The sequence below is a fragment of the Mycolicibacterium elephantis DSM 44368 genome, assembly GCF_004014805.1.
GTDB classification, from domain to species: Bacteria; Actinomycetota; Actinomycetes; order Mycobacteriales; family Mycobacteriaceae; genus Mycobacterium; species Mycobacterium elephantis.
Map to the genome: position 1 here is coordinate 1 of NZ_ATDN01000011.1, position 115343 is coordinate 115343.

The 115343-nt window shown below is 67.9% G+C and carries 103 protein-coding genes, 1 tRNA gene and 1 pseudogene (1 of these 105 running past the window's edge); 53 read left to right on the forward strand and 52 right to left on the reverse strand.

Annotation, left to right across the window (positions count from 1 at the left end):
- The coding region (locus MELE44368_RS09045; RefSeq protein ID WP_164890065.1) for a nucleoside deaminase at positions 1-361 on the reverse strand (361 nt) is incomplete at its 3' end.
- 40 nt (positions 362-401) lie between these two features.
- On the opposite strand from MELE44368_RS09045, the gene MELE44368_RS09050 reads away from it, so the two are divergent.
- The 3 genes from MELE44368_RS09050 to MELE44368_RS09060 all read left to right on the forward strand — a co-directional run bounded on the left by MELE44368_RS09050 (position 402) and on the right by MELE44368_RS09060 (position 2713).
- Positions 402-785, forward strand: coding sequence for a phage holin family protein (locus MELE44368_RS09050; RefSeq protein WP_128108195.1), 384 nt, complete (start codon positions 402-404; stop codon positions 783-785).
- A 4-nt stretch (positions 786-789) separates the two neighbouring features.
- The gene (locus MELE44368_RS09055) at positions 790-1653 is read left to right on the forward strand and encodes an Fpg/Nei family DNA glycosylase (RefSeq protein WP_128108196.1); all 864 of its coding nucleotides are present in this window, start codon (positions 790-792) and stop codon (positions 1651-1653) included.
- Between the two features lie 127 nt (positions 1654-1780).
- On the forward strand, positions 1781-2713 hold the full coding sequence (locus MELE44368_RS09060; RefSeq protein WP_128108197.1) for an alpha/beta hydrolase: 933 nt from the start codon (positions 1781-1783) through the stop codon (positions 2711-2713).
- On the opposite strand, the gene MELE44368_RS09065 is transcribed toward MELE44368_RS09060, so the two are convergent.
- On the reverse strand, positions 2710-3249 hold the full coding sequence (locus MELE44368_RS09065; RefSeq protein WP_128108198.1) for a TetR/AcrR family transcriptional regulator: 540 nt from the start codon (positions 3247-3249) through the stop codon (positions 2710-2712). The two genes, MELE44368_RS09060 and MELE44368_RS09065, sit on opposite strands and share 4 nt — an antisense overlap.
- A gap of 68 nt (positions 3250-3317) precedes the next feature.
- Positions 3318-3884: a chorismate mutase gene (locus tag MELE44368_RS09070; protein ID WP_128108199.1), complete on the reverse strand. Its 567-nt coding sequence runs from the start codon at positions 3882-3884 to the stop codon at positions 3318-3320.
- A 42-nt stretch (positions 3885-3926) separates the two neighbouring features.
- Between MELE44368_RS09070 and MELE44368_RS09075 the strand changes: the two genes are divergently transcribed.
- From MELE44368_RS09075 to MELE44368_RS09085, 3 genes are read left to right on the forward strand one after another with little or no spacing between them, the layout of a single operon-like run.
- Positions 3927-4676, forward strand: coding sequence for an SDR family oxidoreductase (locus tag MELE44368_RS09075; protein ID WP_128108200.1), 750 nt, complete (start codon positions 3927-3929; stop codon positions 4674-4676).
- A gap of 45 nt (positions 4677-4721) precedes the next feature.
- Positions 4722-5720, forward strand: a complete 999-nt coding sequence (locus MELE44368_RS09080; RefSeq protein ID WP_128108201.1) for an SDR family NAD(P)-dependent oxidoreductase — start codon at positions 4722-4724, stop codon at positions 5718-5720.
- A 44-nt stretch (positions 5721-5764) separates the two neighbouring features.
- Complete coding sequence (locus MELE44368_RS09085) at positions 5765-6142, forward strand: hypothetical protein (protein ID WP_046749920.1); 378 nt, start codon at positions 5765-5767, stop codon at positions 6140-6142.
- Between the two features lie 152 nt (positions 6143-6294).
- On the opposite strand, the gene pgi is transcribed toward MELE44368_RS09085, so the two are convergent.
- A complete protein-coding gene (gene pgi / locus MELE44368_RS09090; protein ID WP_128108202.1) occupies positions 6295-7953 on the reverse strand; it encodes a glucose-6-phosphate isomerase in 1659 nt (552 codons plus the stop codon).
- A gap of 49 nt (positions 7954-8002) precedes the next feature.
- Here pgi and MELE44368_RS09095 point away from each other — a divergent pair, with 49 nt between their 5' ends.
- Positions 8003-9451: an NAD-dependent succinate-semialdehyde dehydrogenase gene (locus tag MELE44368_RS09095; protein WP_128108203.1), complete on the forward strand. Its 1449-nt coding sequence runs from the start codon at positions 8003-8005 to the stop codon at positions 9449-9451.
- A 100-nt stretch (positions 9452-9551) separates the two neighbouring features.
- Complete coding sequence (locus MELE44368_RS09100; protein ID WP_128108269.1) at positions 9552-11492, forward strand: acyltransferase family protein; 1941 nt, start codon at positions 9552-9554, stop codon at positions 11490-11492.
- 61 nt (positions 11493-11553) lie between these two features.
- Here the strand turns inward: MELE44368_RS09100 and MELE44368_RS09105 are convergent, their stop codons facing one another.
- On the reverse strand, positions 11554-11859 hold the full coding sequence (locus MELE44368_RS09105) for a chorismate mutase (protein ID WP_128108204.1): 306 nt from the start codon (positions 11857-11859) through the stop codon (positions 11554-11556).
- 213 nt (positions 11860-12072) lie between these two features.
- On the opposite strand from MELE44368_RS09105, the gene pcrA reads away from it, so the two are divergent.
- Entirely contained in the window at positions 12073-14427 is a 2355-nt protein-coding gene (pcrA, locus tag MELE44368_RS09110) for a DNA helicase PcrA (protein WP_241566535.1), read from the forward strand.
- Between the two features lie 91 nt (positions 14428-14518).
- On the opposite strand, the gene MELE44368_RS09115 is transcribed toward pcrA, so the two are convergent.
- Together MELE44368_RS09115 and MELE44368_RS09120 are read right to left on the reverse strand one after the other, a co-directional pair.
- Positions 14519-15157 carry a hypothetical protein gene (locus tag MELE44368_RS09115; RefSeq protein WP_164890066.1) on the reverse strand — a complete coding sequence of 213 codons (639 nt, stop codon included), beginning with the start codon at positions 15155-15157 and terminating at the stop codon, positions 14519-14521.
- 25 nt (positions 15158-15182) lie between these two features.
- Positions 15183-16229, reverse strand: coding sequence for a M23 family metallopeptidase (locus tag MELE44368_RS09120; protein WP_128108205.1), 1047 nt, complete (start codon positions 16227-16229; stop codon positions 15183-15185).
- A 160-nt stretch (positions 16230-16389) separates the two neighbouring features.
- Here MELE44368_RS09120 and sucC point away from each other — a divergent pair, with 160 nt between their 5' ends.
- From sucC to modA, 4 genes are all read left to right on the forward strand, one after another.
- On the forward strand, positions 16390-17661 hold the full coding sequence (sucC, locus tag MELE44368_RS09125; protein WP_264032522.1) for an ADP-forming succinate--CoA ligase subunit beta: 1272 nt from the start codon (positions 16390-16392) through the stop codon (positions 17659-17661).
- Between the two features lie 12 nt (positions 17662-17673).
- The gene (gene sucD / locus MELE44368_RS09130; RefSeq protein ID WP_128108207.1) at positions 17674-18576 is read left to right on the forward strand and encodes a succinate--CoA ligase subunit alpha; all 903 of its coding nucleotides are present in this window, start codon (positions 17674-17676) and stop codon (positions 18574-18576) included.
- Between the two features lie 250 nt (positions 18577-18826).
- The gene (locus MELE44368_RS09135; RefSeq protein WP_128108208.1) at positions 18827-20356 is read left to right on the forward strand and encodes an acetyl-CoA acetyltransferase; all 1530 of its coding nucleotides are present in this window, start codon (positions 18827-18829) and stop codon (positions 20354-20356) included.
- Positions 20357-20362: 6 nt separating this feature from the next.
- Positions 20363-21109, forward strand: coding sequence for a molybdate ABC transporter substrate-binding protein (gene modA / locus MELE44368_RS09140; protein WP_128108209.1), 747 nt, complete (start codon positions 20363-20365; stop codon positions 21107-21109).
- Here the strand turns inward: modA and MELE44368_RS09145 are convergent, their stop codons facing one another.
- Positions 21110-21958 (reverse strand): LLM class F420-dependent oxidoreductase, encoded by an 849-nt coding sequence (locus tag MELE44368_RS09145; RefSeq protein WP_128108210.1) that lies wholly within the window; start codon positions 21956-21958, stop codon positions 21110-21112.
- A gap of 313 nt (positions 21959-22271) precedes the next feature.
- On the opposite strand from MELE44368_RS09145, the gene MELE44368_RS09150 reads away from it, so the two are divergent.
- The 7 genes from MELE44368_RS09150 (at position 22272) to MELE44368_RS09180 (ending at position 30922) form a co-directional block, all read left to right on the forward strand.
- Positions 22272-23183, forward strand: a complete 912-nt coding sequence (locus MELE44368_RS09150) for a DUF5336 domain-containing protein (RefSeq protein ID WP_128108211.1) — start codon at positions 22272-22274, stop codon at positions 23181-23183.
- A gap of 60 nt (positions 23184-23243) precedes the next feature.
- The gene (locus MELE44368_RS09155) at positions 23244-24614 is read left to right on the forward strand and encodes a cell division protein PerM (protein WP_128108212.1); all 1371 of its coding nucleotides are present in this window, start codon (positions 23244-23246) and stop codon (positions 24612-24614) included.
- A gap of 10 nt (positions 24615-24624) precedes the next feature.
- Positions 24625-25254 carry a phosphoribosylglycinamide formyltransferase gene (purN, locus tag MELE44368_RS09160; protein WP_128108213.1) on the forward strand — a complete coding sequence of 210 codons (630 nt, stop codon included), beginning with the start codon at positions 24625-24627 and terminating at the stop codon, positions 25252-25254.
- Positions 25251-26819: a bifunctional phosphoribosylaminoimidazolecarboxamide formyltransferase/IMP cyclohydrolase gene (gene purH / locus MELE44368_RS09165; RefSeq protein ID WP_128108214.1), complete on the forward strand. Its 1569-nt coding sequence runs from the start codon at positions 25251-25253 to the stop codon at positions 26817-26819. Before purN ends, purH begins: the two co-directional genes overlap by 4 nt.
- Before the next feature lie 149 nt (positions 26820-26968).
- Positions 26969-27460: a hypothetical protein gene (locus MELE44368_RS09170; RefSeq protein ID WP_128108215.1), complete on the forward strand. Its 492-nt coding sequence runs from the start codon at positions 26969-26971 to the stop codon at positions 27458-27460.
- Positions 27461-27570: 110 nt separating this feature from the next.
- Complete coding sequence (locus tag MELE44368_RS09175) at positions 27571-28953, forward strand: sigma 54-interacting transcriptional regulator (protein WP_164890067.1); 1383 nt, start codon at positions 27571-27573, stop codon at positions 28951-28953.
- Complete coding sequence (locus MELE44368_RS09180) at positions 28946-30922, forward strand: vWA domain-containing protein (protein WP_128108217.1); 1977 nt, start codon at positions 28946-28948, stop codon at positions 30920-30922. The genes MELE44368_RS09175 and MELE44368_RS09180 overlap by 8 nt, the downstream gene beginning before the upstream one ends.
- Before the next feature lie 93 nt (positions 30923-31015).
- Here MELE44368_RS09180 and MELE44368_RS09185 read toward each other — a convergent pair whose 3' ends face one another.
- The 8 genes from MELE44368_RS09185 to MELE44368_RS09220 all read right to left on the reverse strand — a co-directional run bounded on the left by MELE44368_RS09185 (position 31016) and on the right by MELE44368_RS09220 (position 40878).
- Positions 31016-31603: a DUF1707 SHOCT-like domain-containing protein gene (locus MELE44368_RS09185; RefSeq protein ID WP_128108218.1), complete on the reverse strand. Its 588-nt coding sequence runs from the start codon at positions 31601-31603 to the stop codon at positions 31016-31018.
- A gap of 94 nt (positions 31604-31697) precedes the next feature.
- On the reverse strand, positions 31698-32459 hold the full coding sequence (locus MELE44368_RS09190; RefSeq protein WP_128108219.1) for an SDR family oxidoreductase: 762 nt from the start codon (positions 32457-32459) through the stop codon (positions 31698-31700).
- Complete coding sequence (locus MELE44368_RS09195) at positions 32459-33226, reverse strand: enoyl-CoA hydratase family protein (protein WP_128108220.1); 768 nt, start codon at positions 33224-33226, stop codon at positions 32459-32461. Before MELE44368_RS09195 ends, MELE44368_RS09190 begins: the two co-directional genes overlap by 1 nt.
- Complete coding sequence (locus tag MELE44368_RS09200) at positions 33226-34386, reverse strand: acyl-CoA dehydrogenase family protein (RefSeq protein ID WP_128108221.1); 1161 nt, start codon at positions 34384-34386, stop codon at positions 33226-33228. Before MELE44368_RS09200 ends, MELE44368_RS09195 begins: the two co-directional genes overlap by 1 nt.
- Positions 34383-36320: an ATP-binding protein gene (locus tag MELE44368_RS09205; RefSeq protein WP_128108222.1), complete on the reverse strand. Its 1938-nt coding sequence runs from the start codon at positions 36318-36320 to the stop codon at positions 34383-34385. The genes MELE44368_RS09200 and MELE44368_RS09205 overlap by 4 nt, the downstream gene beginning before the upstream one ends.
- A gap of 99 nt (positions 36321-36419) precedes the next feature.
- Positions 36420-38015 carry an acyl-CoA carboxylase subunit beta gene (locus MELE44368_RS09210; RefSeq protein WP_128108223.1) on the reverse strand — a complete coding sequence of 532 codons (1596 nt, stop codon included), beginning with the start codon at positions 38013-38015 and terminating at the stop codon, positions 36420-36422.
- The gene (locus tag MELE44368_RS09215) at positions 38012-39160 is read right to left on the reverse strand and encodes an acyl-CoA dehydrogenase family protein (RefSeq protein WP_128108224.1); all 1149 of its coding nucleotides are present in this window, start codon (positions 39158-39160) and stop codon (positions 38012-38014) included. The genes MELE44368_RS09210 and MELE44368_RS09215 overlap by 4 nt, the downstream gene beginning before the upstream one ends.
- Positions 39157-40878 (reverse strand): acyclic terpene utilization AtuA family protein, encoded by a 1722-nt coding sequence (locus MELE44368_RS09220; RefSeq protein ID WP_046749895.1) that lies wholly within the window; start codon positions 40876-40878, stop codon positions 39157-39159. The genes MELE44368_RS09215 and MELE44368_RS09220 overlap by 4 nt, the downstream gene beginning before the upstream one ends.
- Positions 40879-41076: 198 nt before the next feature.
- Between MELE44368_RS09220 and rpmF the strand changes: the two genes are divergently transcribed.
- The 7 genes from rpmF (at position 41077) to MELE44368_RS09250 (ending at position 46955) form a co-directional block, all read left to right on the forward strand.
- Positions 41077-41250 (forward strand): 50S ribosomal protein L32, encoded by a 174-nt coding sequence (gene rpmF, locus MELE44368_RS09225; RefSeq protein ID WP_046749894.1) that lies wholly within the window; start codon positions 41077-41079, stop codon positions 41248-41250.
- 54 nt (positions 41251-41304) lie between these two features.
- On the forward strand, positions 41305-41991 hold the full coding sequence (locus MELE44368_RS09230) for a response regulator transcription factor (protein WP_046750049.1): 687 nt from the start codon (positions 41305-41307) through the stop codon (positions 41989-41991).
- Positions 41991-43439, forward strand: a complete 1449-nt coding sequence (locus tag MELE44368_RS09235; protein WP_046749893.1) for a HAMP domain-containing sensor histidine kinase — start codon at positions 41991-41993, stop codon at positions 43437-43439. Before MELE44368_RS09230 ends, MELE44368_RS09235 begins: the two co-directional genes overlap by 1 nt.
- Before the next feature lie 190 nt (positions 43440-43629).
- A complete protein-coding gene (locus MELE44368_RS09240) occupies positions 43630-44970 on the forward strand; it encodes a S1C family serine protease (protein ID WP_046749892.1) in 1341 nt (446 codons plus the stop codon).
- 35 nt (positions 44971-45005) lie between these two features.
- On the forward strand, positions 45006-45551 hold the full coding sequence (locus MELE44368_RS09245) for a MogA/MoaB family molybdenum cofactor biosynthesis protein (RefSeq protein WP_407662023.1): 546 nt from the start codon (positions 45006-45008) through the stop codon (positions 45549-45551).
- A 58-nt stretch (positions 45552-45609) separates the two neighbouring features.
- Positions 45610-45768: a hypothetical protein gene (locus tag MELE44368_RS26580; protein ID WP_157861345.1), complete on the forward strand. Its 159-nt coding sequence runs from the start codon at positions 45610-45612 to the stop codon at positions 45766-45768.
- Between the two features lie 386 nt (positions 45769-46154).
- Positions 46155-46955, forward strand: a complete 801-nt coding sequence (locus tag MELE44368_RS09250; protein ID WP_128108225.1) for a porin MspA — start codon at positions 46155-46157, stop codon at positions 46953-46955.
- Between the two features lie 127 nt (positions 46956-47082).
- On the opposite strand, the gene MELE44368_RS09255 is transcribed toward MELE44368_RS09250, so the two are convergent.
- Complete coding sequence (locus MELE44368_RS09255) at positions 47083-47295, reverse strand: hypothetical protein (RefSeq protein ID WP_128108226.1); 213 nt, start codon at positions 47293-47295, stop codon at positions 47083-47085.
- A gap of 149 nt (positions 47296-47444) precedes the next feature.
- Between MELE44368_RS09255 and MELE44368_RS09260 the strand changes: the two genes are divergently transcribed.
- On the forward strand, positions 47445-48089 hold the full coding sequence (locus tag MELE44368_RS09260; protein ID WP_128108227.1) for a porin MspA: 645 nt from the start codon (positions 47445-47447) through the stop codon (positions 48087-48089).
- 64 nt (positions 48090-48153) lie between these two features.
- Here MELE44368_RS09260 and mscL read toward each other — a convergent pair whose 3' ends face one another.
- From mscL to MELE44368_RS09280, 4 genes are all read right to left on the reverse strand, one after another.
- Positions 48154-48612 carry a large-conductance mechanosensitive channel protein MscL gene (gene mscL / locus MELE44368_RS09265; RefSeq protein ID WP_046749889.1) on the reverse strand — a complete coding sequence of 153 codons (459 nt, stop codon included), beginning with the start codon at positions 48610-48612 and terminating at the stop codon, positions 48154-48156.
- 106 nt (positions 48613-48718) lie between these two features.
- The gene (locus tag MELE44368_RS09270) at positions 48719-49369 is read right to left on the reverse strand and encodes an SAF domain-containing protein (protein ID WP_046749888.1); all 651 of its coding nucleotides are present in this window, start codon (positions 49367-49369) and stop codon (positions 48719-48721) included.
- Positions 49370-49439: 70 nt separating this feature from the next.
- Positions 49440-49784, reverse strand: a complete 345-nt coding sequence (locus MELE44368_RS09275; protein WP_064889959.1) for an FmdB family zinc ribbon protein — start codon at positions 49782-49784, stop codon at positions 49440-49442.
- Between the two features lie 58 nt (positions 49785-49842).
- On the reverse strand, positions 49843-50454 hold the full coding sequence (locus MELE44368_RS09280; RefSeq protein WP_064889961.1) for a 5-formyltetrahydrofolate cyclo-ligase: 612 nt from the start codon (positions 50452-50454) through the stop codon (positions 49843-49845).
- 66 nt (positions 50455-50520) lie between these two features.
- On the opposite strand from MELE44368_RS09280, the gene MELE44368_RS09285 reads away from it, so the two are divergent.
- The 5 genes from MELE44368_RS09285 to MELE44368_RS09305 all read left to right on the forward strand — a co-directional run bounded on the left by MELE44368_RS09285 (position 50521) and on the right by MELE44368_RS09305 (position 54876).
- Positions 50521-51432 (forward strand): UTP--glucose-1-phosphate uridylyltransferase, encoded by a 912-nt coding sequence (locus MELE44368_RS09285; protein WP_083042247.1) that lies wholly within the window; start codon positions 50521-50523, stop codon positions 51430-51432.
- A gap of 64 nt (positions 51433-51496) precedes the next feature.
- On the forward strand, positions 51497-52768 hold the full coding sequence (gene glp / locus MELE44368_RS09290) for a molybdotransferase-like divisome protein Glp (RefSeq protein WP_064889963.1): 1272 nt from the start codon (positions 51497-51499) through the stop codon (positions 52766-52768).
- 14 nt (positions 52769-52782) lie between these two features.
- A complete protein-coding gene (locus tag MELE44368_RS09295) occupies positions 52783-53436 on the forward strand; it encodes a GNAT family N-acetyltransferase (RefSeq protein WP_083042246.1) in 654 nt (217 codons plus the stop codon).
- Between the two features lie 286 nt (positions 53437-53722).
- The gene (gene sepX / locus MELE44368_RS09300) at positions 53723-54736 is read left to right on the forward strand and encodes a divisome protein SepX/GlpR (RefSeq protein ID WP_046753753.1); all 1014 of its coding nucleotides are present in this window, start codon (positions 53723-53725) and stop codon (positions 54734-54736) included.
- Between the two features lie 64 nt (positions 54737-54800).
- Positions 54801-54876, forward strand: a tRNA-Ala gene (locus tag MELE44368_RS09305).
- A 116-nt stretch (positions 54877-54992) separates the two neighbouring features.
- Here MELE44368_RS09305 and MELE44368_RS09310 read toward each other — a convergent pair.
- Positions 54993-56411, reverse strand: a complete 1419-nt coding sequence (locus tag MELE44368_RS09310) for an alpha/beta hydrolase fold domain-containing protein (protein WP_164890068.1) — start codon at positions 56409-56411, stop codon at positions 54993-54995.
- A 367-nt stretch (positions 56412-56778) separates the two neighbouring features.
- On the opposite strand from MELE44368_RS09310, the gene MELE44368_RS26585 reads away from it, so the two are divergent.
- Both MELE44368_RS26585 and MELE44368_RS09315 read left to right on the forward strand, forming a co-directional pair.
- Positions 56779-56919, forward strand: coding sequence for a hypothetical protein (locus MELE44368_RS26585; RefSeq protein WP_164890069.1), 141 nt, complete (start codon positions 56779-56781; stop codon positions 56917-56919).
- Positions 56920-57637: 718 nt separating this feature from the next.
- Positions 57638-57823 (forward strand): annotated as a pseudogene (locus MELE44368_RS09315) (helix-turn-helix domain-containing protein); the annotation flags it as partial.
- A 55-nt stretch (positions 57824-57878) separates the two neighbouring features.
- On the opposite strand, the gene MELE44368_RS09320 reads toward MELE44368_RS09315, so the two are convergent.
- Both MELE44368_RS09320 and MELE44368_RS09330 read right to left on the reverse strand, forming a co-directional pair.
- Complete coding sequence (locus tag MELE44368_RS09320; protein ID WP_128108229.1) at positions 57879-58145, reverse strand: hypothetical protein; 267 nt, start codon at positions 58143-58145, stop codon at positions 57879-57881.
- Positions 58146-58219: 74 nt separating this feature from the next.
- Complete coding sequence (locus tag MELE44368_RS09330; RefSeq protein WP_128108230.1) at positions 58220-58882, reverse strand: winged helix-turn-helix transcriptional regulator; 663 nt, start codon at positions 58880-58882, stop codon at positions 58220-58222.
- 69 nt (positions 58883-58951) lie between these two features.
- On the opposite strand from MELE44368_RS09330, the gene MELE44368_RS09335 reads away from it, so the two are divergent.
- Together MELE44368_RS09335 and MELE44368_RS09340 are read left to right on the forward strand one after the other, a co-directional pair.
- The gene (locus MELE44368_RS09335; protein ID WP_128108231.1) at positions 58952-59830 is read left to right on the forward strand and encodes an alpha/beta fold hydrolase; all 879 of its coding nucleotides are present in this window, start codon (positions 58952-58954) and stop codon (positions 59828-59830) included.
- Complete coding sequence (locus MELE44368_RS09340; RefSeq protein ID WP_128108232.1) at positions 59830-60168, forward strand: TfoX/Sxy family protein; 339 nt, start codon at positions 59830-59832, stop codon at positions 60166-60168. Before MELE44368_RS09335 ends, MELE44368_RS09340 begins: the two co-directional genes overlap by 1 nt.
- Here the strand turns inward: MELE44368_RS09340 and MELE44368_RS09345 are convergent.
- Together MELE44368_RS09345 and MELE44368_RS09350 are read right to left on the reverse strand one after the other, a co-directional pair.
- Positions 60165-60929: an SDR family NAD(P)-dependent oxidoreductase gene (locus MELE44368_RS09345; RefSeq protein WP_128108233.1), complete on the reverse strand. Its 765-nt coding sequence runs from the start codon at positions 60927-60929 to the stop codon at positions 60165-60167. The two genes, MELE44368_RS09340 and MELE44368_RS09345, sit on opposite strands and share 4 nt — an antisense overlap.
- Positions 60930-61021: 92 nt before the next feature.
- Entirely contained in the window at positions 61022-61642 is a 621-nt protein-coding gene (locus MELE44368_RS09350) for a superoxide dismutase (RefSeq protein WP_064928989.1), read from the reverse strand.
- A gap of 1219 nt (positions 61643-62861) precedes the next feature.
- Between MELE44368_RS09350 and pks2 the strand changes: the two genes are divergently transcribed.
- From pks2 to MELE44368_RS09370, 4 genes are all read left to right on the forward strand, one after another.
- A complete protein-coding gene (pks2, locus tag MELE44368_RS09355) occupies positions 62862-69149 on the forward strand; it encodes a sulfolipid-1 biosynthesis phthioceranic/hydroxyphthioceranic acid synthase (protein ID WP_264032524.1) in 6288 nt (2095 codons plus the stop codon).
- A 25-nt stretch (positions 69150-69174) separates the two neighbouring features.
- On the forward strand, positions 69175-70620 hold the full coding sequence (locus MELE44368_RS09360; protein ID WP_046753759.1) for a condensation domain-containing protein: 1446 nt from the start codon (positions 69175-69177) through the stop codon (positions 70618-70620).
- A 24-nt stretch (positions 70621-70644) separates the two neighbouring features.
- A complete protein-coding gene (locus MELE44368_RS09365; RefSeq protein WP_083042242.1) occupies positions 70645-72003 on the forward strand; it encodes a WS/DGAT/MGAT family O-acyltransferase in 1359 nt (452 codons plus the stop codon).
- A gap of 97 nt (positions 72004-72100) precedes the next feature.
- The gene (locus MELE44368_RS09370; protein ID WP_083042306.1) at positions 72101-73420 is read left to right on the forward strand and encodes a condensation domain-containing protein; all 1320 of its coding nucleotides are present in this window, start codon (positions 72101-72103) and stop codon (positions 73418-73420) included.
- Here MELE44368_RS09370 and MELE44368_RS09375 read toward each other — a convergent pair.
- Entirely contained in the window at positions 73417-74238 is an 822-nt protein-coding gene (locus MELE44368_RS09375) for a phthiotriol/phenolphthiotriol dimycocerosates methyltransferase (RefSeq protein ID WP_046753762.1), read from the reverse strand. The genes MELE44368_RS09370 and MELE44368_RS09375 overlap by 4 nt on opposite strands.
- A gap of 78 nt (positions 74239-74316) precedes the next feature.
- Between MELE44368_RS09375 and MELE44368_RS09380 the strand changes: the two genes are divergently transcribed.
- The gene (locus tag MELE44368_RS09380; protein ID WP_128108235.1) at positions 74317-75711 is read left to right on the forward strand and encodes a hypothetical protein; all 1395 of its coding nucleotides are present in this window, start codon (positions 74317-74319) and stop codon (positions 75709-75711) included.
- A gap of 17 nt (positions 75712-75728) precedes the next feature.
- Here MELE44368_RS09380 and MELE44368_RS09385 read toward each other — a convergent pair whose 3' ends face one another.
- Positions 75729-77003 carry a glycosyltransferase gene (locus tag MELE44368_RS09385; RefSeq protein WP_128108236.1) on the reverse strand — a complete coding sequence of 425 codons (1275 nt, stop codon included), beginning with the start codon at positions 77001-77003 and terminating at the stop codon, positions 75729-75731.
- Positions 77004-77174: 171 nt separating this feature from the next.
- The gene (locus tag MELE44368_RS09390) at positions 77175-77522 is read right to left on the reverse strand and encodes a nitroreductase/quinone reductase family protein (protein WP_235674692.1); all 348 of its coding nucleotides are present in this window, start codon (positions 77520-77522) and stop codon (positions 77175-77177) included.
- Between the two features lie 390 nt (positions 77523-77912).
- Between MELE44368_RS09390 and MELE44368_RS09395 the strand changes: the two genes are divergently transcribed.
- Positions 77913-81104 carry an MMPL/RND family transporter gene (locus tag MELE44368_RS09395; RefSeq protein WP_206613728.1) on the forward strand — a complete coding sequence of 1064 codons (3192 nt, stop codon included), beginning with the start codon at positions 77913-77915 and terminating at the stop codon, positions 81102-81104.
- 11 nt (positions 81105-81115) lie between these two features.
- Here MELE44368_RS09395 and MELE44368_RS26590 read toward each other — a convergent pair whose 3' ends face one another.
- The 3 genes from MELE44368_RS26590 to MELE44368_RS09405 are packed head-to-tail and all read right to left on the reverse strand — an operon-like array spanning position 81116 to position 83579.
- Positions 81116-81910 carry an ABC transporter permease gene (locus MELE44368_RS26590; protein ID WP_064918549.1) on the reverse strand — a complete coding sequence of 265 codons (795 nt, stop codon included), beginning with the start codon at positions 81908-81910 and terminating at the stop codon, positions 81116-81118.
- On the reverse strand, positions 81907-82650 hold the full coding sequence (locus MELE44368_RS26595) for an ABC transporter permease (RefSeq protein WP_164890070.1): 744 nt from the start codon (positions 82648-82650) through the stop codon (positions 81907-81909). Before MELE44368_RS26595 ends, MELE44368_RS26590 begins: the two co-directional genes overlap by 4 nt.
- Positions 82647-83579 (reverse strand): efflux ABC transporter ATPase subunit, DrrA-related, encoded by a 933-nt coding sequence (locus tag MELE44368_RS09405; RefSeq protein ID WP_128108237.1) that lies wholly within the window; start codon positions 83577-83579, stop codon positions 82647-82649. Before MELE44368_RS09405 ends, MELE44368_RS26595 begins: the two co-directional genes overlap by 4 nt.
- A gap of 134 nt (positions 83580-83713) precedes the next feature.
- Between MELE44368_RS09405 and MELE44368_RS09410 the strand changes: the two genes are divergently transcribed.
- Positions 83714-84802, forward strand: coding sequence for a class I SAM-dependent methyltransferase (locus tag MELE44368_RS09410; protein ID WP_206613729.1), 1089 nt, complete (start codon positions 83714-83716; stop codon positions 84800-84802).
- Between the two features lie 28 nt (positions 84803-84830).
- Here MELE44368_RS09410 and MELE44368_RS09415 read toward each other — a convergent pair whose 3' ends face one another.
- The 5 genes from MELE44368_RS09415 to MELE44368_RS09435 all read right to left on the reverse strand — a co-directional run bounded on the left by MELE44368_RS09415 (position 84831) and on the right by MELE44368_RS09435 (position 89828).
- Positions 84831-85430 carry a TylF/MycF/NovP-related O-methyltransferase gene (locus MELE44368_RS09415; protein WP_128108238.1) on the reverse strand — a complete coding sequence of 200 codons (600 nt, stop codon included), beginning with the start codon at positions 85428-85430 and terminating at the stop codon, positions 84831-84833.
- 237 nt (positions 85431-85667) lie between these two features.
- Positions 85668-86657: a glycosyltransferase gene (locus MELE44368_RS09420; protein ID WP_128108274.1), complete on the reverse strand. Its 990-nt coding sequence runs from the start codon at positions 86655-86657 to the stop codon at positions 85668-85670.
- Between the two features lie 26 nt (positions 86658-86683).
- On the reverse strand, positions 86684-87829 hold the full coding sequence (locus MELE44368_RS09425; protein ID WP_046753884.1) for a DegT/DnrJ/EryC1/StrS family aminotransferase: 1146 nt from the start codon (positions 87827-87829) through the stop codon (positions 86684-86686).
- Complete coding sequence (locus MELE44368_RS09430) at positions 87807-88457, reverse strand: LbetaH domain-containing protein (RefSeq protein WP_052761633.1); 651 nt, start codon at positions 88455-88457, stop codon at positions 87807-87809. The genes MELE44368_RS09425 and MELE44368_RS09430 overlap by 23 nt, the downstream gene beginning before the upstream one ends.
- A 126-nt stretch (positions 88458-88583) precedes the next feature.
- Positions 88584-89828 carry an Rv1490 family membrane protein gene (locus MELE44368_RS09435; protein WP_046753885.1) on the reverse strand — a complete coding sequence of 415 codons (1245 nt, stop codon included), beginning with the start codon at positions 89826-89828 and terminating at the stop codon, positions 88584-88586.
- A 183-nt stretch (positions 89829-90011) separates the two neighbouring features.
- Between MELE44368_RS09435 and MELE44368_RS09440 the strand changes: the two genes are divergently transcribed.
- From MELE44368_RS09440 to MELE44368_RS09450, 3 genes are all read left to right on the forward strand, one after another.
- Complete coding sequence (locus MELE44368_RS09440) at positions 90012-90785, forward strand: glycosyltransferase family protein (protein WP_128108239.1); 774 nt, start codon at positions 90012-90014, stop codon at positions 90783-90785.
- 9 nt (positions 90786-90794) lie between these two features.
- On the forward strand, positions 90795-91514 hold the full coding sequence (locus MELE44368_RS09445; protein WP_064889984.1) for a glycosyltransferase: 720 nt from the start codon (positions 90795-90797) through the stop codon (positions 91512-91514).
- Between the two features lie 210 nt (positions 91515-91724).
- Positions 91725-92738, forward strand: a complete 1014-nt coding sequence (locus MELE44368_RS09450) for a hypothetical protein (protein WP_128108240.1) — start codon at positions 91725-91727, stop codon at positions 92736-92738.
- 76 nt (positions 92739-92814) lie between these two features.
- Here the strand turns inward: MELE44368_RS09450 and MELE44368_RS09455 are convergent, their stop codons facing one another.
- On the reverse strand, positions 92815-94551 hold the full coding sequence (locus MELE44368_RS09455; protein WP_128108275.1) for an AMP-binding protein: 1737 nt from the start codon (positions 94549-94551) through the stop codon (positions 92815-92817).
- Between the two features lie 607 nt (positions 94552-95158).
- On the opposite strand from MELE44368_RS09455, the gene MELE44368_RS09460 reads away from it, so the two are divergent.
- Positions 95159-96157: an acetyltransferase Pat gene (locus MELE44368_RS09460; RefSeq protein ID WP_046753806.1), complete on the forward strand. Its 999-nt coding sequence runs from the start codon at positions 95159-95161 to the stop codon at positions 96155-96157.
- 1 nt (position 96158) lies between these two features.
- On the opposite strand, the gene lpqN is transcribed toward MELE44368_RS09460, so the two are convergent.
- A complete protein-coding gene (gene lpqN, locus MELE44368_RS09465; RefSeq protein ID WP_046753805.1) occupies positions 96159-96851 on the reverse strand; it encodes an envelope biogenesis lipoprotein LpqN in 693 nt (230 codons plus the stop codon).
- 222 nt (positions 96852-97073) lie between these two features.
- On the opposite strand from lpqN, the gene MELE44368_RS09470 reads away from it, so the two are divergent.
- Positions 97074-98639 (forward strand): PE-PPE domain-containing protein, encoded by a 1566-nt coding sequence (locus tag MELE44368_RS09470; RefSeq protein ID WP_206613730.1) that lies wholly within the window; start codon positions 97074-97076, stop codon positions 98637-98639.
- Between the two features lie 5 nt (positions 98640-98644).
- Here the strand turns inward: MELE44368_RS09470 and MELE44368_RS09475 are convergent, their stop codons facing one another.
- The gene (locus MELE44368_RS09475; protein WP_046753803.1) at positions 98645-98956 is read right to left on the reverse strand and encodes a hypothetical protein; all 312 of its coding nucleotides are present in this window, start codon (positions 98954-98956) and stop codon (positions 98645-98647) included.
- Positions 98957-99016: 60 nt separating this feature from the next.
- Between MELE44368_RS09475 and MELE44368_RS09480 the strand changes: the two genes are divergently transcribed.
- Both MELE44368_RS09480 and MELE44368_RS09485 read left to right on the forward strand, forming a co-directional pair.
- Positions 99017-99667: a DUF5642 family protein gene (locus MELE44368_RS09480; RefSeq protein WP_306439141.1), complete on the forward strand. Its 651-nt coding sequence runs from the start codon at positions 99017-99019 to the stop codon at positions 99665-99667.
- Between the two features lie 33 nt (positions 99668-99700).
- Positions 99701-100357, forward strand: coding sequence for a DUF5642 family protein (locus MELE44368_RS09485; protein ID WP_046753801.1), 657 nt, complete (start codon positions 99701-99703; stop codon positions 100355-100357).
- Here the strand turns inward: MELE44368_RS09485 and MELE44368_RS09490 are convergent.
- Together MELE44368_RS09490 and soxR are read right to left on the reverse strand one after the other, a co-directional pair.
- Positions 100354-100950: an alpha-ketoglutarate-dependent dioxygenase AlkB family protein gene (locus MELE44368_RS09490; RefSeq protein ID WP_064918555.1), complete on the reverse strand. Its 597-nt coding sequence runs from the start codon at positions 100948-100950 to the stop codon at positions 100354-100356. The two genes, MELE44368_RS09485 and MELE44368_RS09490, sit on opposite strands and share 4 nt — an antisense overlap.
- A gap of 33 nt (positions 100951-100983) precedes the next feature.
- Positions 100984-101418, reverse strand: a complete 435-nt coding sequence (gene soxR / locus MELE44368_RS09495) for a redox-sensitive transcriptional activator SoxR (protein ID WP_046753799.1) — start codon at positions 101416-101418, stop codon at positions 100984-100986.
- 46 nt (positions 101419-101464) lie between these two features.
- Here soxR and arcA point away from each other — a divergent pair, with 46 nt between their 5' ends.
- Positions 101465-102679: an arginine deiminase gene (gene arcA, locus MELE44368_RS09500; RefSeq protein WP_128108241.1), complete on the forward strand. Its 1215-nt coding sequence runs from the start codon at positions 101465-101467 to the stop codon at positions 102677-102679.
- Positions 102680-102727: 48 nt separating this feature from the next.
- Here arcA and MELE44368_RS09505 read toward each other — a convergent pair whose 3' ends face one another.
- Both MELE44368_RS09505 and MELE44368_RS09510 read right to left on the reverse strand, forming a co-directional pair.
- On the reverse strand, positions 102728-103591 hold the full coding sequence (locus MELE44368_RS09505; RefSeq protein ID WP_128108242.1) for a type IV toxin-antitoxin system AbiEi family antitoxin: 864 nt from the start codon (positions 103589-103591) through the stop codon (positions 102728-102730).
- Positions 103592-103751: 160 nt separating this feature from the next.
- Positions 103752-105293, reverse strand: coding sequence for a dolichyl-phosphate-mannose--protein mannosyltransferase (locus tag MELE44368_RS09510; protein WP_046753796.1), 1542 nt, complete (start codon positions 105291-105293; stop codon positions 103752-103754).
- A 24-nt stretch (positions 105294-105317) separates the two neighbouring features.
- Here MELE44368_RS09510 and rsmI point away from each other — a divergent pair, with 24 nt between their 5' ends.
- On the forward strand, positions 105318-106154 hold the full coding sequence (gene rsmI / locus MELE44368_RS09515; RefSeq protein ID WP_128108243.1) for a 16S rRNA (cytidine(1402)-2'-O)-methyltransferase: 837 nt from the start codon (positions 105318-105320) through the stop codon (positions 106152-106154).
- On the opposite strand, the gene MELE44368_RS09520 is transcribed toward rsmI, so the two are convergent.
- The 8 genes from MELE44368_RS09520 to metG form a co-directional block, all read right to left on the reverse strand.
- Positions 106110-107360: an aminodeoxychorismate synthase component I gene (locus MELE44368_RS09520; protein WP_128108244.1), complete on the reverse strand. Its 1251-nt coding sequence runs from the start codon at positions 107358-107360 to the stop codon at positions 106110-106112. The two genes, rsmI and MELE44368_RS09520, sit on opposite strands and share 45 nt — an antisense overlap.
- Before the next feature lie 12 nt (positions 107361-107372).
- Positions 107373-108278, reverse strand: a complete 906-nt coding sequence (locus MELE44368_RS09525; RefSeq protein ID WP_128108245.1) for an RNA polymerase sigma-70 factor — start codon at positions 108276-108278, stop codon at positions 107373-107375.
- Positions 108275-109456: an NAD(P)/FAD-dependent oxidoreductase gene (locus MELE44368_RS09530; RefSeq protein WP_128108246.1), complete on the reverse strand. Its 1182-nt coding sequence runs from the start codon at positions 109454-109456 to the stop codon at positions 108275-108277. The genes MELE44368_RS09525 and MELE44368_RS09530 overlap by 4 nt, the downstream gene beginning before the upstream one ends.
- Positions 109457-109504: 48 nt before the next feature.
- Complete coding sequence (locus MELE44368_RS09535; RefSeq protein ID WP_128108247.1) at positions 109505-110713, reverse strand: NAD(P)/FAD-dependent oxidoreductase; 1209 nt, start codon at positions 110711-110713, stop codon at positions 109505-109507.
- 68 nt (positions 110714-110781) lie between these two features.
- Positions 110782-111690, reverse strand: a complete 909-nt coding sequence (gene sigJ / locus MELE44368_RS09540; protein ID WP_128108248.1) for an RNA polymerase sigma factor SigJ — start codon at positions 111688-111690, stop codon at positions 110782-110784.
- A complete protein-coding gene (locus tag MELE44368_RS09545) occupies positions 111687-112868 on the reverse strand; it encodes an NAD(P)/FAD-dependent oxidoreductase (protein WP_128108249.1) in 1182 nt (393 codons plus the stop codon). The genes sigJ and MELE44368_RS09545 overlap by 4 nt, the downstream gene beginning before the upstream one ends.
- Before the next feature lie 90 nt (positions 112869-112958).
- Positions 112959-114308: an NADP-specific glutamate dehydrogenase gene (gene gdhA, locus MELE44368_RS09550; RefSeq protein ID WP_128108250.1), complete on the reverse strand. Its 1350-nt coding sequence runs from the start codon at positions 114306-114308 to the stop codon at positions 112959-112961.
- 2 nt (positions 114309-114310) lie between these two features.
- Positions 114311-115343, reverse strand: partial view of a methionine--tRNA ligase gene (metG, locus tag MELE44368_RS09555; RefSeq protein ID WP_128108251.1) — the 3' portion only. Its footprint extends 515 nt past the window's final position; 1033 of the gene's 1548 nt are visible here — the last part of the coding sequence; its start codon lies beyond the right edge, outside the window; its stop codon occupies positions 114311-114313.

Sequence of the window (115343 nt, forward strand, 5' to 3'; positions counted from 1 at the left end):
TTCGCTTATCTACACACCACCAAACACAAGTTTCCGTGAAAAATCCGGGCTCATAGGCGTCGCGGGTCGTGAGGAACACGACCTCGTCAGGGGAGCAGTAGTACAACGAGCCGAGGCACATCGGGCACGGGTGGGCCAGCACGTAGATCGTCGTACCGGTGAGGTGCTCGGTACCCAACTTCGTACACGCCTGGCGGATCGCGAGGATCTCCGCGTGGGCGGTCGGATCATGCGTCTGGGCAACCTGATTGGCGCTTTCGGCGATGACCTCACCGTCCTTGACGATGACGGTGGCGAACGGGCGGCCACCCTCCTCGACGTTGCGCCGGGCGAGGTCGACGGTGCGTTGCGCGAATTCCATGTTCGGCCCTTCCCTGCGTTGCCTGGTTTAGGCTGATGCGATGTCGTTCCTGTTGCGCGCGGCGTTGACCGGGCTGGCCTTATGGGTCGTCACGCTCATCGTCCCCGGTATCCGTTTCGTCGGCGGTGATTCGACGCTACAGACAGTCGGGGTCATCTTCGTCGTCGCGGTGATCTTCGGTCTGGTCAACGCGGTCATCAAGCCGATCGTGCAGATCATCTCGATCCCGCTCTACATCCTCACCCTCGGCCTGTTCCACATCGTCATCAACGCGCTGATGCTGTGGATCACGTCGTGGATCACCGAGAACACCACCCACTGGGGCCTCTACATCGACGACTTCTGGTGGACGGCGATCTGGGCGGCGATCGTGCTTTCGGTCGTCAGTTGGCTGTTGTCGCTGGTGGTGCGGACGGCAGACTAGAGACATGCCTGAACTGCCCGAGGTCGAAGCGCTCGCCGACCACCTGCGCCGGCACGCTGTCGGCCTGACTGTCGGACGCATCGACGTGTCGGCGTTGTCGGTGCTCAAGACCTTCGACCCGCCGCCGTCGGCGCTGCACGGCCAAACCGTCACCGGCGCCGGCCGGTGGGGCAAGTACCTCGGTCTGCAGGTGGGTGACCACCACCTGATCACCCACCTGTCACGGGCGGGTTGGCTGCGCTGGTCGGACAAGCTGGCCGCGGCGCCGCTGAAACCCGGCAAGGGACCGATCGCGCTCCGTGTGCATCTCGGAACCCCCGGCGAGGCACCGGGTTTCGACCTCACCGAGGCCGGCACGCAGAAGCGGCTTGCGGTGTGGCTCGTCGACGATCCGGCCTCGGTGCCCGGCATCGCCGCGCTGGGTCCCGATGCGTTGTCCCTGGGTCCCGACGAACTGGCGGATGTCCTGGGAAACCACAGCGGCCGGCTCAAGACCGTCATCACCGACCAGAAGGTGATCGCGGGCATCGGCAATGCCTACAGCGACGAGATCCTGCATGCCGCCCGGCTGTCGCCGTTCGCGACCGCAGGCAAGCTGACCGAGGCGCAGTTGGCCGCCCTGCACGACGCGATGATCAGCATCCTGACCGACGCCGTCGAACGCTCGGTCGGTCAGCAGGCGGCGACCCTGAAGGGGGAGAAGCGGTCCGGGCTGCGGGTGCACGCGCGCACCGGGTTGCCGTGCCCGGTATGCGGGGACACCGTGCGCGAGGTGTCCTTCGCCGACAAGTCGTTCCAGTACTGCCCGACGTGTCAGACCGGCGGAAAGGTGCTTGCCGACCGGCGGTTGTCGCGGCTGCTCAAGTAAATGTGAGCACGCGATGGCCGGGTCGCCGTCCGGCGAAATCGCGCCTGGTCAAGCCGCTGTGCAGGGTCGAGGCCGCCTGGGCGAATGCGAGTTGCCCCGGCGGGCGGGATGCCCGACGCTCGAAGGCATGGAGTACCGCAGATACGCGTCGTTCCTGCCCGCCCGCCACCGCCCGGATCCGCCGATCGACCCGACCTCGACCTGGTGGTCCTGGCGCGGTCGCAGGATCCACGTCGCGCGGGCGAGCGCGCCGGACGCGGCGATCCGCCTGATGGTCATCCACGGGGGCGGCGGCTACTCGGGTGCTTTGTGGCCGATCGCGGCCGCCGTCGCGCGCGAAGGCGTCGAAGTGCTGGCACCGGACATGCCGCTCTACGGCGATACCGTCGAGCCCGACCCGGGGTCGGTCCGCTACCAGGACTGGCTCGATCTGTTGTCCGACCTCGTGGCCGCGGAACGCGCGCATGACCGGCGTCCGCTCGTGCTGCTCGGCGCCAGCATGGGCGGGCTGATGGCTTACGAAACCGCCGCGCGTACAGGTGAAATCGCCCACGTCGTCGCCACCTGCCTGCTCGATACGTCCGATCGCGCGGCGCGGCGGGCGGCCGCGCGCATCCCGGCGATCGGGCCGGTCGCGCCTTCGTTGATGAAGGCGGTCGACCTGCTGTGCGGCCGCGTGCGGGTGCCGATCCGCTGGCTTGTGGACATGAACAACATGAGCCTCGATCCCGAGTTGACCCGGCTGTGCGCCACCGACCCGAAGGGCGGCGGGGTGCGGGTGCCGCTCGGATTCCTCTGCAGCTGGCTGAACTTCGAGCACGCCCAGCCTGAAACGTTCCGCGCGGCGCCGGTCACCCTGGTGCATCCGGCAGCGGACCGCTGGACCCCGCCGGAGGTCAGTATCCGTTTCCTTGATCGCATCGCCGGACTGACAAACCTTGTGCTGCTGGAGAATTGCGGACACTACCCGATCGAGGAGCCCGGTCTGAGCCAACTGGTCGACGCGCTGCGCACGGTGCGCGACGAGGTGCTGTCGGGTTCGCCGGATACGGCCCCCTAGGACGGCGGCGCCACCCGGCTGACCAGGGCGACCAGCTGTTCGACGTCCATATCGCGGGCGGTCATGACCCGGTGCAGGTGCGCGTCGACCGCGTGGACCACGGTTTGGGCGGTCAACTCGGCGTCGCCGCCGTCGCGGCCGCACCGCACCAGGTGGTAGGCGACCTCTCCGCAGATGTCGTCCTCGAACGAGCGCAGCACGTCGAGATCGGCGGGCAGGCGCGGGCCGAGCCGATGCATCAGCCGGTGCAGGCCCGGACGGTCGCGGTGCAGGTCGACGACGGCCTCCAAGAGCATGCGCATGGAATCCTCGAACGGCGGTTCCTCGTCGCGCAGCCGCTTGAAGACCTCGTCCATGCGGGCCTGCGCCTCGTCGACGTGACGCTGGGCCAACGCGCGCAGCAGCGCCTGCTTGTTCGGAAAATATTGGTAGAGACTGCCGATCGACACGCCGGCGCGCTCGGCGATGCGGTTGGTCGTCGCCCTGAGGCCTTCGCGGTTGAACACCTGCGCCGCGGACTCGAGCAGCACCTCCACGGTGTCTCGAGACCGTTCTTGGCGGGGTCGTTTCCGGGGTTCGTCGATGCGCTCGAGTTTACGTCGGATCAGCTGCGCGGGCAGTAGGACCGGGTGGCCGCCGACAGCGCATGCCGGTACAGCGGATCGAGGTCGCGGGCGGCGGCGACGTCTTCCGTCGCATCCGCCAGCACGGACGTGCAGTCCGGCCCATGCAGCCAATCCCATTGCTGCGCAATCTTGTCGACCATGGCTCGGTTGAACCCGTCGATCTGCGCGCGCGACTGAGAAAGATCGGGTGCGGCGGTGGGCGCCGTGGCCGGTTCGAGCTTCCACTGGCCGAAGCGGGTGTACTGGATGCCCTCGGTGGCATCGATCTGGTCGGCGAAGACCGTTCGCACGCAGCCCTGGTCGACTCCGTGCGCGGCCGCGTCGGCGGCCACGGCGTCGAGGACCGCCTCGGCGCGCGACGGGTCGGTGATCGGCCCGCCGTGCAGCCATTTCGCCGCCGCGACCGGTTCGGCGGTGGCCAGCCGCTGCGCCGCGGTGTCGACCAGCCGGTACAGCGGGCCGACGGGCTCGGCATGGGCAGCGGCCTGGGACCCCCACGCACCGACCGCCACCAGCAGAGACGCCGCCCACCGCAGGAAAACCATGTGTCCATCCTGACGCCGATCACGCTGGCTTAGTCTGTCGGGGTGACTCGGCAGAAGATCCTGATCACCGGCGCCAGCTCCGGGCTGGGCGCCGGGATGGCTCGCGCGTTCGCCGCGAAGGGCCGCGACCTGGCGCTGTGCGCCCGCCGCACCGACCGCCTCGACGAGCTGAAGGCCGAGCTGCTCGACCGGCATCGGCACATCAAGGTCGCCGTCGCCGCCCTCGACGTCAACGACCACGATCAGGTGCCGACGGTGTTCAAACAGCTCGCAGGCGACCTGGGCGGCATCGACCGTGTCATCGTCAACGCGGGCATCGGCAAGGGCGCGCCGCTGGGATCGGGCAAGCTGTGGGCGAACAAGGCCACCATCGAGACGAACCTCGTTGCGGCACTTGTGCAGATCGAGACGGCGCTGGAGATGTTCAAGGAGTCGGGCGGTGGGCACCTGGTGCTGGTGTCATCGGTGCTCGGCAACAAGGGGGTGCCCGGCGTGAAAGCCGCATACGCCGCCAGCAAGGCCGGGGTCTCATCGCTCGGCGAATCGCTGCGCGCGGAGTACTCCAAGGGGCCGATCAAGGTGACCGTCCTCGAACCCGGCTACATCGAGTCGGAGATGACAGCGAAGTCCAAGTCGACGATGTTGATGGTGGACAACGAAACCGGGGTGCGCGCGATGGTCGCTGCCATCGAACGCGAGACCGGACGGGCGGCGGTGCCGTGGTGGCCGTGGGCTCCGCTGGTGCAGCTGCTGAAGGTGCTGCCGCCGCGGATGACCAGACCGTTCGCCTAGGTCGTCGCGTGTAGCGGCTCGCGCTGACGGGTAATACGCACCGCCATGAGGGTGTTGGTGACGGGTGGGACCGGATTCGTCGGCGCGTGGACGGCCAAGGCCGTCGTCGAGGCGGGCCACCAGGTGAGATTTCTGGTCCGCAACCCGGCACGGCTGGCGACAAGCGCCGCGCAGATCGGCATGGACACCGGGGACACCGGGGACTACGCCGTCGGCGACATCGCCGACGCCTCCTCGACGGCCGCGGCCATGGACGGCTGCGATGCGGTAATCCATTCCGCGGCAATGGTCTCCATCGACCCCCGGCAAGCCGACGCGATGTTGCGGACCAACCTCGCCGGCGCCAGGAACGTGCTCGGGGTGGCCGCCGACCGTGGCCTTGACCCGATCGTGTACGTCTCGAGTTTCACGGCGTTGTTCCGCCCCGGCTGTCACAGACTGCATGCCGATCTTCCGGTCGCGGGCGGGTCGGACGGCTACGGGAAGTCCAAGGCGGAGGTCGAGAAGTACGCGCGCGGACTGCAGGAGGCGGGTGCGCCCGTCAGCATCACGTATCCCGGCATGGTGCTCGGGCCTCCGGCGGGCGATCAGTTCGGCGAAGCGGCCCAGGGCGTTCAGGCGGCGATCCAGATGCGCGGGGTGCCCGGCCGCGGTGCGGCATGGACGGTGGTCGACGTGCGAGACCTCGCCGCCCTGCACGCCGCGCTGCTCGAACCCGGCAAGGGCCCGCGGCGATACATGGCAGGCGGTAGGCGCGTCGAGATCGCCGACCTGGCGTCGATGATCGGACGCGCGGCGGGCGTGTCACTTCGGGTGTACCCGATCCCGGACGTTCTACTCCGGAACATCGGCCGAGTGGTCGACGTGGTCGGACCGTATCTGCCGTTCGACGCGCCGATGACGGCAGCGGCCATGCAGTACTACACCCAGATGCCGTCATGCGACGACTCACCGAGCGAGAACGAGCTCGGCATCACCTATCGGGACCCGCAGGAAACGCTGGCGGACACCGTTTCCGGACTGCGGCGCCTCGGCCGAGTATGAACATCGGATGTTTCATCGCCGCGCCACGGTGGTAGCCACAGAACATGAACGTGAAGCTGACGAAATTGACGCCCCTGTTGTTCGCAGGCGCGGCGGCCGCAGCGATCGCCGCCGCACCGATCGCCGGTGCGCAGCCGCCGCCTCCGCCTTGCGTGAACGCCGACGGCACGCCCTGTGCCGGCATCGGCAACATCGACGCCGGCCCCGGTGGCGGTGCCGATGTGCACGTGCCCGGCGGCCCCCAGGGCACCGCTGACCTGGGCGGCGCCGAGGGTGTAATCCCCGGTGGCCCTGAGGGTTCGGCCGGTCCGGGTGGGGCCAGCGGTTCGCTGGCTCCCGGTGGCCCCGGTGGTGTCGCCGGTCCCGGCGGCGCGAGCGGATGCCTCCCGAACATCGGGTGCATCAACATCCCCGCCCCGTAACCGGTTAGCTGACTGACGCCGCGCGGCGCACGCTCCGCTGGGAGTGTGCGCTGCGTTGCGTTTGCGCGAGTGTGCGGTTCGATACGCCGCGCCCGGCGTGTCGCGTATGAAACCGCACAGTCGGGGAGGGGGATCCGCCCCGATCCCGACCGCTAAGCCGGGCGACCGCGCTCCACGCGGTAGCGCCGCACCAGCGCGTCCGTCGAGGAATCCGACTGTTCCCCGGGCGAGGCGTCGGCGGTGATCACCGGCAGCAGCGCCTTGGCCTGGGTCTTGCCGAGTTCGACACCCCACTGGTCGAACGAGTCGATGCCCCAGATCACGCCCTCGGTGAACACCTGGTGCTCGTAGAGCGCGATCAACTGGCCGACAACCGACGGGGTCAACTTCGTGGCCAGGATCGACGTGGTGGGCCGGTTGCCCGGCATCACCTTGTGCGGCACCACTTCCGGCGGGGTGCCCTCGGTGGCGATCTCTTCGGCGGTCTTACCGAACGCCAGCACCTGGGTCTGGGCGAAGAAGTTGCTCATCAACAGGTCGTGCATGCTGCCCGAGCCGTCGGCGGTCGCGAGATCGTCTGTGGGCTGCGAGAACCCGATGAAGTCGGCGGGCACCAGCCGCGTGCCCTGGTGCAGCAGTTGGTAGAACGCGTGCTGGCCGTTGGTTCCCGGTTCGCCCCAGAAGATCTCACCGGTGTCGGTGGTCACCGGGGTGCCGTCGGCGCGCACCGACTTGCCGTTGGACTCCATCGTCAACTGCTGCAGGTACGCCGCGAACCGCGACAGGTCGTTGGAGTAGGGCAGCACCGCCCGCGACTGCGCCCCGAAGAAGTTGTTGTACCACAAGCCGATCAGACCCAGCAGCACCGGCGCGTTGGCCTCCAGCGGTGCGGTGCGGAAATGCTCGTCGACGATGTGGAACCCGGCCAGGAACTCGGCGAAGCGCTCCTTACCGATGACAGCCATCACGCTCAATCCGATTGCGCTGTCGACGGAGTAGCGGCCACCGACCCAGTCCCAGAAGCCGAACATGTTCTCGGTGTTGATGCCGAAGTCGTCGACCAGCTTCTTGTTGGTCGACACTGCGACGAAATGCCTTGCCACCGCGGCATCCCCGAGCGCATAGGTCAGCCAGCGGCGCGCGGCCGTCGCGTTGGTCAGCGTCTCCAGCGTCGAGAACGTCTTGGATGCTACGATGAAAAGCGTTGTGGCAGGGTCGAGCCCGTCGAGCTTGGCGACCAGGTCCGCGGGATCCACATTGGACACGAACCGGGCCGTGATGCCGGCGTCGGCGTAATGGCGCAGCGCCAACGTGACCATCACCGGGCCGAGATCCGAGCCGCCGATGCCGATGTTCACCACGGTCTTGATGCGTTCGCCGGTGGCGCCGGTCCACTCTCCGCTGCGCAGCCGATCGGTGAAGTCGCCCATCCGGTCCAGCACCGCATGCACATCCTCGACGACGTTCTGGCCGTCGACGACCAGCTCGGCATCGCGCGGCAACCGCAGGGCCGTGTGCAGCACGGCACGGTTCTCCGAGGTGTTGATGTGCACCCCGGCGAACATCGCGTCGCGGCGCTGCTCCAGCCGCGCGGCGCGGGCCAGGTCCACAAGCAGCTGCAACGTTTCCCGCGTCACCCGGTGCTTGCTGTAGTCGATATAGAGATCGCCGACCGTCAGCGTCAACTCGGTTCCGCGTGCCGGGTCGTCGGCGAACAGCTGCCGCAGATGCCTGTCGCCGATGTCGTCGTGATGCCGTTGCAATGCCTGCCATGCACTGGTTGCCGTGATATCGGGTATGTCGGCACTCATGACGATGACCCTAGTGCGGGACAACGCCTGAAGGTGTAAGAGAGGAACTATGGATACCGCGAAGCTGCTGTCGTCAGTGCCCACCGGACTGTGGATCGGCGGTGAACAACGCGACGGATCTTCGACGTTCGACGTGCTCGACCCGTCCGACGACAAGGTGCTGGCGACCGTCGCCAACGCCACCGCCGACGACGCGATCGCCGCGCTGGACGCCGCGTGCGAGGTGCAGGCTCAGTGGGCCGCCACCGCGCCGCGCGAACGCGGCGAGATTCTGCGCGCGGTGTTCGAGACGATCACCGCACGCGCCGAGGACATCGCCACGCTGATGACGCTGGAGATGGGCAAGGTGCTGCCGGAGAGCATGGGCGAGGTCAAGTACGGCGCGGAGTTCTTCCGCTGGTTCGCCGAAGAGGCGGTGCGCATCGCGGGCCGCTACACCCCGAGCCCGGCGGGCACCGGCCGGGTGCTGGTCACCAAGCAGCCCGTCGGGCCGTGTTACGCGATCACCCCGTGGAACTTCCCGCTGGCGATGGGCACCCGCAAGATGGGCCCTGCGTTCGCCGCCGGCTGCACGATGATCGTCAAGCCCGCGCAGGAGACGCCGCTGACCATGCTGCTGCTGGCCAAGTTGATGGACGACGCCGGGCTGCCCAAGGGTGTGCTGTCGGTGCTGCCGACCAACAGCCCTGGGCCGGTCACCGAGGCGCTGATCGACGACGGCCGGCTGCGCAAGCTGACGTTCACCGGCTCCACCGGCGTGGGCAAGGCCCTGGTCAAACAGTCGGCCGACAAGCTGCTGCGCACCTCGATGGAACTCGGCGGCAACGCACCGTTCGTGGTGTTCGACGACGCCGACGTCGACGCCGCGGTCGACGGCGCGATCCTGGCCAAGATGCGCAACGGCGGCGAGGCCTGCACCGCGGCCAACCGCTTCCACGTCGCCAACGCCGTGCGTGAGGAGTTCACCGAGAAGCTGGTCAAGCGGATGAGCGAGTTCACCCTCGGCAAGGGCATCGACGAGTCGGCCACGCTGGGCCCGCTGATCAACGCCAAGCAGGTCGCCAAGGTCACCGAACTCGTCGACGACGCCGTCTCGCGCGGCGCCGCCATCGCCGTCGGCGGGGAAGCCCCAGGCGGACCCGGCAACTTCTACCCGGCCACCGTGCTGACCGACGTGCCCGCCGACGCCCGCATCCTCAAAGAGGAGGTGTTCGGCCCTGTCGCACCGATCATCGGTTTCGACACCGAGGACGAAGGGGTGGCCGCCGCCAACGACACCGAGTACGGGTTGGCCGCCTACGTCTACACCCAGTCGCTGGACCGCGCGCTGCGCGTCGCCGACGCCATCCAATCCGGGATGGTCGGCATCAACCGCGGCGTGATCTCCGACCCGGCCGCACCGTTCGGCGGGGTCAAGGAGTCCGGCTTCGGCCGCGAGGGCGGATTCGAGGGCATGGACGAATATCTCGACATCAAGTACATCGCGCTGACGAAGTAGCGAGACACGCCGCCGCGCCTGCGAGCCCCCGTCTGCGCGCGCAGGCAAGATTTCCCAAGTGAATGCGCGCCGATACGTCGCGCCCGCTGATCGTCGCCCGCTGTCACATCGCTTCGCGCGTGCGCATCGGCGCCGCGACATCCCCGCTCTCGACGGCCTTCGCGCCGTGGCGGTGGCCCTCGTACTCGCCGACCACGGCGGCATCCCCGGCGTGACCGGCGGCTTCTTGGGCGTCGACGTCTTCTTCGTGCTGAGCGGCTTCCTGATCACCTCGCTGTTGCTCGACGAGCACGCCCGCACCGGGCGAATCGGCCTGACCGACTTCTGGATCCGCCGCGCCCGCAGGCTGCTGCCCGCCCTGCTCGTGGTGGTGCTGGCGGTGGTCGCGGTGCGGCACCTGTTTCCGGCCGAGGCGATCGCGTCGCTGCGCGACGACGCCGTCGCCTCGTTCTTCTGGGTGGCCAACTGGGCCTTCGTCGCGCAACGCACCGACTACTTCGCGCAGGGCGCGCCGCCGTCACCGCTGCAGCACATGTGGTCGCTCGGGGTGGAAGAGCAGTACTACGTGCTGTGGCCGATGCTGATGATCGGGCTGGCCTTCCTGTTCCGCGCGCGGCTGCGGACGGCGGTGCTGGTGCTGGCGACCGTCGGCGCGGCGGCGTCGGCGACCGCGGCGATCGTCTACACCACCGACGCGACGCTGAACCGGATCTACTTCGGCACCGACACCCGCGCGCAGGCACTGCTCATCGGTGCCGCCGCGGCGGCGCTGGTGGTGCGCGACTGGTCGACGGTGACGATGGGCGGTCCGGTGATCCGAACGCGGTGGCGGCGATGGCTCGCCAGGGCGCTGTCGCTGATCGGGCTGGTGGTGTTGGGCCTTGCCGTGCACCACGCGACGGGCAGCACCGCCGATTTCCGCGGCGGGCTGCTGATCATCGTGGCGATCGCGTCGGTGTTCGTCGTCGCCGCGGTGGCACTGGACCAGGACGGCCCGGTGGCCCGCGTGCTGGCGTGGCGTCCGCTGGTGTGGCTCGGCGCCATCTCCTACGGCGTCTACCTCTGGCACTGGCCGATCTTCCTGGTGCTCAACGGAGAACGCACCGGCTGGACGGGTTGGTCGCTGTTCGCGCTGCGATGCGCGGTGACGATCGCGCTGGCCGCGGCGTCGTGGTGGTTGCTCGAACAGCCGGTGCGCCGGTGGCGCCCGGTGATCGTTCCGATGCTGCCGCTGGCCGCCGCCACCGCCGCCACCGCCGCGGTGGTGACGATGACCGTGCTGCCCGTGGGGGTGGAACCCGCCGAGCAGGTTCCCAGCGAGGTCGACTCGGCCGCGTTCGTCGGCGCCGAGGTTCCCGTCGAAGTGCAGCGGCCCGCCCAACTGGCGCCGGGCACCAGGACCGTCGCGGTGTTCGGCGACTCGGTGGCGTGGACGATCATGCGCTATCTGCCGCCGACACCGGGGTTCGCGTTCAGCAACTACACCACGATCGGCTGCGGCATCGCCCGCGGCGGACCGTATCGGCACGTCGGCGAGACCCTGAACCAGAAGCCGGAATGCGACGCGTGGCCGAGCCGGTGGGCGCAGCGCATCAACCACGACCGGCCCGACGTCGCGTTGCTGATCATCGGCCGCTGGGAGGTGGTCGACCGGATGCACGAGGGCCGATGGGCGCACATCGGCGATCCGGTCTACGACGCTTACCTGCGCACCGAGCTCAACCGTGCGCTGGACATCCTCGGCTCGACCGGCGCGCGCGTCGTCGTGACGACCGAGCCGTACAACCGGCGCGGCGAGCGGGCCGACGGCACCCTCTATCCCGAAGACCGGCCCGAGCGCGTCGACAACTGGAACGACCTGCTGCGCCGCGTCGCGACGAAACGGCCGAACGTCACGGTGCTCGACCTCAACCGCAAGCTGGGGCCCAACGGCGGCTACACCAACCGCATCGACGGCATCCGGATGCGCAGCGACGGCCTGCACCCGACGCCGGACGCGGTGGAGTGGCTGACGCCCTGGCTGACCGACGCCCTCAAGTAGTAGGGGATTTCGGCGCGCTAACCAGCGCTGAGCGCGTGTTTGCGCACCGAAATCGTCGGGGTCAGTGGCCGAGGCGGCCGCGGCCCAGCCGCAGCAGCAGCATCGCCAGGTCTTTGCCCTCGGGACCCAGCTCGCTGTAGCGCTCGATGACCTTCATCTCGCGGCTGTGCACCAGGCGGGTGCCGCCCGAGGCCATCCGGGCCTTGCCGATGAGCTTGGACACCTCGGTGCGGCGCTTGACGGCCTCCAGGATCGCGGCGTCCAGCCGGTCGATCTCCTGGCGCAATTGGTCGATGCCGGCAGCCTGCTCAGTTTCAGTAGTCATGGCATTCTCTTCGTTCTCGTCGTGTGGCAAATCTGGTCTCATCCGGTTTCGGGCCTCACACACGAGACGAGCCCCGGATCCGGAAGCGGACCACGGGGCTCACAGAAGCTGCTAAACCACGGGCACCGCTGACCGGTACCCGTAGAAAAATCGGCGTCGCGCCGCTTGCTGGCTTTTGAGCACCAGATGAGTGTGCCACCAATCGCCGCGCCAGCGCAAAGGATGTCCCTCGTCACCGGTAAGTTTGGATGCGACATGAGTGTGCACGTGACCGGTTCGGACGCCATGACCGGCTTGGGCTCCGCCGACGGCGACCTTCTGGCCGGCCTCAACCCGCAGCAACGGCAGGCGGTGCTGCACGAGGGCTCGCCGCTGCTCATCGTCGCCGGCGCCGGATCGGGTAAGACGGCGGTGCTCACCCGCCGGATCGCCTACCTGCTGGCCGAGCGCGACGTCGGCGTCGGGCAGGTGCTGGCCATCACGTTCACCAACAAGGCCGCCGCCGAGATGCGCGAGCGCGTGGTCGCGCTGGTCGGGCCCCGCGCGCGTTCTATGTGGGTGTCGACGTTCCACTCGACCTGTGTGCGGATCCTGCGCAACCAGGCGTCGCTGCTGCCCGGGCTGAACTCCAACTTCTCGATCTACGACGCCGACGACTCGCGGCGGCTGCTGCAGATGATCGGCAAGGACCTGGGCCTGGACACCAAACGGTATTCGCCGCGGCTGCTGGCCAACGGCATCTCCAACCTCAAGAACGAGCTGATCGGCCCGCAGGAGGCCGCGTCCGACGCCGCCGACGTCGGCGAGGAACTGCCCCGCATCATCGCCGAGGTCTACGGGGAGTACCAGCGCCGGTTGCGTGCGGCCAACGCGTTGGACTTCGACGATTTGATCGGCGAGACCGTCGCTGTGCTGCAAGCCTTTCCGCAGATCGCCCAGTACTACCGGCGGCGGTTCCGGCACATCCTCGTCGACGAGTACCAGGACACCAACCACGCCCAGTACGTGCTGGTGCGTGAGCTCGTGGGAAGGGAGAGCCCGGGAGACGATCCAGCAGGGGTGGCGCCCGCCGAGCTGTGCGTGGTCGGTGACGCCGACCAGTCGATCTACGCGTTTCGCGGCGCCACGATCCGCAACATCGAGGATTTCGAGCGCGACTTCCCCAACGCCACAACGATTCTGCTCGAGCAGAATTACCGCTCGACGCAGAACATCCTCAACGCCGCCAACTCGGTGATCTCACGCAACACCGGGCGGCGGGAGAAGAAGCTGTGGACCGACGCCGGCGAGGGTGAGCTCATCGTCGGCTACGTCGCCGACAACGAACACGACGAGGCCCGGTTCGTCGCAGGCGAGATCGACACGCTGGTGGACGGTGCTCATGGGACTGGTGATCTCACCTACAACGACATCGCCGTGTTCTACCGCACCAACAACTCGTCGCGCGCGCTGGAGGAAGTGTTCATCCGTTCCGGCATCCCCTACAAAGTCGTTGGGGGCGTTCGCTTTTACGAACGCAAGGAGATCCGCGACATCGTTGCCTATCTTAGGGTGCTGGACAATCCGGGCGACTCGGTGAGCATGCGCCGCATCCTGAACACCCCGCGGCGCGGTATCGGCGACCGTGCCGAGGCATGCGTGGCGGTGTACGCCGAGAACTCCGGGCTGAGCTTCAACGACGCGCTTCAGGCGGCCGCCGAGGGCAGGGTGCCACTGCTGAACACTCGCTCGGAGAAGGCGATCGCCGGGTTCGTCGCGATGCTCGACGAGCTGCGCGGGCAACTCGACGGTGAACTCGGCGACCTGGTGGATGCGGTGCTCGACAAGACCGGCTACCGCACCACGCTGGAATCCTCGAGCGACCCGCAGGATCTCGCGCGGTTGGACAACCTCAACGAATTGGTCAGCGTTGCACACGAATTCAGCACCGACCTGGCCAACGCCCAAGCCCTCGGCGAGATCGATCCCGAGGACGAGGACATCCCCGACACCAGTGTGCTGGCCCAGTTCCTCGAACGGGTGTCGCTGGTGGCCGACGCCGACGAGCTACCCGAGCACGGCGCCGGTGTGGTGACGATGATGACGCTGCACACGGCGAAAGGTCTGGAGTTCCCCGCGGTGTTCGTGACCGGCTGGGAGGACGGCATGTTCCCGCACATGCGGGCGTTGGGCGATCCGACCGAGCTGTCCGAGGAACGACGGTTGGCCTACGTCGGGATCACCCGGGCCCGCCAGCGGCTCTACGTCAGCCGGGCCAAGGTGCGTTCGTCGTGGGGGCAGCCGATGCTGAACCCGGAATCGCGGTTCCTCAAGGAGATTCCGCAGCATCTGATCGACTGGCGACGCACCGACCCGACGCCGTCGTTCTCCGCTCCGGTCAGCGGCGCGGGCCGGTTCGGCACGCCGCGTCCGTCGCCGACGCGGTCGTCGGCCGGGAAGCGCCCGCTGGTGGTGCTGGAACCGGGCGACCGGGTCAGCCACGACAAGTACGGGCTGGGCCGGGTGGAAGAGGTCTCCGGCGTCGGCGAGTCGGCGATGTCGCTGATCGACTTCGGCAGCGCGGGCCGGGTCAAGCTGATGCACAACCACGCGCCGATCACCAAGCTGTGACGCCGGCCCGCGTCGAAACCGACGCTTTGGTCGTTTTCGCTCGAACACTTCCGCCATTGCGTCGGTCTCGACGCACCGACGCACCCGAGCGTTAGCCGGATCGCTCCCAGCGGCCCGTGGCCGGCAACGCGGCGAGCACGATCGTGGCCACCGGGAAGACCGGGATCGCGTACACCGCCGTGGGCAGCTTGGCGCCCGCGACGAACAGGCTGGAGAAGATCAGCAGCGCGATGACCGCACCCACCATGATCAGCAGACGACTCAGGCGGCGGCGCAACAGCAGCCCGATCAGCCCCGCGATGAGGGCGGCCGCCGAGATCGCGGTGAGGAAGCCGACCGCGACGCAGAAGAGCGGGTCGGAGCGCCACCAACCGGTGATCAGGTCGGTGGCGATGACCGCGGTGGCCCAACCCGACAGGATGCTCATGACCGCGGCGGTTATCGCGGTCTTCGGGCTGGGCGGGGCCGGTTGCGTCGGGGAGACGGCCATCGGCCGGGCGCGCGGGATGTACCCCGTCTGCGCCTGATCCGACAACTGCGTCGGGCCGAGGTCGGTCACCTGTGTCGGCGGGTCCGCGATCGGATTCGGGCCGGTGGGGCGGCGCCGGATGATATTGGTCTGCGGCTCCTCGCCGACGGGGTGCTCGCCGGTTGGATGACGACGAATGATGCCCGTCTCGGCGTTCGACGGCGCGGGGCGTGTCAGATCAGAATCGTCGTCGCCGGCCACTCAGCCAGAGTAGTTGCCGGGCGACTCAGGGCGTCAGCCCGCGCTTGGCCAGCCATCCGACCGGGTCGACGCGGTCGGTCCCGTTGATCAGCACCTCGAAATGCAGGTGCGGTCCGGTCGAGTTGCCGGTGTTGCCCATCTTGGCGATCTGGTCGCCGGCCCACACGCGCTGGCCGACGTCGACGAGCACCGAGCTGAGGTGACCGTAGAGCGTCACCGAGCCGTCGGAGTGGCGCAGCTTGACCATGTTGCCGTAGCCGGCGTACGGACCTGCCGAGATGACGACGCCGTCGGACGCGGCCAGAATCGGCGTGCCGATCGAGTTGGCGATGTCGATGCCGCCGTGCAGCACACCCCAGCGGTATCCGAAGCCCGACGTCCACACCCCGCGGGTCGGCATGACGAACATCGGGCGCTGCAGCCGGGCCTCGCGCTCGGCGCGTTCCTGCGCGAACGCGGCCGCCTTCTGGATCTCCTCGGTGTGCACGGCCGAGCTGGCGGCCGGCGTGACCGCCACGACCTGCACGCCGTCCATCGACCCGGTGATCGCACCGCCACCGACCGCGGTCTGATCGGCCGCCAGCACGGCGGCGTCGGCCTCCTTGGCGGACGGGTGCGTCATCGAGTAGGCACCCGCGGCGGTGGCGCCGACGGCCATCGCCGCGACCATCAGCCGGCCCTTCACGGGCACGTCGGGTTTGCGGTGGGCGCCGCGGCGGCCGATGTTGATGATGTCGGTCTTGGCCATGCCGTCGCTGGTGTCGGTATGGCTGTCGCGGTAGGCGCGGGTGCGGCGTTGGTGGTCTGGACCGGGTTGGAACTCCGACGGCACGGCGAGCCGCAACGGCGCCAGATCGTCGGTGTCGTGCAGGTCGTCGAGTTCTGGCGCGTGGATTACCGCCGACTCGCGGTCGAACACGGTGTTTTCGCGGAAGTCGAAATCGGCCAGATCGCCGAACTCGTTGAACGGAATGATGTCGGTGACTTCGGAGGGGCTTTCGTCGGCGCGTCCGATGATTTGCCGTTTCGTCGATCCCTTAGCGGGAAATCGGGACGAACGGTGCGCTGCCAATCTGCGGAGTCCTTTTCGCTGTGACCGAAACGTGACCTAGACCAGATGGCACGTTAACCGCACTCCAATGTTGGCTGCAAGCCAAGCGAATATTCCGCGCTGGAATGTGAGCTGTATCACTGACACCCGCCGGTGAGATCGACCACATGAGCGGTGGGCGGTGCCAAAGGCCTCAGCGCGTGTCGATAAAGTTCCCCCGAGCCCTGTCGGCCCAAACCTTTGCAGAACACGCGCTAGAGACAGTGAGTCCATGGACCTCTTCGAATACCAGGCGAAAGAACTGTTCGCCAAGCACAACGTGCCCACCACACCCGGCCGGGTGACCACCACCGCCGAGGACGCCAAAGCGATCGCCGAGGAGATCGGCAAGCCGGTGATGGTCAAGGCACAGGTCAAGACCGGCGGCCGGGGTAAGGCCGGCGGCGTCAAGTACGCGGCCACCCCCGACGACGCCTTCACCCACGCCCAGAACATCCTCGGCCTCGACATCAAAGGCCACATCGTCAAGAAGCTGCTGGTCTCGGAGGCCAGCGACATCGCCGAGGAGTACTACATCTCGTTCCTGCTCGACCGCGCCAACCGCACGTACCTGGCGATGTGCTCGGTCGAGGGCGGCATGGAGATCGAAGAGGTCGCCGCCACCAAACCCGACCGGCTCGCAAAGGTGCCCGTCAACGCCCTCAAGGGAGTCGATGTGGCCTTCGCGCGCGAGATCGCCGAGAAGGGGCATCTGCCGGCCGAGGTGCTCGACACCGCGGCGGTGACGATCGCCAAGCTGTGGGAGGTCTTCGTCGGCGAGGACGCCACCCTGGTCGAGGTCAACCCGCTGGTGCGCACTCCCTCCCGCGGTGGAGACGATCCAGGTCAGATTCTCGCGCTGGACGGCAAGGTCACCCTCGACGGCAACGCCGACTTCCGCCATCCCGAGCATGCCGAGTTCGAGGACCGCGACGCCACCGATCCGCTGGAGCTCAAGGCCAAGGAGCACGACCTCAACTACGTCAAGCTCGACGGTTCGGTCGGGATCATCGGCAACGGCGCGGGTCTGGTCATGTCGACGCTGGACGTCACGGCCTACGCCGGGGAGAAGCACGGCGGTGTGAAGCCGGCCAACTTCCTCGACATCGGCGGCGGCGCCTCGGCCGAGGTGATGGCCGCGGGGCTGGACGTCATCCTGCACGACCCGCAGGTGAAGAGCGTGTTCGTGAACGTGTTCGGTGGCATCACCGCGTGCGACGCGGTGGCCAACGGCATCGTCAACGCGCTGAAGATCCTCGGTGACGAGGCCAACAAGCCGCTTGTGGTTCGCCTCGACGGCAACAACGTCGAGGAGGGCCGGCGCATCCTGGCCGAGGCCAACCACCCGCTGGTGATTCAGGCCGACACCATGGACGAGGGTGCCGACAAAGCCGCCGAGCTGGCGAACAAGTAAGGGACGCACAGTATGTCAATCTTCCTGAACAAGAACTCCAAGGTGATCGTCCAGGGCATCACCGGCGGCGAGGGCACCAAGCACACCGCGCTGATGCTCAAGGCCGGTACGCAACTGGTCGGCGGCGTCAACGCGCGCAAGGCCGGCACCGAGGTGTCACACGTCGACAAGGACGGCAACGACATCAAGCTGCCGGTGTTCGGCACCGTCGCCGAGGCGATGAAGGAGACCGGCGCCGACGTGTCGGTGGTCTTCGTGCCGCCGAAGTTCGCCAAGGACGCGATCATCGAGGCCATCGACGCCGAGATTCCGCTGCTGGTCGTCATCACCGAGGGAATCCCGGTGCAGGACACCGCATATGCGTGGGCATACAACGTCGAGAAGGGGCAGAAGACACGCATCATCGGGCCGAACTGCCCGGGCATCATCACGCCCGGTGAGGCGCTGGCGGGCATCACCCCGGCCAACATCACCGGACCCGGCCCGGTCGGCCTGGTGTCGAAGTCCGGCACGCTGACCTACCAGATGATGTTCGAGCTGCGCGACTTCGGCTTCTCGACCGCGATCGGCATCGGCGGCGACCCGGTGATCGGCACCACCCACATCGACGCGATCGAGGCGTTCGAGAAGGATCCCGACACCAAGGTCATCGTGATGATCGGCGAGATCGGCGGCGACGCCGAGGAACGCGCGGCCGACTACATCAAGGCCAACGTGTCCAAGCCGGTCGTCGGCTACGTCGCGGGCTTCACCGCGCCCGAGGGCAAGACGATGGGCCACGCCGGCGCGATCGTGTCCGGTTCGTCGGGCACCGCGCAGGCCAAGAAGGAAGCGCTCGAGGCCGCGGGTGTGAAGGTGGGCAAGACCCCGTCGGCGACCGCCCAGCTGGCCCGGGAAATCCTGCAGAGCCTGTAACTCCTGTTACTCATCTGCGCGAGCGTGCGTGTTTGAGGCCGACACGCCGTGCGAGAAGCCGATTTCACGCACGTTCGCCGCAGCAGCAGCGCGCCGGCGGGGCCGCAGGCCCACTGGTTGGCGTGCCGAAAGCCGCATCGGTTAGCCTGTCGAACTAGCTCGCCTGCAGTGGTGAGCGTGCGCAAACTCCGCACTTTTCGCGGCGTGTCGCCCTCAGACACGCACGCTCGCGAAAAAGGAAGGTGAGCCCATGGCGGTCGATCCGCGGACTCCGGTGCTGGTCGGCGTCGGCCAGTTCACCGAACGCATCGACGACCCCGGGTACCGCGGCATGTCCGCGGTGGACCTCGCGACGGAGGCGGTGCGTGCGGCGCTGGCCGACACCGGGGTCGACCCGGCCGCGATGGCCACGGCGATCGAAACGGTATACGGGCTACGGCAATTCGAGATCTCCGGGCCGATGCCGGCCACGCTGGGCAAGTCGAACAACTACCCTCGCTCGGTGCTGAACCGCGTGGGCGGCGACCCGACCCGCGTCGTGCTGGAACCCGTCGGCGGGCAGGGCCCGCAGAAGCTCGTCACCGAGGCGGGCAGTGCGATCGCGGCGGGTGAGATGGACGTCGCGATGGTCATCGGGTCCGAGCCGGGGTCCACGGCGAGGCATTTCGCCGACCGTGACGACAAGCCCGACTTCACCGAACACGTCGACGGCCAGTTGGAGGACCGCGGGCATCAAATCCACCAGTACTTCACCGAGTACACCGCCAAACACGGGTTGACCGGCGCGGCGGTGCAGTACGGGCTGCTGGACAACGCGCGTCGCCGTCGCCTCGGGCTCGGCGTGGCCGAATACCGCAGGCAGATGGCCGAGTTGTTCGCCCCGCTGTCGAAAGTCGCCGCCAAGAACCCGTTCTCGTCGTCGCCGGTCGAACGTTCGGTCGAGGAGATCGTCACGGTCACCGACGACAACCGGATGATCTGCGACCCGTATCCACGCCTGCTGGTCGCCCGCGACCAGGTCAACCAGGGCGCCGCGGTGATCATGACGTCGGTGGCGGCCGCCCGTCGTCTCGGCGTACCCGAGTCGAAATGGGTGTACCTGCACGGCCATTCGGACCTCACCGAGCAGTCGCTGCTGGACCGTGTCGACCTGGGCGCCAGCCCCGCGGCGGTGCACGCGGCCCGAGAAGCGCTGCGCGTCGCCGAGATCGGCGTCGACGACTTCGCCACCTTCGATCTGTACAGCTGCTTTCCGTTCCCCGTCTTCGTCGTCTGCGACGCGCTGGGCATCGACGGCGCCGACCCGCGCGGGCTGACGGTGACCGGCGGGCTGCCCTACTTCGGTGGGCCCGGCAACAGCTACTCGTTGCACGCCATCGCCGAAACCGTGACGCAATTGCGGGACAGGCCAGGACAGTTCGGCTTCGTCGGCGCCAACGGCGGCACGATGAGCAAGTACTCGGTCGGCGTGTACTCCACCGCGCCCGCCCCGTGGCGATCCGACCGCAGCGACCAGCTCAACGAGCAGGTCGGCGCGCTGCCGAAAGTCTCGGTGACCGAAAAGCCCGACGGCGCAGCCACAATCGAGACGTACTCGGTGCGCTACGACTGGCCCACCACCACGGGCATCATCGTCGCGCGCCTCGACGTCGACGACTCGCGCTTCCTGGCCACCACCGAAGACCCCGAGCTGGTGGCGCTGATGTGCGACGGCGATCCACTGAACGCCGCCATCACGGTGCGCCCGACCGAGCACGGCAACCGCGCGACGCTGAGGTAGCCGACGATGACGCGGGTGGTGCTGGCCGGGGCGCTGCTGCTCGCGCTGCTGACCGGCTGCGGTTCGGATACCTCGGCAGACCAGACCGTCGTGGTATACGCCGCGGCTTCGCTGCGGAGCCCGTTCACCGACATCGGCAAACAATTCGAAGACGCCAATCCCGGTGCATCCGTGGAGTTTTCGTTCGCCGGCTCCTCGGATCTGGTGACGCAGCTGACGCAGGGCGCCCGGGCCGACGTGTTCGCCTCGGCCGACGTCACCAACATGGGCAAGGCCGCCGAGGCCGGCCTGCTCGAGAGCGCGCCGGTGAACTTCGCGTCGAACACGCTGACCATCGCCGTCGCGCCCGGCAACCCGAAGGCCATCGCGTCGCTGCGCGACCTGACCCGGCCCGACATCGCCGTCGTCGTCTGCGCGCCACAGGTGCCCTGCGGTGCCGCCACCCGGCGCGTCGAACAGGCCGCAGGCGTCGAACTGTCCCCGGTCAGCGAGGAGTCATCGGTCACCGACGTCCTCAACAAGGTGACCAGCGGGCAGGCCGACGCCGGGTTGGTCTACGTCACCGACGCGATCGACGCGAAGGACAAGGTCACCGCCGTGGCCTTCCCCGAGGCGCGATCCGCCGTCAACACCTATCCGATCGCCGTGCTCGAACAGTCGGAAAGCCCCGAGCTGGCAACGAGATTCGTCGATGCCGTCACCGGGGAACTCGGGCAGCGGGTGCTCGCCGCCGCAGGTTTCAAGACACCCTGATCACGGCAGGTCGGCCAGTTTGCCCGCCAGCCGCTCGACGTAGGCGGCGACGTCGTCGGGCGACTTGTCGGGCAGGCCGAACAGCACCTCGGTCACACCCAGGTCGGCCCAGCGTGCCAGCTTCTCCGGGTCCGGTTTGATTTCCAGCGCGACGATCTGCGGTGCGCCCTGCCGGCCGGCGTCCGCCCAGATGTCCTGCAGCAGCTTCACCGGCTCGTCGATGTCGAAGTCCCGTGGCGTGGTGATCCAGCCGTCGGCCGAGCGGGTGATCCACTTGAAGTTCTTCTCGGTGCCCGCCGCGCCTACGAGCACCGGGATGTGCGGTTGCACCGGCTTGGGCCAGGCCCAACTCGGGCCGAAGCTGACGAACTCGCCGTCGTAGGACGCCTCCTCCTGGGTCCACAGCGCCCGCATGGCCTCCAGGTACTCGCGCAGCATCGTGCGGCGCCGGCCCGGCGGCACGTTGTGGTCGGCCAACTCGTCGGTGTTCCAGCCGAAGCCCACGCCCAGGCTGACCCGCCCGCCGGACAGGTGATCGAGCGTGGCGATCGTCTTGGCCAGCGAGATCGGGTCGTGCTCGACGGGCAGTGCGACCGCCGTCGACAAGCGCACCCGCGTCGTCACCGCGCACGCCGTGGCCAGGCTGACCCATGGATCCAATGTGCGCATGTAGCGGTCGTCGGGCAGCGACTCGTCGCCGGTCGTCGGATGGGCGGCCTGCCGCTTGACCGGGATGTGGGTGTGTTCGGGCACGTAGAAGGTGGTGAACCCGTGGTCGTCGGCGAGTTTGGCCGCGGCTGCCGGGATGATCCCGCGGTCGCTGGTGAAAAGCACGAGCCCGTAATCCATGACTGGATTAGAACGTGTTCTAGTCGCGGGGGCAACACCCGGGGTTCGATAGGGCACAACATCGGCCGACATCGGCCGTTCTGAGAACACCTCGCGGAACGCGTTGGGGGCGTGCGCAAACCTCGCGGGGTTTGGCTGCGCGGCGGCTTTTCGCACTTCGACTGGGAGATCGAGGGCCGCGATGCGCCGGTGCTGCCGTCGACGCGCGAAATCGAAGATTCCGAAGAGAATTCGACCGGGCAACCCGCGCCCGCGTCCAACCCGCCCAGGTGCGCTAGCGTGGTCTGCACGCCCGTCCAGCACAGGAGAGGTCATGACCTACCCGCCCGGTCCGCACGGCAGCCCCGGATACTCGTCCGCACAGCAGCCGACCAACCAGTTCTCCGCGCCCACACAACAGTTCGGCAAGGTGGGCGAACCCACTTCGTCGTCGCGGGAAGCCGCCAGCAGGCTCCCCCGCTATCTGACCGCGGCCATCGCCGCGCTCGGCCTTGCGGTGTACCTGTCGAGCTTCGGTCCGCTTTTCACCATCGCCGCATCCGACTTCCCCGGCCTGGTGGACGTCAGTGGTGGTTCCTTCGGCCTGGTACTGGCGGTCGCCGCCGCGGTGCTGGCCGGACTGCTCGCCGGCGTCGGCCTGCTGCCCAGGCAGACCGTCGCAACGTCGCTGGTGACGGTCCTCTCGCTGCTGGCGTTTTTGCTCGTGCTCGCCGAAGTCATCAACAAACCCAGCGTCGCCTCCATCGACTGGGGGCTGTACCTGGTCATCGCGTTCACGGTGCTGCAGGCGATCGTGGCCGTGGCGGCGCTGCTGTTCGAGACGGGCATCATCACCCCGCCCGCCCCGCGCCCGAAGTACGACCAGAACTACGGACAGTACGGCGGTCCCGGCGGCTACTACGGCCAGCAGTACGGCGGTCCGCAGCAGCAGCTGCACCAGCAGCGGCCGGGCTATCCCACCCCGTACGGCGGTTACCCCAGCGGCCCGTCCACCGGCGGATTCCCCAGCCCGCAGACCGGCTCGCAATCCGGCACGCAACCGGGCTCTCAGCCCGGCTCGCAGGCGGGTTCGCAGTCCGGCGGGCAGAGCGGCGGTCAAAGCGGGCCCCCGACCCCGCCGACCGGTTTCCCGACGTACGGCCAACCGCCGTCCAGCTCGACCCCGACGACACAGACCCCGGCACAGCCGTCGTCCTCCTCGCAGTCGGGGCAGACGCCGTCGTAGTCTGAGCCGCGCGTGCGTCAACTCCGCGCGCGCTGAGCTTGTGCGAGGAGCGGCCAACCAGTGGACAACCGACCGGTGGGCCCGCGCCAAGCACGGGAGCTGCTTCGGGTCGCGTTCGGGCCGTCGATCGTCGCGCTCCTCATCATCGCTGCGGTCGTACTGATCCAGCTGCTCATCGCCAACAGCGAGATGACCGGCGCCTTCGGGGCCACGGCCAGCATGTGGCTGGGCGTGCACCTGGTGCCGGTGTCCATCGGCGGCGCCGAACTCGGCGTGCTGCCGCTGCTGCCCACGCTGGCGATGATCTGGGGCACGGCCCGCACGACGGCGGCGGCGACCTCACCTGCGAGTTCGTGGTTCGTGACGCGCTGGGTGGTCGGCTCCGCGCTGGGCGGGCCGCTGCTGATCGCCGCGATCTGCCTGGCCGTCGTCCACGACGCCGCCTCGGTGCTCACCGACCTGCAGACCCCTAATGCCCTGCGCGCCTTCGGCGGTGTGCTGGCCGTGCATGCGATCGGCGCGGCCGTGGGGGTGGGATCCCGCGTTGGTCGACGGCTGCTGAGCGCGTCGCCGCTGCCGGGATGGCTGCCCGACGCGTTCCGCGCCGCCACCGCCGGGGTGCTCGCGCTGCTCGGCCTCTCCGGTGTGGTGATGGCCGGCTCGCTCATCGTGCACTGGTCGACCATGCACGACCTGTTCGGCATCACCGAGTCGACGTTCGGACAGCTCAGCCTCACCGCGCTGTCGATCCTGTACATCCCGAACGTGCTCGTGGGCACCGCGGCCGTCGCCGTCGGCTCCAGCGCCCACATCGGGCTGGCGACGTTCAGCCCGTTCACCGTGTTCGGCGGCGACATCCCGGCGCTGCCGGTGCTGGCCGCCGTGCCGACGCCGCCGCTCGGCCCGGTCTGGGTCGCGCTGCTGATCGTGGCGGCGGTCTCCGGCGTGGCGATCGGCCAGCAGTGCGCGCGGCGGCCGCTGCCGTTGCTGCCCGCACTGCTCAAGCTCGTCACCGCCGCGGCGCTCGCGGCGGTGACCATGGCGCTGCTCGGCCGCGCCGGTGGTGGTCGGCTGGGCAACTTCGGCGACGTCGGCGTCGACCAGACCACGTTCGGGCCCGCCGTGTTCCTGTGGTTCGTCGGGATCGGTGGGCTCACGGTGGCGATGTCGGGCGGCATCGCCCGTCGCCCCAGGCGGCCGAAGCCGGCCCCCGAACCCGAGCCGGTACCCGAGCCCGACACCGAACCCGACGTCGAGCCCGAGTCCGTCGAGGCGCTCGAGGAGACCGTCGACGACGCGCCATCGGAGGAGAGCGGGCAAGTGCCCGCCGAGGCCGTCGCGCCCCTGGAGGACCCCGAGGAGCACTTCGTCGTCGACGACGACGGCACACCGGGCACCACCGCAGAGCGGCCCCGCAACGGTGACCATTAGGCTCCCAGGCGTGCAGGAACCGCTTCGTGTGCCGCCCAGCGCACCGGCGCGGGTGGTGGTGCTGGCCTCGGGCACCGGGTCGCTGCTGGCCTCCCTGCTGGCGGCCGCGGTCGGCGACTATCCGGCCCGGGTGGTCGCGGTCGGCACGGACCGCGAATGTGCCGCCCTGCAGGTCGCCGCGTCGTCGTCGGTGCCGACCTTCACCGTCGCGCTTGGCGACTACCCCGACCGCGCCGCATGGGACGCCGCGCTCACCGAGGCCACCGCCGCATACGAGCCGGACCTGGTGGTTTCGGCCGGGTTCATGAGAATCCTTGGCCCGCAGTTTCTTTCCCGATTTCCCGGCCGCGTGCTCAACACCCACCCGGCGCTGCTGCCCGCGTTCCCTGGCGCTCACGCGGTGCCCGACGCGCTGGCCTACGGCGTCAAGATCACCGGCTGCAGCGTGCATCTGGTCGACGCCGGCACCGACACCGGGCCGGTGCTTGCCCAGGAGGCGGTGCCGGTCCTCGACGACGACGACGAAGCCACCCTGCACGAGCGGATCAAGGTCGTGGAGCGACGACTGCTCGTTGACGTAGTGGAAGCGCTCGCGACCCGCGGCGTGACCTGGACCGGACGAAAGGCGACCCTGGGATGAGCGATAAACGGCCGATTCGCCGCGCGTTGATCAGCGTGTACGACAAGACCGGCCTGCCCGAACTGGCCCGCGGGCTGCACGAGGCGGGGGTCGCCATCGTCTCGACCGGGTCGACCGCCAAAACCATTGCCGACGCCGGTGTTCCGGTGACGCCGGTGGAGGACGTGACCGGCTTCCCCGAGGTCCTCGACGGCCGGGTCAAGACCCTGCACCCGCATGTGCACGCCGGACTGCTGGCCGATCAGCGCAAACCCGAACATGTTTCGGCGCTGGCCGACCTCGGTGTCGAGGCGTTCGAACTCGTCGTGGTGAACCTGTATCCGTTCAGCGAGACCGTCGCCTCCGGTGCCGGCATCGACGAGTGCGTCGAGCAGATCGACATCGGTGGCCCGTCGATGGTCCGTGCCGCGGCGAAGAATCACCCCAGCGTCGCCGTGGTGGTCGACCCGCTGGGCTACGACGGTGTGCTCGCCGCGGTGCGCGCGGGCGGGTTCACCCTCGAGGAGCGAAAGAAGCTGGCGGCCCTCGCATTTCGGCACACCGCCGAGTACGACGTCGCGGTGGCGTCGTGGATGGGTTCGGTGCTCGCACCCGAGGGCGACTCGGTGACCACCCCGTTGCCGCCGTGGCTCGGCGCGACGTGGCGACGCCACGCGGTGCTGCGCTATGGCGAGAACCCGCACCAGCAGGCCGCGCTGTACCGCGACGACTCGGCGTGGCCCGGGCTGGCGCAGGCCGAACAGCTGCACGGCAAGGAGATGTCCTACAACAACTACACCGACGCCGACGCGGCCTGGCGCGCGGCGTTCGACCACGAGCAGACCTGCGTCGCGATCATCAAGCACGCCAACCCATGTGGCATCGCGATCTCGGCTGTCTCGGTGGCCGACGCGCACCGCAAGGCCCATGAATGCGATCCGCTCTCGGCGTTCGGCGGGGTGATCGCGGCCAACACCACGGTCAGCGTCGAGATGGCCGAGACCGTCGCCGACATCTTCACCGAGGTGATCGTCGCGCCCGCCTACGAGCCGGGCGCGGTCGAAGTGCTTGCGCGGAAGAAGAACATCCGGGTCTTGGTGGCCTCCGAACCGCAGCCGGGCGGCTCGGAGTTCCGTCAGGTCAGCGGCGGCCTGCTGGTGCAGCAGCGTGATGCGTTCACCGCACCCGGCGACGACGCGATCAACTGGAAACTGGCCGCCGGGTCGCCGGCCGATCCCGCGACGCTGGACGATCTGAAGTTCGCGTGGCGGGTATGCCGCGCGGTGAAGTCCAACGCGATCGTCGTCGCGGCCGACGGCGCCACGGTCGGGGTGGGCATGGGCCAGGTGAACCGGGTCGACGCCGCCCGGTTGGCCGTGCAGCGCGCAGGCGATCGGGTGCGCGGCGCGGTCGCGGCCTCCGACGCGTTCTTCCCGTTCCCCGACGGGCTGGAGGTGCTCATCGAGGGCGGGGTCAAGGCCGTCGTCCATCCCGGCGGATCGGTGCGCGACGACCAGGTCACCGCGGCGGCCGCCAAGGCCGGCATCACGCTGTACCTCACCGGGGCCCGCCACTTCGCGCACTGAGGGAACGAGATCGGCGGAATCCCGCACCGACAGCCGGGACGCCATTAAGTTGCTCCCATGGCCACGGCATCGCGGACGGTGCCGAACTGTCGACGGCGGCCGAACCCGGCGGATCCGACTCGTCACTGTGCGAGGCCGTCGATGTCCCGTTGACGACGATCCCGGCGAGGAACGACGACGAGCCGGTGTTGAAGATCCCGAAGCCGCCCGGTTGGGAGCGGTCGACGATGATGGATTCGCCGTTGATCCGCTTCGCCATGCGGAACGAGGCGCTCACTGCCGACGCCTTCACCGCGAACGTGATGGTGACGCTCGAGAGCACGTCGGGCACTGAAGATGTCGACCTGATCTTCGCGACCATGCAGGACGCGCTGGAGTCCGGTCTGGGCGTCACCGACCTGCGGGTCAGCGAGCGCTCACTGTGCGGTCTGCCCGCCAGGACGTTCCGCTACATGATGCCGGTGATGGGAAACATCGACCCGCACCCCGCGGTTGCGCTGGGCGCGGTGATGCACGCCGAGGGTATGACATTCGTGATCAGCGTGACCGCCCAGGCGATGGACGCCGAGGACCCGACCTATTGGCGGGACAGCGCGACGATCCTCGACGGGTTCCAGATGCTGCCGCCGTCGCCGAACTGACCTTCCTCCCCGTGCCGCCGAACGTGGGTTACCCGCACGTCGTCGGCGCCGGAAGCGTGGCTTAATCACACACTCGACCGCGGCCGCGCGGAGTTGCGTAACTTGGAGTGGTGACTCAACCACGTGATCTACCCCGTACCGTCGGCGAACTGAGGGCCTCCGGCCACCGCGAACGGGGCGTGAAGCAGGAAATCCGGGACAACTTGCTGGCCGCCCTCGCCGAGGGCCGCGACCCCTGGCCGGGCATCCTTGGCTTCGAGGACACCGTGCTCCCGCAGCTGGAACGCGCCCTGATCGCCGGTCACGACGTCGTGCTGCTCGGCGAACGCGGGCAGGGCAAGACCCGGCTGCTGCGCGCCTTGGCCGGTCTGCTCGACGAGTGGACGCCGGTCATCGAAGGCTCGGAGCTCGGTGAGCACCCGTACAGCCCGATCACCCCCGAATCGATCCGGCGCACCGCCGACTCGGGTGACGACCTGCCGATCGTGTGGCGTCACCGCAGCGAGCGTTACACCGAGAAGCTGGCCACCCCGGACACCAGCGTGGCCGATCTGGTCGGCGACATCGACCCGGTCAAGGTGGCCGAGGGCCGCAGCCTCGGCGACCCCGAGACCATCGCCTACGGGCTGATCCCGCGCGCCCACCGCGGCATCGTCGCCATCAACGAGCTGCCCGACCTCGCCGAGCGCATCCAGGTGGCGATGCTCAACGTGATGGAGGAGCGTGACATCCAGGTCCGCGGCTACACCCTGCGCCTGCCGCTCGACGTCCTCGTGGTGGCCAGCGCGAACCCCGAGGACTACACCAACCGCGGTCGCATCATCACGCCGCTGAAGGACCGGTTCGGCGCCGAGATCCGTACCCACTACCCGCTGGAACTCGACGCCGAGGTCGGCGTCATCAAGCAGGAGGCGCAGCTTTCGGCCGAGGTCCCCGAGTACCTGCTGGCGGTGTTGGCGCGGTTCGCCCGCTATCTGCGCGAGTCGCGGTCCATCGACCAGCGCTCCGGTGTGTCGGCGCGGTTCGCGATCGCGGCCGCCGAAACCGTCGCCGCCGCCGCCCGGCACCGCTCGGCGCTGCTCGGCGAGGAGGATCCGGTGGCCCGGGTGGTCGACCTGGCCACGATCATCGACGTGCTGCGCGGCAAGCTGGAATTCGAGACCGGTGAGGAGGGCCGCGAGCAGGCGGTGCTCGAGCACCTGCTGCGCCGGGCCACCGCGGACACCGCGCAACGCCTACTGGGCGGCATCGACGTCGGTCCGCTGGTGGTGGCGATCGAGAACGGGTCGGCGATCACCACCGGTGAGCGGGTCTCGGCGCGCGAGGTGCTGGCCGCGGTGCCCGAGGTGCCCGCGATCGCCGAGATCCAGACGCGCCTCGGTGCGACGACCGACGGGCAGCGCGCGGCCGCCGTCGAGCTGGCGCTCGAGGCGCTGTATCTGGCCAAGCGCATCGACAAGGAATCCGGAGAAGGCGAAACCGTTTATGGCTAAACGGACCTCGCGGTATTCGCGGTACACCGGCGGGCCCGACCCGCTGGCGCCGCCGATCGACCTGCGTGAGGCGCTCGAGCAGATCGGCCAGGACGTCATGGAGGGCAGCTCGCCACGGCGCGCGCTGTCCGAGATGTTGCGGCGCGGCACCAAGAACATGCGCGGCGCCGACAAGCTGGCGGCCGAGGCCAACCGCAGGCGTCGAGAGCTGTTGCAGCGCAACAACTTGGACGGCACCCTGCAGGAGATCAAGAGGCTGCTCGACGAGGCGGTGCTGGCCGAGCGCAAGGAACTGGCCCGCGCGCTCGACGACGACGCGCGGTTCCAGGAGATGCGCATCGAGAACCTGCCGTCGTCGCCGGCCAAGGCCGTGCAGGAACTCGCCGACTACCAGTGGCGCAGCCCGGAGGCGCGCGAATCCTACGAGCAGATAAAGGATCTGCTGGGCCGCGAGATGCTCGACCAGCGATTCGCCGGGATGAAGCAGGCGTTGGAGAACGCCACCGACGAGGATCGGCAACGGGTCAACGACATGCTCGACGACCTCAACGACCTGCTCGACAAGCACTCCAGGGGCGAGGACACGCCAGAAGATTTTCAAAACTTCATGAACAAGCACGGCGAGTTCTTCCCGGAGAACCCGCAGAACGTCGAGGAACTGCTGGACTCGGTGGCCAAGCGCGCGGCCGCCGCGCAGCGGTTCCGCAACAGCCTTTCGCCCGAACAGCGAGCCGAGCTGGATGCGTTGGCGCAGCAAGCGTTTGGTTCACCGTCGCTGATGAACGCGTTGAACCGGCTCGACGCGCATCTGCAGGCGGCCCGGCCGGGAGAGGACTGGACCGGCTCGGAGCGGTTCTCCGGTGAGAATCCACTCGGGATGGGCGAGGGCGCCCAAGCGCTCGAGGACATCGCCGAGCTCGAGCAGCTCGCGGAGGCGTTGTCGCAGAGCTACGCGGGCGCCACGATGGAGGATGTCGACCTGGACATGCTCGCTCGCCAGCTCGGCGAAGAGGCCGCCGTCGACGCGCGCACGCTCGCCGAACTCGAACGGGCGTTGATGGATCAGGGCTTTCTCGACCGCGGCTCCGACGGGCGGTGGCGGCTGTCGCCCAAGGCCATGCGCCAGCTCGGTCAGACCGCGCTACGGGATGTGGCACAACAGCTTTCGGGTCGGCACGGGGAGCGCGAGACCCGGCGCGCGGGGGCCGCCGGCGAGCTCACCGGCGCTACGCGGCCGTGGCAGTTCGGCGACACCGAACCGTGGAACGTCACCCGCACGCTGACCAACGCGGTGCTGCGCCGGGCCGGCTCGGGCGCCGCGACGCTGCCGATGGACATCACCGTCGAGGACGTCGAGATCTCCGAGACCGAGACCCGCACACAGGCCGCCGTCGCGCTGCTCGTGGACACCTCCTTCTCGATGGTGATGGAGAACCGGTGGCTGCCGATGAAACGCACCGCGCTCGCGCTCAACCATCTGGTCAGCACCCGGTTCCGTTCGGATGCGTTGTCGATCATCGCATTCGGGCGCTACGCGCGCACCGTGACCGCGGCCGAGCTCACCGGCCTGGAGGGTGTCTACGAGCAGGGCACCAACCTTCATCACGCGCTGGCCCTGGCGATGCGGCATCTGCGTCGACACCCCAACGCCCAGCCGGTGGTGCTGGTGGTCACCGACGGCGAGCCGACCGCGCACCTCGAGCACTATCCCAGCGAGGAGGGCGGACCCGCGGTGTTCTTCGACTACCCGCCCCATCCGCGCACCATCGCCCACACCGTCAAGGGCTTCGACGACGTGGCCGGCATCGGTGCGCAGGTGACGATCTTCCGGCTGGGCAGCGATCCCGGCCTGGCCCGCTTCATCGACCAGGTGGCGCGGCGGGTGGAGGGACGCGTGGTGGTGCCGGACCTCGACGGGTTGGGCGCCGCCGTCGTCGGCGACTACCTCCGCTCCCGGCGTCGCCGCTAGCCCCGCGTATTACGCCGAGACCGACGCAACGGCTGAAACCGCCCGGCCCGCGACGACCATTTCGTCGGTTTCGCGGAGCGAGAGTAGCGACAGTCAGGCGGCGGCGGACTTACGCTTCTTGCGCTTGACGCCGACGCTGCCCCACAGCGAGAAGCCGCGGATGCGCACATACGGCGCGCCGGGGGAGCCTTCGCCGCTGACGCTGTGGTCGAAGTTGCCCATGACGCCGACGCCGCGCAGGTCGACGTTGACCTCGGGCGGCACCAGAATCGTCTGCCCGCCGAAGATCGAATACGAGTGGATCTCCACCTCCGGCGAGGTGAAGTCGGCGTACCGCAAATCCACCACGCCGCCGCCGAAGATGGCGACCGTGGTCATCCGCTCGGGAACGTTCCACCGCCCGCGGCGCTCGAAGCCGCTCAGGATCGCCAGCAGCAGCGTCGACGGAGCGGGCCGGCAGGGGCCGCCGGTGCGGCTGCGGCTGAAGGCGCCGGGCAGGTCCGCGGACAGCCGGTCGAGTTCCTCGTAGGTCTGCGCAGCGTATGCCTTGGTCAGCCGGTCTTCGTATTCGTTCAGCTGTAGCCGGCCCTGCGCGGCGGCATCGGTCAGTAGCTGTGCCACCTGAATCCGATCGGTGTCAGCAGCACGCATCGAACCGTTCCGCGACGCTGGGGTGTTCATCGAATACGAGCCTACGACGAACGCTGGCACATGCAAGGCCGTTGTCCAAACTGTGCCCTCGCCGTTCTTGGCGAAGCCTGTAGATGGCCAAACTTTATGTCTTCCTCGCCAGGTAATCGGCGAAGCCGACGGTGCCGACCGCGTTCTCGGGGACCAGGTTCGCCCCCGAACGGAAACCGCCGACGATGCGGCCCGGCACTGGTAGCGCGACCGCTTTGCGACGGCTGCCGCGCGCCGCCAGATACATCCGCGCCAGTTCGGCATGGGTGTGCACGGCGGGGCCGCCGATGTCCGGCGCCCGCCCGACGGGCTCGGCGTCAGCCAACTCGACGAGACGGCCGGCGACGTCGTGGGTGTCGATGGGCTGGAACCGCACTCCGCGCAAGGCGCACAGCACGGGGGAGAACCGCTGGATGGAGAAGGAGGTGTAGATCAGGTCGTGAAACTGTGTGGCGCGCAGCACAGTGTGGCCGATGCCCGACGCCTCCAACAGTTGTTCGACCCGCAGCTTCGTGCGGTAGTAGGGCAGCGGGATGCGGTCGATGCCGACGATCGACACGTGCACGATGTGGCCGACCCCGGCCCGGCGCGCGGCCGCGATCAGGTTGCCCATCGACGTGACGTCCTTGCCGCCGGTGGGCTGCGTCGCGCAGTTCACCACCACGTCGACCCCGTCCAGCGCCGCGTCCAGGCCCGTACCGGCGAGCAGGTCACCGCGCGCCCAGTGCACGCCGGTGTAGCCCATGCGGTTCTTCCTGCTCAGCGCCCGGACCCGGTGACCGGCTCCGACGGCTTCGGGGACCACGCAATGACCCAGCGTGCCGGTGGCTCCGGTGACGAGAACGCTGCGGCCCATCAGCCCACCCAGCGGGGCGGCCGCTTCTGCAGGAACGCCATCATGCCTTCGCGGGCCTCCTCGGAGACGAACAGCTCGGCGGACTGCCTGGTCAGTTCTTCGGCGTGGCGGTCGAAGGCATCCAGTATGCGCGCCGTGGTCAAGGCCTTGGAAGCCGCGAGCCCCTGTGGTGAGCCCTTGCCGATCGCCGCGGCCAGGTCGGCGACGGTGGCGTCGACGTCGTCGGCGGCGACGGTGACCAGCCCGATCTCGGCGGCCAGCTGGGCGCCGAACTTCTCACCGGTCAGGAAGTACCTGCCGGCTGACCGCGGGGTCATCTTGGGGAGCAGGGTCAGCGAGATGATCGATGGCGCGACGCCGATGCGGGCCTCGGTCAGCGCGAACGTGCTCGCCGGCCCGGCCACCGCGATGTCGCAGGCGCCGACCAACCCCAGCCCGCCCGCGCGCACGTGCCCGTCGACCGCGGCGATGACGGGCATCGGCAGCTCGAGGATGCGGCGCAGCAGCCGGGTCATCTCGCGAGCGCGGTCGACGGCGACGTCGCTTGGGTCCCGTCCCGCCGCCTCGCCCAGATCGGCTCCCGCGCAAAAGGTTCCGCCGGTGTGGTCGAGGACGACAAGCCGCGTCCCCGGCTCGGCGACAGCGCTGGTGAAGCCCTGGTGCAGCTGGTTGACCAGCTCGGTGGACAGCGCGTTGCGGTGCTCCGGTGAGTCAAGCGTGAGCCGGGCGACCGGGCCGTCGACACGGTAACGGACCAGGACACTCATCAGTACGACCTCGGCAGGCCCAGCGAGGTCTGCGCGACGAAGTTCAGCACCATCTCCCTGCTGACCGGGGCGATGCGCGCCAACTTCGACGCGGTCACCGCCGCGGCGATCCCGTACTCCTTCGTCAATCCGTTGCCGCCCAACGACTGCACGGCCTGATCGACCGCGCGCACCGACGCCTCGCCTGCGGCGTACTTGGCCATGTTGGCGGCCTCGGCGGCGCCGGCATCGTCGCCGCTGTCGTACAGTGCGGCGGCCTTCTGCATCATCAACTTGGCCAACTCGATCTCGATATGGTTCTGCGCCAACGGATGTGACAGCCCCTGGTGCGCGCCGATCGGCGTCTTCCACACCTGCCGGGTCTTGACGTAGTCGACGGCCTTGGTGATCGCGAAGCGGCCCATTCCGACCGCGCTGGCGGCGCCCATGATCCGCTCGGGATTCAGGCCCGCGAACAGCTGCGCGATCGCGGCGTCCTCGGAGCCCACCAGCGCATCGGAGGGGAGGCGGACATCGTCGAGGAACACCTGGAACTGGCTTTCGGGGCTGATCAACTCCATCTCGATCTTGGTCCAGCTCAACCCCTTCGCATCGGTCGGCACGATGAACAGCGCGGGCTTGAGGTTGCCGGTCTTGTGGTCCTCGGTGCGGCCCACGATCAGCACCGCTTGGGCCTGATCGATACCGGAGATGAACACCTTCTGTCCCGACAGGATCCAGTCCGAGCCGTCGCGACGGGCGGTGGTGGTGATGCGGTGGCTGTTGGATCCGGCGTCGGGTTCGGTGATCGCGAACGCCATCGTGATCGAGCCGTCGGCGATTCCGGGCAGCCATCGCTTCTTCTGGTCGTCGGTGCCGAACTTGGCGATGATCGTGCCGTTGATGGCCGGCGACACCACCATCATCAGCAGCGCCGATCCGGCGGCGGCCATTTCCTCCATCACCAGCGACAGCTCGTACATGCCCGCGCCGCCGCCACCGTACTCCGTGGGCAGGTTGACCCCGATGAAGCCGAGTTTGCCTGCCTCCTGCCATAGTTCGGTGGTGTGCTGGCCGGCGCGGGCCTTCTCCAGGTAGTAGTCCTGGCCGTAGTTCGCGGCCATCGCGGCGACGGCCTTGCGTAGCTCCTGCTGTTCTTCGGTCTCGATGAAACTGCTCATCGGGGCTCTCCTTCTTCGGAATCGACGCGGGCAAGGACGGTGCCGACGTCGACCTGTTGACCCGGTTCGACGTTGAGTTCGGCGAGGACGCCATCGGCAGGTGTGGTGACGGTGTGCTCCATCTTCATCGCCTCCAGCCACACCAGCGGTTGTCCGGCGCTCACCCGGTCGCCCACCGCGGCACCGATGCGCAGCACCGAACCCGGCATGGGGGCCAACAGCGAGCCCTGCGCGACTGCCGCATCCGGGTCCGGAAAGCGGGACAGCGCAACGAGTTGCACCGATCCCAGCGGTGAGTCGACGAACACGTCGTCGCGGTAGCGGGCCACATCGAACGGGCGGTCCACGCCGTCCACACGCAGCACCACACGCTCCGGTGTGTGTGACACCAGGTCCACGCCGGCCACGTCGGGCAGTTCCGCCCCGGTGCGGGTGAATCGGTAACGCACCTGGTGCTCGCCGCCCGAGACGTCGCCGTAGCGTTTGGTCTGGAAGCCGGAGGCCAGGTTGCGCCAGCCGCTGGGCGCGGCGGCGAACACCGTTGCGTCCGCGCGGTTTCGGGCGGCATCGGCGAACGCGGCGGCGACGGTGCTCAACGTGACGGTCCGTTCGTCGCTCAACGGCGCCGACAATGCGGCCAGGCCGTGGGTGTCGAAGAATGCCGTGTCGGTGGCGCCGTCCAGAAACGCCGGATGCCGCAGCACGTTGACGAGCAGGTCGCGGTTGGTGCGCACGCCGTGGATGCGGGCGCGGGTCAGCGCGTCGGCGAGCACCCCCGCGGCTTGGCGGCGCGTCGACGCATGTGAGACGACCTTGGCGAGCATCGGGTCGTAGTGGATGGAAACCGTTGAGCCGTCGATGATCCCGGAGTCCACCCGGACGTGGCCGGGGATCTCGAACCGGTGCACGATGCCGGCCTGAGGCTGCCAATCCCTGGCCGGGTCCTCGGCATAGACGCGGGCCTCGATCGAGTACCCGTGAGAGGGCGGCGGATCCGAGTCCAGGCGGCCCCCGTCGGCGACCAGTAGTTGCAGCTCGACGAGGTCGAGGCCGGTGGTGAGCTCGGTGACCGGGTGCTCGACCTGCAGCCGGGTGTTCATCTCGAGAAAGAAGAAGTCCCCCGAGGCGTCGGCCATGAACTCGACGGTCCCCGCCCCGGTGTAGTCGATCGCCTGTGCGGCCAGCCGCGCGGCCTCGAACAGCCTGGCGCGCATCCCGGGGACGCGCTCGACGAGCGGCGACGGCGCTTCCTCGATGATCTTCTGGTGGCGGCGCTGGATCGAGCATTCGCGTTCCCCGACCGCCCACACGGTGCCGTGGCCGTCGGCGAGCACCTGGACCTCGACGTGGTGGCCGGTGGCCAGGTAACGCTCGCAGAACACCGTCGGATCACCGAAGGCGGACTGGGCTTCCCGGCGGGCCGCCTCGACCTGGCCGGCCAACTCGGCCAGTTCGCGCACGACCCGCATCCCGCGGCCCCCGCCGCCCGCGGAGGCCTTGATCAGCACCGGCAGGTCCTCGGCTGTCACCGTGTCGGGATCCAACTCCTCGAGCACCGGCACACCCGCGGCCGCCATCAGTTTCTTCGCCTCGATCTTCGAGCCCATGGCGGCCACTGCGGCGACCGGCGGGCCGATCCACGTCAGCCCCGCCTCCTGGACCTCGGCCGCGAATTCGGCGTTCTCCGAGAGGAACCCGTATCCGGGATGGACGGCGTCGGCGCCCGCGGCCCGCGCGGCGGCGATCACCTGGGCGGCATCGAGGTATCCGCGGGTGCCCTCCAGCCGAACCCGGGCGTCGGCCTCGGCCACGTGCGGGGACCCTGCGTCGGCATCGGTGTAGACGGCGACGGTGCCGATGCCCAGCCGGCGGCAGGTGGCGAACACCCGTCGCGCGATCTCGCCGCGGTTGGCGACCAGCACCCGGGTGATCATGCGCGCCCCCCACGGCGCCGAGCGTGCGCTCGTGTCCGAAAAACACACCGAAACTCGAGCACAAGCGCACGCTCGCGGGCAGGCCTGATCATGAGTGCCTCACATCCGGAAGACGCCGAAGTTCGACGTCCCCTTGATCGGGCCATTGGCGATGGCGGACAGACACATTCCCAACACGGTGCGGGTATCGCGCGGATCGATCACCCCGTCGTCATAGAGGCGGCCGCTCAAGAACATCGGCAGCGACTCGGCCTCGATCTGAGCCTCTACCGCGGCGCGGAGGGCGGCGTCGGCGTCCTCGTCGAACTGCTGGCCGCGGGCTTCGGCGGCGGCCCGGCTGACGATGGAGAGCACACCGGCCAACTGCGTTCCGCCCATCACCGCCGACTTCGCGCTGGGCCAGGCGAACAGGAACCGCGGATCGTAGGCGCGTCCGCACATGCCATAGTGGCCCGCACCGTACGAGGCGCCGATCAGCAGGGAGATGTGCGGGACGGTGGAGTTGGAGACGGCGTTAATCATCATCGACCCGTGCTTGATCATCCCGCCTTCCTCGTAGGCCTTGCCGACCATGTATCCGGTGGTGTTGTGCAGGAACAACAGTGGCGTGTCGGCGCGGTTGGCCAGCTGGATGAACTGGGTGGCCTTCTGGGACTCCTCGGAGAACAGCACGCCGCGGTGATTGGCCAGGATGCCGACCGGATATCCGTGCAGCGTCGCCCATCCGGTCACCAGCGATGACCCGTAGAGCGCCTTGAACTCGTCGAACTCGGAGCCGTCGACGATGCGGGCGATCACCTCGCGCGGGTCGAACGGCACCCGCAGATCAGCGGGCACGATGCCGAGGAGTTCCTCGGTGTCGAACAGCGGCTCGGTGACCGGGCGAGGGGTCGGGCCGTGCTTGCGCCAGTTCAGCCGCGCCACGATGCGCCGGCCGATCCGGATCGCATCCGGCTCGTCGACGGCGAAGTAGTCGGCCAGACCCGATGTGCGGGCGTGCATCTCGGCGCCGCCGAGCGATTCGTCGTCGGATTCCTCACCGGTGGCCATCTTCACCAGCGGCGGTCCGGCTAGGAACACCTTCGAGCGTTCCTTGATCATCACGACGTGGTCGGACATCCCGGGAATGTAGGCGCCGCCCGCGGTCGAGTTGCCGAAGACCAGCGCGATCGTCGGGGTTCCGGCCGCGGAGAGCCGGGTGAGGTCGCGGAACATCTGCCCGCCGGGGATGAAGATCTCCTTCTGCGTGGGCAGGTCGGCCCCGCCGGACTCCACCAGCGAGATCAGCGGCAACCGGTTCTCCAGGGCAATCTGGTTGGCCCGCAACACCTTCTTCAAGGTCCACGGGTTGCTGGTGCCGCCCTTGACGGTCGGGTCGTTGGCCACCAGCATGCACTCGACGCCGCTCACCGCGCCGATCCCGGTGACAACGCTGGCGCCGACCGTGAAGTCGCTGCCGTAGGCGGCCAGCGGGCTCAGCTCCAGAAACGGGGAGTCCGGGTCGACGAGCAGTTCGATGCGTTCGCGCGCGGTGAGCTTGCCGCGGTCGTGGTGCCGCGCGACGTACTTCTCGCCGCCGCCGGCGAGCGCCTTGGCGTGCTCGGCGTCCAGCTCGGCCAGCTTGGCGGTCATCGCCTCCGCCGCCTCGCTGTAGGCGGGGGAGCTCGGGTCCAGGGTGGAGCGCAGCGCCGTCATGATTGGAATCCCAACGTCTTGGCGGCCAGCGCGGTGAGGATCTCGGTGGTGCCGCCGCCGATGCCCAGGATCCGCATGTCGCGGTACTGCCGTTCGATTTCGGACTCGGCCATGTAGCCCATGCCGCCGAACAACTGCACCGCCTGGTTGGCCACCCATTCACCGGCCTCCACCGCGGTGTTCTTCGCGAAGCAGACCGCCGCGATCAGGTTGGGGTCGCCCGCCAGCTGCCGTTCGACCACGTGATGGGTGTACACGCGTGCCACGTCGATGCGACGGGCCATCTCCGCCAACGTGTTCTGCACCTGCTGACGCGAGATCAGCGGCCTGCCGAAGGTCTCCCGGTCGCGACACCACGCAACGGTCAGATCAAGACAGCGCTGGGCGCTGGCGTAGGCCTGCGCGGCCAGCCCGACGCGTTCGGCGACGAACGCTCCGGCGATCTGGAGGAACCCGGAGTTCTCCGCACCGATCAGGTTGGCGGCCGGAACCCGCACATCGGTGTAGGACAACTCGGCGGTGTCGGAGGACCGCCAGCCCATCTTGTCGAGCTTGCGAGTGACCGCGAAGCCGGGTGTGTTCTTGTCGACCACGATCAACGAAATCCCGGCCGCGCCAGGCCCACCGGTGCGTACCGCGGTGACGACGTAATCGGCCCGCACCCCGGAGGTGATGTAGGTCTTGGCGCCGTTGACGAGGTAGTCGTCGCCGTCACGTTCCGCGCGGGTGGTCAGATGGCCGACGTCGGAGCCGCCGCCGGGTTCGGTGATCGCGAGGCTGCCGATCAGCTCGCCGCGCAGCGTGGGCCGCACATAGGTGTCGATCAGCCGTCGGTCGCCGGATGCGATCATGTGCGGCACCGAGATACCGCAGGTGAACAGCGACGCGAACACTCCGCCGGGACACCCCGCCTGGTGCATCTCCTCGCAGATGATCACCGCGTCCGCACCGTCGCCGCCGCCCCCGCCGACCGACTCGGGAAACCCCGCGCCGAGCAACCCGGCCTCGCCGGCCTTGCGGTGCAGTTCGCGAGGCAGCTCGCCGCTGCGCTCCCACTCGTCGACGTGCGGCAAGATCTCCCGTTCGGCGAACGCGCGCACCGTCTTTCGCAGTTGTTCGCGTTCGGGGGTGTGCCAGATGCTCAATCCAACAACTCCTCGGGTATCTCGATGTGCCTGCTGCGCAGCCACTCGCCGAGCGCTTTGGCCTGCGGGTCGAACCTGGCCTGGTACGCCACGCCCTCGCCGAGGACGTCCTCGATGACGAAGTTGACCGCCCGCAGGTTGGGCAGCACGTGCCTGGTGACCGGCAAATCCGCTGTCTCCGGCAGTAATTCGCGCAGCTTGTCCACGGTCAGTGCGTGGACCAGCCAGCGCCACTGCGGGTCGGTCCGCACCCACACTCCTACGTTCGCGCTGCCGCCCTTGTCGCCGCTGCGAGCGCCGGCGATCGTGCCGAGCGGCACCCGTCGGGTCTCCCCGAACGGCAGTGGCTCCGGCAACGCGAACGGAGGGACCGGCGTGAGCTCCAAGGTCTGTGTGGCGGGCGCGATGTCGACGCGGGTGCCGTCGGCGTGCACGGCGACGTGTGGCACGTCGCCGGCCGCGACGAACGCCGGCCGGAACACTCCGTAGACCTGACCGTCGCCCGGCGGGCTGGTGGCATGAAAGCCCGGGTAGCTCGACAACGCGAGTTCCACTGCGGCAGAGGAGAACTTGCGCCCAACGTTGGCTGGGTCCGGGTCGCGTACCACGCACCGCAGCAGCGCGCTGGCGGTTTCCTCGGTGTCGGCATCCACATGGTCGGTGCGCGCCAGCGTCCACTCCATCTGCGCGGGTCTGACCGTGATGCTGCTCTCCAGCTGCCTGCGCACCAGCTCGGCCTTGGCTTCGATGTCCAGCCCGGTGAGCACCAACGTCATCTCGTTGCGGAACCCGCCGATGCTGTTGAGCGACACCTTCAGGGTCGGCGGTGGCGGCTCGCCGCGCACCCCGCTGATCCGCACCCGGTCCGGGCCGTCGGGGCACAGCTCGATGGTGTCGACCCGCAGCGTCGCATCCGGGTTGGCGTACCGCGCGCCGGTGATCTCGTAGAGCAGTTGCGCCGTGACGGTGTCGACGGTGACCGCGCCTCCGGTGCCGGGGTGCTTGGTGATGACCGATGACCCGTCGGGGTGGATCTCGGCCAGCGGAAACCCGGGACGGATCAACGCCGTGAGGTCCGGGAAGTCTCGCGCGAAGAACGCGTAGTTGCCGCCGGTGGCCTGCGCGCCGCATTCGATGACATGGCCGGCGGCGATCGCACCGGCCAGCCGGTGATAGTCGGTGCGCTGCCATCCGTGGTGCGCGGCGGCCGGCCCGACGATCACCGACGCGTCGGTCACCCGGCCGGTGACCACGACGTCGGCGCCGGCGTTCAGGCACTCGGCGATGCCCCACGCGCCGAGGTAGGCGTTGGCGGCCAACACCGGGCCGAAGCCGAGCTCGTCGGCCCTGGGCAGCAGGTCGTCGCCCTCGACGTGGGCCACGTTCACCGTCAACCCCAGCCGTTGGGCCAGCCCGCGCACCGCGTCCGCCAGGCCCGCGGGGTTGAGCCCGCCCGCGTTCGCGACGATGCGCACACCGCGGTCCAGCGCCAGACCCAGACACTCCTCGAGCTGCTTGAGGAAGGTTTTGGCATAGCCGCGCTCGGGCGCCTTCGCGCGGTCGCGGGCCAGGATCAACATGGTCAGCTCGGCCAGATAGTCGCCGGTGAGGTAGTCCAGATCGCCGCCGGTCAGCATCTCCTGCATTGCCGACAGCCGATCGCCGTAGAACCCCGAGCAGTTGCCGATGCGGACCGGACCAGTCACCAGGCCTCCCATCGCGTCACCGGCGTGCCGTGCCGACCAACCGGTAGGTTAGCGATTACCAGCGGTATCGCGTCAAGGCACTCCCGCAATTTTGGAGGCTACGCAGCGTGGAGGCTATCCTGAAGGACAATTGTCGGCGCTGGACACCTCCCGCGGCGCAAGTTGGACTTCCGGCTCGGCCGGTGACCCCCTCACGAGGAGACTTCGATCATGGCTGTGCCCAAGCGCAGAGTGTCGCGCGCGAACACCCGTAGCCGTCGCGCCCAGTGGAAGGCCAAGCGTCCTGAGCTGGTCAGCGTCACCGTCTCGGGCCGCGAGCACAAGGTGCCGCGGCGGCTGCTCAAGGCTGCCCGCCTCGGCCTGATCGACCTCGACCGCCGCTAGTTGGCCCGGCGCGCCTCTCAGGTCTCTCTCAGATAGGGAGATGACACTGTGGCTGTGCGCATATTAGTCGTCGACGACGATCGCGCGGTGCGCGAATCCCTGCGCCGCTCGCTGTCGTTCAACGGATATTCGGTCGAACTCGCCCAGGACGGTGTCGAGGCTCTCGACGTGATCGCCAGCGACCGGCCCGATGCCCTGGTGCTCGACGTGATGATGCCTCGGCTGGACGGCCTGGAGGTGTGCCGGCGGCTGCGCAGCACCGGCGACGACCTGCCGATCCTGGTGTTGACCGCGCGCGACTCTGTCTCGGAACGGGTGGCCGGGCTGGACGCCGGCGCCGACGACTACCTGCCCAAGCCGTTCGCCCTCGAGGAGTTGCTGGCCCGCATGCGCGCGCTGCTGCGGCGCACCACCTCCGACGACGGCGAAGAGTCGCCCGCGTTGACCTTCTCGGATCTGACGCTGGATCCGGTCACTCGCGAGGTCACCCGCGGCCAGCGCCAGATCAGCCTGACGCGCACCGAGTTCGCGTTGCTCGAGATGTTCATCGCGAACCCGCGGCGCGTGCTGACCCGCAGCCGCATCCTCGAGGAAGTGTGGGGCTTCGACTTCCCGACGTCCGGCAACGCACTGGAGGTGTACGTCGGATATCTCCGCCGAAAGACAGAGGCCGAAGGAGAGCCGCGACTGATCCACACCGTTCGAGGGGTGGGTTATGTGCTGCGCGAGACCCCGCCCTGATGACCGGCCCGAGTTACGGATTCCGGCCACAGCCCGATCCCTCACTGGCGGTGCCGACCACCAAGTCCGTCTCACTGCGCTGGCGGGTGATGTTGCTCGCCATGTCGATGGTCGCGATGGTCGTGGTGTTGATGGCCGTCGCGGTGTGGGCGGTGGTGTCGCGGGCGCTCTACGACGACGTGGACAACCAGTTGCGCAGCCGGGCCCAGCTGCTGATCGAAAGCGGGTCGCTGCAGGTCGACCCGAGCAAGGCGATCGAGGGCACCGCCTACTCCGACGTCAACGCCATGCTCGTGATCCCGGGCCGGGCGATCTACACGGCGAACCAACAGGGTGAGACCCTGCCGATGGGTGAGCCCGAGAAGGCGGTGCTGCGGGGCGAGCTGATCATGTCGCTGCGGACCGCCAACCATCAGCGGGTGCTGGCGATGCGCTTGTCCAACGACAGCTCGCTGCTGATCTCCAAGAGCATGGCCCCGACCACCCAGGTGCTCAAACGGCTGGGCACCGTGTTGTCGATCGTGGGTGGGATCGGTGTGGCGGTGGCCGCCATGGCAGGCGGCGCGGTCGCCCGCGCGGGTCTGCGCCCGGTCGCGCGGTTGACCGAAGCGGCCGAACGGGTGGCCCGCACCGACGACCTGCGGCCGATCCCCGTCGTCGGTAGTGATGAACTCGCAAGGCTCACAGAGGCTTTCAACATGATGCTGCGGGCGCTTGCGGAGTCGCGGGAACGGCAGGCTCGGTTGGTCACCGACGCCGGTCACGAACTGCGCACGCCGTTGACGTCGCTGCGCACCAACGTCGAGCTTCTGATGGCGTCGATGGCGCCGGGCGCGCCGCGGCTACCTGATGAGGAGATGGCCGGTCTGCGCGCCGACGTGATCGCCCAGATCCAGGAATTGTCAACGCTGGTCGGCGATCTGGTGGATCTGACCCGGGACGACGCGGGTGTGGTCATTCACGAGCCGGTCGACATGGCCGAGGTGATCGACCGTTCGCTCGAGCGGGTTCGGCGCCGCCGCAATGACATTGATTTCGACGTGCAGGTGGCGCCGTGGCAGGTCTACGGGGACGGCGCCGGCCTGGGCCGTGCCGTGCTCAACCTTCTGGACAACGCCGCGAAGTGGAGCCCGCCCGGCGGACGGGTCGTGATCCGGATGACCCAGGTCGATCCGTTGCACGCCGAGCTGGTGGTGTGCGACGAGGGCCCGGGGATACCGCCGCAGGAACGGCAATTGGTGTTCGAGCGGTTCTTCCGGTCCGCGTCGGCCCGCGCGATGCCGGGCTCCGGGCTCGGGCTGGCGATCGTCAAGCAGATCGTCGTCAAGCACGGCGGCACGCTGTGGGTGGAGGACGCCGTGCCCGGCGGACAGCCGCCGGGCACCGCGATGCACGTGGTGTTGCCCGGACGGCCGATGCCTGCCGACGACACCGACACGCCGCGCTGACGTCGACGTGGCCCGGCGCGCCGTCGCCGATGATTAGTGGGCGCGTTACCGGGCAAACACAACTCAGAGCATGTCCCGAAAATTCTCTAAGTGGATTCTCAGCCCACTTGGGCACATTGGGCGTCGCTCGACCGTTGACCTGATGACCGCACGCACGCCGCCGTAACAGAAAGAAGAGCACCACAGCGCCATGACAAACCACCCGAGGTATTCGTCGCCGCCACCGCCGGCGGGTCGTCGGCCCGGCGGCCATCACAACGGGGGACCCGGTTACCCCGGTGCTCAGCGGCCCGGCCCCTATCAGCAGCCGTACGACTGGCGCTATGCGACACAGCAGCAACAGCAGCAGTCGGCGGCGTTTCGTGCGCCCTATGACCCGTACCGGCCGATGGCCGGCGGGCCGTCCGGGCCGCCCCCTGAAAAGCGTTCGCGGGCAGGGGTGTTGACAGTAGGAGCCGTCGCGGTGGCGATGGTCTCTGCCGGCATCGGCGGTGGCGTCGCGATGCTGGCCCAGCCGGATCGGCCCGCGGCGACGTCCTCGGTCACCGGCGCCGCGCCCACCGTGCCCGCCGCCAGCCTGCCCGCCGGTTCCGTCGAGCAGGTCGCGGCGAAGGTGGTGCCCAGCGTCGTCAAGCTCGAGGTCAATCTCGGCCGCCAGTCCGAGGAGGGCTCCGGGATCATCCTTTCGCCGGACGGGTTGATCCTGACCAACAACCACGTCATCTCGGCCGCGGCAGGGCCCGCGCCCCGCGGCGGGCCGGCCGATGCCGAGACCAAGGTGACGTTCTCCGACGGCCACACCACCTCGTTCAGCGTGGTCGGCACCGATCCGAGCAGCGATATCGCCGTCGTGCGTGCCGAGGGCGTGTCCGGGCTGACGCCCATCACGATCGGATCCTCGGCCGACCTGCGGGTGGGCCAGGACGTCGTGGCGATCGGCTCACCGCTCGGCCTGGAGGGCACGGTCACGACCGGCATCATCAGCGCGCTCAACCGGCCCGTCGCGGCCGGCGGTGACGCGCGCAACCAGAACACCGTCCTCGACGCGATTCAGACCGACGCGGCGATCAACCCGGGCAACTCCGGTGGCGCTCTGGTCAACATGAACGGCGAGCTGGTCGGGGTGAACTCCGCCATCGCCACGCTCGGCGGCGACGCGGGCCCGCAGGCCGCCGGCGGATCGATCGGGCTCGGGTTCGCGATCCCGGTGGACCAGGCCAAGCGCATCGCCGACGAGTTGATCAAGAGCGGCTCGGCCTCGCATGCCTCGCTGGGGGTGCAGGTCACCAGCGACGCGTCCATCGACGGCGCGCGGATCGTGGAAGTCACCCGGGACGGCGCCGCCGCCGCGGCCGGGCTGCCGAGCGGAGTGGTGGTCACCAAGGTCGACGGCCGGGTCATCAACAGCGCCGACGCGCTGGTGGCCGCGGTCCGATCGAAGGCGCCGGGTGATGAGGTGACGCTGACGTATCTGGACGCCTCAGGCAAACCGCAGTCGGTGCAGGTCACGCTCGGCAGGGCGCAACAGTGACCGCCACGACGAGGACCGGGCCCCGCGGGACCACGCTGACAGTGGCCGCGCCGATGTCGCTGTCCGCATATACGGTTGCACTCATGGAACAACCGGGCGAGTTGGTGGGCCGAGCACTGGTCGTCGTCGTCGACGACCGCACCGCACACGGCGACGAAGAGGACCACAGCGGTCCGCTGGTGACCGAGTTGCTCGGCGAGGCCGGCTTCGTGGTCGACGGCGTGGTCGTGGTGTCCGCCGACGAGGTCGAGATCCGCAACGCGTTGAACACGGCGGTGATCGGCGGAGTCGACCTGGTGGTTTCGGTCGGCGGAACCGGGGTCACGCCGCGTGACGTCACGCCCGAGGCGACCAGGGAGATCCTCGACCGCGAGCTCCTCGGCATCTCCGAAGCGCTGCGCGCCTCGGGCTTGTCGGCCGGCATCGTGGACGCCGGCGTTTCCCGCGGGCTCGCGGGAGTCTCGGGCAGCACGCTGGTGGTCAACATCGCCGGCTCCCGCGCCGCGGTGCGCGACGGGATGGCGACGTTGGGCCCGCTGGCGACACAGATCATCGGACAGCTCTCCAGCCTGGAGATTTGACGTATTCGTCAGCCGCCGACCGATCAAATGTGATCTTCATCACAACAAAGGATCCGTGATGGGAGACGCGCCCAAGCCGTCGCGCGAGGAGCTCGACAGGGTCTTCGGTGATCCCCTGCCATCCAAAGAAGGCGACGAGGACGACACTTCCCGGCGCGGCCAGGACGGCGCCCACGAGCGGTGGTTACGCGACAACGTGCCGCCCCACCACGAATGATCAGCGATCCCCGAACCGCTCGACGGCCGGCGACCCGAGGTCGCGGCGGCGGGGACCTGCCCACGGGGTACGGCCGGATCGAGCCATGCAAGCCCCTATGCTGGGCACGCGCTCCAGTGGCGACTCGGCGGCGCGCAGGTGGGGTAAACGGGGAGGTCAGTAACAATCGGCAGGCTGCGGGCGATCACTCGTTGCCGGGGTTATTGACCGACCGTTATGTTCCTCCTGTCAAAGGTTGAGCAAAACGTAAGTACCGCGTGTGGGGTTTCTCATTCGCATCACATGGGGCTGCTGAGTCGTGTGTGGTGTAAGCGGTACGGCCAGGCACGAACGGGACAACGCACGCTGGGCCAGTCGGGCATGGCGTCGACATAGCTAGGGAGATCATGAAGGCAATCAGTCGGGTGCTGATCGCGTTGGTTGCGGCCGTCGCGTCTCTGTTCGTGAGCACAGGCACCTCTCACGCGGGCCTGGACAATGAGCTGAGCCTGGTTGATGGTCAGGATCGGACGCTGACGATTCAGCAGTGGGATACCTTCCTCAACGGTGTGTTTCCGTTGGACCGCAACCGGCTTACCCGTGAATGGTTTCACTCCGGTCGGGCCAAGTACCTCGTGACCGGCCCCAACGCCAATAAGTTCGAGGGCACGTTGGAGTTGGGTTATCAGATCGGCTTTCCGTGGTCGTTAGGGGTGGGCATCAACTTCAGCTACACCACGCCGAACGTGTTGTTCGACCAGGCGCCGTTGGTGCTGGGTCCGCTCGACGCCCTCGGGTACGGCTTCCTGACCACGCCGAACCTGTTCCCGGGTGCTTCGATCAGCGCCGATCTGGGTAACGGTCCGGGTATTCAGGAGGTCGCGACGTTCTCGGTGGACGTCAAGGGGCTCGACCAGGCGCCGTTGGTGTTGGGTCCGCTCGACGCCCTAGGGTACGGCTTCCTGACCACGCCGAACCTGTTCCCGGGTGCTTCGATCAGCGCCGATCTGGGTAACGGTCCGGGTATTCAGGAGGTCGCGACGTTCTCGGTGGACGTCAAGGGGCCGGAGGGCGGTGTGGCGGTGTCCAACGCTCACGGCACGGTGACCGGTGCGGCCGGTGGCGTGTTGTTGCGTCCGTTCGCCCGGCTGATCTCCTCGGCGGGGGACAGTGTCACCACCTACGGTGAGCCCTGGAACATGAACTGACGCAAGCGAAGAATCTCCCAGGCAACGGCCCCCGGAACACTCCGGGGGCCGTTTTTCGTCGGTTTCGTCAATATGTCGCCGGGATTGCCGCACGGTGAACAAAAATAGGTGGGCTAAGTGGTCTTGATCACAAGCGGCGGCCACGGGTGCGGGTGCGCAACGTATCCGTTTGCGCGAACGCCTTGACGCCGCCGGGGTGCAATCGCCATGTCGAAGTGCAGTTCTGGCGCGATTGCTTGCGAAATCGCAACCGCGGATGCGGCATCGAAAACGACGACACGCCGAGATCGCGGGCGCCGCAACGGAAGGCGAGCCACTCTCGCTCGCGTTGCCGGTTCACCGAACGACCGTTATGTTCCTCCTGTCAATGATGAGCACAACGTAAGAGCAGCATGTGGCGTCTCTCATCCACACCACATGGGGCTCCTCGGGGCGCGGACAACCCACGCTGGGCCAGCCGGGCTTGGCGTCGACATAGCTAGGGAGATCATGAAGGCAATCAGTCGGGTGCTGATCGCGTTGGTTGCGGCCGTCGCGTCTCTGTTCGTGAGTACGGGCACCTCTCATGCGGGCCTGGACAATGAGCTGAGCCTGGTTGATGGTCAGGACCGGACGCTGACGATCCAGCAGTGGGATACCTTCCTCAACGGTGTGTTTCCGTTGGACCGCAACCGGCTTACCCGTGAATGGTTTCACTCCGGTCGGGCCAAGTACCTCGTGACCGGCCCTGACGCCGAGGAATTCGAAGGCACGTTGGAGTTGGGTTATCAGATCGGCTTTCCGTGGTCGTTAGGGGTGGGCATCAACTTCAGCTACACCACGCCGAACGTGTTGTTCGACCAGGCGCCGTTGGTGCTGGGTCCGCTCGACGCCCTCGGGTACGGCTTCCTGACCACGCCGAACCTGTTCCCGGGTGCTTCGATCAGCGCCGATCTGGGTAACGGCCCGGGCATTCAGGAGGTCGCGACGTTCTCGGTGGATGTCAAGGGTCCTGAGGGCGGTGTGGCGGTATCCAACGCTCATGGCACGGTGACCGGCGCGGCAGGTGGTGTGTTGTTGCGTCCGTTCGCCCGGTTGATCTCCTCGGCCGGTGACAGTGTCACCACCTACGGTGAGCCCTGGAACATGAACTGACGCAAGCGAAGAATCTCCCAGGCAACGGCCCCCGGAACACTCCGGGGGCCGTTTTCATTGTGCGTCAGGACTTGTCGGCGCTCGTCGTCTTGGCGGTGTCGGGACTCGGTCCGGTACCCGGTCCGCTGACGTGCTTGCCTGAGGACCCGTTGGTCTCGGCGAGGATGTTGCGGATCTCGGTCAGCAGCGACAGTTCGGTGTCCTGAGCCTGCTCGACCTCACCCCTCTTGCGCAGCCTGTTGTAGGGCACCACCACGAGGAAATAGACCACCGCGGCCACCAGAATGAAGTTGATCAAGCCGGACAACAAGACGTTGAGATCGATGGTCTCGCCGCCGCCGATGTTGATCCGCAGAATCCCATAGTCGGATTCACCGCCCGCCCCAACGCGATTGATCAACGGTTCGATGATGCTGTCGGTGAAGCGGGTGACCAGCCCGGTGAACGCCGTGCCGATGACCACCGCGACCGACAGGTCGACGATGTTTCCGCGGGCGAGAAATTCCTTGAACCCCTTCAGCATGGTCTCGATCCCTCCGTGGCAGTGGTGATGGCTGACAGACATGCCACGTTAGTCCGATGGAACTGTGCTGACGGCGGATCGACGTGAGGTCGCTGCGTTTTCGTGGTCAGTGGAAGGTAAGGGTCACGGCGGAAACCAGCGTCGCCGCGGCGACTTCGTTCGCGGCCTGGGCGGGCAGCGCCACCAGCACCACCCGGTCGGCACCGCTGCCGGGGCCCGTCGGCTTTTCGGAGACCACCACGACGACCGCGTTCCTGGCGACCACGCTGGGTTTCGCCGTCGTCTCCGCGCCGGCCGTCAGCACATCGACGACGTCACCCGGGCGCACGAGGTCCAGTAGCGCCGGGTCGTCGAGGCGTAACGGCACGATCCGCGCATTGGGGCCCGCAGCGGATTCGGCCAGCCGCGGACCGAGCAATCGAACATCGGTGAGCGCTTCGCCGCGCCGGGCCGGGCCGGCCAGGGTCGCGCCGACGACGTCGCGCATATCAGCGTGTGCGCCGTCGGGAACCATTGTGGCGGAGCGGGATTCGATTACGACATCCGCTGCGCCCAGTTTCATGCCCGGCGTCAGATCGTGCGCGGCGACGACGACGTCGACATGCCGGTCGTCGGGGTCGGGACGCAGAGCGGCGACGGCGGCCAGCGCGACGAGCACTCCCGCCGCGACGCGACGGGCGGCCAGGGTGCGGGCCCAGTCAGGGCGCAGTACGTCGCGGAGCCGGCTCAACGCCGACGGGTTCAGAGATTCCCCCATACCGCCAAATTAGGCAGCCGGTGGCCGTGATGGTGCGAGCAGAGACCCGCCTGTGGATAACTCCCGGAGGCTAGCTGGATGCCGCGGCGGCCGGCGCCGAACTCGACGAGGAGGAACTCGAGCTCGAGCTCGAACTCGACGAGGAGGAACTCGAACTGGAGTCGCTGCCCGATCCGGACTTCTCCGACGAGGTGCTTGTCGAGCCGCTCGGCTTGCCGTTGGAGGAGCTCTTGCCCGACTCGCGGCTGTCGGTCCGGTAGAACCCGCTGCCTTTGAAGACCACACCCACGTTGCCGAACAGCTTGCGCAGGCGGCCGTTGCACTTCTTGCATGTGGTCAGCGTGGCGTCGCTGAAGGACTGCACGGCATCGAACCGGTCGTCGCATTCAGTGCACGCATAGGAATAGGTGGGCACGCGAACCTCCGAGGTGGTCAAACAACTTAGCACTCTACCGTGTCAAGTGCTAGAACCGCTATGTGGGCTGCGTCATTCCCGCGTCCGTCTCGCCGAGGGTGACCAGGCCGCGGCGCGGCGTCAGCGCGTGGGTCATCGGGACGTCGTGCGGCTCGGCGGGCAATTCGTCGAGGAGTTCGTCGTCGCGCACCACCGCGACGATCCGCGCCCCCGGCGCGGCCAGCCGTAGCGTCCGGTCGTAGAACCCCGCGCCCCGGCCGAGCCGGGTGCCGGCGCGGTCGACGGCAAGCGCGGGCACCAGGATCGTCGACGCCTCGGCGATGGCGTCGGCGCCCAGCCACGGCGGCGCCGGCTCGCGCAGCCCGAACCGCGCGTCGACCAACCCGGTCGGCCGGTACTCGCCCCACTGCAGGGGCAGCGGGATGCCGGCGGTGTCGTGGCGCGCCACCGGAAGCAACACCCGGACACCTCGGCGATACAACGAATCGACGAGTTCGGTCGAGCCCGGCTCGGAGCCGACGGGCACATAGGCGCATACGGTTTCGGTCCCGGACACCAGGGTGTCGAGATGGGTGACCAAGGCGTGTGCGTCGGCGTCGTGCTCATGTGGCGGCAACGCGCGCCGGGCCGCGAGGATCGTGACACGCAGCTCGGTTTTCGTCAGGCCCACCGCACCGCCTCCAAACCGGGAACCTTGGGAGGTTAAACCACCCGCAAGGGGGTTAATGTGTGAACGATGACACGGCATTCGAAAGCGATACCGCTCACGGCGGTGGTCCCGGCAGCTGGGCTGGGGACGCGATTTCTGCCTGCGACGAAGACCGTTCCCAAAGAGCTGCTGCCGGTGGTGGATACCCCGGGCATCGAGCTGGTGGCGGCGGAGGCAGCGGAGGCCGGCGCCGAGCGGTTGATCATCGTCACGTCCGAGGGCAAGGACAGCGTGGTCGCCCACTTCGTCGAGGATCTGGTGCTGGAAGGCACGCTGGAGGCTCGCGGCAAGAAGTCGATGTTGGAGAAGGTGCGGCGCGCACCGGCACTGATCAAGGTCGAGTCGGTGGTGCAGGCCGAACCGCTCGGCCTCGGGCACGCGGTGAGTTGCGTCGAGGATGTGCTGGGGCCCGACGAAGACGCCGTCGCGGTGCTGCTGCCCGACGACCTGGTGGTGCCGAGCGGCGTGCTCGAGACGATGGCGAAGGTCCGAAGGAAGCGCGGCGGCTCGGTGCTGTGCGCGATCGAGGTCCCCAGCGAGGACATCAGCGCCTACGGCGTGTTCGACGTCGAAACCGTTCCGGACGCGGACAATCCCGACGTGTTGCGGGTCAAGGGCATGGTGGAGAAGCCCAAGGCCGAGGACGCGCCGTCCCCGTATGCCGCCGCCGGCCGCTACATCCTGGATCGCGCGGTGTTCGACGCGATCAAGCGCGTGAAACCCGGGGCGGGCGGCGAAATTCAGTTGACCGACGCGATTGCGCTGTTGATCGACGAGGGGCATCCCGTGCATGTGGTCGTGCATCGCGGCTCTCGACACGACCTGGGAAATCCCGGCGGCTACCTCAAGGCTGCGGTTGACTTTGCATTGGAGCGCGACGATTACGGGCCCGAATTGCGGCGCTGGTTGGTAGAACGACTGGGCTTGACGGAACAGTAGAACCACGCGCCGCAGCGCCCGGTCGTCGACATGGGGGAAGCCCCGCAAGGCAGAAAGGCGTGTAGTGCGTTCGGTGGAGGAGCAGCAGGCTCGGGTAGCGTCCGCCGCGGTGGCTCCCCGGCCGGTCCGGGTGGCGATCGCAGAGGCCCAGGGGCTGATGTGCGCAGAGGAGGTCGTCACCGAGCGCCCGCTGCCCGGGTTCGACCAGGCGGCCATCGACGGTTACGCCGTGCGCAGCGTGGACGTGCTCGGGGTGGACCGCGACGACGCCGAAGACGGCGCCGACGGCGGCCCGTCGGAGCAGGAGATCAGCCTGCCCGTGATGGGCTACATCGAGGCGGGCGCCCGCACCCCCAGCCGGTTGCAGCCGCGCCAGGCCGCGCGCGTGCAGACCGGGGCGCCGATGCCCACGCTGGCCGACGCGGTGCTGCCGCTGCGCTGGACCGACGGCGGCGACTCACGGGTCAGGGTGCTGCGCGGCGTGCGGTCCGGGGCATACGTCCGTCGCACCGGCGACGACGTGCAACCCGGTGACGTCGCCGTGCGGGCAGGGACCATCATCGGACCGGCGCAGGTCGGGCTGCTCGCCGCGGTGGGGCGGGAACGCGTGCTGGTGCATCCGCGGCCGCGGCTGTCGGTGATGTGCGTCGGCGGTGAACTGGTCGACATCTCCCGCACGCCGGGCAATGGCCAGGTGTACGACGTGAACTCGTATGCGCTGGCCGCCGCGGGCCGCGATGCCGGTGCCGAGGTGAACCGCGTCGGGATCGTCGACTCCGATCCGGTGAAGCTGCGCGAAGTGGTGGAGGGCCAGCTCAACCGCGCCGAGGCAGTGGTCATCGCGGGCGCGGTCGGTGGGATCGCGGCCGAAGGCGTGCGGTCGGTGCTCTCCGAGCTGGGCGACATGGAGGTCACCCGCATCGCGATGCATCCCGGCTCGGTTCAGGGATTCGGCCAGCTCGGACCCGAAGGCGTTCCGGTGTTCCTGCTGCCGGCCAATCCGGTCAGCGCGTTGGTGGTGTTCGAGGTGATGGTGCGTCCGCTGATCCGGTTGTCGCTGGGCAGACGCCAGGCGCACCGACGGATCGTGCAGGCCAGGACGCTGTCGCCGATCAGCTCGGTGCCCGGACGCAAGGGCTATCTGCGCGGGCAGCTGATGCGCGATCAGGACACCGGTGAGTACTTGGTGCAGGCGCTCGGCGGCGCGCCGGGGGCGTCGTCACACCTGCTGGCCACCCTCGCCGAGGCGAACTGTCTGGTGATCGTTCCGACCGAGGCCGAACAGATCCGCACCGGCGAGATCGTCGACGTCGCGTTCCTGGCTCAGCGCGGCTGATCAGCGCGGCCGACGTGAACTTCTGGCGGTCCAGTTCCCTACATCCCGGTTGGCCGCTGCCCGTGGGGCCGCTTCGGGTCGCCGCAGGGGTGGTGCGGCTTCGGCCGGTCCGGCTGCGCGACGGCGCGCAATGGAGCCGCATCCGGTTGACCGACCGGGCCCACCTGGAGCCGTGGGAACCCGCCACCGGCATGGATTGGGATGTCCGCCATGCCGTTACGGCGTGGCCGACGGTGTACTCGGGATTGCGCGGGGAGGCCCGCAAGGGCCGCATGCTGCCGTACGTCATCGAACTGGACGGCCAGTTCTGCGGCCAGCTCACGATCGGCAACGTGACACACGGTGCGCTGCGATCGGCATGGATCGGGTACTGGGTGGCGAGTTCGGTCACCGGCGGCGGGGTGGCCACCGCGGCGTTGGCGTTGGGCGTCGACCACTGCTTCGGCCCGGTCTCACTGCACCGCGTCGAGGCGACGGTGCGGCCGGAGAACGCCGCGAGCCGCGCGGTGCTGGCGAAGGTCGGCTTCCGCGAGGAAGGCCTGCTGCGCCGCTACCTCGACGTCGATGGGGCGTGGCGAGACCACCTGTTGGTCGCCATCACCGTCGAGGAGGTCGACGGTTCGGCGGCCTCGACGCTGGTGCGTCAGGGTCGCGCAGCCTGGGCGTAGCCGCTTCGTGGCGCGCCGACGCCGTTTTCGCGAGATGTACGACAGGGCTGTGGGTGCGGAGCCAATCGCGACCCTGATGTGGGTTTCGCGAGATGTGCAGGAGGGCTGTGCGCGGGGCCAAATTGCAACCCTCGTGCAGATTTCGCGACACGACCTTGTTACAAATGTGACATTTGTGGCTGGTGGTGCTTGTCAGCAGTGAATTACAGGTGTGTAATTGTCTCGGCGCGCCGTCCACGGATGCGCTGGTCACAGACCTAGCCTGATGGGGAAAGGAGCAGGCGCAATGCCAAGCATCCCCCAATCTTTGCTGTGGATCTCGCTCGTCATCCTCTGGCTGTTCGTGCTGGTGCCGATGCTGATCAGCAAGCGGGACGCCGTACGCCGGACCAGCGACGTGGCGCTGGCGACGCGGGTGCTCAACAGCGGGCGCAACGCCCGGCTGCTGCGGCGCCCCCGTCCGGCGGCGGGCCACGCCAGCGATCCCGACTGGCGCCCCGCCGAGGACGACCTGAACGACCTCGACGACGCGGCCGACGACGAGCCGGCCCGCTCGGGTGAGCGGTCGCTGGTGCGCGCGGCTGTCGTCGACGTCGAGCACGACGCGGAACCGGAGTACCTCGACGTCGACGTCATCGGGGAGGACTCCGGCGCGCTGCCCATCGGCGAATCCGCGATGGAGGACGCCGAGGAGCACGAGGCCGAAACCGGCGAGCTGACACTGGAATTCGACGAGCCCGTCGGGGACGAGCCCGCCGAGGCGCGCGACGAGTCCGAAGGCGCCGACGACGAGTACGAGTACGTCGACGATTCGTCGGGGCTCGAGGCGCCGTCGGAGACGGACCTGAAGCTCGCCGATTCGATGAGCGCCGCGCGGCGCCGCAGGCACGAATCCAAGACCGCCGCCGCCGTGAGTGCCCGCAAGTACAAGTTCCGCAAGCGGATGCTGACCGCGATGACGGCGATGCTGGTGGCGTCGGCAATCGCGGCGGCGACGCTGACATCGTCGCTGTGGTGGCTGTGCGGCGCGGTCGGCGGTGTCACGGTGCTCTATCTGGGCTATCTGCGCCGGCAGACCCGGATCGAGGAGCGGTTGCGGCGTCGCAGGGCCCAGCGGCTGGCCCGGTCGCGGCTCGGGGTGGAAAACACCTACGACGGTGAACTCGACGTCGTGCCGTCGCGGCTTCGGCGCCCGGGCTCGGTCGTGCTGGAGATCGACGACGAGGATCCCGACTTCGAGCACCTGGAATACACGGCGTTCGCCCGCGGGTTTGACCTACCGCGGGCCGCAGGCCAGTAGGAGCTAGCTTCCGTTATCGATTTTCGGGCGCCGCAGGCAGGCTGGTAGCCTGCTATCGGTACCAGGGGCTATGGCGCAGTTGGTAGCGCGACTCGTTCGCATCGAGTAGGTCAGGGGTTCGATTCCCCTTAGCTCCACCATGTGATGTCGCCTCATGGGTTACACCTGAGTCGCGTCGAGCCTGGCATCTACGCGTCAACGGTTGGCTTCGGAATTCTGGCCAACCAGCACGGCTTTCGGTCGCGGTGCAACCCACTCAGGTAACAATGCCTAGCTGACGGTAGATGTCTGGGAGAACGGCTTGCGTCTCAGGCAAGTACGTGATGATTGCCCAGTCGTGTAATTCACCCGTGCGCAGGACGAAGGTGAAGTCGGCGCCCGGCGTCGCCAAGGCCTTTTCTTGGAGAATCAGCACATCGGGCACGACCGCGTCGTTGCTGCCGGCGTAAACCGCGGTCGGCGGAAGCCCAGCCAGCGACCCAAACAGGGGACTGACCAGTGGATCCGTGAGATCGAGGCCATCGGCCCATAGCAGCGAAGCATTACGCACACTCAAGAGTGTCTGAGCCCCCGACAAGACCGGATCGTCGACAAGTTGAATGGCCGGGTTACTCATGGTGGCATCGAGCCCCGGTGAAATCAGCACCATGCGCGACGGCACGGGGTCGCCCCGACGCACTATTTCCTGCACGGCGGCCAGCGCGAGATAGCCGCCGGCCGAGTCGCCGAGCACACTCACGTTCTCGACCCCGTGCTGATCGATCTGCGCGGAGATCAGGTTGGCCATGGCGGGCACGACCGTGCCGGCGGTGCCGCCCTGCGGCACCAGGGGGTACATCGGCACGATCACGGTGGCGCCAGTGTCCCGGGCGATTTGAGCGTAAGCGACCCAATGGAAGAGGATGGGCTGCAAAACCAACGCGCCACCGTGCACGGCCACAACAATCTCTTCCGAGGATGATCCGGGGGACTGCAAAGACCACACCTGCATTCCCTCGAACTCGGTGCGCTGCACGTTCAGTCCCACTGTGGTGAGCGCCGGCGGGCTGTCACTCTGTAGCAGCCCTGTTACCGCCAATACGAGATCCACACCCGAACGGTCCCCGGCCACACTCACAGTTCGAAAAGCCGCCGACAAGATCTGGGACAGGAACGATGGTTGACCGGTGAATGTGGCCGGCGCCGCGGTGGCATCGAGCTGCGCGTTTACCATCAGGCCCGACAGGGCCGGGGCGGATACTGCGGTGCCGGTGATTACCGGGTCGATCGACTGAGCGTCGAGCGTGGAGGTTTCGGTGACGAGCCCGGTGGTGATTTGACCGGCCAGCGGGTTGACGATCGGCGACTCGTTGGAGGCGGTCGGCTCGACTTCGCGGCGCACAAACGCCAGCAGTGTCCACATCATTGGCGGTTCGACAGGCGTGGCCGGAGCGTCGGCGGCGAACGGGTTCAAGACGGCGTTGACGAGACTCGTCACCGTGCCCGACGCGATACCCCCTTGATCGGGCGGCGCAGCCGCGGTCGGCGCGGCTTGTACGGTGACCACCGCATTACGTTCGGCATTTGTCCACGACGGTGCTGCGTCGAAGGTGTTGAGCGCCACCTCGGCTTCGAAAAGCGGCTCGGCGCCGTGCTGCATAGCAGCGTCGCTGACGACCTCCGTCGCGTCGATCATGGTGAGGCGCACCTCCTGTGGCGTGGGTGCCGACATCGAGGCCGAGAGGCGGGTGTCATGTCCGGATCCCGTGCCCGACTCGGCCGACCACGAGGTGGGCTGCCGAGAGGTGACGTCTGCCGCGCTGGCTTTCTCACTACTGAGAGGTTGGGTCACGGCGAGCGCGTCGGCCGCGGACGTTTCGGGTGCGCCAGGCGTGCTTGCCGTCGGTATGGCCGCCTCCGAAGAAGCGGGTGATTCGTGCTTTTCGGATGCTGTCGTGTCAGCATCCACCTCTGTGTTGGAACTGGTTCGGGCGCCGCCGGTACTCACCACCACACCCGGCTCGGCTGACCGTGTCGGGCGCTGAGACGATCCCGATGATGAGGTGACCTTGCTGCCCGGCGATCCTGTCGACCTCTCGGTCGATTCCGACGCCGTCGACGGCGTGGAGTCCGACGAGCCCGACATGGCCGCGGGTCCGGGGGTCGCCGCGCCCGTCGATGACCCATCGGACGACGACGCATGAGACGACCCGTCAGACGACGATGCATGAGATGACGAACTGCCGGAATCAGCAGGCTCGGCCCACGCCACTACCGGGGCAGCGGCGAGCGCAATCCCTACTCCCAGTGCCGCTGCCAACGCCCCTACGCGACCGATGTATTTTGCGGTACCCATCGTCATTCCTCTCTATCCATGCCGCGGCGGAACGAAGGCCAGCGTGTTGTTCGAGTTCCGCCATCCGAATCGTCGCTTGACGCGCGGTGCGACGAACTCAGTAGTGCACTACTGCAATCTCGCTCATTTCGGCGTGGTACGACTTAGTCGCGGCCTTGGGCGCCCGCGGTGCGTCGGCGGGCGCTTGGTGAACAGGCCGCCCATCGCACTATCGGGATCGCTACCGCGCCATGGCGACATCCCTTGGCTCCGAAGGACACATCGCGAACACTCGCCGCCGACGGTGACGCGGTGCCGCCACGCAGCGCGCACCTCCTCGGCGAGCAACTCGGGTATCTCACCCCTCGACCGCTGCACGGTTGACCTCGTCGCGGATCGTGAGGCTCAACCCGCGGACGCGCTCTCGGAGCACCGAACAGCTTGCCCGCCACCGAGCCATAGGAGAACTCGAACGGCTGCACGGCCGCGCTGGCGCTCTCCACGACCGAGTCGGTGAGGTCGACCGCCCGGCCCCTGCGACCCGTTGTAGGTTTCCAGCGACACCGTCTGCACGCCCTCGCGCGGCTCGGCGAGCCGCGTCGCGAGAAGCGCGTCGGGCACGCGGGCTCTCAATCGGTCGTCCGAAAACTCTAGACAGCACCAAAGCGGCTTTGGCGCACCGGATGCGCGCGAGCGGAGAGTCTGCGACAACGATTGCGGCGGTGCTTGGCGTTAGTCGGGCCACCATTTATCGAGTGCTGGCAGAAGGTTAGAGGTCAGAGACTTTGCCCCGACCAGAGCCTCGTCTGGTATCCCTAATCTCTAGCGTCACACCGAACCGGAACTGTCCTGAACCTCGGCTTCCAATTGAGCGGCTTCCTCGTCCGGGAAGGGACCGAGATTCTCGATCACCCCCGGCTCGCCGTCCTCACCATCGGCTACCACAGTCAGGATGCAGCCTTTGGTTACGTCGGGCGAGCCTTCGAGGGGCCATATCTCGAAGCGTTTGCCGGACCCCTCCTCACCACCGCTGACGTACCGGAAGAACCCGTCTTGGCCCACGACGTCATGAGTTCGCTTGAGCAACCGCCACAAACGCCCAAGTCGACTCGTTCGCATCGAGTAGGTCAGGGGTTCGATTCCCCTTAGCTCCACCACGATTGGTCAGGTCATGTCGTCGGGCTGACCTCGGGACTCACCAGCTGTTCGGGCGCTTCGAAGATCGCCCGCACGGCGTCTTCGTCACCCTCGATGTCGACGACCGCGGCGACGTCGTCGAGGGTGAGGACGCCCGCGGCCAGCCCGAGCACCAGCGCGGCCTCGGCCGTCAGGACCGCATCGAACTCGCGACCGTCGGACATGCCCACGTCCACACCCGCCGGGCTGCGCTGGACCTCGAACATCGCACCCTCCACCGCGATGCCGACCGTCGCGGACCGGCCCGTCGACGCCCTGCGCGCGAACAGGGCGGGCAGCGCGAGCAGCAGCCACTCGGCGCGGAATTCGTCGCCCTCGGGTCCGCGGATCATCAGCGGTGTCGACCAGCGGATCAGCCCTTCGATCGGCTCGCGAAGCTGGGCACCCCATGGCGTCAGGGCGTAGGTGACGGCGTTGCCCTCGTCGCTCAACCGTCGTTCGACCACGCCGGCGGCCTCCAGATCGCGAAGTCGGTCGGCCAGAAGGTTTGTGGCAATACCGGATAGGCCGGCCTGCAACTCGCGGTAGCGGGCGGGCCCGACCAGCAGCTGGCGCACGATCAGCAGATTCCACCGGTCGCCCACCACGTCGAGGGCGCGGGCGAGCCCGCAGTACTGGCCGTAATCCCGGCTCATCGCTCACTCCAACTTGTTAATCTCAATTGCACTTGACTATATCAAGTAGCCGGGTGGAAGATGAAGACCATGACGGTTGCGGCACGACCCACCTGGGTCGACAACGGGTTGTTTCCATTCGACAGCCGGTTCCTCGACATCGACGGGCACGCCGTCCACTACGTGGACGAGGGCTCCGGACCGACACTGCTGTTTCTGCACGGAAACCCCGCCTGGTCGTTCGTCTATCGTGACGTCATCGCTCGTCTGTGTGACGAATTCCGTTGTATCGCCGTCGATTACCCGGGATTCGGACTGTCATCGGCGGCTCCCGGCTACCGGTATCTACCTGCCGAGCACGCCGAGGTGATGGTCGCGTTCGTCGATGGCCTCGCGCTGGATCACGTCACGCTGGTAGCGCATGACTGGGGCGGTCCCGTCGGGATGGCGACGGTGCAACGACGCCCGGAAGCCTTCGACCGGTTGGTCCTGGCCAACACGTCGGCCTGGCCGCTGGACGACGTCCGTGTCCAGGTCCTGTCTCACGTGGTCGGCGGACCGATCGGACGGTTGTTGATCCGGCAGTTCAACTTGTTCGTCAACGTGATGATCCCCGCCGGCCACCGTTTGACCAAACCCAGCAGCGAGCAGATGTCGCACTACCGCAAAGCCCTCGACAGCTCCGCACGCAGGGAGGCATCGGCGGTCTTTCCCCGCGAAATCACCGCCAGCCGAACGTTTCTCGCCGAAGTCGAAGCCGGGCTCGCCGATCTGGCGGCGCTGCCGGCCCTCATCATCTGGGGCGACGCCGACATCGCGTTCGGCGACAAGGAGCTGCGGCGCTGGGAGGCGACCTTCCCCGACCATCAGACGGTCGTCATCGAAGGGGCGGGCCATTTCGTGCAATCCGACGCCCCCGACCAGTTCGCCTCGGCGATCCGCGGCTGGCACCTGCGAAGGGGGACATAGTGGCTTATGACGCCGAGCTCGCCGCGCGTGTGCGGGAGCTGATCGGCGAGCACACGCCGGCGCGCGAGCAGCCGATGTTCGGCGGGTTGGCCTTTCTCGTGGCGAACCGAATGGCGGTCGTCGCCAGCAATCGAGGCGGCCTTATGGTCCGCATCGACCCCGCAGAATCGGAACAGTTTCTGAAAACCACTGGCGCGCAACCAATGGAGATGAAGGGCCGGACCTACCGCGGTTGGCTACACATCGACGGTGAGCATGTGCGCACCCGGCGCGCACTAAAGAAGTGGGTCGCCGTCGGAATCGACGCCGCGATAGCCCGCGCGGCTGTGGCCCGCTAGGTGATCGTCACGCCGCCGTCGACGACGATGGTCTGCCCGGTGACATAGCCGCCCGCATCGGAGGCCAGCCAGATCAGCGTCGCGGAGAGCTCGTCGGGATCGCCGACCCGTTGCAACACCACGCGCTGCTCCAGCGTGCGCTCGAGATATCCGGGGACGTACTGATCGGTCATCTCCGAATGGAAAAAACCGGGCGCAATCGCGTTGACGCGGATGCCTTTTCGCGATCCCCACTGCTGAGCGAGATCACGGGTGAGCCCGATGACGGCGGCCTTGCTGGCGCTGTACGCGGCCTGCGGCAGGCCCGCGGTGGTCAGGCCGAGCACGCTGGAGATGTTGACGATCGAGCTGCCCGGCTGCATCACTTTGCCGCACGCCTGCGCGGTCCAATACGACCCGTGCAAGTTGATGTCCACGACGGTGCGGAACTCGTCGGGGGTTTCGCGGGTGGCAGGCACCGCGGTGCCCACGCCGGCGTTGTTGACCAGCACGTCGACCCGGCCGAACTCCTGCATCGCCGCGTCGACGAGGGCGGCGCACTGCTCAGGGTCGGTGACGTCGGTGGGCACGAGATGTGCGCGCCGCCCTGCATTCCGGACGAGTTCAGCGGTGGCCGTGAGCTTTTCGGCCCGTCGAGCTGCCAACACCACATCGGCGCCCGCCTGTGCACACGCCTCGGCGAATGACACGCCCAAGCCCGACGATGCTCCGGTGATGATGACAACTTTGTCATCGAGCCGGAACTTGTCCAGAATCGTCATCCCATTGGCCCTTTCGCATAAGCCGGTTGTCGTCCTGAGACATCCTGACCGGCCCTGCTGCGCAGGCCGCGACGGGGTCGCCGATCGGTGGGCTAGAAGATCAGTCCGTTGGCCTTTGTGGTGGCCGCGGCGAACCTGTTCTGCACATCCTCCCAGTTGACGACGTTCCAGAACGCCTTGACGTAATCGGCCTTGACGTTCTTGTACTGCAGGTAGTAGGCGTGCTCCCACATGTCGACCTGCAACAGCGGAATGATGCCGAGCGGCACGTTGGCCTGCTGGTCGTAGAGCTGGAAGGTGAGCAGTCGCTGACCCAGCGTGTCGTAGCCCAGCACGGCCCAGCCCGAGCCCTGCAGTCCGTTGGCGGCCGCGGTGAACTGTGCGCGGAACTTGTCGAACGACCCGAACTGGTCGTCGATGGCGGCGGCCAGGTCACCGGTGGGCTTGTCGCCGCCGTGGGGTGACAGGTTCTTCCACCAGATCGTGTGGTTGACGTGCCCGCCGAGGTGGAACGCGAGGTTCTTCTCGTGCAGGAAGATCGCCGAGTGGTCGCCGTCGGCGCGCGCTTCCTCGAGCTTGGCGAGCGCGTCGTTGACACCCTTCACGTACGTGGCGTGGTGCTTGCCGTGGTGGATCTCGTTGATCTGGCCCGAGATGTGGGGCTCCAGCGCGCCGTAGTCGTAGTCGAGGTCCGGCAGCGTGTACTCAGCCATGAAGCTTCCTTTCTGGTGTTCAGTTGTCGGTTCTGGACCCGCGGCCCGGAGGGCTCTCATGGCGGGCCGGGGTGGTCGAACAGCCGGCAGCATATGGCCTGGCCAGTCCGTCTGTCCAACTGTTCAGATGTTCATGTGTTAGGTTGGCGCCTGCGGGTCGGTCGTGTGCGACGTCGATGCAGCACATCGGAACCGACTTGTCATCGAGGCGGTAGCAGGCGCCCGGCCGACCCGCTCCAAGTTCCCTGGACGCCACCGCGCGCTCGCGCGACCGAGCCGTCTCTGCGGATGGGGGACCGCCCACCGGGGCGTGCTTACAAGTTGCTGGGGCCACCCTCGGGAACGCCGCTTCGCTGTCCGACGAGGGCGTCAACGGATTTAATGAGAACCGCTAACTATTTGCGAAATTTGCCCATTGTTGCACTTGACTTTTTCACTTATTTGCCATTCTCACCGCGGTAGGGGACCGTTTCCCGGCAAATCCCCACGTCCCTCTGGGCGATGTGACGAATGTCACCGTGCTGCCGAAAATAGCCACCGCTAAACGGCCCGGAACAAGGCCCAAGTCGACGCCGGTAAAAGGTGACCAGGATTGTTCGCGCCCAAACCGTGACGCAACCGTTGCCAGATCGCTTCCGACCACGGCCGGCGACGGCGCTGAAGACGGCCTCCGGCGGTGCATCGATTAGCTTTGCCGGACTAAGTGATCACCTCGCATATGAGCAGCATATTAACCTTTACGTTATTTGATGTGGGTTTGCTGCCTCTGCAGCCGCTAGGCCGGTCGCCAAGGCCAAGAGCGAATCTGGGAAATATGTCCCACTCTTGGGAATGGCCTGCTAGATTGACGCCCATGCTCGATCTCACTGGCCCGAAGCAAACCAGCACCAACGCAGCGTGGCCACCTGATCTGCTAACGGTCGACTCCCGCGACAGGTTTGCGGGCTCGGCGATGCCTTCTGAGGGTGACTGCGCAAACTACGGGATAGTTGCCGTCGCCGGGGACACCTGGCGGTCCCGGGCCCGGTGCAGCTGCGGTTGGCAGGGGAGGCAACACTGGTTGTCAGCTATAGCGGTTTACGATGCGCATCTACATGCGGCCAGCAACCAATGCCGGCCGGCGGTGCCATTAGTATTCAGGAGTTGAGACAGGGCGCGACTTTCCCCTTATTCTGTTTCGGTCGCATTCAGTGCTCACTCCTGAGAGAGGTTTACAGACGTGGGTGAAACGCGCACAAATTCCGTCGCTGTAATCGGAATGTCGTGCCGCCTTCCGGGGGGGATTGTTTCCCCTGAGCAGCTATGGGAAGCGTTGCTGCGTGGCGACGACTTCGTAACTGAGGTGCCTGCCGAGCGCTGGGATGCCGAACAGTACTACGACCCGGAGCCAGGCGTGCCGGGGCGGTCCGTCTCCAAGTGGGGCGCCTTCCTCGACGACGTGGCCGGCTTCGACGCCGACTTCTTCGGCATCACTGACCGCGAGGCCACCGCGATCGACCCGCAGCACCGGCTGCTCTTGGAGACCGCATGGGAGGCGGTCGAGCACGCGGGCCTGAACCCGACGGCGCTGAGCGGATCCAAGGCCGGCGTGTTCATGGGCGTGACCCACAACGACTACGCGTACCTGGCCGCCGACACCCAGACCCTGGAGGGCCCGTACGGGTTCACCGGGACGAGCTTCAGCCTGGCCTCCGGACGCATCGCCTACGCGCTCGGCGTCCACGGCCCGGCCTACACGGTCGACACCGCCTGCTCCTCGGGCTTGAGCGCGATCCACATGGCCTGCCGCAGCCTGCAGGACGGCGAGAGCGACCTCGCGCTGGCCGGCGGGGTTTCGGTCTTGCTCGAACCCCGCAAGGCGGCCGGCGGTTCGGCCGCGGGGATGTTGTCCCCGACCGGGCACTGCCGAGCGTTCGACGAAGCCGCCGACGGGTTCGTCTCCGCCGAGGGTTGCGTGGTGCTCACGCTCAAACGACTCGACGACGCGCTCGAGGCGGGCGACAGGATCATGGCCGTCATCCGGGGCACCGCGGTCAACCAGGACGGCCGCACGGTCAACATCGCCACGCCGTCCTCGGAGGCGCAGATCAAGGTGTACCGGGCGGCGCTGGCGGCCGCCGGCGTGGAAGCCGGCACCGTCGGCTTGGTGGAGGCGCACGGCACCGGCACCCCGGTCGGCGACCCGCTCGAGTACGCCAGCGTGGCCGAGGTGTACGGCTCCGACGGGCCCTGCGCGCTGGCCTCCGTCAAGACCAACTTCGGCCACACCCAGTCGGCGGCGGGTGCGCTGGGCGTGATGAAGGCCGTCTTGGCCGTGCAGCACGGCGTCATCCCGCCGAACCTGCACTTCAACCGCCTGCCCGACGAGCTGACGCGGATCGAGACGCATCTGTTCGTGCCCCAGTCCACGACGGCGTTTCCGACCAACGGTCAGCAGCCCCGGCGGGCCGCGGTCTCGGCCTACGGGCTGTCCGGGACGAACGCGCACGCCATCGTCGAGCAGCCGCCGGAGCCGGTGGCCCCGCAGAGGCCCGCCGAGGTCTCCGGCCCCCTGCTGTTCCCGCTGTCGTCGACCTCGGCCGGTGAACTGCGCCGTACCGCGGGGAATCTGGCCGACTGGCTGGCCAAGAGCGGAGACGGCAACGGACGCGGACCGGCGATCGACCTGTTCGACCTGGGTTACACGCTGTCGCGCCGGCGCGGTCACCGCTCGGTGCGGACCTCCGTGATCGCCGGCGGTCGCGAGGAACTGATCTCGGCGCTGCGCGACGTGGCCGACGGGGAGAGCCCCTACGAGGCGGCCGTCGGACAGGACGACCGCGGGCCGGTGTGGGTGTTCTCCGGGCAGGGCTCGCAGTGGGCCGGCATGGGCGCCGAGCTGCTGGCGCGCGAGCCGGTGTTCGCCAACACCGTCGCCGAGCTGGAGGAGTTGATCCAGCGCGAGTCGGATTTCTCTGTCACACAAGCGATGTCGGCACCGCAGACGGTGACCGGGATCAACCAGGTGCAACCCACCGTGTTCGCGGTCCAGGTCGCTCTTGCCGCGACGATGAAGTCCTACGGTGTCACGCCCGGCGCGGTCATCGGGCACTCCATGGGCGAGGTGGCGGCCGCGGTGGTCGCGGGGGCGCTGACGCTCGAGGACGGCGTGAAGGTCATCTGCCGGCGGTCGAAGCTGATGGCGCGTATCGCCGGTTCGGGCGCGATGGCGTCGGTGGAGTTGCCCGCCTCCCAGGTTCTTTCGGAGCTCGCCGCGCGCGGTGTCACCGACGTCTCGCTCGCGGTCGTCGCCTCGCCGCAGTCGACCGTCATCGGTGGCGCCACCGAGTCGGTGCGCGACCTGGTCGCCGGGTGGGAGCAACGCGACGTGATGGCACGCGAGGTCGCGGTGGACGTCGCCTCGCACTCGCCGCAGGTGGATCCGATCCTCGACGAACTGGAGGAGGTCCTTTCCGACCTCGACCCGATGGAGCCCGAGATCCCGTACTACTCGGCGACGCTGTACGACCCGCGCGACGAGCCGGAGTGGGACGCCTACTACTGGGTGGACAACCTGCGCCACACCGTGCGGTTCGCCGCAGCCGTGCAGGCGGCGCTCGAGGACGGCTTCCGGGTGTTCGGGGAACTGTCCCCGCACCCGCTGCTCACCCACGCGGTCGACCAGACGGCCCGTGGCCTCGACATCCCGCTGACCGTGCTGGCGGCCATGCGCCGAGACCAGCAGCTGCCCTTCGGGCTGCGTCCGCTCGTCGCGGATGTCCACAATGCCGGTGCGGCAGTCGATTTCTCCGTGCTCTACCCGGCCGGGCGGCTGGTCGACGCACCGCTGCCGACTTGGACGCACGAGTCGCTGCTGCTCGACCGCGACGGTCAGGACGCGACGACGCGCGGGGGATGCACGGTTTCGGTGCACCCGCTGCTCGGCTCGCACGTCGTGCTGCCCGAGGAGCCCGAGCGCCACGTGTGGCAAGGCGAGGTCGGCACCGAGGCCCAGCCCTGGCTCGGTGACCACCAGGTCCACGAGGTCGCGGTGCTGCCGGGCGCGGCGTACTGCGAAATGGCGCTGGCCGCGGCGCGCACCGTGCTCGGCGACACCGCCGAGGTCCGCGACATCGTCTTCGAACAGATGTTGATGCTCGACGAGACGACGCCGATCTCGGCCACCGCATCCGCGCTGGCGCCGGGGATCCTCGATTTCGCGGTGGAGACCTACGAAGCCGGCGAACGGACCCGTCGCGCACACGCGGTGCTGCACGCCGAGGTGGCCACCGATGAGGGCGCCCACGACATCGATACGCTGCTGACCGCTCACGCCGACGGGGTGGACGGCGCAGACCTGCGGGCGGCGTTCGGCGCGTTGGGGATTCAGCACGGGCCGGCGTTCTCGGGCCTGGCGACGGCCTACACCGCCGACGGTCCCGCGCACACCGTGCTGGCGGTCGTCGCGCTGCCCGGGCCGCTGCGGGCGCACCAGGGCGCCTACGGCGTGCACCCGGCGCTGCTTGACGCCTGCTTCCAGTCCGTGCTCGCGCATCCGGTCGCGCAGAACGCGGCCGTCGGGGGCATGCTGCTTCCGTTGGGTGTGCGCCGGTTGCGCGTCAACGGTTCGGCCAGAAACGCGCACTATTGCTACAGCCGGATCGTCAAGGCGGACGCCGAGGGCATCGAGGCCGACCTCGACATTCTCGACGAGCGAGGCGCGATCCTTTTGAGCCTGGAGGGATTACGGCTGGGCACCGGCGCCTCGCAGAAGGCGCAGGCGGACCGCGTGCTCAACGAGCGGCTGCTGAGCATCGAATGGCACCAGCGCGAGCTTCCCGAGGCCGACTCCGTCGACGCGGGATCGTGGCTGCTGATCAAGACCAGCGGCAACGGCGACATCCTCACCGCGGCGCTCGGCGATGCGCTGAAGGCCGCGGGCGCAGAGTGCTCGACGATGGCGTGGCCACAGCACGCTGACCACCAGAGCAACACCGAACTGCTGATGTCCTACGTCGGCGAGCAGGTGCTCACCGGTGTGGTGGTCGTGCCGGATCTCGCCGACGGCGATGCCGGCGCCCACGCGTCGGTGCGAGGCGGCGACCATGTGCGTCACCTGGTGCGGATCATCCGTGAACTGCCGGAAGCCCCGGGGGAACCGCCGCGGCTCTACGTCGTGACGCGGAACGCGCAATCGGTTGTCGCCGACGACGTTCCGAACCTGGAGCATGCCGGTCTGCGCGGCTTCATCCGCGCGATCGGGATGGAGCACCCGCGGCTGCGCGCCAGCCAGATCGACATCGACGAGGCGACCGGCGTCGAGCAGTTGGCCCGCCAGCTGCTGACCGGGTCGGACGAGGACGAGACCGCATGGCGCGACGGTCAGTGGTACACCGCGCGGTTGAGCCCGGCTCCGCTGCGCGCCGACGAGCGATACACCGCAACGGCGTCCAACCAGCATGACGGTATGCGGCTGCAGATCCGCACGCCGGGTGACCTGGAATCGCTGGAAATGGTGTCGTCCGAACGAGTTCCGCCCGGCCCCGGCCAGATCGAGGTCGCGGTCAGCGCGTCCAGCATCAACTTCGTCGACGTGCTCGTCGCGTTCGGTCGCTGCCCCAGCTTCGACGGACGGCTGCCGGAACTGGGCTCGGAGTTCGGCGGCGTGGTCACCGCGGTCGGTCCCGGCGTGACGACCCACCAGGTGGGGGACCGCGTCGGTGGCGTCTCGGCCAACGGCTGCTGGGGCAACTACGTCATCTGCGAGGCCAACCTCGCGACCAAGTTGCCCGACGGGCTCGAGGAGCATCACGCCGCGGCGGTCGGCCTCGCGTACGGCACGGTGTGGCTCGGCCTGCAGGAGCTGGCGAGGATCTCCTCGACCGACAAGGTGCTGATCCATTCCGCCACCGGCGGTGTCGGCCAGGCCGCCATCGCGGTGGCCCGCGCGGCCGGTGCGGAGATCTACGCCACCGCCGGCAGCGAGGCTCGGCGCCAGCTGTTGCGGGACTGGGGGATCGAGCACGTCTACGACTCCCGCAGCACCGAGTTCGCCGACCAGATCCGCCGCGACACCGACGGCTACGGCGTGGACATCGTGCTGAACTCGGTGACCGGCGCCGCGCAGCGGGCCGGCCTGGAGCTGCTCGCCTTCGGCGGCCGCTTCCTCGAGATCGGCAAGCGTGACATCTACGGCGACACCCGGGTCGGCCTGTTCCCGTTCCGTCGCAACCTGTCGTTCTATGCGATCGACCTGGCGCTGATGACGGTCACCCACCCCGACAAGGTCCGTGGCCTGCTGGAGAAGGTGTACCAGCTGACCGCCGACGGCTCGCTGCCGCTGCCGGACATCACCCGCTACCCGCTCGCCGAGGCGGCCAGCGCGATCCGGCAGATCGGCGGCGCCCAGCACATCGGCAAGCTGGTGCTCGACGTGTCGCACTCCGGCACCACCGAGGTGATGGTGCCGCCGGAGGAGGCTCCGACCTTCCGCTCCGACGGTGCCTACATCGTCACCGGCGGCCTCGGCGGACTGGGTCTGTTCCTCGCCGAGAAGATGGCTGAACAGGGTTGCGGACGCATCGTTCTCACCTCGCGCAGTAAGCCGAGCGTCAAGGCACAGGAGATCGTGGAGCTCATCCGGTCCACGGGCGCCGACATCGTGGTCGAGTGCGGCGACATCGCCGCGGAGGGCACGGCCGAACGGCTGGTGGCCGCCGCGACCGCGACCGGGCTGCCGCTGCGCGGCGTGCTGCACGCGGCGGCGGTCGTCGAGGACGCCACCCTGCCGAACATCACCGACGACCTCGTAGAACGGGACTGGGCGCCAAAGGTCTACGGCGTCTGGAACCTGCACCGTGCGACGCAAGGGCAGCCGCTGGACTGGTTCTGCTCGTTCTCGTCGGCCGCCGCGCTGGTGGGGTCGCCGGGCCAGGGTGCCTACGCCGCGGCCAACAGCTGGCTGGACGCGTTCACGCGCTGGCGCCGTGCGCAGGGCCTTCCCGCCAGCGCCATCGCATGGGGCGCCTGGGGCGAGATCGGCCGCGGCACCGCGCTGGCCGAGAACGACGCGGCGATCCTGCCCGACGAGGGCGCCTACGCCTTCGAGTCCCTGCTGCGCTACGACCGCGTGTACACCGGTTACGCCCCGATTCTCGGGACGCCCTGGCTGACCGCGTTCGCGCAGCGCAGCCCGTTCGCCTCGGCGTTCAAGTCGGCAAGCCAGAGTTCCTCCGAGGGAAGGAAACTCCGGGCCGAGCTGGCCGCGCTGCCGCGCGACGAGTGGCCGACGCATCTGAGAAGGTTGATCTCCGAGCAGGTCGGCCTGATCCTGCGGCGCGCGATCGATCCCGACCGCCCGCTGTCCGAATACGGGCTGGACTCGCTGGGCAACCTCGAACTCCGTACCCGGATCGAAGCCGAAACGGGAATCCGCATCACCGCAATGGGAGTCAACACCGTGCGCGCATTGGCCGACAGCCTGTGCGAGACACTCGCGGCAGACGACACGGTCGCGGCGTCCTCATGACGACTGCACCGAAGGAGGCGAAATAATGTTCGCGCTAGAGGCAATCCACGAGTGGGTGGACGCTCCGGGCCAGCTGATCACGTGGGATCCGTCACCGGCGACCCTTGCGAAGGTCAGCGAGGCCCCGATCGCCGACGTGCCCGCCAGTTACCAGCAGGCGCAACATCTTCGGAACTATCGCGACCATGCGGCCCGAGGCACCGAGATGGCCCGGTTGACCATCCCGGCGTGGAACATCGCCGGCCGCTGCGATGTGCGGGCCATGACACATGTGCTCAACGCCTACCTTCGACGCCACGACACCTACCGCAGCTGGTTTCAGTTCGACGAAGATGACCGCATCGTGCGACGTACGCTGCGCAGCCCCAAGGACATCAAGTTCGTCGCATCCGAGCGCGGCGAGAAGACCGCCGCCGAGTGGCGCGACCACATCCTGGCAACCCCGTCTCCGCTGAACTGGGATTGCTTCCGCTTCGGGGTCATTCAGCGCTCGGACCACTTCACGTTCTGGATGAGCGTGGATCATCTGCACGTGGACGCCATGTTCATGGGCCTGGCGTTCGTCGAGATCCACATGATGTACGCCGCGCTGGTGGGCGGCGGTGCGCCCATCCCGCTTCCGGAGGCAGGCAGCTATGAGGACTACTGCATCCGGCAGCGCGAGTTCACCTCCTCGTTGACGCTCGACTCGCCTCAGGTGAACGAATGGATCAAGTTCGCCAGGGGTAACAACGGAACCCTGCCGCAGTTCCCGCTTCCGCTCGGCGACCCGGCGGTGCCGTGCGAGGGCGATCTGATGACGGTGCAGCTGATGGACGAAAAGCAGTCGGACCGCTTCGAATCGGCGTGCATCAAGGCGGGTGCGCGGTTCATCGGCGGGGTGTTCGCCGCGACGGCTCTGGCCGAGCATCAGCTCACCGGTGCGGACACCTACTACGTCATCACGCCGACCAGCACGCGCAGCACGCAAGCCGAGGTGATGACGACGGGCTGGTTCACCGGCACGGTTCCGATCACGGTGCCCGTCAGCCCGGCGTCGTTCGCCGAAACCGCAAGGGCGGCACAGGCTTCGTTCGACTCCGGTCTGGCCCTGGCACATGTTCCGTTCGACCGGGTGCTGGAACTGGCCGCCGCCGAACGCGGGTTGACGCCGCCGAAGCCGGGTGTGCCGATGATCTCCTACCTCGACGCCACGATCGCGCCGCTGTCACCGGCCGTCGTCGCCGAGTGGAACGGGCTGAACGGCAAGATCTACAGCGAACTGGGCGCCGCCCACCAGGTGGGCATGTGGATCAACCGGTTCGGCAACGGCACGTCGGTGACGCTGGCGTTCCCGAACAATCCGATCGCCCGTGAGTCGGTCACCCGCTACGTCGACGCGATGAAGGCGATGTTCGTGCGGGTCGCCGACGGCCGCGGCGAGCTGGCGGCGTCGCCGGAACTCGTCGGCGTCACCCAGAAACTGTCCTAGCCGCGGGGTGACACGGACATCTCGATGACTGAGGCGGTACAAGCGCGGCCGGACAACCGGCTCTCGTTCACCGACCAGCTGCTGTTCCTCGGACAGCGAGCCACCGGTCAGGAACTCGTCATGCAGTGCGTGTGGGTGTATGAGCACCCCGTCGACATGGACGGCTTGCGCCGGTTCCACGACAACTTCGGATACGGGCTGTACGGGCGGGTGATCGAACGCTCTCCGCTGCCGTTCGGCAGGCACCGGTGGGTGTCCTCGCCGGGGCCGGCCTCACCCCTCGACATCGTCGAAACCCCGCGTCCGCGAGCCGAACTCACCGATTGGATCGACGAACGCGCTCAGCTGCCCATCGACCCGGAAACCGGGCCCAGCTGGCATCTCGGGGTGCTGCCGATGACCGACGGGTCCACCGCGGTCTCCATGGTCGGCTCGCACTGTCTGGCCGACGGGCTCGGCGGGCTGCTGACGATCGTCGATGCGATCCAAGGCAACCGGCGCGACTTCGGCTATCCGTTGCCGCGCTCACGCCCGCGGTTCCGGACAGCCGCCACCGATCTCAGGGAGACGGCGCGCGGACTTCCCGAGGTGGCGCGCACGCTGGTGAAGGCCGGTAAGCAGGCCGTGCGCCGCCGCCATGAGTTCAGCGGGCCCGGCGGACCACGCGCCGAGACGAATCAGGCCGGCATGGACGAACACGTCGTCGTGCCCGCGGTCACCATCTACATCGACCTCGCCGACTGGGACGCACGCGCGCAGGCGCTCAACGGATCGAGCCACTCGTTGGTCGCCGGGTTCGCCGCGAAACTCGCCGAACGCCTCGAGCGGTGCCGCGCCGACGGTGCCGTCACCCTGCACCTGCCGATCAGCACCCGCACCGCGGATGACACGCGGGCCAACGCGGCGTCGATCGCCACCGCCGTCATCGACCCCACCTCGGTGACCACCGACCTGTCGGCGGCCCGCCGCGAGATCAAGCAGGCGCTCACGACGCTGCGCGAAGAGCCCGACGAGACCCTCGAGCTGCTGCCGCTGACCCCGTTCATCCCGAAGCGAGCCGTCAAACGCGGCTCCGATGTGGTGTTCAGCTTCGCCGACATGCCCGTATCCTGTTCCATCCTCGGCGATGTCGATTCCATCGTCGCGCGCGCCGACGGCACCGAAGCCGAGTACGTCATGCTCCGCGGGGTGGACCGGCACGTGCCACGCGGATACCTCGAGCATCGCGGCGGGCTGCTGACCGTGCTGGCCGGACGCATCTGTGGCAAGGTGTCGATCACCGTGGTCGGCTACCAGGCCGGCGAAGAGAACTCCAAGGCCCGGTTGCGCGAGCTGGCCGCCAAAGTACTGGCCGAGTTCGAGCTCACCGGCGTCATCGAGTAACAAGAAAAGTATGGCCATCCAAACCAACCCGAGGTGGCAACGGCTGAGACGTCGTGCCGCCAAAACCGAAGGTGCGCAGGAAAATCAGCTCACCTTCATGGACCAAGCCGGCTTCCAGCTGCTGCGCGCGACTGGGCGCGGCCAACTCATGCAGATGCTGTGGATCTACGAGCATCCCGTCGACTACGAGGGGCTGCGGCGGTTTCACCGCAACTTCGGCTACGGACTGGCCGGCCGCCGGATCGAGCGGTCAGTGCTGCCGTTCGGCAGGCACCGCTGGGTCTCGTCGCTCGGCCCTGTCGCCGATCTCGACATCGCCGAACCGCGGCCCCGTTCAGAGGTCAGCGACTGGTTCGACGAACGGGCCCAGGTGCCGGTCGATCCGGAGTGGGGCCCCGGTTGGCACATGGGTGTGCTGCCGATGACCGACGGGTCGACCGCGGTCACCTTGGTGGGGTCGCATCATCTCGCCGACGGTGTGGCTGCGCTGCTGTCGGTCGTCGAGGCGGTCCACGGCGCCCGGCGCGACCTCGGTTATCCACCGCCACGGTCGCGCAAGCGTTTTCGCGCCGCGGTGACCGATCTCGGGCAAACCGTCAGAGGCGTACCCGAGGCGGCGCGGACGACGGTCAATGCCGCGAAGCTCGGCTTGCAGAGCCGCGGGGAGGCGGCGGTGCCGACCACGCCCACCCCGTCGGCCACCGGGTGGCCCGATCCCGAGGCCCGGGTCGTGGTCCCGGCCGTCACCGCCCTGGTGGACCTGGCCCAATGGGACACCCGCGCCGAATCACTCAACGGCACAAGCTATTCCCTGGTGGCCGGTGTCGCCGCCAGACTGGGTGAGCGCATGGGGCGCAAACGCGCCGACGGCAAGGTGACTTTGGTGATGGCGCTCAACGGGCGCACCGGGCTGGAGGACACCCGGGCGAACGCAATGCTTTTCGCGTCCGCCGACATCGATCCGGCCCCGGTGACAACCGACCTCGACGATGCGCGAAGCACCGTTCGGCAGGCGCTACAGACGGCCAGAGATGAGCCCGACCCGACCTTGCAGCTGCTGCCACTGGTGCCGTTCGTGCCAAGGCGGGCGTTGAAGCGAGTGGTCGAGCAGTTCCTGGGATCCGGTGCCGAGCTTCCGGTTTCGTGCTCCAACCTGGGCGACGTGCACCCTTCGGTGGCGTGCCCGGACGGCACCGAAGCCGAGTACACCATGCTTCGCGGTGTCGATCAGAACGTGCGCCGCGCCGACCTGGAACGCGCGGGCGGGCAGCTCGTCGTGGTGGCAGGCCGTATCAGCGGCAAGATCGCCATCGACATCATCGGCTATCAGGTCGGCGCCGAGAACTCCAAGCAACGGTTGCGGGAGTTGGCGGCGAGCACACTGGCCGAGTTCGGGCTCAGCGGCGAGATCATCTAGTTCTTGACCAAGCAGTACAGCCGGTAAGACAGGTCGCCCCTTTCGACCTCCTCGTACAGCGGAGAGCCCTTGGTGACGGCGACGTCACGCCCGAACCTGCGCAACAACTTCGGCGCGTGCCGGTTGATCAGCTCTTGGTAGCGCGGCGAGTTCATTTCCAGCCCGCGCAGCACCTGCTTGTTGATCTCCTCTTCCGACACCAGCTGCAGCGACGAATCCCTAAGCGCGGCTTCCCATTCGGGAATGCCGTCGCGGTCGCGAAGATCGGCGTAGAGGAAGTGCCCGCCCGGCGCGAGCACCCGGACGACTTCGGCCAGGAACCGACGGTAGTTGGGGTAGAGGTGCGCCGCTTCGACGTTGATGACCGCGTCGAAGCTCTCGTCGGGGAACGGCAGGTTCTCGGCGTCACCCTGAACGAACGACAGTCCGGGCAGTTGGTGCCGCCGCTTGCAGAACTCGATGCCCGCGGGGTTGAGATCCAGGCCGGTGTAGGACGCCGGACGCATGGTGCGTGTGATGTATGAGGCGGCGCCGCCGTGGCCGCAGCTGACCTCCAGCACCCGTTTGCCTTCAAGATCGGTCTGCGCCGCCACCCGGTGGTAGAGCTGAATGCAGAGCCGATCGGGTTCGTCCGAGGGATCCAGTGGCAGATTCATCGGCGGGTCTTCCTCATATCCCCAGTTGAGGAAGAGGACTTCGTCTGTACCGAGCCGCCGGGTCACCAGGCTGTAGCCGTACTTGCCGATGACCTTTCCGAGGTGTCGGTGCGAGAAGTTGACGACCTTGGTGACCACCGGTCGGTAAATTTGCTCAATCATCGGTGCCAGTATTTCAGGCGCACGACATAATGTCTGCGGCAGGTGCAAAGTGCGCCCGGGTCGAAGAGAAGAGGTGACGTGAGGTTCGGCGGTGCCCAACCCAAGTCGCGCTCCGGCCTCCCCTCCAGCGGTGACTCCACGGTCGACAACACGCTGGCCTACATGGACCAGGCGTCATACCTGTGGGTGCGCGTCAGCGGCCATGTCCACGGTATTCAGTGCACCTGGGTTTATCCGCGCGACGTCGACCTCGACGGCCTACGCCGGATGCGCGACAACCTGGCCTACGGCCTGTTAGGACGCCGGATCGAGCCGTCCCCGTTTCCGTTCGGACGGCACCGCTGGGTGGCGTGCCACGAGTCTCCGGAGATCGACATCGCCGGACCGGCCCGCGCGCGTAGTGCGGTCGCGGAGTGGGTCGACGAACGCGCACAGGTGCCCGTCGACCCGGAGTTCGGCCCGGGTTGGCACCTCGGTGTGCTTCCAATCGAGAACCACGGTGCGGCGGTCAGTTTGGTGGCCTCCCACACCGTGGTCGACGGGCTGGGCCTGTGTCTCGCGGTGGCCGACGCGGTCAAGGGTGTGCGGCACGACTTCGGCTATCCCCCGCCGGGTTCGCGCACCAGGAGGCAGGCCTGGATCGAGGACGCCCGCCTGGCCGCCCGCGGGCTACCGCAGGTGGCCCGCGCGCTCGGTGCCACGGTCGAGGTCGGCGTGCGCGACCTGCCCGAGCTCGTCAGGCAGCGGCCTGCGCGGCCCCGTCGCAGCCGCGAGCCGGACCGGCCGGCGGTGGTGCCGACCGCGACCGTCCACATCGATCTGGCCGAATGGGATGCCTGCGCCGAACGGCTGCACGGCACCAGCAACGCACTGATCGCCGGGTTCGCCGCACAGCTGGGACGGCGATTCGGGCGGGTGCGCGCCGCCGACAACTTCGTCACGCTCTCGTACCCCGTCAACGACCGCACCGAAAACGACTTGCGCGCCAACGCGATCAAGGGCATCGACTTCGCGGTCGATCCCGCGCCTGTGACGTCAGACCTTCGCGACGTGCGCAACACGATCAAGCAGGCGCTGGTCGAGGGCGCGGGCAAGTTCAAAGACTTCGAGCGCGTCTTCCCGCTGATCCCGATGGTGCCCACCGCGTTGGTGAAGAAAGTGCCGCTGGGGGCGATGAACTCCGCTGACCTGCAGGTCGGCTGCTCGAACCTCGGTGAACTCGACCCCGCGGTGGCTTACGCCGACGGCACCGAGGCCGAGACTGTCTCGTTTCGCATGGTGGAGCAGAACCTGACCACGCAAAGCCCCGAACTCGCCGGGGGCGAGCTGAATTTGGGCACCGGGCGGATCAACGGCAAGCTCTTCCTCAACATCCGCGCCTACCAGCCGGGCGGCGACAACTCGCGGCAACGGTTGCGTGAGCTTGTCGCTGCCACGCTGGCCGACTTCGGGTTGACCGGCGTCGTCGAATAGCGTTTCGCCGCACCGGCCTAGCGGTGGCGCGCCGAGCCCTTGCCCCCACGGGTGCGGACCGCATCTTCGAGCAGATCGGCTGCGGCGCTGACGCTGGCGGCGGGTTTGGTCATCTGCGTGGCGACGTCACGGGCGCGGGCGAGGTACTTCGGCTCCAGGACCGTGCGCAGCGCACCGAGCAGCGAGGCACGTGTCATGCGCGAAAAGCGCAGCCCGGTACCGACTTCCAGCCGCTTGATCTGAGCGGCCCACACCGGCTGATCGGCGCCGACCCAGAGAATGAGCGTCGGCACCCCCGCTCGGACCCCCGCCGCGGTGGTCCCCGAGCCGCCGTGGTGGACGACCGCGCGGCACAGCGGGAACACCGCCGCGTGGTTGACGGCGTTCACGAGCTTGACGTGGTCGCCCTGCGCGTCGACGGTGGCTTCGCTGAGGTCCCAGACACCCTTGGCGATCAGCGCTCGCTCGCCCAGCTCGGCGCAGACGTCGGCGATCATCGCGACGGCGTCGTCGGGGGACTGCACCGGCATGCTGCCGAACCCGAAGTAGATCGGCGGCGTGCCCGCGGCGATCCACGACGTCACCTCGTCATCAGCGTCGGCCCCCAACTCCACCGTCAGCGACCCGATCAACGGACGGCGACCGCCCCATTCGTCGGAAAGACGCGGAAAGAACACCTCGTCGTAGGCCTGGATCTCCAGCGCCCCACCCTCCTCGATGCGCCGCGCGGCGCGCACGGTCGCCTTCGGCAAACCCAACTCACGTCGCTGCGCGTCGTCCGCCTCCTTCAGCGCGCGCCAGTGCGCCCACTCGGCCACCGCCCACACGGGCCGGACCAGCTGGGGCGGCAAAGGCAGCGGGAGGGCCTGGCTGTTGGCGCGGGCCGGGAAGTAGTGAAACGCCGCCAGCGGGATGCCGTGATACTCCGCGACGTTGGCCGCGACCTCCTGGTAGGTCGTGCCGGTCAGGATCAGGTCCGCGTCCTCGGCGAGGGGCGTCAGCGTCGCGCTCATCTCGGCCCAGCCCTGGGTGATGTACTCCCTGAGCTCGCGCAGGGCGGTCAGCGGATTCTGGATCTTCCAGTACTTGCGGAAGATGTCGGCGTCCAGCTGCTGCTGGGAGTCCACGCCGTAGGGAACCGCCGGTGGGAGGCCCGTTCTGGCGACGAAGGAGACGAGGTTGGGCGGAACGGCCAAGCGCACGTCATGCCCGCGGCGCAGCAGCTCCAGGCTGACAGCCGCGCAGGGTTCGATGTCGCCACGGGTGCCGTGGACTGCGACCACGAATTTCATCGGCCATCCTGCCGTGTCGACACGTCCTGCCCGGTGCGACGGCTGTTTCCCATCGTCATGACGGACACGCCCCGATTAGAGCACAGGCGCGCCGGCGGGCGAGCCCGCCGCCCCACCGCGGGCGCTTCTCACGCAGCCATCATCTGATGAACACACCCCGAGGGCGCGGGATTACCCGTTATCCACGACGCGGAACACGGGGTACAGGCTGGCTATCCGTTCATACTCCGTCAACGGTGACCGCATATCGACAGGAAAGTGCGGCCGCGCCCCAGGCGCGATTTCCAGATAGCGCCTGAGTATCGGTGCCCTCTCTGGCGCGGCGACTTCCTCTAAGTGGACATGCTCGATTCCACGCCGTCGAAGAACCGCCCGCCCGTCGGCGGCGCGCACATTTCTGACCCAGTTGGCGTTCTCTCCCAACATTGAAACCAAGTAGCGCGCGCCACCGTAGTCGGCAACCACCACCGGCAGGCGAACGACTCGGCCTGTCCGTCGACCACGAACCTCCAAGGTCATGTCACACGGACGAGACAGAAGCCCCGCGGCTATCAGTCGAGCCCAGAGCCAGTTGAGCGGCCGCGCGATCACTCCTGGCCGACCGCCGCGATAAAGCCATCGGGAGACCCAGTGAAGACGCGGAGTCAGCCCTCGACCGCTAGACACTTCTGCCAGCCGCCGGTTGACCAAATAAGCCAAGACAGTGATCGATACCCATGTCTATTGAGTCTGTCGCATAATCGCGGCCGATTCACCCTACTGCAGGTGTCGGTAAGGAACAAAGCGTTCTTCAGCCATTCGCAGCGACGGGCCCATCAACCACATCAGGTGATAGGAGCAGGTCAGACACCGTGTCCGGCAAACTCCGATGCCGCCGAACTCGCCGCCTCAGCCGTGTAGCCTTGACTGGTGTTTTCGCGCGCCAGATTCAGCGGTGCGTTGCAGGGAGGGTTCTTTCCAGCCCTGGGCAAGCTGGTCGTCCGTCACCCCCTGCTGGTGATTGCTGCCTGGCTGGTCCTGGTGGGCACCCTGCTGCTGTCGGTTCCTCCGTTGATGGAGGTCGCGGCCAGGAAACCGCCGCCGTTGCTGCCGGAGGGGTCGTCGGTGATGGCCTCGGCCGACGCCATGCAGGACGCCTTCGACGAGGCCGGCGCCGGTAACGCCGCCATCGTCGTCCTGACCAACAAGAACGGGCTGACCACGCGGGACGAGCAAACGTACCGAACGCTGGTGGACCGGCTCAACGCCGACACCGAACACGTGATCGGCACGCAGGACTTCGTCAGCATCCCCGAACTGCGTTCGGTGATGACCAGCGAGGACAACAAGGCCTGGCAGCTGCCCGCCAGCCTGCACGGGACGATGGGCCTGGCCGACGGCCAGGAGGCCTTCTCGGGATTCCGCGAGATCGTCGACGAAGTCACCGCGGGCACCACGCTCACGCCTCACATGGTCGGCGGTGCCGCGACGCTGGAAGACCTCAACGAGTACGGCGTGCGCGACCAACACGTCGTCGAGATCGCCACCGTGCTGATCGTGCTGATCATCCTGATCCTGGTCTACCGCAACGTCGTGGCCATGATCCTGCCGCTGCTGATGATCGCGGTGTCGCTCGGGGTGGCGCAGGCTGCCGTGGCCGGCCTCGGCGACCTGGGGCTGCTGGGCCTGGGACCGCAGACGCTGGTGCTGATGACCGCGGTGATGATGGGCGCGGGTGTCGACTACGCCATCTTCCTGTTCACCCGCTACCACGAGTGCATCCGCAGCGGTCTGGCCTCCGATGACGCGCTGATCTCCGCGCTCGGCTCGATCGGGAAGGTGATCGCGGGCTCGGCGGGCACCACGGCGATCGCGTTCTACGGGTTGGCGTTCACCCAGCTGGCCGTCTTCTCCACGGTCGGGCCCGCACTGTCGGTCACGGTCGTGATCGGCTTCCTCGCGTCGATCACGCTGTTGCCCGCGATGATCACGCTTGCCGGCCGACGGGGCTGGGTGAAACCGCGCAAGGACCTGACCGGCCCCTGGTGGCGGCGGTCCGGGCAACACATCGTCCGCAGGCCGCTCGCGCACCTGGCCGCCAGTCTGGTGATCCTGATCGCCCTGGCCGCCTGCGCGTCGTTGATCTCGTACAACTACGACGACAGAAAGAACCTGCCCGCCGACGCCAAGAGCAACCAGGGCTACGACGCGTTGGCCGAGCACTTCCCGGTCAGCAGCACGGTTCCGCAGTTCGTCTTCATCCAGTCATCGCAGAACCTGCGCAGCCCGAGGGCGCTGGCGATCATGGAGGAGATGGCGCAGCGGATCAGCCAGCTGCCCGACATCGACATGGTGCGGGGGATCACCCGGCCCACCGGCCAAGTGATCGAACAGGCCAAAGCCACCTATCAAGCCGGCGAAGTGGGGAACAAGCTCGGTCAGGCCTCCGAACTCATCACCGAGAACGACGCGAACCTGGATCTGCTGGCCGGCGGGTCGCACAAGCTCGCCGACACGCTCGACCAACTCCGGAACAGCGTGCTGAGTGGCGTCATCACGGTGCGCCCGCTGGTGCACGCGCTCGCCGCGATGCAGCAACAGTTCGGCGGATCCAAGACACTCGACGAGGTCGACAAGACGGCGTCGTTGGTGGAGAACATGCGCGACCTCGGCGAGGCGATCGGCGTGAACACCACCCGGATCACCGACATCCACGCCTGGGCGACCCCGATGGTCAACGCGCTCAACGTCAACCCGGCATGCGATGCCGATCCGGCCTGCGTCGCCTCCCGCCAGGATCTGCGGGAGCTCACCGCCCCGGAGAACGCCGCGACGGTACAACGGATCGCCGAACTCGGTCGCGAACTCGAGGGCACCGAGGGCACCCAGACCCTCGACGAGACTCTGCGCTCGGTGAGCGAGAGCATGGAGACCGCGACCGAGGCGGCGCGTCAGCTGGGAATGGACAAGCCGGGCAGCGTGGCCCAGCAGCTCGCCACCGTGGAGCAGGGGGCCAACCTGCTGGCCGACTCGAGCCGTGCGCTGGCCATCGGCACCCAGCTTCTGGTCAATCAGACCAAGGTGATGGGCGGCGGACTGGATCAGGCGTCGGCGTTCCTGGAGGCCATGAAGCGCGACGCGTCCGACCCGCCGATGTCCGGGTTCAACATCCCGCCCCAGATTCTCACCCAGCCGGAATTCCAAAAGGCCGCAGCGCTTTTCATCTCGCCGGACGGTCACTCGGCGCGTTTCCTGGTGCAGACGGCGCTCGACCCGTTCGGCACCGAGGCAATGGATCAGGTCGACGACATCATCGAGGCGGCCGAGAGCGCGAAACCCAACACGATTCTGTCCGACGCCGACATCTCGATGGTGGGATTCTCCTCCGTACAGGACGAGATCCGCGGTTACTACGGCGGCGACGTCAAGTTGATCATGATCTTCACGCTGGTCGTCGTGTTCGTGGTCCTGATCGTATTGCTGCGTTCCCTCATCGCGCCGATCTACCTGGTGGGAACCGTTGTGCTGTCCTACCTTTCGGCCCTGGGCATCGGGGTGGTGTTCTTCCAGTTCATCCTCGGACAGGACATGGCGTGGAGCGTGCCGGGGATGACGTTCCTGGTGTTGGTGGCGGTCGGCGCCGACTACAACCTGCTGCTCATCTCGCGCATCCGCGACGAGGCGCACCTGGGCATGGGGCCTGCGGTCGTGCGCACCATCGGCGCGACGGGCGGCGTCATCACCTCGGCGGGCCTGATCTTCGCGGCGTCGATGTTCGGCCTGACCTTCAGCAGCCTTTCCGCCCTTGTCCAAGTGGGCTTCGTCATCGGGGTGGGCCTGCTGCTGGACACCTTCGTGGTGCGCACCGTCACCGTGCCCGCGATCGCCGTCCTGCTCGGAAACCTCAACTGGTGGCCGTCGAAACCCCCTGCGCTGGTCAAGAAACGGGACCGGCAGCCGGAGCCGCCGGACGAGCCGCCGACCGAGGTGCTCAGCACGGTCGCGCCCGAATCGATGGCGAGACGAACCGTCGGAGGCCGGGTCCGGCCCAGAACCGCCGGCCGATTCGCCAAGCCACACCGGTCTCCGGCGCGTCCGGTGGGCTCGGGTGTGACGTACTGACTCGGGACCGGTTAACCGGACTCGGCGGCGAGACGGTATCGGCGGACGGCCAGGGGCCCGAACACCGCGGCGAACGCGAAGAACCACACGATGGTCAACGTCAGCGGCATCACGGGTGAGGTGCCCTCGACGAAGGCCCGCATCGAGTCGATCGCCGCGGACATCGGTTGGTACTGGATCAGCGGCTGCATCCACGAGGGGTACATCCCGACGGGCGCCACGCCGGAGCTGGCGAACACCATGCCGACGGATCCTGTTGCGAGGTAAGTGAAGACGGCGTTGACGTTGGGGCCCGCCGAGAGCGCGAACGTCAGGATCACGGTGGAGAAGACGAGCACCACCAGAACCGGCACCAGCAGGAAGGGGATCACCGCGAGCCAGCCGCCCGCGAACCGGAGCCCGAGCGCGACGCCGACGGCGGTGATCAGCCCGGCGGCCACCAGCGTGCGTACAGCCTCGGCGATCAGCCTGCCGACGATCACGCTGGCGCGGTGAACGGGGAACGTCCACCAGCGGCTGAGCAGCCCGCTGGCGCGTTCGAAAGGCACGGAGAAGCCGGCGCCGAGCGCCCCGAACATGCCGCCGGCCAACGCGCACATCGGCACCAACGCCTGCAGGTTGTCGGTGCCGGAAATCGCCACCATGGACTCGCCGACGAGCAGGTAGTAGACGATCAGTAGCAGCGTCGGGAGCAACAGGCTCTGGATGGGGATCGCCGGCATGTTGCGCCAGTGGTTGGCGTGCCTGCCGGCGAACAACAGGCTTTCGGCCAGCAGAGAGGACCGAGGCGACGCGTTCGGGGTCATTGCGTCCGCCGTTGCATCCGCAGTGCGATCGCGCCGAACACGACGAGCAGGCCCACCGTCCACGCCAAGGTGGCCACCAGATTGATGCCCGAGACGCTGCCGAGGGCAAGCCCGCGCAGCGTCTCGGTCACATGCGAGACAGGCTGGTGGCGCACGAAGGGCTCGATCCAGTCGGGGAACGCCGACACCGGCGCCATTCCCGTGGAGAGCAGCACCAACAGCAGCTGTGGGATGAGGAGCAACTGGCTCACCGCATCGAGGTTGTATCCGTACGACCCCATCGCGTCCGCGCCGAGGGACAAGGCCAGCGTCAGCAGCAGCGCGACCCCGACGAACGCCGCCGCGTACAGCGCGCCGCCCATCATCCGAAACCCGAACAAGTAGGCGGTGGCGATGGCCGCTGCGATGGCCAGCACGCCGCGCAGCAGGCAGTACATCATGCGAGCCATCAGCGGGGCCGCGGTGTTGATGGCCAACGTGTGCAGCCGGACACCGATTCCGAGCCTGCGGTCCTTCGCGGCCCGTTCGGTGGTGGTCAGCGCGCCGAAGAGCATCGACTGGACGACCACTGCGGGCACGACGTACTGGGGGTAGCTCATGCCGCCCGTGTTGATCACGTTCTGCAGCGCGAATGTGAAACCCAGGAACGTGACGATCGGCGTGGCCACCCCGAACAGCAGGTCATGATCGCGTAGTGAGGAAAGCACCACGCGCTCGGTCAGAACAGTGACCGCGGTCATACGGTGATACTCGACGGGGTGAGGTGCAGGAACACCTCATCCAGCGACGGCTTGCGAAGCGATATGTCCAGCAGTTCCACGCCCAGTTCTTCGATTCGGCGCACCACCATCACCAGCGTGGCCGCGCCGTCGCGGGCCGGCACCGACACGGTGTTGGCAGGAACGTCGATCTCGGTGCCCTCGATGTCGGCGACCGCGGCGAAAACCCGGTTCAGATCGGCCGGATTGAGCGGGGTCACCTCGCAGTAGCCGAACCCCATGCGCCGCTTGAGATCCTCGGCCGTGCCGCTGGCGATGACGCGGCCGCCGTCGAGAATGACGACGGAGTCACTGAGCACGTCGGCTTCGTCGAGATACTGCGTGGTCAGCAGCACGGTGATGTCCTGAGCTTTCAACGACGCCACCAGCGCCCACACGTCACGGCGGCTGCGCGGGTCCAGCCCGGTGGTGGGCTCGTCGAGGAAGAGCACCCTGGGCGGAACCACCAGGGCGGCGGCGATATCGATTCGGCGTCGCATGCCTCCCGAATAGGTGAACACCGGGCGGTCGGCGGCCTGGCGCATGTCGAACCGTGCGATCAGCTCCTCGGCGCGAACGCGCGCCTCCTGGCGGCGCAACCCTCGCAGCCGCCCGAACAGCACGAGGTTCTCGCGACCGGTGAGAACCTGGTCGAGGGCCGCGTCCTGGGCGGTGAGCCCGATGCTCTCCCGTACCTGCCCCGGTTGCCGGACGACGTCGAACCCGGAAACCACAGCTCGACCTGCCGTCGGGCGCAGCAAAGTGGCCAGGATTTTGACGAGGGTGGTCTTGCCGGCGCCATTGTGGCCAAGCAAAGCGCACACCGATCCGGTGGGCACCGAAAAGCTGACGTCCTGCAAAGCGGACACCGACCCGTCGAAGGTCTTGGCAACGCCGTCTAGCTCAATCACAAATTCACGATACCGTCGATAGAAGGGCTATATAACCGTTATTCGGCCGAGTCATCTTCTCACGAAGCCGCCGCAGTCCGAAATTTTCGGCCGGTCGTGGCCTTGCCAGGCAAGACATCACCCGAATTTCTCCGATGCTCGTCCGATTATTCGGCTGTCCGCGGCCTGTTGATCGCGGCCCACAACGTCGGGCGCCGGTTATTCTGGCCCGGAACACTGGGGGCTGCGATGCGCAGAAGGCCACATGCGGTGAGCAAATCGGTCGCCACGGCAGGGGGGCGCCGGGCGGCAACTGCGCCGCTGCGCTGCCACGACGCACGCTCGGCTGCCCGGCAACCCGGTCGCCGGTCGGCAACTGCGCCGCTGCGCTGCCACGACGCACGCTCGGCTGCCCGGCAACCGGGTGGAAGGAAGGCAAGGGGAACGATGATCGTGGGACACAGGTATTGATGTTGGACAACGGGTGGGACGTCGGCCGCTCTGTACGCCGATTGGTTTTTAGAGGCCCGCTTCGGTGCAACCTGTGCGGATCCGGGGTCCGTTTCCGCAGCGTTACCGGGGAACTCGGTGAAACCTTCGCGAAGTACGGCTTTCCCTATTCTCTTGATGATTTCGAGACGCTGAATCACCGGCAGTACCGCTGTCCGGTGTGCGGTTCGGCCGACAGGGACCGGTTGTACGGCTTGTATGTGGATCGCTTCCTGCCACCGGACCGCGTCCGGCGAGTGCTCGACTTCGCGCCGTCACCGTCCTTGTCGCGGTACCTACGCGGCCGCGCCGATCTCGATTACCGCACGGCGGATCTGATGATGGCCGGCGTCGATGATGTCGTCGACATCACCCACATGCCGAACTATGCCGACGGTTCGTTCGAATTCTTCATCTGTTCCCACGTCCTCGAGCACGTCTCTGACGATGCCCTGGCGTTGAAGGAGCTGTATCGCGTGCTGACGCCCGGGGGCCGCGGCATCGTCATGACTCCGATAGCTCCCGAAGGCAGCTTCGACGAGGATCCCTCGGTGGTCGACGAGTCCGAACGGTGGCGCCGCTTCGCTCAGGGTGATCACGTGCGTCTTTACGATCGCTCGACGCTCTGCGCGCGGATCCGCAACAGCGGGTTCGAGGTGACCGCCCTGGATTCGCGCACGTTCGGCCAGGAAACCTTCGCCGAGCATGCCATCGCCGAAAACTCGGTGCTGTACGTCGTGGAAAAGCCGGCCTAGGGCGTACCGATATCCGCCGTTGCGTGGTTCAGAGCTTCATGCCTATCCGGTTCGTGAAGTTCACCCGATGCAACATGATTCGTCGATCCGGCTCTACGAAGTATTCGTCGACGGCGCGGCGGGCGCCGAGCGCATGCCCGTAGTCATCGATGATGAGCACACCACCCCGTACCAGCTTGGGGTAGAAGTGTTCGAGTTCAGCCTTGGTGCTGTGATAGGTGTCCGTGTCCAGCCGGAGCAAAGCGATGTCGCCGTTCGAATTCTCTACCGCGGTCTGCTCAATGTCACCGCGGACAAGATGAACGTTCTCCATGGGGTAGCCGGTCGATGCGATGTTCGCGGCCACGATCGACTCGAAATCATCGAACCGCACATCGATCGAATCGCCATACCAAGTCTTGTCGTCGGGTGCTTGCTGGCCGACGAACCCTTCGAAGCTGTCGTAGAGCCAGAGCGCGCGTGATGTGTGGTTCAGTGATAGCAGCGTCTTGGCGATGAGCATCGATGCGCCGCCGAAGAACACCCCGCATTCGACGAAGTCACCTTTGATGTTCTTCTTCACGATGTAGCGCACAGCCTCGTACAGGCTCCACATCGGTTCCAGCGGAAGCTGGGTGAAGTCGTGCACCTCCGGCACGATGCGCCAGAACGCGTCGTCTTTGATCTCGTGAAACTGCTTCCGCAGGCGGCGCTCCGAGTAGGGGGTTTGCAGATGTCCAGACCGCGCTGCGGAAGTGAGACCTGCTGTCCGTTCGTCGGCAAATAGCGGCGAGTCGGCGATAACCGCCTCAAAATATCCATGAATTCCCTTCTACGTGGAGCACAATGTAGCCCGAAATATCGTGGTCCGTGGGGCCGATTCCGCTCATTGCCGGTCGGGTGTCCGGCCACTCGGCGCCTGATCATCGCGCTTCCGATGCCGATTCAGGCGGAACCGAAATCTGGCGGTCTGGGCGCGCTGGTACTGCAGGGCCAGCGACGTCAGCAGCCGTTGACCCACATGGCGCCGCAGTAACCGCGGGTGTTTCGCGATGATGCCCTTCAACAGGGTGTGACTGGCCGGTCCGGGGATCTTCGCGATCTCACCCACGAGCCCGTACATCAGGTGGACGACGCGTATCTCGCGTCGGCGGTGACCGGAGATCAGGTCGAGCATCGCCTCGTACAACGCGGCTTGGGCAGGGCCGCGCGACATCCAGAACTTCGTCTGATCCGCGACGGAGTCATACCAAACACCTTGGGCGTGACGGCGATACACCGACATCGTCTCGGGCAACATGGCGATGTCGCCCCGCATGGCGTGCCGAAGGTGCAAGTACCAGTCCAGCGGAAGAGCGTCGGGCGGGATGTCGTCGTACCGGTCGAGGCGTCGGTACACGACCGAATTCGTCTGGATGAAGTTGTTTTTCAGCAGACCGTCGACGCTCAGGTCCTTGCGCCAGGATGCGGGCGGGAACTCGGAGTCATCGACGCGTCCGTCGTCCCACGTCGTCCTAACGGGGTGGAAACAGACACTGGTCTCGGGATGGCGGTCCATGAACGCCACCTGCTTGCTCAACTTGAGCGGGTCGGTCCAGTAGTCGTCGCCCTCGCACAGCGCGAGATACTGTCCGCGAGCAGCGGTCAGTGCTTCGGTCAGGTTCGCGGTGATGCCCACGTTCTCGGGCCTGAGGATGGGCCGAATCACCGCGGGGTGTCGTTCGGCGTACTCCCGCAGGATCGCCGGCGTGCGGTCGGTGGACGCGTCGTCGGCGATGATCACCTCGAACGGAAAGTCGGTCTGCTGGGCGAGGAAACCGTCGAGTGCGTCGCGGATGTAGGCCTCGTGGTTGTAGGTGATCGACACCACGCTCACCTTGGGTGGCCCGGCCGCCGGCCGGCTCAACGGATTCGCCCCTGTCGGACTGCGTTGACGATGCGATCGACATCTTCGGGGGACATGTCGTCGTGCACCGGCAGTGACACTATCTGCGAGCAGAGCTCTTCGGTGACCGGCAACGAGGTGGACCGGGTGAGTTCGGGGTTGGCCACGAAGTAGGGGTGCCGGTGCTGCGGCGGGTTGTAGTAGTCGCGGGCCTGAACCGCGTTGTCGCGCAGGCTTGTCAGTACGGACGCCTTGTGGTCGGCAGAGGAGCACCGCGCGCTGGCGAAGCAGAGCGACGAAGCTTCGGCGTCGACCTGGAACCGCAGACCCTCGCTGGCGAGTTCGGCCTGGTATCTGTCAAAGACCTTGTGGCGCTGGGCCAGACGCTGGTCCAGCCCGACGAGCTGGCGAAGGCCGATGGCGGCGCTGATCTCCTGCAACTTGCCGTTCATGCCGAGTTGGGTGCATTCCCGTGAGTCGGTGAAGCCGAAGTTCTCGAAGTCACGTACCCGAGCGATCAGCGCTGGATCGCGAGAGGTCACCGCGCCGCCCTCACCGATCGCGAACGGCTTGGTGGCGTGGAAGGAGAAGATCTCGCAGGTGCCGCGCGAGCCCAACGGATTGCCGTCGGAGTATCTCGAGCCGAAACCCGCCGCCGAGTCGATCACGATCGGCAGGTCCCACTTGGCGCAGAGCGCCTCCCACGCATCGATCTGCGGGTTGCCGACTCCGAAAACGTTGGGCAACAGGACTCCCGCGACGTCGTCGCGTGAGCCGGTCAAGATGGTTTCGGCCGACTCGATGCTCGGTTGCCAAGTGTCCGCGTCGACGTCGATGAACCAGGGTCGATATCCAGCCCACAGCGCCGCCTGTGCCACGGCGATGAAGGTGAACGATGGCATCAGCAGGTACCGGTCGCGCGTCCCGGCGCCGACAGCGGCGGTCAGCGCCGCGATGAGCGCCACGGTTCCGTTGGCGCACGTGGCGACGTGGACCTCCGACCCGACGTAATCACCGAGCGCGCGGGCGAATTGGCGCTCCTTCGGCCCGAAGTTGGTGAACCAGTTCGCCTTCAGGATCTCGTCCAAATCCAGCGTCAGGTCGGCGGAGGCGGGGAAGGTCGGCCGGATGAACGGAATCTCAAATGGCATCGAGCCATCCATTCCGGACCTTCACCACCGTTGCGGGCACGCCGGCGACGACGGCGTTGGTTGTGGTCACGTCCGACAGCACCGTGGCGCCCGCCCCGACCACCACCCCGTCGGCGATCGTCACATCGTTGGAGATGCTTGCGCCCACGCCGACGAACACGCCGTCGCCGAGGCGGGCGCGTCCCGCGACGTGAGCGCCGGGACCGATGGTGACGAACGAGGCGACCCGCACGTCGTGGCTCAGCGTCGCCCCGACGTTGATCAGGCAGTGCTCGCCGAGCACCACATCGACGGTGATGACCGCACCCGGGGCGATCACGGTGCCCGCGCCGATCCGGCACGACGGGTCGACGTGCGCTGCGGGGGAGACGATGGTGGCGAAGCGCTCGCCGGGCCATGTCGCCACCATCTTGTGGCGCAACGCCGGTGCGCCGACGGCGGCGATCACCGCGGCGTCGCGATCCGCGACCGACGGGGCAGAGATGTCGATCATGTCGGGGGCCGCCGGGTCGAGGTAGTCCGAGGAGACGGCGCAGAACGTCTCCGTGCCCGGCGGTAGATAGGACGCGACCTCTCGGGCTTGCCCTCCGGCGCCGAGCAGGCCGACGCGCAACGGCGTTTCGCCGGCCGCACCGTCCATACCAACAATCACCTCCGCCCGAAACAATAGAGGTCCGCGTGATCAACCACGCGCCGGTTCCTGCCTTCCCGCGCCGGCGACAACGATGTGCAACGGGCTCCGTGTGCGCAGATGAGAGGCCAACACCTACAAACCCGGGCCGCCGAAATGAAGGGCGGCTCCCGTCGGCACCACCGCGAGGACCGCGACAAGCCAGACAAAGACCGAGATGTTCCTTCTCGATGCCGCCCGGTCGATCTCCGGCCTGGCGGTCGCGAACACGATGTAGACGATCGCGACATCGAACGTGATCACGATCCACCAGCGTGTCCAGTCGACACCGGACATGAACACGGGCACCACCAAGGCCAACCCCAGCAACGGCAATGCCACCCTGTCCCGAAGCTGGTCGATGAACACACTGATCGGGACGCCGGACAGATAGTGGATCGCCCAGGTCGTGCCCGCGAAGTAGAGCAACCCCACGACGAACGACACGACGAGCGGCACGAGACCGAACTCACCCACCAGGCGAAGACCGTCATCGGCGGTGGCGTCGAGCATCGGGGTCGCGAAGTGGCACATCCAATCGTGGTAGTCGGCCTTGCTCTCGACGCGGCCAAGGATGTAGTCGACCGCGTTCTGCAACGAGGTAGAGGCCGCGTACGGATTCTCGAGCAGCCTGTGCGGAATCTGTGCGCACAGCTGCGCTCCGAGGTCCTTGCGGCCGAGCACCGCGACCAGAAGCGTCGCCGCCACGCCGGGCCCGACGGCCAACAGGCTGCAGAGGCGTTGGGTCGCCGGTGGCGAGGCCTTCGACAAGACGACGACGGCCAGCACCGCGCCCAGTGCGAGAAGCAGGGGAATCGCTTCGTGCACCAGCGCCAGCACGGCGATCGCGATCCCGTAGCACGCACTGAGAACGAGTTTCGAGGAACGCTTCTCGAGTCTGCCCAGCAGCAGGCAGAAGGCCAAGAGCGCGGTCATCCCGTACAGCTCCGGACGCGGCGAGTACAACGCGTAGGAAAGCGAGAACGGCAGCACGGGCACCAGGAGCGCCAGCATGATCCGGCGGTCGGACCTGACACCGCCGGAGACGATTCGCCACATCAAAACCCCAAGGGCGCCAAGCCAAATGACCACCGGCGCCCACATCATCGTGTAGATGGCGGGGAAGTAGTGGCTGCCGGACAGCTGACGGATCACCTCGCCGCCGAGCCCGCGGCGGACGAAGCCGAACTCGTAATTGGGCACGTAATACGACAGCCAGTAGATCGCCGACGGATAGGCGACCAGCACGATGAACAGGTGGACGATCGCCGCGACCACCAGCCCGACCGACACCAGCACAAATGTCCGCGCACGCTTGTCGGCAAGACGCGCGTTCGTCATCTCGATTCCTCGGGGGTAAGGCGTCGCACAGCTCGGTCGCTGATCAGCCGCGAGCCGTTCAGGGTTGTTTTCGAAAGGCAAACTACCCGACGCCCGTGCCTCTCCCGCCCGCGCGCTCTGCCGTTAGGACCCCAATTTCGGCTCATCTAGGATGGGCGCGACGACAGTTGGGGGACCGAATAGATGCTGCTCATCGGCATTCCGGCCTATGGTCAACATGACTACACGCACGCTCTCATCGGCGACCTGCGCCGCGAGCGGGCCGACTTCGTCATCCTCGACAACCGAGGCGATTACCCGCGACTCGGCGACGAAAAGGTCATCACACCGGGACGAAACCTCGGATGGGCCGGCGGATCGAACTTCATCTTCCGCCACGCGTTCGCCAACGGCTACACCCGCGCGATGACGCTGAACAACGACACCCGGCTGTCCCCGGGATTCGTCGACGCCATGCTCGACCCTCGCCTGCCCGGCGACGCGGGGATCGTCGTGCCGGTGTATGACGACGTCAACGGTCACCTGCGGATTCTTTCCGACTACCGCGGCCCGGCCGGCGACTACCAGCCCAAACCCGTGCTGCGCAAGCTGCCGTTCACGGACGGTTGCGCGTTCATGATCACCAAGGAAGCTTGGTCGGCCGTCGGGGATTTCGACGAACGGGCATTCGGGCGGTTCGCCTGGGGCGCCGACGTCGACCTGTGCCTTCGCGCACGGATCGCGGGGTTCGGTGTGTACGCCACCGAAATGGCGTACATCAACCACTTCGGGCGGAAATCGGCCACCGGCCTGAGCCGCCTCTACGGGGCCCGCGCCCAGTTTCGCTACCGCTACGGGCTACTGCGTTATTGGCACAAGGATTGGCGGCTGCTCACCACGCGTACCAGCAACATCCCCTTACCGCCCGCACCGCAAGAACCGGTGGCGGGCGAAAATGCCGGCCGCGGCCGCAATTAGACGATGCAAATGATTTCCTTTGTCATTCCGACGCTGAACGAAGCCAAAACGATTGAGCAGACCCTGCAGTGCGTCGCGGGTTATTCCGGCGAACACGAAATCATCATTTCCGATGGGAACAGCCAGGACGGAACCGTCGAGCTGGCCGGGAAATACGCGGACAAGGTCGTCATCCACGACAAACCCGAGCGACAGACCATCGCCATGGCCCGAAATGTGGGCGCCGCTGCCGCCCGCGGCGATTTCCTGGTTTTCCTCGATGCCGACGTCGTCATCCCAGACATCAACGACTTCTTCCGGATCGCAGAAGAGTCGTTTCGACGCGATGACCGACTACTGGCCCTGACCGTGCGTTACCGGGTGTTCCCCGCGAGGCGGACCCTCAGTGACCGCGTCATCTTCTGGATGCTGGGATTCCAGCTTTGGTTGCAGAACAACGTCTTCCGCTTCGGCGGGTCCGGCGGGGAATTCCAGATGATCCGCACCGAAGCGTTCCGAACGGTCGGCGGGTTCGACGAGAGCCTCGCCGCCGCCGAGGACATGGACCTGTTCCGGCGCCTGTCGAGGGCGGGCCGCACGCGGTTCGAGCCGAGGCTCGCAATCTACCACACCGGAAGGCGAGCACATGCGACCGGCTGGCGGAACTTGATCTGGGAATGGTTCCGGAATACGACATCGGTGTGGTTCCTCAGAAGATCGGCAAGCAAAGAATGGAAGGAAATCCGCTGACGACCCTGCAGGCAACGCATTGACCGGGGCGTCCCAGCGAACACCGACCGCTGAAATCCGGGCAGGCCACAGCTACCATGGCGTTTGCTATTCGGCCGGAAAGAACCGGGCGCCGTTGACCCCCGCGGTGATAAGCTCAGGGGTCTCGGATTCCGGGCTGCCAGCAGCATGCGCTCTGGGTCGCGAGCGAACAGGATTGTTAGGAGTTTCGTGAACACCGACACCGATGTGATGGAGCCTGTCACGGCCGCGCCACCGCAGGACAGTCGAAACCCGCGGACTCCGATGATGATCGCCTCCGCCGCGCTGGGTGCCGCCCTGGCCACGATCGTCGTGCTCGTCTGGTCCTTCTCGAGCGGCCCGCAAAGCGCAAAACCCGAGCAGTCAGCCGACTCCGCGTCGGCACCCGCCGCGAGCGCCCCCGCCGACCCTGAAGCCGAACTTCTCCCGGCCCCGGATGACTCGGCCGTCGCGGGCCTGCCCGACGGCCTTACGGCGGGGCTCATCCCCGGCGGCGAGGCCGCCGAGGGTGCCAATCCGTTGGACATGGCCTCGATGTTCAGCAGCGGCTCGACCGGCTCGGGTGGCGGAGCCGTGGCCGCGGCGCCGATGGCCCTTCCACCGCCGCCGCCCGACCTGCCCCCGCCCCCCGATCTGGCCACCATGATGGAAGCGATGGCCCCTTACGTGGGGTCGGCATTGGCACCGTCGATCATCAGCGGCGACGCGATCGCCGGCATCATCACCGCCGCCGGCGGATGGGCCACCGCCGCCGGGGTCGCAACGGCCAACAACGCCACCATCCTGTTGAGCAACCTCATCCTGGCCAGCGCGATCAACGGCGGAAATCCGTGGCCGATCCTGGGTGGAATTCCGAACACCAACCCGCTGGACGTGCTGGCGAGCGCGTTCCAGGGTGTGGCGTCGCTGGGCAATCTTCCCGCGGTGGGTCTGCCGTCGCTCCCGGCGCCCGACCAGGCCCTCTCGGGTCTGTCCTCCGCGCTCGCGGTGAGCGTGCCGGCCCTGGATGCGCTGGGGAAGTTGAACTTCCCGTCGTTGCCGCCGCCCGGGTTGCCACAGCTGCCGCCGCCCCCGCCGGTTGGGATGCCGCAGCTACCCCCGCCGCCTCCGGTCGGGCTGCCGCAGCTGCCCCCGCCGCCGCAGATCGGGCTACCGCCGCCACCGCCGCTCGGCCTGTTGACCATCGGAGTGCCGTCGTTCTGATTCCGACGCCACGACGGTGACGGAACGGCGGTCGGCTCGCGCCGCTGATCCTTTGCGAGCCCTGATTATTCGGCGGTTATTCGGCGTCTAACCGGGTGAACCGGCCGCTGCGGTAATACTCCACGCACGTCGAGCGGCGGATCTTGCCGCTGGTGGTGATCGGAAGCGACCCGGGTGCCACCAGCACCAGGTCGGCTACCCGTAGACCGTGCGAAGCCGAGATCGCCGAGGTGATATCGCGTTTGACGGTGGCGAACCGCTCGTTGACCTCGTCAGGCGAGTCGCCCTTCTTCTTGACCTCGACGATGGTCACCAACTCTTCGGTGCCGTCGTCGGCGATCGAGATCGCGGCGCACCGGCCCCCTGAGATCTCCTGAATCGTCGCCTCGATGTCCTCGGGGTAATGGTTGCGCCCGTACACGATCAGGAGATCTTTGACGCGGCCCATGATGAACAGTTCCCCGTCGGAGATGAAGCCCAGGTCTCCGGTTCGAAGCCACGGCTTCTCCGGGGTTCCCGGCGACGGCGCGACCAACGTCCCGCCGAACGTCCGCTCGGTCTCCTCGGGCTTGTTCCAGTAGCCCTTCGCGACGTTCTCCCCGTGCACCCAGATCTCGCCGGTGGTGCCGGCCGGGCACTCCCGGAAGGTATCGGGGTCGACGATCCGTACCGTGTTCGACTCCGGCTTCCCGTAGCTGACCAGCGGTGTGCCAGTGGCGTTCGAGCAGCGCTTGGCGTGCCCGATGGACAACTTCTCGGATTCGAAGTGCGCGACCGCCGGCGGGTCACCGGGCCTGCGGGTGGCCACGTACACCACCGCTTCGGCCAGGCCGTAGGACGGCCGAATCGAGGTGTCGCGGAACCCGTGCTTGCTGAACTTGTCGGTGAACCGCCGCAATGTCGCGGGGTGCACGCGTTCGCTGCCGCTCAACAGGCCGAGCACGTTACCCAGGTCGTAGCCGGCCAGGTCCTCGTCGGAGGTCCGGCGCACCGCCAACTCGAACGCGAAGTTGGGCGCCGAGCTCATCACGTTGGTGTGGCTGCCCATCAGCTGCATCCACCGCGCCGGGCGCTGCAAGAACGACATCGGGCTCATGAGAACGGTGCGCAGCCCGCCCAGAATCGGAACGCACAACCCCAGCAGCAGACCCATGTCGTGGTACAGGGGCAGCCACGACACCACGGTGGTGTCGGGTGGGGCGACCTTGCCGAAGTCGACGAAGAAGTCGGCGTAGATCTGCTCGAAGTTCGCGGACAGGTTGCGGTTGGTGATCATCACGCCGGCCGGTTCACGCGTGGAGCCCGACGTGTACTGCAGGTAGGCGATCTCCTGACCGGAATCGCCTCGCCGCCGCGGCCGCTTGCGGGAGGTCTCGTCGAGCGCATCGACCTCCACGACGGTCGGAGTCGACGCAGTGGCCTGGGCGTAATCGGTGACCTCGCCGACCGCCGCGGAGGTGGTGAGGAGGACGGCGGGCTCCGTGTCGCGCAGCACCGACGTGACCCGCTCGTCGTGAGCGCCGGGCTGGGGGACCGACAACGGGACCGCGATGAGACCGGACTGCAACGACGCGACGAATGCGGTGATGTAGTCGAGGCCCTGCGGCGCCAGGATCACCGCGCGGTCACCGGGTGACCCGAATGCGCTCAACTCGGCCGCCAGGTTTGCTGCTCGCCGATTCAACTGCGCCCAGGTCAGGTTCTCTGAAACCGCGTTACCGTCGTGGTCGTAATCGATATAGGTGAACGCGACGTCATTGGGCTGCAGACTGGCGCGTTCGCGCAGTACAGCAGGTATCGAGGACCCCAACATCAAGTACGTCGACCTTCCGGTTCAGCCCGCCATGCCGCGAGCAGGGCATTTGCTACTTGACCGCACGGACAATTGCTTAGAGCTTATGCAACATCCGGTTGGTGTGCGTACTTACCTCCAAAGTTGCCAGTCTAACGAGGCCGGCGGGCAGGCGAAACGTGGCCCGAGCGGCTAACATCGCGGCCTCGCGATCACATTTGCTGTGCGCCTCGCCACGAGCGCAAACAGGACCAATCCGGCGGCGTAGCAAACACATCGATGCTAGCCAGCCGCCGGAAAAGTAGCATTACAGCGCAGTGGATCGCGCGGCGAATGTGATTTTCGACCGATTTTTCGCGGCGGCCGCCGGCGCGACCACGATAGCTTGCCAGCCGCTCAGCCAATATTTGCCCTGACTGTCAATTCCGCCGTCCGCCGGGCCCCGTGTGTGCCGCGGCGGCCCCTGTTCTCGGAACGTGCAAATGCGTGACACGCGGTCGGGCGAGTCGCGATGTCGGGCGGCGGCCGGCCGTCGTACCTGCACCCACACGCGCCGCAGCGGCGTAGCTGGGCCCGGCGGACCTCGCAGTTCTTGCTCGCGGGAAGCAGCGCACCGTAGCCTCGTGAGGTGGCTGGCCTGACTGAGGTCCGCGCCGACGAACTCGCCTCCCTGGAGATCTTCGCCGGCTGCCCCACCGAGGCCCTGGTACCGCTCGCCGCGCAGTTGCGACCGCTCACCGCGGCCCCCGGCCAGGTGCTCATGCAGCAGGGCGAACTCGCGGTGTCCTTTCTCCTGATCGGCTCCGGAACGGCCGAGGTGACCCACACCGGCACGGACGGCCATGACACCGTGGCCCGGCTGTCGCCCGGGATGATCGTCGGTGAGATCGCTTTGCTTCGCGACGCCCCGCGCACCGCGACCGTGGTCGCCACCGATGCCGTGCAGGGCTGGGTCGGCAACCGGGACGCATTCGCCACGTTGCTCGAGATCCCGGGCATGCTCGAGAAGCTGCTCAACACCGCGCGCCAGCGGCTGGCCGCGTTCATCAAGCCGATCCCGGTGCGGCTGCGCGACGGCACGGAGCTGGATCTGCGGCCGGTGCTGCCCGGCGACAACGAACGCACCTCGCGCGGACCCGTCGAGTTCTCCAGCGAGACGCTCTACCGGCGGTTCCAATCGGTGACCGCGCCAAGCGAATCGCTGATGCGGTACCTGTTCGAAGTCGACTACGTCCACCATTTCGTCTGGGTGATGACCGACGGGCCCGACGGGCCGGTGGTCGCCGACGGCCGTTTCGTCCTGGACGCGAACGACCCCACGGTCGCCGAGGTCGCCTTCATCGTCGCCGACGCCTACCAGAACAAGGGGGTCGGCACCTTGCTCATGGGCGCCGTCTCGATCGCCGCGGAATACCATGGCGTCCAACGGTTCACCGCGCGGGTGCTGAGCGACAACCTGGCGATGCGGGCGATCCTCGACCATGCGGGCGCCCGCTGGCACCGGGAGGACCTCGGCGTCGTCACCACCGAGATCGACATTCCTCAGCCGCGCAACCCGCCGTTCTCGCCCGAGCTGACCAAGCAGGTACGCGATGTCACCCGCCAGGTCGTGCGGGCAGTCGGCTGAGTCACTCGATCGTGGTCTGCTCGTCGATCGCGACGGTCGCATCCATCAGCACGCCCATCTGGTCCTCGCGGCCGTCGGCGTTGAGCTGCAGGACGTACAGCCCGTCGTCGCGGGGGATCACCACGGTCTTCTGGGCGATCGCGCGACTGACGCCGTCCCTGACGTAGAGACCGCCGAGCTGAACCGCGTCGAAACCGGCGAGCTGGCTCGGCTCGCCCTTGTCCGCGCCCTCGTAGTTGGGCAGGTTCTGGATCTCACCCGGGGCGAACTCCAGGATCTTGGCGGGGTCGGCGTCACCGGTCAGCTTCGACATCAGCGCGACGACGGTCGGCGGGTCCTCCGCGAACTCCGGCGCGGTGAAATGTATTGCGGTGTAAGCCCATTGAGGTGCGTTCGGACCTGCATCGGCCCAACCGGGCGGTGTCGGCATGTTGACGACCGGCGCTCCCGGGGTGTCGCGCTTCACCGGTTCCTCGGTGATGTTGTTGTCGCGGATGTAGTCCACGATGGTGTAGTGGGGACCCGAGGCCTGCGCGGTCGTGGTGGGCGCGGCCTCGTCGGTGGTCGTCGTGGTGGTCGTGTCGGCGGCGGTTTCCGTCGACTCCGTCTCCGTGTCGGATCCGCAGCCGACCAAGCCGATGCCGAGTGCGACGACGGCCGCGGCGACCACGCCGGCCCTCACGGAACTGCTCATTGGGTCTCCCATCGTTGATGTTCGGCCGTAGCCTACGGTCGCCACCGGCCGTGTGCAGCCGAAACCGCCGTGCCACGCGCGGTTTTCCTCCGCGCCGCCCGATTGGGCCATCTAACCGATTTGCTCCGGCGATGTCTGGCATTTCGCGGTCTGTGGACCGAATCTGGTGCAATATGCTTTTCAGCCCGGTGCCTGTGGTCGTTGCTGAGGGGGCTTCGTTTGATGCGGAGATTTGGTCGGTCGGTTGTTGCTGTGGTGCTGGCGCTGTTCGGCACCGTGCTGCTCGCGGTGGCATGGACGGCGGCCACGGCCGTGCAGCTGGCGGCGACCGCATTGATCATGGGTGGAACCGGCCACCCCCTGAGCACCCCCGGCGACGACCCCATTTCTTACATCAACCCGTACATGAGCAACGCGGTCAACGGGTTCATCAACCTGGCCGCTGCCCGGCCGACGGGCACCGGCAACGCGCCCATCGCGGATGTGGACCCCGGCGACGACCGGTACGCCGTCCTCACGCCCGAAGAGTTCTTCCCGGTGGCCGGCGCGATGACGTTCGACAACTCCGTCGCCATCGGACGGGCCAACATGAACGACTGTGTCCGCGGCGCCGGATGCGTCTACAACCACAACGGCCTCCTCAACCCCGACCCACCCGCCGCCGCGCCGGTCATCGGCGACGAGTTCGTCATTTTCGGCTACTCGCAGAGCGCGGTCATCGCCTCGCTCGTCAAACGCGACCTGATCGAAAACCCCGGCGAGACACCGGCGGTCACGTCGATCTTCCTGCTCGCCAACCCGATGCGACCCAACGGCGGCATCCTGGCACGCGGGCTCGGCGGCCTGACCATCCCGATTCTCGGCGTGACGTTCTACGGCGCCACACCCACCAACAGCTGCGACACCGGTAACTGCATACGGACCGTCGACGCGGTCATCCAGTACGACCTGCTCGGCGGTGACGCCCCGGCCAGCATCACCAACCCGTTGGCGCTCCTCAACTCCCTGGTCGCCTACCTCTATCTACACGGACCGCTGCAGAACGCGAACTTCGGTGACGCCCTGTATCAGGGGTCCTACGGCGACACCGACTATTACCTCTTCCCCTCCAAGCGGCTGCCCCTGCTGCTGCCGCTGGAGCCGATCGTTCCGTCGCCGATCCTCACGTTCCTTGATGCGCCGCTTCGGGCCGCGATCGAAGGCGGATACGCGCGTGGCATCAACCCCGGTATTCCCACCGGGATGAGCCTGTTCCCGTTCCTGAACCCCGTGCAGACGATCATCGACATCATCGCCGCGATCCCCGTCGGCATCGACGACGCGCTGGCCGAGATCGCGGGCGACCCGTCGTTCCGCCCGCTGGGCACCGCACCGGTGACCAGTCCGTTCGGCGTGGGCGGCCCGAATCTGCCTGAGCCACCGACGGAAACCGACGACGGCGAGCCACTGGCAGCGTCGTCGTCGCAATGGGACGAAGAGACACCCGACGAGGCGGTCGACGAGCTCGGGGACGAGGCGTCCGAGCCCGACGAAGAGGACGGCGCCGACCGTGCCGAGGAGAACGAGGTCATCGAGGAATACAGCGAGGAAGGCATCCAGGAAGGCATCGAGGAAGACGAGGCCGACGAGGGCATCGAGGAAGACCTGGACGAAATCCTCGACGAGGACGCCGAGGAGGAAACCCTCGACGAGGTGGAGACCGAGGAGACCTCCGAGCCGCAGGACTCGTCAACCACCGACGACGACTCGACAACCACCACCGGCACCGACGGTCAGGCCGCTGCCTGAGCGGCTCAGGCGTCGCAGTTCAGCGACACCGTGATCGACCTGCTGACCACGACGCTGACCAGCTCGCGGAACTTACCCTTGCCGACCACGTAGGTCTGCGTGACCTCCTGCGGATTGCGCACGCTGGTCACGATGCACTGGTCGATCGGAGCGTTGCCCACCCGGTCGATAACGACGTCGTAGCCGGTGGCCTCCAACTGCCCGATGGTCTGTTGGGCGTTGCCGGGTGACACGGGCTGCGCGACGGCGGCGGTTGCCGGGGCCAGCACGGCGCCTGCGGCCGCTACCGTTGCTGCGACGCGCCATGAAGCGCGCATGACCGCCTCCGTCCGTTGAGAATGAACCTTGCTACTTGTTGATCGCTTGGGGAGCCGGAAGTGTTGCGTGCGATAGTCGCGGCGGCGATGGCGCTGGCCGCGTCCGCCTGCGGAGCTTCCCCGGTTCCGCCGTCGCCGTCGCCGACGCCGGATCACGTCGATCCCGCCCGCATCGACCGAGTCCGCGCAGAATTGCCCGCCGGTTACGAGTTCGCCGCGGTCCCTAAGGGGACATCGCCGGTCGAGCTGTGGGGCTACGGCGGCGGGTGGAAGGCGGATCCGGCGCGATGCGCAGCGTTGGCCGATCCCGTTCCCGCCGCGACGACGACGGCGGGATGGTCGGCCTCCGGCCCTGGCGGCATCGTGTACGCGGTCGTGCTCGGCGCGCCCGAACCCGTGCAGCTGGATTCCGCGCTGCTCGACGACTGCGGCCGATGGACGTTGTCGGGAGGACAGCGCCACAGCACCGTCACATTCACCCCGGCGCCGACGGTCGAGCGCGCGGACACCGTCGCGACGGTCACCGACTCGAGCACCGTCGTCGAGGGCGGCACCCAAACCCGGTCGTACGCCAGGACCGTCACCGCGTACCTGGGCTCCCACGTCGCCTACGTCGCCGTCGTCACCGACCCCGGATCGCCGAATCCGCAACTCGGACAGGAGTTCGCCGCCGGACTACTGCAGGAGTCGGTGTCGGCGTTGCGGGGCTGAGCTCACGGCTGTGCGCGGGTAGCCTGTGCGGCGATGTTGAACAGGGCGGCGGTCGCGATCGCATGTGTCGGCGCGCTCGCGGCGTGTACGACCGACGCACCCGACCTGTCGAACGCCGACATCGCACGGGTCAAGGAGGTGCGGGCGAGTTTCGGTCCCGAGTTCAAGGTGACCGACGTCGGCCCCAGCGGGATCGATCCGCGGCTGCTGGGTCCGCAGGCCCTACCGCCGGGCATGAAGTTCGAGCCCGCCGACTGCGCGGCGTTCGCCAACCAGCAGATGGTGCCCGCAGGCGCCAAGGGCAACATGGCGGCCACCACGGCCGAGGGCGAGGGCAACCGGTTCATCGCGATCGCGCTGGAGACGTCGGAAGCCGCCGCGGTCAACGGGCCCTCCGAGAACTGCCGCAAGGTCGGCTTCGTCGGTCCCGGCGTGCGCGGGCTGGTCGAGACGACCGAGGTGCCCCGGATCGAGGGCGTGCAGACGGTGGGCACCCGGCGCGTGCTGCAGACGACGGTCGGCGGCAACACCCGCACCGGCGAGCTGTACAACTACGTCGCGAGCTTCGGCAGCTTCCTGGTGATCGTCACCGCCAATCCGTTGGTGCTGCCCGACCAGCCGGTCGCGCCGGTCGACACGCAGCGCGCCCGCGACCTGCTCGCCGCGGCGGTGGCCGCGGTCAGGGGTTAGCGGACGTCGTGCGGGCGGAACTGGATGCTGATGCGCGGGCCGGTGGGCCTGGTGGTCTTCGGCACCGCGTGCTCCCAGGTGCGTTGGCACGAGCCGCCCATCACCAACAGGTCGCCGTGGGCGTGCTGGATGCGCAGCGACTTGCCGCCGCCTCGCGGCCGTAGCGCGAAAGTCCTTGTGGCGCCGAGGCTGACGATGGCGACCATGGTGTCCTCGGTCTTGCTGCGGCCGATGTTGTCGCCGTGCCAGGCCACGCTGTCGTTGCCGTCGCGGTACAGGCACAGCCCCGCGGTGGTGAACGGTTCGCCGAGTTCGCCGGCGTAGGCGTCGTTGAGCCGGCGGCGGATCTGCTTCAGCCGGGGGTGCGGGGGCGGCTCGTCGACCAGGTGGTGAAAGCTGACCAGCCGCGGCACGTCGACCACGCGGTCATACATCGGTCTGCGTTCGGCCCGCCACGGGATGGCGTGCTGCAGTTCCGCGAACAGCGCATCGGCGTCCTCCAGCCAGCCGGATCGGAAGTCGATCCAGGCGCCGTGGGCCAGATGGCGTCGTTCGGCGTGCTCGAACAGCGAGCTCTGCAGAGCCAACTCCATGACCGCGATTCTATCGCACACCCGTTCGAAAAATCAGAGTCGGACCGCCCCCGGACCCTGCTCGGCGAGGACGTCGTCCGGATTGGACAGCGCGCACGTTTTCAGGCTGAGGCAACCGCAGCCGATGCAGCCGGTGAGGTTGTCGCGGAGGCGCTGCAGGTGCAGGATCCGGTCGTCGAGGTCCTGGCGCCAGCCCGCGGAGAGCTTGGCCCAGTCCTTGCTGGTGGGGACGCGATCGGTGGGCAGGCTGGCCAGAGCCTCCCGGATGCGGGACAGCGGGATGCCCAACCGCTGCGACATCCTGATGAACGCGACGCGGCGCAGCGTTTCGCGGGCGTAGCGGCGTTGGTTGCCCGCGGTGCGGCGGCTGGTGATCAGGCCCTCGCGTTCGTAGAAGTGCAGCGCTGATACGGCGACGCCGCTGCGGGCCGACATCTCGCCGGGCGTCAGTTCGGTGTGGCGCTCCATGACCTGAACAATAGTTGAGGTGAGTGGTGGCGCTACGGTGCTAGATGTGACCGACGCTGCGCTGGGCTGCGACTCTGAGGTCGGCGTGCTGCGTGTGGTGATCCTGCACCGGCCCGGCGCCGAACTGCAGCGGTTGACCCCGCGCAACACCGACGCGCTGCTGTTCGACGGTGTGCCATGGGTCGCAAGGGCCCAGCGTGAGCACGACGCGTTCGCCGCGCTGTTGAAGTCGCGCGGTGTCGAGGTGTTGTTGCTCGCCGATCTGCTCACCGAGGCGCTGGCGCACAGCGGCGCCGCGAGGATGCACGGAATCTCCGCGGCGGTGGACGCTCGTCGGCTGGGAGTGCCGCTGGCGCAGGAACTTTCGGCGTATCTGCGCGATCTCGACCCCGCCCCGCTGGCGCGGGTGCTGATGGCGGGGATGACCTTCAACGAGTTGCCGTTCAGCGACAGCGAGTTGTCGCTGGTGCGCAAGATGCATCACAGCGCGGACTTCGTCATCGACCCGCTGCCGAACCTGATGTTCACCCGCGACTCCTCGTTCTGGATCGGCCCGCGGGTGGCGATCACCTCGCTGGCGTTACCCGCCCGGGTGCGCGAGACGTCGCTCACCGACGTGATCTACGCGCACCACCCGCGATTCCTCGGGGTGCGGCGGGCGTACGAGTCGCGCTCGGCGCCCGTGGAGGGTGGCGACGTGTTGCTGCTCGCGCCCGGTGTGGTGGCTGTCGGGGTGGGGGAGCGCACCACGCCCGCGGGTGCGGAAGCGTTGGCGCGCAGCCTGTTCGACGACGACCTGGCGCACACCGTGTTGGCCGTGCCGATCGCTCAGCAGCGGGCGCAGATGCATTTGGACACGGTGTGCACGATGGTCGACGTCGACGCGGTGGTGATGTATCCGGGCGTGGTGGACACGTTGTCGGCGTTCACAATTCATCGCGACGGTAGTGGCGGGGTGCGCATCGACGATGCTGTTCCCTTCGTGGAAGCCGCGGCGGCGGCGATGGGCATCGATCGGCTGCGGGTCATCGCGACGGGCCTGGACCCGGTGACCGCTGAGCGTGAGCAATGGGACGACGGCAACAACACGTTGGCGCTCGCGCCCGGTGTGGTGGTCGCATACGAGCGCAACACCGAAACGAATGCCCGGTTGGCCGAGGCGGGTATCGAGGTGCTGACAATCGAGGCGGCTGAGCTGGGCACCGGCCGCGGCGGCCCGCGGTGCATGTCGTGCCCGGCATCCCGCGACCCGGTGCGTTAGGCCCGTTGGCTCGCGAGGCGTACACCAGGGCCGTGGAACCCCACGCGATCACGACCCTGGTGTACGCCTCGCGAGCGGAAACCACCCGCGACGCTCGGCGGCCTCCCGCAATCTGTGCAGGATGAACCCGCGGCTGTGCTCCTTGACGACGTGGATGTCGAGCCAACCTTGCGACTCCACGAGCGCGTTTCGTCCGATGTCGTGCACGAAACGTCTGCGATCCGTCTGATGCTGTTCACCGTCGTAGTCCATCGCGATCATCGGGTCGTCCCAACCCATGTCCAGGAACGCCTCGGCGACACCGTCGTGAACGCGGATCTGGGTGCGAGGGCGCGGGTATCCGGCGTCGATGACGAGCAGTCGAAGCCAGGTCTCCTTCGGCGACTGAGCACCACCGTCCATCAACTCCAGTGCGATGCGGGCGCGCTTCATCCACCGCCACCCGCGATAGCGCTCGACGAGCGGCGCCACGTCCCCCGCCGTCAAGCCCGTCGCCGCAGCCAGCGCGTCGAGGTGCCTGACGGCCAGGTCGCGGTTGAGGTGTCGAGCCAGGTCCAACGCCGTGCGTGCCGGCGTGGTGACCGCGAGTTCGCCGATTGCGCAGATCTCGTCCCAGTCGATCCGTTCATTTCGGACGACGACACCGTCCCGGCGCCGCTCACGCGGGGCGATCAGGTCGATCGGCGTGCCCGGGATGATCCCCAGCGCTCCATGCAGTGCAGCAGCGGCACGCCCGGCGATGATGCCGCGGCGATCTGTCCAGAGCCAGGCAGCCTGGGCGTCGAGATTCACCGAAGGTGAAGCGCCGCGCGGCACATAGACGCGAGGGTGGACGGTTTTATAGCGCCATCGCATTTGGCTTCGCGTCAGACCGCTGCCCAGTAGTTCGGCGCCGATGAATGCTCGTTCCATGCCACGGATGCTGGCCAGTCGCGCCGACAACTCTGCCCTCAATTCGCGAGGTGTACACCAGGGCTGTGGATAACTCGCCAACAACGACCCTGGTGTACGTTTCGCGAACGCTAACTCGCGAACGCTAACTCGCGAACGCTAACTCGCGAACAAGAGCAAGCTAGCGCCAGCTCGGCAGCCAGATCTGCATGTTCCACGTCTCCTGCGAAATCGGGATGCCCGTGAGGATCGGGAACAGCCACGCGAAGTTCGTCAGGACAAGCGCGACATAGAAACTCACCGCGATCAGACCCAGCGTTCGTCGCTCGGCGTTCTGGTTCGGCTTGTACAGGATGTCGCCGAGGATCAACGCGATCGCGAGCACCAGAAACGGCGCCATGGTCGACGCGTAGAAGAAGTACATCTGCCGGTCGATGCCGGCGAACCACGGCAGGAAGCCGGCGCCGTAACCGACGAGCACCGCGGCGTAACGCCAGTCCCGCTTGACGAACGACCGCCACAACGCCCAGCCCAGCACCGGCACCGCGAGGAACCACATCGCCGGCGTTCCGACCAGCATCACGGCCTTCACACACGACTGCGCGCCGCAGCCGGGCACGTCCTGGTTGTCGATCGCATACAGCACCGGGCGCAACGACATCGGCCACGCCCACGGCTTGGACTCCCACGGGTGATGGTTGCCGTCGGCGTTGGTCAGCCCGGCGTGAAACTTGTAGACCCCGTAGGTGTAATGCCATAGCGAACGCAGCGCATCGGGGATCGGCAACACGCTGTGCTCGCCGATCGACTGGCCCACTTCGTGCCGGTTGATCGCGGTCTCGGAGGCGAACCACGGGGTGTAGGACGCCAAATACACCAGGAACGGAATCACCACGAGCGCATACAGTGACGGCCCCAGGTCGCGGCGGAACGCACCAAGCCACGGCCTCGGCACCCGGTACTGGCGACGTGCGGCGATGTCGAACGCCAGCGTCATCACGCCGAAGAACGCGACGAAGTACAGCCCGGACCACTTTGTGGCGCAGGCCAATCCGAGAAGCACGCCGGCGAGAAACCGCCACCACCGCACCCCGAGCCGTGGGCCCCACGGCGTTTCGCTGATCCGGCCCTCGAACAGCGCGACGTGCATGCGCTCGCGCACTTGGTCGCGGTCGACCATCAGCGCGCCGAACGCCGCGACCACGAACATCGTCAGGAACCCGTCCAGAAGCGCGGTGCGGGCGGTGACGAAGCTGACCCCGTCGGCGATCACCAGCAGCCCCGCGATCGCGCCCACCAGGGTCGACCGGCTGATCCGCCGCGCGATCCGCGCCACCAGCAGCACCATGATCACGCCGCACACCGCGCCGGAGAACCGCCAGCCCAGCCCGGTGTAGCCGAACAGCGCCTCGCCGAGCGCGATCAACTGCTTGCCGACGGGCGGATGCACCACCAGGCCGTAGCCCGGGTTGTCCTCGACGCCGTGGTTGTGCAGCACCTGCCAGGCCTGCGGCGCGTAGTGCTTCTCGTCGAAGATCGGGGTGCCGGCATCGGTCGGCGAGCCCAGGTTCAAGAAGCGCGTCACCGCGGCCAACGCGGTGATGACCGCCGTCATCACCCAGCCCTGCAACCGGTCGACGGGCCCGAAGTCGGCGACGGGCACCTGTGGCGCCGGGCTGATGGTCGGGACCGCGCGCGGCGCATCGGTGGCGGGGGCGGTCACGCATGCGATCGTAGGCTGTCGAGCATGAGTGTCGGCCGGCTGTTGATCGCCGCCACGCCGTTGGGTCAGCCGTCGGACGCCTCGGCGCGGCTGGTCAGGGCGCTGGGCAGCGCCGACGTCATCGCCGCCGAGGACACCCGCCGGGTGCGCACGCTGGCCGCCGCGCTGGACGTCAAACCCATCGGCAAGGTCGTCAGCCTCTATGACCAGAACGAGGCGACCCGGGTGCCGCGGCTGGTCGACGAGATCAGGGGCGGGGCGACCGTGCTGATGGTCAGCGACGCCGGCATGCCGCTGATCAGCGACCCGGGCTACCGGCTGGTCACGGCCTGCATTGACGCCGGTCTGCCGATCAGCTGTCTGCCGGGCCCGTCGGCGGTGACGACGGCGCTCGCGGTGTCGGGGCTGTCGGCCGACAAGTTCTGCTTCGAGGGGTTCGCGCCGCGCAAGCAGGCGGCCCGCAGGGCCTGGCTGCAGACGCTGGCGACCGAGCAGCGCACCTGCGTGTTCTTCGAGTCGCCGCGCCGGCTCGCGGAGACGCTGGCCGATGCCGTCGACGTGCTGGGCGCAGAGCGCCGCGCCGTGGTCTGCCGCGAGCTGACCAAGACCCACGAGGAGGTGGCGCGCGGCTCGCTGGCCGAACTGGCCGAGTGGGCGGCCGACGGGGTGCTCGGCGAGATCACTGTCGTGCTTGCCGGAGCGGTGGTGCGGGCCGACCTCGACGCGCTGGTGGTCGAGGTCAACAAGCTGGTCGACGACGGCGTACGGGTCAAGGACGCGTGCGCGGAGGTGGTCGCCGCGAACCCGGGGTCGCCGTCACGGCGCGAGCTCTACGACGCGGTCCTGCGATCGCGCGCCTGAGCCGATGATCGGCGCCGCCTTGTGCAGGCACTCCTGCCACTCGCGATCCGGATCGGAGTCGGCGGTGATGCCGCCACCGACCCCGAGGACCGCGTTGCCCGCGGCGTCGAACTCGACCGTGCGGATCGCGACGTTGAGTTCGGTGCCCGCCACCGGCGACGCCAGACCGACCGTGCCGCAATAGATTCCGCGACGATACGGCTCCCAGCCGCACAGCAGCTGGCGCGCCCGCGCCTTCGGCGTCCCCGTCACCGACGCGGGTGGGAACGTCGCGTCGAGCACCGCGGCCATCGGCACGTCGACGTCGACCCGGGCCGTCACGGTCGACACAAGATGCCACACCCCCGGTGCGGGTCGCACCGCGAGCAGCTCCGGGACGGTCACCGACCCGGTGATCGCCACCCGGCCCAGGTCGTTGCGCACCAGGTCGACGATCATGATGTTCTCGGCCACGTCCTTGACCGAGGCGCGCAGCTCGGCGGGGTCGGCATCACGGGGCAGGGTGCCCTTGATCGGGCTGGACGCGATCGCCTCACCACGCCTGCGCAGGAACAGCTCCGGTGACAGCGACGCCACCGCACCCCAGTTGCCCGCGACGAACGCCGCGCGGGCGGGCGAGGTGCGCCGCACCGCGTCGACGAAGAAGTCCGCAGGCGAACCGGTGACCCGGCCACGGAACTGGGTGCACACACACGCCTGGTACACCTCGCCGGCCGCGATCGCGTCCAGGCACGCCGAGACCCCGCGTCGATGCGCGTCGCGGCCGGCGTCCTCCCACAGCACCTCGCATGGCCGCGTCGACACCGCGTCGGCGAGCGCGTCGATCATCCACGCCGAAGGCGCTGCGCCGGAAAGCGATTCATACCACCATCGGCCGTCACGGTCCTGTCGCAGAACGCAGTCGGACCAACCGCCCGCGGCCTCGGGTATGCGCGGCCCGGCTCCGTCGGCGCCGGCGTCGGGATACGACAGGTAGCCGAACCAGCCGCCGCCGACCGCGCCTGCCGATGCTCTGGGGGCGACGTCGAACACCGCCGTGACGTCGACGGGCGTGACCGCCACCGACGGCGCGATGACGGCGGCCGAGTCGAACCAGTCGCCGAGCAGCGCGGCCGGTGGTGGCATACCGTGCCGGGCCGTCGCCGCCGCGAGGGTCCCGAGCACCGCAGGGCCGCTGCCCAGGTCGCCGAGCCGCTCGATGCGCACCGGCTCAGCTTGTCAGATACTCCGCGTGATCTCGCGGGGGATGTCGATGCCCGCCAACTTCTCCGGGTTGCGCATCGCATAGAAGTGCGAGATCCGCCCGTCGGTGATCTCGACCGTGATGACGCCTTCGAAGCTGTCGCCGAGGTAGAGCTTGAGCGCCGGGGCGTTGTTGTACATCGCCGGCTCGACGCGGCCGCGTTCGCCGGCGACGCGAACCAACCCGACCAGCATCTTGGCGACCTTCTCGGCGCCGACCACCGGCTTGCGCGCGGCGGTGGCCTTGCCGTCGCTGTCGGCGGTCCAGGTGACGTCGTCGGTGAGCATCTCCAGCAGCGCGTCCACGTCGCCGCTCGACGCCGCCGCGAAGAACCGGGCGGTGATCTCCGCCGACAGCTTCGGATCGACCGGCTCGAACCGCCTGCGCCGCGACTGCACGTGCTCGCGGGCCCGGTGCGCCATCTGCCGCACCGCGACCGCCGACTTGCCGAGGGTGTCGGCGATCTCGTCGTGGCTGAAGCCGAACACCTCACGCAGCACGAACACCGCGCGCTCGTCCGGGCTCAGCGTCTCCAGCACCACCAGCATCGCCATCGAAACCGACTCGGCGAGAACGACATCCGAAGACGCATCGGCTGGCTCGACCAGCAGCGGCTCGGGCAGCCACGGGCCGACGTAGTCCTCGCGCCTGCGCGACTGCGCCCGCAGGGCGTTGAGGGCCTGCCGGGTGACGAGCTGGGCGAGGTAGGCCTTCGTGTCGTTCACCGTCGCGAGGTCCACCTCCGCCCAACGCAGGTAGCTCTCCTGCAGCACGTCGTCGGATTCGGTTGCGCTGCCCAGGATCTCGTAGGCGATCGTGAACAGCAGCGGACGCAGCAGCGTGAACCGCTCGACGTGTTCGTCACCCGGCCCGGTGTTCATCGCACCGACGCTACCTCGACGCCGGTCGCCGCTTGTGCCAATCGGCGCCGACGGTCGGGGTCCTTCTTGTAGGTGTAGGAGCCCGGCTCGGCGGCCTCGCCGCGCAGCCACTTCAGTGTCCAGCGGCACACCTGTTCCTTGATGACCGCGCCCGTGCGCCCACCGATGTAGAGCCGTCGCGGCGTGTCGTCAATGTTGTTGAACTGGAACGTGCCTGACTTGCGGCCCAGGCTGATGCACTGACCGGCCATCCCGTGGGCCACGTCGGCGGGCTGTTCGCCGGCCAGCCGCGAGAGCACCGTGTTGGCGGCCTGCGCGCCCAGGGGTAGGGCCGCCTGGCAGCTCATCCGCCACGGCAGGTTCGACGGCGACCCCGCGTCGCCGGCGGCCACGATGTGGCTGTCGTCGACGCTGGTGAGTGTTTCGTCGGTCAGCAGCCGGCCCAGCGCATCGGTGGTGAGACCGCTGGCCGCGGCCAACCCGGGCACGTCGAAGCCCGCCGTCCACACCGTCACCGCGCTCGGCAACCGGCGGCCGTCGTCGAGCACGACGTGATCGGCGGCCACCCGCGTCACGGTGGCGCCATCGAGCACCGTGACCCCGAGGCGGGCCAGCCGTTTGGTCACCGACCTGCGGCCGGTAGCGGCCAAGGTGGGTCCCAGCGCGTCGGTCACCAGCGTGACCGGACGTCCCGCCTCGGCGAACTCGGCAGCCGCCTCGATACCGGTCAGCCCGCCGCCGACCACGACGATCGGCTCGGTCCGCGCGACGCCGGCCATGCGTTCGGCCAACCGCTGCGCCTGCTCGAATTCGCTGATCGGGTAGGCATTCTCGGCCGCGCCCGGTACCGAGTCGGGCACCTTGCCCGTGCTGCCCACCGCATACACCAGGTAGTCGTAGGGCAGCGTCTCGCCGGACACCAGCTCGACGGTGCGTGCCCGCGCGTCGATCCGCGCGGCGCTGTCGACCACCACGTGCACACTGTCGGCCAGCACCGCCGAATAGTCGGCGACCGCGTCGTCGTTACCGGCGACCAGTTGGTGCAACCGGATCCGCTCGACGAACTGCGGTCTGGGGTTCACCAGCGTCACGGCCGCCGCGGCGCTGAGCCGATTGGCGGCCATCACCCCGGCATACCCACCGCCGATCACGACGACGTGTGTGTTCTGTGCAGTCATTTCGGTCTCTCCTTGGGACATCCGGCTCCCCGTTGAGCCGGTCTGACCTCAGGACACCGTCCGCATCCGCGATGTGACCGTTGACGGGCCGGATGTGGTCGACGTCACGTTCGGTTCGGGCCGCGGGCCACCCTTGAACCAGAAGCTGGAGCCGGGCTTGCGGGACTCGCGGCGGATGCCCCACACCGTGCCCTTGCAGACCGCTTCCTTGATCGCCGCGCCGAGACGGCCCGGGATGTAGAACCGCACGGCGGTGTCGTCCTGACGCGCGAACTGGATGACGGCGGCGCGACGCCCGAGGCTGACGTTGGATCCCGCGAAGCCGTACTGCATCGCCGCGGGCTCGGTGCCCGCGATCCGGCTCAACACGGTGTTGGCCGCCTGCGGCCCCAGCTGGGAGGCGGACTGGCAGCTCATCCGCAGCGGCACTCCCGACGGGGAGGCGGAGTCCCCCGCGGCCACGATGCGCGGATCGTCCACGCTGGTCAGTGTCTCGTCGGTGAGCAACCGGCCCACCGCGTCGGTGCGCAGGCCGCTACGTGCGGCGAGGTCGGGGACACCGAAGCCGGCCGTCCACACGGTCAGCGCGCTCGGGCGCACCGCACCGTCGGCGAACACCACCGCGTGCTGCCGAACCTCGGTCACCACGTCGGCCTCGAGGATCTTGACCCCGCGCTTGCGCAACCATTTGGCCGCCGAGCGTCGGCCCTGCTGCGAAAGGCTCGGAAGCAGCCGACCGCCGCAGACCAGCGTGACATTGCGGCCCTGCTCGGCCAGCTCGGCGGCTGTCTCGGTACCGGTGAGCCCGGCGCCCACCACGGTGACAGGGGCGTCTGCGTGCAGCTCGTCCAGTGCCGTCCGCAGTCGCTGGGCGTACTCCAATTCCGCGATGGGATAGGCGAATTCGGCTGCACCGGGCACGTCGGCGGGGACCGCGCCGGTGCTGCCGACGGCGTAGATCAGGTAGTCGTACGCCACCGTGTCACCGGAGGCCAGCGCCACGGTGCGCGATGCGGTGTCGATGCGTTCGGCGGCGTCGACGACGAGCCGGATTCCCTCGCCGAGCAGCGTGGCGTAGTCCACCGTGGCACTGCCGCTGTCCGCGACCAACTGGTGCAACCGGATCCGCTCGACGAACTGCGGGCGGGGGTTGATCAGGGTGATGTCCACGTCGTCGCGCAGCCGCAGGTGGTTGGCCGCCAGGGTACCGGCGTATCCGCCGCCGATGACGACGACGCGTGTGCGCTTCTCGGTCATGATGCTCCTCTCGTGGGTGTTGCCCTCTAGACACCGCGCGTCGGCGCGGTGTGACATGTCGCCTCGGGCTATCGGCGGATCGTGCGCGGTCGGGCGATCCCGGCCAGTTTCTCCGGGTTGGCCATCGCGTAGAAGTTGGTGATCTTGCCGTCGACCACCTCGACCAGAAACACACCCAACAGCTCGTCACCGCCGTAGACGACAATCGCCGGGGCGTTGTTGCAGTTCACCGTCTCGAACCGGAGGCCGGGCACGCGCTCGGGGCCCCTGCGCAGGAACGAAACGACCAGCGCCGCCACCCTCTTGGCGCCCACCACGGGCCTGCGGACGGCCGGGGCCTTGCCGCCGCTGTCGGCGGTCCATGCGGCGTCGGGCGCCAGCATCGACAGCAGTTGTTCCATGTCGCCGTTGGCCGCGGTGGTCATGAACTGCTCGGCGACGCGCACCGACGTGGTGAAGTCCACGGGTTTCATCCGGCGGCGCCGCGACTGCACGTGTTCGCGGGCGCGGTAGGCCATCTGGCGCACCGCGTTCGGCGACTTGTCGATCGTCGACGCGATCTCGTCGTGGCTGAAGCCGAACACCTCGTGCAGCACGAACACCGCGCGCTCGTCGGGGGTGAGCGTCTCGAGCACGACGAGCATCGCCATCGAAACCGATTCGGCCAGAATGACATCCGAGGACGCGTCGGTGGGCTCGAGCAGCAGCGGCTCGGGCAGCCAGGGGCCGATGTAGTCCTCCCGGCGCCTGGCGCGGACCCGCAGCGCGTTGAGCGCCTGCCGGGTGACCAATTGCGCCAGGTACGCCTTGGTGTCGCGCACCGTCGCCAGATCCACGTCGGCCCACCGCAGATAGCTGTCCTGGAGCACGTCGTCGGCTTCGGTTGCGCTGCCCAGGATTTCGTAGGCGATCGTGAACAGCAGCGGCCGCAGGTGGGTGAACCGTTCGGCGTGCTCGGCGCCGGGGGTGGCGGTCACGGGGCCGACACCCTCTCGGTCTCCGCGAGCCGCTTCCCGCGCTTGTCGCTCTTGAGCCAGGTCAGTGACCCCGGCTTGCGGGCTTCCCGCGCGACGAGTTTGACCGAGGCCGTCAACGCGGCCCTCTTCAGCGCCGCGCCGGCCTTGCCGCCGAGGTATAGCGGGGTCGCCGTGTCGTCGGTGTGGGACAGCTGGAACACACCGGCCTTGCTGCCCAGGCTGATGCACTGACCGGCCAGCGCCACGTTCAGCGGCGTCGGGGCGGTGCCCGCGATCCGGCTGCGCACCGTGTCGGCCGCGTGGGCGCCCAGCGGTGCCGCCGACGCGCAGCACATCCGCAGGGGCTGGTCCGAGGGTGCGGCCGCATCGCCGGCGGCCACGATGCGGTCGTCGTCGACACTGGTCAACGTCTCGTCGGTGATCAGCCGGCCCAGCGCGTCGGTGCTCAGGCCGCTGGCGGTGGCCAGGTCCGGCACCCCGAACCCCGCGGTCCACACGGTGAGCGGGCTGGGCACCTCGCGCCCGTCGGCGAGCGTGACGGACTGGCGCGTCACCGCGGTGACGGTGGCGGCCGGCCCGTCGAGCACGGTGACGCCCATCCTGGCCAGCCGCCGCGCCGCCGACCGGCGCGCCGCCGGGCTCAGGTAGGGGCCGAGCACCCCGCCGCAGACCAGCGTGATCGGGTGGCCCTGCTCGGCGAGTTCGGCCGCCGTCTCGATGCCGGTGGAGCCGGCGCCGACGACGGTGATCGGCGTGGCGGGACCGACGTCGTCCAGTGCGGCGCGCAGCCGGGTGGCGTGCTCGAATTCGACCATCGGATAGGCGAATTCGGCGGCGCCCGGAACAGTCGGGGCGGCCACGCCGCTGCCCACCGCGTAGATCAGGTAGTCGTAGTCCAGCGTGTCGCCGGATTCCAGGGCCACGATGCGCGCCGCGGCGTCGATGCGGGCGGCCCGGTCGGTGACCAACCGGATGCCCTGCCCGAGCACCTCCGCGTAGTCGACGACGGCGTCGTCTACCCCGGCGACCAACTGGTGCAGCCTGATCCGTTCCACGAACTGCGGTCGCGGGTTGACCAGCGTGATGTCGACGTTGTCGGCCGTCTGCAACCGGTTGGCCGCGATCGTTCCGGCGTAACCGCCGCCGATGACGACGACGTGGGTGCGGGTCTCGACCATGATGTCTCCTTCTCTGTCGGGTCTCGTGTCCTTGAGACACCGTCGAGAGCCGAGACGTAACGGCCTGGCCGCCCGGTGTGGCCTACATCACTAAACGAGGCCGAGTGCCAGCATCGCGTCGGCGACCCGGATGAAGCCGGCGATGTTGGCGCCCGCGACGTAGTTACCGGGCTGGCCGTACTCCTCCGCCGTGGTCAGGCAGCGATTGTGGATACGGCGCATGATCTCCTCGAGCCGATTCTCGGTCTCCACGAACGTCCATGAGTCCCGCGAGGCGTTCTGCTGCATCTCCAGCGCGCTGGTCGCGACGCCGCCGGCGTTGGCGGCCTTACCGGGCGCGAACGTCACACCGGCTTCGGCGAACTGCTTGATCGCCGCCGGTGAGCACGGCATGTTGGCGCCCTCGGCGACGATCCGGCAGCCGTTCTTGATCAGGTAACCGGCCTCGTCGCCGTTGATCTCGTTCTGCGTCGCGCACGGCACCGCGATGTCACACGGCACCTCCCAGACCGAGCGCCCCTGGACCGAGTGGGCCGCACCGGCGCGAGCCTCGGCGTAGTCGACGATCCTGCCGCGCTTGACTTCCTTGATCTCCTTGAGCAGGCCGACGTCGATGCCCTTCTCGTCGACCACGTAGCCGCTGGAGTCCGAGCAGGCCACCACTGTGCCCCCGAGATGGTGGATCTGCTCGATCGCGTAGATCGCGACGTTGCCCGAACCCGAGACCGCCACCCGCTTGCCCTCGAACGAGTCGTTGACCGCCGTGAGCATCTCCTTGATGAAGAACACCGTGCCGTAGCCCGTGGCCTCGGTGCGGACCTGCGACCCGCCCCACGTCAGTCCCTTGCCGGTGAGCACACCGGACTCGTAGCGGTTGGTGATCCGCTTGTATTGCCCGAACAGATAACCGATTTCGCGCATCCCGACGCCGACGTCACCGGCGGGCACGTCGGTGTACTCGCCCAGGTGGCGGTACAGCTCGGTCATGAACGACTGGCAGAAGCGCATCACCTCGCCGTCGGAGCGACCCTTGGGGTCGAAGTCCGAACCACCCTTACCGCCGCCGATCGGCATACCGGTCAGCGAGTTCTTGAAGATCTGCTCGAAGCTGAGAAACTTGATGATGCCGAGGTACACCGTGGGGTGAAACCGCAAGCCGCCCTTGAACGGACCCAGCGCCGAGTTGAACTCCACGCGGAAGCCCCGGTTGATCTGCACGGTGCCGCTGTCGTCGATCCAGGGCACCCGGAAGATGATCTGGCGCTCCGGCTCGCACAGCCGACGGATCACCGCGGTGTCGACGTACTCCGGGTGCTTGGACACCACCGGCCCGAGGCTGTGCAGCACCTCGTAAACGGCTTGGTGGAACTCGGTTTCGCCGGGGTTACGCCGGGAGACTTCGTCGTAGATGTCGTGCAGATTGTGGTGAAGGCCAGTCATTCTCAGTCCATCTGGTAGCGCGGAAACACGCCGGTCGGTGCGGGCAGCGCCGTACCAGGCGCCAACCGCGTACCGACCGACGCGAATGTGCGTTGCTCGTCGGTCTGCCCGAGCAAGTCGAGCAGCTTACCCGTTGATCCCGGCATCACCGGCTGGCTGAGCAGCGCTGCGATCCGCACGGTCTCCAACGTCGTGTAAAGGACGGTTCGGAAGCGTACCCCGTCCTCGGGTGACTCGGACTTCCGCAGCACCCAGGGCTGCTGGGCGGAGAAGTACCTGTTGGCCGCGCCGAGCACCGACCAAATCGCCTCCAGCGCCAGGTGCATCGCCGTCGCGTCGTAGTGCGCGCGCACCCGCTCCAGCAGCGCGTCGGCCGCGGCCAACAGCTCCTTGTCGGCGGCGGTGAACTCGCCCGGCTCGGGCACGATGCCGTCGAGGTTCTTGGCGACCATGGACAGCGACCGCTGGGCGAGGTTGCCCAGTTCGTTGGCCAGATCCGAGTTGATCCGCCGGATGATCGCCTCTTCGCTGTAGCTGCCGTCCTGCCCGAACGGCACCTCGCGCAGGAAGAAGTACCGCACCTGGTCCAGCCCGAACGTGTCGACGAGCGCGTTGGGGTCGACCACGTTGCCGACCGACTTGCTCATCTTCTCGCCGCGGTTGAGCAGGAAGCCGTGCACAAAGATCTTGCGCGGCAACTCGATTCCGGCCGACATCAGGAACGCCGGCCAGTACACCGCGTGGAACCGGGTGATGTCCTTGCCGATCATGTGCAGGTCGGCCGGCCAATACCGCTTGAACAGCTCCGATTCGGTGTCCGGAAAGCCCACGCCTGTCAGGTAATTGGTCAATGCGTCCACCCACACGTACATGACGTGGTCGGGGTGGCCGGGCACCGGCACCCCCCAGTCGAACGTGGTGCGTGAGATCGACAGATCGCGCAGCCCGCCGGAGACGAAGCTGATCACCTCGTTGCGCCGCACCTGCGGTTCGATGAACTCCGGATGCGCCTCGTAGTGCGCCAGCAGCCTGTCG

Excerpts from the sequence above, each read along its gene's own strand:
- MELE44368_RS09050 (WP_128108195.1), top strand. The coding sequence starts at position 402 with ATGTCGTTCCTGTTGCGCGCGGCGTTGACCGGGCTGGCCTTATGGGTC.
- MELE44368_RS09055 (WP_128108196.1), top strand. The coding sequence starts at position 790 with ATGCCTGAACTGCCCGAGGTCGAAGCGCTCGCCGACCACCTGCGCCGG.
- MELE44368_RS09060 (WP_128108197.1), top strand. The coding sequence starts at position 1,781 with ATGGAGTACCGCAGATACGCGTCGTTCCTGCCCGCCCGCCACCGCCCG.
- MELE44368_RS09070 (WP_128108199.1), bottom strand. The coding sequence starts at position 3,884 with ATGGTTTTCCTGCGGTGGGCGGCGTCTCTGCTGGTGGCGGTCGGTGCG.
- MELE44368_RS09080 (WP_128108201.1), top strand. The coding sequence starts at position 4,722 with ATGAGGGTGTTGGTGACGGGTGGGACCGGATTCGTCGGCGCGTGGACG.
- MELE44368_RS09085 (WP_046749920.1), top strand. The coding sequence starts at position 5,765 with ATGAACGTGAAGCTGACGAAATTGACGCCCCTGTTGTTCGCAGGCGCG.
- pgi (WP_128108202.1), bottom strand. The coding sequence starts at position 7,953 with ATGAGTGCCGACATACCCGATATCACGGCAACCAGTGCATGGCAGGCA.
- MELE44368_RS09095 (WP_128108203.1), top strand. The coding sequence starts at position 8,003 with ATGGATACCGCGAAGCTGCTGTCGTCAGTGCCCACCGGACTGTGGATC.
- MELE44368_RS09105 (WP_128108204.1), bottom strand. The coding sequence starts at position 11,859 with ATGAGACCAGATTTGCCACACGACGAGAACGAAGAGAATGCCATGACT.
- pcrA (WP_241566535.1), top strand. The coding sequence starts at position 12,073 with ATGAGTGTGCACGTGACCGGTTCGGACGCCATGACCGGCTTGGGCTCC.
- sucD (WP_128108207.1), top strand. The coding sequence starts at position 17,674 with ATGTCAATCTTCCTGAACAAGAACTCCAAGGTGATCGTCCAGGGCATC.
- MELE44368_RS09135 (WP_128108208.1), top strand. The coding sequence starts at position 18,827 with ATGGCGGTCGATCCGCGGACTCCGGTGCTGGTCGGCGTCGGCCAGTTC.
- modA (WP_128108209.1), top strand. The coding sequence starts at position 20,363 with ATGACGCGGGTGGTGCTGGCCGGGGCGCTGCTGCTCGCGCTGCTGACC.
- MELE44368_RS09145 (WP_128108210.1), bottom strand. The coding sequence starts at position 21,958 with ATGGATTACGGGCTCGTGCTTTTCACCAGCGACCGCGGGATCATCCCG.
- MELE44368_RS09150 (WP_128108211.1), top strand. The coding sequence starts at position 22,272 with ATGACCTACCCGCCCGGTCCGCACGGCAGCCCCGGATACTCGTCCGCA.
- purH (WP_128108214.1), top strand. The coding sequence starts at position 25,251 with ATGAGCGATAAACGGCCGATTCGCCGCGCGTTGATCAGCGTGTACGAC.
- MELE44368_RS09180 (WP_128108217.1), top strand. The coding sequence starts at position 28,946 with ATGGCTAAACGGACCTCGCGGTATTCGCGGTACACCGGCGGGCCCGAC.
- MELE44368_RS09185 (WP_128108218.1), bottom strand. The coding sequence starts at position 31,603 with ATGAACACCCCAGCGTCGCGGAACGGTTCGATGCGTGCTGCTGACACC.
- MELE44368_RS09190 (WP_128108219.1), bottom strand. The coding sequence starts at position 32,459 with ATGGGCCGCAGCGTTCTCGTCACCGGAGCCACCGGCACGCTGGGTCAT.
- MELE44368_RS09195 (WP_128108220.1), bottom strand. The coding sequence starts at position 33,226 with ATGAGTGTCCTGGTCCGTTACCGTGTCGACGGCCCGGTCGCCCGGCTC.
- MELE44368_RS09200 (WP_128108221.1), bottom strand. The coding sequence starts at position 34,386 with ATGAGCAGTTTCATCGAGACCGAAGAACAGCAGGAGCTACGCAAGGCC.
- MELE44368_RS09205 (WP_128108222.1), bottom strand. The coding sequence starts at position 36,320 with ATGATCACCCGGGTGCTGGTCGCCAACCGCGGCGAGATCGCGCGACGG.
- MELE44368_RS09210 (WP_128108223.1), bottom strand. The coding sequence starts at position 38,015 with ATGACGGCGCTGCGCTCCACCCTGGACCCGAGCTCCCCCGCCTACAGC.
- MELE44368_RS09220 (WP_046749895.1), bottom strand. The coding sequence starts at position 40,878 with ATGGGAGGCCTGGTGACTGGTCCGGTCCGCATCGGCAACTGCTCGGGG.
- rpmF (WP_046749894.1), top strand. The coding sequence starts at position 41,077 with ATGGCTGTGCCCAAGCGCAGAGTGTCGCGCGCGAACACCCGTAGCCGT.
- MELE44368_RS09235 (WP_046749893.1), top strand. The coding sequence starts at position 41,991 with ATGACCGGCCCGAGTTACGGATTCCGGCCACAGCCCGATCCCTCACTG.
- MELE44368_RS09240 (WP_046749892.1), top strand. The coding sequence starts at position 43,630 with ATGACAAACCACCCGAGGTATTCGTCGCCGCCACCGCCGGCGGGTCGT.
- MELE44368_RS26580 (WP_157861345.1), top strand. The coding sequence starts at position 45,610 with ATGGGAGACGCGCCCAAGCCGTCGCGCGAGGAGCTCGACAGGGTCTTC.
- MELE44368_RS09250 (WP_128108225.1), top strand. The coding sequence starts at position 46,155 with ATGAAGGCAATCAGTCGGGTGCTGATCGCGTTGGTTGCGGCCGTCGCG.
- MELE44368_RS09260 (WP_128108227.1), top strand. The coding sequence starts at position 47,445 with ATGAAGGCAATCAGTCGGGTGCTGATCGCGTTGGTTGCGGCCGTCGCG.
- mscL (WP_046749889.1), bottom strand. The coding sequence starts at position 48,612 with ATGCTGAAGGGGTTCAAGGAATTTCTCGCCCGCGGAAACATCGTCGAC.
- MELE44368_RS09270 (WP_046749888.1), bottom strand. The coding sequence starts at position 49,369 with ATGGGGGAATCTCTGAACCCGTCGGCGTTGAGCCGGCTCCGCGACGTA.
- MELE44368_RS09285 (WP_083042247.1), top strand. The coding sequence starts at position 50,521 with ATGACACGGCATTCGAAAGCGATACCGCTCACGGCGGTGGTCCCGGCA.
- sepX (WP_046753753.1), top strand. The coding sequence starts at position 53,723 with ATGCCAAGCATCCCCCAATCTTTGCTGTGGATCTCGCTCGTCATCCTC.
- MELE44368_RS09310 (WP_164890068.1), bottom strand. The coding sequence starts at position 56,411 with ATGATCGACGCGACGGAGGTCGTCAGCGACGCTGCTATGCAGCACGGC.
- MELE44368_RS09330 (WP_128108230.1), bottom strand. The coding sequence starts at position 58,882 with ATGAGCCGGGATTACGGCCAGTACTGCGGGCTCGCCCGCGCCCTCGAC.
- MELE44368_RS09335 (WP_128108231.1), top strand. The coding sequence starts at position 58,952 with ATGACGGTTGCGGCACGACCCACCTGGGTCGACAACGGGTTGTTTCCA.
- MELE44368_RS09345 (WP_128108233.1), bottom strand. The coding sequence starts at position 60,929 with ATGACGATTCTGGACAAGTTCCGGCTCGATGACAAAGTTGTCATCATC.
- MELE44368_RS09350 (WP_064928989.1), bottom strand. The coding sequence starts at position 61,642 with ATGGCTGAGTACACGCTGCCGGACCTCGACTACGACTACGGCGCGCTG.
- MELE44368_RS09360 (WP_046753759.1), top strand. The coding sequence starts at position 69,175 with ATGTTCGCGCTAGAGGCAATCCACGAGTGGGTGGACGCTCCGGGCCAG.
- MELE44368_RS09365 (WP_083042242.1), top strand. The coding sequence starts at position 70,645 with ATGACTGAGGCGGTACAAGCGCGGCCGGACAACCGGCTCTCGTTCACC.
- MELE44368_RS09370 (WP_083042306.1), top strand. The coding sequence starts at position 72,101 with ATGGACCAAGCCGGCTTCCAGCTGCTGCGCGCGACTGGGCGCGGCCAA.
- MELE44368_RS09375 (WP_046753762.1), bottom strand. The coding sequence starts at position 74,238 with ATGATTGAGCAAATTTACCGACCGGTGGTCACCAAGGTCGTCAACTTC.
- MELE44368_RS09385 (WP_128108236.1), bottom strand. The coding sequence starts at position 77,003 with ATGAAATTCGTGGTCGCAGTCCACGGCACCCGTGGCGACATCGAACCC.
- MELE44368_RS09390 (WP_235674692.1), bottom strand. The coding sequence starts at position 77,522 with ATGACCTTGGAGGTTCGTGGTCGACGGACAGGCCGAGTCGTTCGCCTG.
- MELE44368_RS26590 (WP_064918549.1), bottom strand. The coding sequence starts at position 81,910 with ATGACCCCGAACGCGTCGCCTCGGTCCTCTCTGCTGGCCGAAAGCCTG.
- MELE44368_RS26595 (WP_164890070.1), bottom strand. The coding sequence starts at position 82,650 with ATGACCGCGGTCACTGTTCTGACCGAGCGCGTGGTGCTTTCCTCACTA.
- MELE44368_RS09410 (WP_206613729.1), top strand. The coding sequence starts at position 83,714 with ATGCTCGTCCGATTATTCGGCTGTCCGCGGCCTGTTGATCGCGGCCCA.
- MELE44368_RS09425 (WP_046753884.1), bottom strand. The coding sequence starts at position 87,829 with ATGGATGGCTCGATGCCATTTGAGATTCCGTTCATCCGGCCGACCTTC.
- MELE44368_RS09430 (WP_052761633.1), bottom strand. The coding sequence starts at position 88,457 with ATGGACGGTGCGGCCGGCGAAACGCCGTTGCGCGTCGGCCTGCTCGGC.
- MELE44368_RS09435 (WP_046753885.1), bottom strand. The coding sequence starts at position 89,828 with ATGACGAACGCGCGTCTTGCCGACAAGCGTGCGCGGACATTTGTGCTG.
- MELE44368_RS09440 (WP_128108239.1), top strand. The coding sequence starts at position 90,012 with ATGCTGCTCATCGGCATTCCGGCCTATGGTCAACATGACTACACGCAC.
- MELE44368_RS09445 (WP_064889984.1), top strand. The coding sequence starts at position 90,795 with ATGATTTCCTTTGTCATTCCGACGCTGAACGAAGCCAAAACGATTGAG.
- MELE44368_RS09455 (WP_128108275.1), bottom strand. The coding sequence starts at position 94,551 with ATGTTGGGGTCCTCGATACCTGCTGTACTGCGCGAACGCGCCAGTCTG.
- lpqN (WP_046753805.1), bottom strand. The coding sequence starts at position 96,851 with ATGAGCAGTTCCGTGAGGGCCGGCGTGGTCGCCGCGGCCGTCGTCGCA.
- MELE44368_RS09470 (WP_206613730.1), top strand. The coding sequence starts at position 97,074 with ATGCGGAGATTTGGTCGGTCGGTTGTTGCTGTGGTGCTGGCGCTGTTC.
- MELE44368_RS09475 (WP_046753803.1), bottom strand. The coding sequence starts at position 98,956 with ATGCGCGCTTCATGGCGCGTCGCAGCAACGGTAGCGGCCGCAGGCGCC.
- MELE44368_RS09485 (WP_046753801.1), top strand. The coding sequence starts at position 99,701 with ATGTTGAACAGGGCGGCGGTCGCGATCGCATGTGTCGGCGCGCTCGCG.
- MELE44368_RS09490 (WP_064918555.1), bottom strand. The coding sequence starts at position 100,950 with ATGGAGTTGGCTCTGCAGAGCTCGCTGTTCGAGCACGCCGAACGACGC.
- soxR (WP_046753799.1), bottom strand. The coding sequence starts at position 101,418 with ATGGAGCGCCACACCGAACTGACGCCCGGCGAGATGTCGGCCCGCAGC.
- MELE44368_RS09505 (WP_128108242.1), bottom strand. The coding sequence starts at position 103,591 with ATGGAACGAGCATTCATCGGCGCCGAACTACTGGGCAGCGGTCTGACG.
- rsmI (WP_128108243.1), top strand. The coding sequence starts at position 105,318 with ATGAGTGTCGGCCGGCTGTTGATCGCCGCCACGCCGTTGGGTCAGCCG.
- MELE44368_RS09525 (WP_128108245.1), bottom strand. The coding sequence starts at position 108,278 with ATGAACACCGGGCCGGGTGACGAACACGTCGAGCGGTTCACGCTGCTG.
- MELE44368_RS09530 (WP_128108246.1), bottom strand. The coding sequence starts at position 109,456 with ATGACTGCACAGAACACACACGTCGTCGTGATCGGCGGTGGGTATGCC.
- MELE44368_RS09535 (WP_128108247.1), bottom strand. The coding sequence starts at position 110,713 with ATGACCGAGAAGCGCACACGCGTCGTCGTCATCGGCGGCGGATACGCC.
- MELE44368_RS09545 (WP_128108249.1), bottom strand. The coding sequence starts at position 112,868 with ATGGTCGAGACCCGCACCCACGTCGTCGTCATCGGCGGCGGTTACGCC.
- gdhA (WP_128108250.1), bottom strand. The coding sequence starts at position 114,308 with ATGACTGGCCTTCACCACAATCTGCACGACATCTACGACGAAGTCTCC.